Below are 112,910 nucleotides of genomic sequence, written 5' to 3'. Positions count from 1 at the left end.
TGGACCTGCTCGATTCGGCGCCCGCGCGCCAGGACTCGGTGTCGGCCGATTCGCTGGAGATGACCAGCCGGCTGATCGAGAAGAAGCTGCGCGACTTTGGTGTGGAGGTGCGCGTGGTGGCGGCCAGCCCGGGCCCGGTGATCACGCGCTATGAGATCGAGCCGGCCACCGGCGTGAAGGGTTCGCAGGTGGTGAACCTGGCCAAGGACCTGGCGCGCGCGCTGTCGCTGGTGAGCATCCGCGTGGTCGAGACCATTCCCGGCAAGAACACCATGGCGCTGGAGCTGCCCAACGCCAAGCGGCAGATGATCCGGCTGGCCGAGATCCTGGGCAGCGAGGTCTACAACAGCGCGGCCAGCCAGCTCACCATGGGCCTGGGCAAGGACATCATCGGCGCGCCGATGGTGGCTGACCTGGCCAAGATGCCGCACTGCCTGGTGGCCGGCACCACCGGCTCGGGCAAGAGCGTGGGCATCAACGCGATGATCTTGAGCCTGCTCTACAAGGCCGAGGCGCGCGATGTGCGCCTGATCCTGATCGACCCGAAGATGCTGGAGATGAGCGTCTACGAGGGCATTCCGCACCTGCTGTGCCCGGTGGTCACCGACATGAAGCAGGCCGCCAACGCGCTGAACTGGTGCGTGGGCGAGATGGAGCGGCGCTACAAGCTCATGTCCAAGATGGGCGTGCGCAACCTGGCCGGCTACAACAAGAAGATCGACGAGGCCGCGGCGCGCGAGGAGAAGATCCCCAACCCGTTCAGCCTGACGCCCGAGGAGCCCGAGCCGCTCGAGCGCCTGCCCTACACGGTGGTGGTGATCGACGAACTGGCCGACCTGATGATGGTGGTGGGCAAGAAGATCGAGGAGCTGATCGCCCGCCTGGCGCAAAAGGCGCGCGCCGCCGGCATCCACCTGATCCTGGCCACGCAGCGGCCCAGCGTGGACGTGATCACCGGCCTGATCAAGGCCAACATCCCCACGCGCCTGAGCTTCCAGGTCAGCAGCAAGATCGACAGCCGCACCATCCTCGACCAGATGGGTGCCGAGGCGCTGCTGGGCCAGGGCGACATGCTCTACCTGACGCCCGGCGGCGGCATCCCGGTGCGGGTGCATGGCGCCTTCGTCAGCGACGACGAGGTGCACCGCGTGGTCGAGTACCTCAAGAGCCAGGGCGAGCCCAACTACATCGAGGGCATCCTCGAGGGCGGCGTGCTCGATGGCGATGCCGACGGCGGGGGTGGGCCTGGCGGCGGCGGTGGCGGCGGCGATGCCGAGAGCGACCCGATGTACGACCAGGCCGTGGCCGTGGTGATCGAGCACAAGAAGGCCAGCATCTCGCTGGTGCAGCGCCATCTGCGCATCGGCTACAACCGCGCCGCCCGCCTGCTGGAACAAATGGAGAAATCCGGTCTCGTATCCAACATGGCCACCAACGGCAACCGCGAACTGCTGCTGCCCAAGCGCGACGAATGAGACACGCCCCCACCCCGATGCGGCCCATGCGCCGCGGCCTGCTGGCCCTGGCCGCCGTGGCGGCGCTGGCGGCGCTGGCCGCCGGCCCGGCGCGCGCCGATGCCGTGGATGCGTTGCGCGAGTTCGTGCGCGACGTGAAGACCGCGCGCGCGCAGTTCACGCAGACGGTCAGCTCGCCCGATGGCGCCAGAAAACGAATCTCGTCGGGCAGCTTCGCGTTCCAGCGGCCCGACCGCTTTCGCTTCGCCTACGAGAAGCCCTACCAGCAGCTGATCGTCGGTGACGGCCAGAAGGTGTGGCTGTTCGATGCCGACCTGAACCAGGTGACGGTGCGCGCGGCCGACAAGGCCGTGGGCGGCACGCCGGCGGCGCTGCTGGCCGGCGGCGGGCTCGAGCGCGACTTCAACCTCAAGGCGCAGCCGGCCGCCGATGGTCTGGACTGGGTGCTGGCCACGCCCAAGGCGGCCGAAGGCACGGTGCGCCAGCTGCGAGTGGGCTTCAAGGGCCGCGAGCTGGCGGCGCTCGAGATCACCGACAGCTTCGGCCAGCGCTCGCTGCTGCAGTTCAGCGGCCTGCAGCAGGGGCTGGTGCTGCCGGCCGAGACCTTCCGCTTCGAGCCGCCCAAGGGCGCCGAGCTGATGACGCAGTGAGCCGCCGGCGCGGGTGGCGCCGGCGCGGCGCTCAGTGCGCGAAGTGGTCGGTGAGGCCCATCTCGGGGCTGCTCATCATCTGCTCGATGTCCAGCAGGATCAGCATGCGCTCGACATCGCCGCTCTTCACCGTGCCCAGGCCGGTGATGTAGCTGGCGTCGATGCTGCCGTGGAACTCGGGCGCCGGCTTGATCTGCTCGCCGCCCAGGTCGAGCACGTCGCTGACCGAGTCGACCACGATGCCCACCGTGCGGTTGGCCACGTTGAGGATGATGACCACGGTGAACGCGTCGTAGCGCACCTCGTCGAGCGCAAAGCGCACGCGCATGTCGACTATGGGCACGATCACGCCGCGCAGGTTGACCACGCCCTTCATGAACTGCGGTGCGTTGGCAATGCGGGTGGGCGACTCGTAGCCGCGGATTTCCTGCACCTTCAGGATGTCGATGCCGTATTCCTCGGCGCCGAGCTTGAACGACAGAACCTCTCTTGGCGCCCCGCGCACGGCAGACTGCGCAGCGTGGTTGACGGCTTGGGATTCGACGGCGTTGATCGCGCTCATGGCTGGTCCTCGCGGGCTGAACGGCGGCACTTCGGCCGCCCGGATGAAAGTTGGCAGCATGATCGCGCCATGGCCGCCCGGGCAAAGGCGTGAAAAGGCCGGGCCGCGGCGGCCAATTCGGCGCTGCGACAATGCGGCCATGACCCGCTCGCTGGCCGCTGCACCGCAGGATTCGCTGTTCGACCCCGCGCCGCTGCCGCCCGCCGCGGCCGCCCCCGGTTCAGCGTCGGCGCCGCTGGCAGGCCAGGCGACGGCGCAGGCGCTTGCCCAGGTGCCGCTGGCCGAGCGCCTGCGCCCGCACCAGCTCGACGAGGTGATCGGCCAGTCGCACCTGCTGGGCGAGGGCAAGCCGCTGCGCCTGGCCTTCCAGTCGGGCCGGCCGCACTCGATGATCTTCTGGGGCCCGCCGGGCGTGGGCAAGACCACGCTGGCGCGCCTGACCGCGCATGCCTTCGAGTGCGAGTTCATCGCACTGTCGGCGGTGTTCTCGGGCGTCAAAGACATCCGTGCCGCGATGGAGCAGGCGCAGGCGCACCTGTCGCGCGGCCAGCGCACGATCCTGTTCGTTGATGAGATCCACCGCTTCAACAAGTCACAGCAGGACGCGCTGCTGCCGCATGTGGAGTCGGGCCTGTTCACCTTCATCGGCGCCACCACCGAGAACCCGTCCTTCGAAGTGAACTCGGCGCTGCTGTCGCGTGCCCAGGTGTATGTGCTGAAGTCGCTCGACGAGGCCGAGCTGCGCCAGCTGCTCGAACGCGCCCGCGCCAGCGCGCTGGCCGACCTGGCCTTTGACGAGGCCGCCATCACCACCCTGGTGGGCTACGCCGACGGCGATGCGCGCCGCCTGCTGAACCTGCTGGAGCAATGCCACACGGCGGCCGGAGCGGCCGGCCGCAGCGCGGTGGACGCGGCCTTCGTCACCGATGCGCTGAGCCTCAACGCGCGCCGCTTCGACAAGGGCGGCGACAACTTCTACGACCAGATCTCGGCGCTGCACAAGTCGGTGCGCGGCTCCAGCCCCGACGGCGCGCTGTACTGGCTGAGCCGCATGCTCGATGGCGGCGCCGACCCGCGCTACCTGTCGCGCCGCATCGTGCGCATGGCCTGGGAGGACATCGGCCTGGCCGATCCGCGCGCCATGCAGATCGCCAACGACGCCGCCGCCACCTTCGAGCGCCTGGGCAGCCCCGAGGGCGAGCTGGCGCTGGGCCAGGCGGTGGTCTACCTGGCCATCGCGCCCAAGAGCAATGCCGGCTACAACGCCTACAACGCCGCGCGGGCCTTCGTGAAGGGTGACGGCAGCCGCGAGGTGCCGGTGCACCTGCGCAATGCCCCCACCCGGCTGATGAAGGAGCTGGGCTACGGCCACGCCTACCGCTATGCCCACGACGAGCCGCATGCCTATGCGGCCGGCGAGACCTACCTGCCCGACGGCATGCCCGAGCCGCACTGGTACCAGCCGGTGCCGCGCGGCCTGGAGGCCAAGATCGCCGACAAGCTGGCCTTTTTGCGCCAGCTGGACGAGGCCGCCGGCAAGCCTTGATCGGCCTGGCCATGCGGGATGCCCCGCGCGGCCGAACAAGCCTCGGCGAGAGTCGTCTGTTTCCGAACAATGTTCGGCCACGAGCGGGGAACTACCGGGCATCTGCCCGTTACCCCCTGCCTACAATCCCGCCCAGTTTGCAGCGGCCGATGCGGCCCGCCGGGCCGGCTCCGGCCGGCTTCTTGCTAACGACAACACCAGACGACGACAAGCCCGGGCCCTACCGGCCGCGATCCTGCGGCGCGGTGCACCGGCAGGCCCTCAGGAACGGAGACCCTCCGCCATGGACATCTTTTTGCAGCAGGTCATCAACGGTCTGGTGCTCGGGAGCATGTATGCGCTCGTGGCACTCGGCTACACCATGGTCTACGGGATCATCAACCTGATCAACTTCGCCCACGGCGAGGTGCTGATGGTGGGCGCGCTCACCAGCTGGACGGTGGTGATGGTGCTCAAGGACGCCGGCCTGCCCGGCTGGCTGCTGCTGATCATCTCGCTGCTGGCGGCCATCGTGGTGTGCGCGGTGCTCAACTTCGCGATCGAGAAGATCGCCTACCGGCCGCTGCGCAATGCGCCGCGCCTGGCGCCGCTGATCACCGCCATGGGCATGAGCCTGCTGCTGCAGACCCTGGCCATGATGATCTGGAAGCCCAGCACCAAGCCTTATCCGATCCTGCTGCCCAGCGACCCGTTCTTCATCGGCGGCGCGGTCATCAACACCACGCAGATCCTGATCCTGGGCGTTACCGCCATCACGCTGGCCGGGCTGATGTACCTGGTCAACAAGACCAAGCTGGGCCGCGCGATGCGCGCCACCGCCGAGAACCCGCGCGTGGCCGCGCTGATGGGCGTCAAGCCCGACATGGTGATCTCGGCCACCTTCATCATCGGTGCCGCGCTGGCGGCGCTGGCCGGCGTGATGTACGCCGCCAACTACGGCACCGTGCAGCACACCATGGGCTTCCTGCCCGGGCTGAAGGCCTTCACGGCGGCCGTGTTCGGCGGCATCGGCAACCTGGCCGGCGCGGTGGTGGGCGGCGTGCTGCTGGGGGTGATCGAGGCGCTGGGCTCGGGCTACATCGGCGCGCTCACCGGTGGCGTGCTGGGCAGCCAGTACTCCGACATCTTCGCCTTCGCGGTGCTGATCCTGGTGCTCACGGTGCGGCCGCAGGGCCTGCTGGGTGAGCGGGTCGCAGACCGGGCTTGATGGCCAAGAAGGAGAACACCAACATGAAGAACAAGATCGTCGTCTTCCTGATCGCGGCCGTGGCCCTGATGGTGCTGCCGCTGATCGCCCAGCATGCCGGCAACTTCTGGGTGCGCATGCTCGACTTCGCGCTGCTGTACGTGCTGCTGGCGCTGGGCCTGAACATCGTGGTGGGCTATGCCGGCCTGCTCGACCTGGGCTACGTGGCCTTCTACGCGGTGGGCGCCTACATGTTCGGCCTGCTGGCCAGCCCGCACCTCACCGACACCTTTCCGGCCGTCCAGGCCATGTTTCCGCAGGGCCTGCACCTGCCCATCTGGGCGGTGATACCGCTGGGCGCGGCGCTGGCCGGCCTGGCCGGCATGCTGCTGGGTGCGCCCACGCTGAAGCTGCGCGGCGACTACCTGGCCATCGTGACGCTGGGCTTCGGCGAGATCATCCGGGTGTTCATGAACAACCTTGACCGCCCGGTCAACATCACCAACGGGCCCAAGGGCCTGCAGCAGATCGACAGCATCAAGCTCTTCGGCATGGACTTCGGCCGCCCGGGCGAGCTGTTCGGCCTGGAGTTCTCGTCGGTCACCAAGTACTACTACCTGTTCCTGCTGCTGGTGGTGGTGAGCGTGGTGATCAGCTACCGCCTCGAGCGCAGCCGCATCGGCCGCGCCTGGATGGCCATCCGCGAGGACGAGATCGCCGCCAAGGCCATGGGCATCAACACCCGCAACATGAAGCTGCTGGCCTTCGGCATGGGCGCCACCTTCGGCGGCGTGTCGGGCGTGATGTTCGCCACCTTCCAGAACTTCGTCTCGCCCGAGTCGTTCTCGCTGCAAGAGAGCGTGATGATCGTGGCCATGGTGGTGCTGGGCGGCATCGGCCACATCCCCGGCGTGGTGCTGGGCGCGGTGCTGCTGGCGGCCCTGCCCGAGGCGCTGCGCTGGGTGGCGGGCGAGCTCGACCTGCAGCGCCTGACCGATGGCCGGGTGGACGCCGCCATCCTGCGCCAGCTGATGATCGCGCTGGCCATGATCGCCATCATGCTGCTGCGCCCGCGCGGCCTGTGGCCGGCCCCTGAACATGGCAAGGCCGCACCGCAGCCGGTCAGCCCCGCACGCTGAGCACGAGAGAGGCACCCGAACATGAACGACATCGTGCTGAACGTGCAGGCCGTCTCCAAGCGCTTTGGCGGCCTGCAGGCGCTGAGCGACGTGGGCATCACCATCCGCAAGGGCCAGGTCTACGGCCTGATCGGCCCCAACGGCGCCGGCAAGACCACCTTCTTCAATGTGATCACCGGGCTGTACACGCCCGACGGCGGCAGCTTCGAGCTGGGCGGCGCGCCCTACCAGCCCACCGCGGTGCACGAGGTGGCCAAGGCCGGCATCGCGCGCACCTTCCAGAACATCCGCCTGTTTGCCGACATGACGGCGCTCGAGAACGTGATGGTCGGCCGCCATGTGCGCAGCCAGTCGGGCCTGCTGGGCGCCATCCTGCGCACGCCGGGCTTCAAGGCCGAAGAAACCGCCATCGCCCAGCGCGCGCAGGAGCTGCTGGATTACGTGGGCATCGGCCGCTATGCCGAGTTCAAGGCGCGCACGCTGAGCTATGGCGACCAGCGCCGGCTCGAGATCGCCCGCGCGCTGGCCACCGACCCCAAGCTGATCGCGCTGGACGAACCCGCCGCCGGCATGAACGCCACCGAGAAGGTGGTGCTGCGCGAGCTGATCGACCGCATCCGCAACGACGGCCGCACCATCCTGCTGATCGAGCACGACGTGAAGCTGGTGATGGGCCTGTGCGACCGCGTCACCGTGCTGGATTACGGCAAGCAGATCGCCGAGGGCACGCCCTACGACGTGCAGCGCAACGAGAAGGTGATCGAGGCCTACCTCGGCGCCGGCCACAAGGCGCATTGAACCTGCAGGGCACACAAACATGACCAACAACAACGACGTGCTGCTCGAGGTCTCGGGCCTGCAGGTGGCCTATGGCGGCATCCAGGCCGTCAAGGGCGCGAGTTTCCAGGTGCGCCAGGGCGAGCTGGTGTGCCTGATCGGCGCCAACGGCGCCGGCAAGACCACCACGCTGAAGGCCGTGACCGGCACCCAGGCGGTGGCCAATGGCGAGATCCGCTACCTGGGCAAGCCCATCAAGGGCCAGGGCGCCTGGGATCTGGTCAAGCAGGGCCTGGTGATGGTGCCCGAGGGCCGCGGCACCTTCACCCGCATGACCATCGTCGAGAACCTGCAGATGGGCGCCTACACCCGCAACGACGGCGAGGTGCAGGCCGACATCGACAAGGTGTTCGCGATCTTTCCGCGCCTGAAGGAGCGTGCCGCCCAGCTGGCCGGCACCATGAGCGGCGGCGAGCAGCAGATGCTGGCCATGGGCCGCGCCTTGATGGCCCGGCCCAAGGTGCTGCTGCTCGATGAGCCCAGCATGGGCCTGAGCCCGATCATGGTCGACAAGATCTTCGAGGTGGTGGCCGACATCCACAGCCGCGGCACCACCATCTTGCTGGTCGAGCAGAACGCCAGCCGCGCCCTGGCGCTGGCCGACCGCGGCTACGTGATGGAGTCGGGCGTGATCACCATGGACGGCCCGGGCCAGACCCTGCTGTCCGACCCCAAGGTGCAGGCGGCCTACCTGGGCGCCTGAGCGGCCAGCCGCACCGGGGCGCCCGCACCGGCGCCCGTCAGATCAGTTCAGCACCTCGACGATGAACTCGCGGCGCGCCACGCGGCGCTGCGAGTCGGCCACCTCGATGGCCAGGCGGTGCTCGCCGGCCGGCAGCTTGGCGCCCGGTGCCTCGATGCCCTGGGCATTGACCTTGGCCGCACCCAGCACGCGGTCGGTCACGTCGAGGCCCAGGCGGCCGTACTTGACGCGCACGCTGGCCGGATCGACGGCCGCGCCTTCCACCCCTTCCCAGCGCAGCCGGATGTCGATCGGCGAGGCCATCGGCTTGCCCAGTGACGGTGCCAGCAGCTCGATCCTGGGCGCGGCCGGATGCGGCATGGCCCGGCTGGCCGGCGGTGGCGGTGCGGCGCGATCCTGCGCGGCCTCGGTGGCGGTGATCAGGTCGAAGCCGGCGGCCGTGGGCTGGGCGGCCTGAGCGGCGGTCGGGCCCGCCATCGGGGCCAGCATGGCCAGCCACAGCAGGCTGCGGCGGTGGGGGCAGGGGCGCATGGGTGTTCTCCGGTGTGGGGGGTCAGCGGCTGATCGGCATGTAGCCGGCCGCCCGCGCGGATTCGAGCGACACGAAGTTCAGCTGCGGGCTCTTGGCGTGCTGGGTCAGCCACTGCACCACGGTGCTGCGGCCCTTGTCCTGGGCGGCCTGGAAGGGGGCGCTGGCGACCATGGTGGTTTCAACAAAGCCCAGGTTGTCCAGGCTGAGCTCCTTGCTGCCGTCGAGGCGGTAGCCCAGCAGCATGTGGCCGGGGCCGGTGATCAGCACCGGGTCGATGCCCATGCGCTTGAGCAGGGTGGCCATCAGCACCGTGCCGTCCACGCAGTTGGCCTCGGCGCCGCGCAGCGACTCGCTCGGAAAGCGCACATGCTGGCTGCCCACGTGCTGGCTGGCGCTGGATGAATCGGTGATGCTGGAGTACTTGACGCCGCGGCGCTGCAGCATCTCGTACACCGCCTTGACCTGCAGGTTCACGCCATCGCGGCCCATCTGGTAGCCGACCGCGCCCTGGCTGTGGCGGGCCATGGCCTCGCGCAGCAGCTCGGGCACCCACGGGGCGTCCTCGGTCACGAAGGCCGTGAACATGCCGGTCATGTTGCGCCGGCCCTGCGGGGTGATCACCACGAAGGGCACCTCGTTGACCGAGCGCACCCGCGCCGCCCGCGTGGTGCTGCCCATGGGCTTGCCGTCCACCCACACCGACCAGGTGATGTTCACCGGGCCGGGCTGCACCGTCTCGCGCAGCCGGTCGAAGCGGTAGCGCAGGCGCGGGTACAGCGCGTATTCGCCCACCCGCTCGAGCACAAAGCTCTCGCGCGTGGCTTCGGCCAGCGCCTCGGCCTGCACCTGCACCGTCACCTGTGCACCGGAGCGGGCGTTGTGCAGGCGGATGCCCACCAGGCCCCAGGGGTCGCCCAGGTAGTGCACGTTGGCATTCGTCAACACCGCCCGGGCGCGATCGTCGTCCTGCAGCACGGCCAGCCCCAGCGCCTGCTTGCCGCCGCCGGTGGCGCTGGTGGCGCTGCCGCGGGTGCTGGTACCGCCATCGGCGGGCGGCTTCATCGTCACGGTGCTGAGGATGAAGGACGGAAACAGCTCGTCGAGGTCGAGCCGGGCCGTCCAGTCCTGCGGCGGGCCGTCGGCCAGCGGCAGGGCCGCCCCGGCGGGGCTGCCGGCCGCCGCGGGCTCGCCCGGGGCTTGCGCAGCGCCGGGTGGCGCCACGGCCGCCACCGCGGGCAGCGGCACCAGCGTGCCGCCGCGCATCTCCACCAGCAGGGTCTCGCCGCCGCGGCGCAGCAGCCGGCCCACGCCCTGCAGGCGGTCGTGGCGGAACTCGCCCTCCAGCACATCGCCGCTGGGGTACTGGAAGCGCGCCGGCCCGTTGACCCGCCCCTGCACGAAGCGGCCCTCGAAACGCGTGCCGTCGGCAAAGGTGTAGGCGCCCTGGCCGTGGGCATGGCCGTCCATGAAGGCGCCTTCATAGCGGTCCTTGCCCTCGGCCCGCCCCTGGCCGTGGGCCCAGCCGCGCGCGCAGTCGCCGTCATAGCGGCCGCGCAGGTTGGTGTCGCGCAGCATGCAGTTCTGCGCCATGGCGGCGCCGGCGGCCAGGCTCAGCAGCAGGCCGGCGGCCAGGGCACGGGTGGGGTGGGTGCTCATGCCGGTGCTCCTCACAGTGCGATGCGGTCGCCACCGCCGCCAAAGGCCATGATCGGCGTCTGCTGCGGATGGGCCGAGCACTGGTTGGCGCGCTGGCAGATGGCCTTGGACTCGCGCACCACCGGCGGCTGCACCTGTTCGGCAAACAGCCGGGCCAGCGGCTGCTGGCCGCGGCTGGCCTTCAGTGCGGCCAGCAGCCGCGTGGTGAACAGGCCGCCGTCGGCCGTCTCCCACGAGATCTCGTGCGGGCTCGAGGCGGTGAGGATGGCGAAGTCCTGCCCTGGCGCGGTGGCCCGCGCCACGGTCAGCGCGTCGGGGCCGCGCACATCGCGCTGGGCCTGCACGCCGTTGCCGCCGACCACCACGCTGGCCACGTTGGTGGCCGCGCCGCCCGAGTGGCAGGTGTCGTTGATCCACACCACCTTGCCGCGCAGGTTGCGCGCCAGGCTCTGCAGCTCCCAGAAGTCGAGCGTGTTGGGGTCGTTGGGCCGGTAGTCGGCCAGGATGGGCATGCCGTAGCCCGAGGCGCTGAAGTCCTTGTCGCCGCCATGGGCCGAGAAGAAGATCACCACCAGGTCGTCGGGCGCCACCTGGCCGGCCATCTTCTTGAGCGTGCCGCGCACCGCGCCGCCGGTGGCCTGGGCGTCGGTGAACACGGCCATCTGCTCGCGCGCGAAGCCGATCTCGGACAGCGTGCCCACCACGCGCTGGGTGTCGCGGGCCACGCCCGGCAGATCGGTGATGCCGTTGACCCCGGCACCGCGCACCGAGGCGTAGTTGGACATGCCCACCACCAGCGCCCAGCGGCGGCCGGTGGCCTGGATCGGTGCCGCCGGCGCGGCGGGCGCTGCTGGTGCCGCGGGCGCGGGGGCCGGTGCGGGCAGCGGAGCCGGCGGCGGGGCCACCGGTGGTGGCGGTGGCGCAGGCGGTGGCGCTTGCGGGGGTGAAGCCGGTGGTGCAACGGGTGGTGCAACGGGTGGCGCCACAGGTGGTGGCAACGGTGCCGGCGCCGGGGCCGCCGGTGCGGGCGCCGGCGCTGGCTTGACCGGTGCGGGCCTGACCGGCGGCGGGGCCGGTGGCAGCGTCACCACCGGTGGCGCCGTGACACCGCCTTCGGGCAGCGGCGACACCACCTCGGCATCGGTGCGGTTGCTCGCGTCGGGGCCCAGCATGCCGGCAATGCGCTCGGCGGTGAGGTCCTTCAGCTGCTCGGCGGTCTTCTCGGCCAGATCGGCGGCGGCGCGGCCGGCGGCCAGCTCCATCGCGCGGCGCTCGCCGTACTCGCGCGTATCGGCCTCGGTGCGGGTGAACATCTGGCCGCGGCCTTCTTCGGCCGAGAGGATGCTGCGGCCCACGATCACCCGCGACTCGAGCCGCAGCTCGGCCACCGCGCCGTCTTGCTGCGGCACCGGCCGCAGGTTCTTGTAGGCCGAGAACACCAGCGAGAAGCCGGCGTTGGCGGCAAAGGTGACGACCACGCCGCTGCCCTGGTCCATCAGGCGGTAGACGTCGGCGGTGGGTTGCAGCACCTTCAGGCCGCGCTGCAGAAACTCGCGCTCGAGCAGGCGGATGGCGGTCTGCACCGCGGGGTCGAGGCGGCTGGGCGCGTCCTGCGTGGCCGGGCGGTACAGCACGGTGATCACGTCGGTGCGCACACCATGCCTGGCGGCGGCGGCGGCCACCGCCGGGCTCACCAGCGAGCCGAGCGCCGCCGCGGCCGGCAGCAGCGGCGCGCCCAGCAGCGACAGCAGGTCGCGGCGTTGCAGTTGGGGCAGATCGGCCATGGTGTCAAAGCCCCGCTGCGGCGGCGCGCGCGCCGCTGGCCGAGTGGTCGGTGAGGATCACGTAGTCGCCCACCTTCACGTCCTGCTTGGGGTTGCGGCGGATCACGTCGCACTGGCTGGTGGCCGAGCCCACGCCGTTGCAGCGCACGGCGGCCAGCGGGCGCATGTTCACGAACTCGTTGCGCGCGCCGATCTTGGTGAGGCCGGCACTGAACACCACCAGCTCGTCGCCACGCTGCAGGCCGTTGCGCGCACCGCCAACGATGCTGATGCCGTCACCGTCCACGCCCACCACCTTGCCCATCGGGCGCAGCTCGGCGTCGATGCGCGAGGCCAGGCGGTCGAAGGCGCGCTGCATGGCGCGCTCGTAGTCCACACCGAGGCGGCGCTGCACAGCGGGGTCGCGCTCGTTCTCGCCGGGCATCAGGGTCATGCGGTCGCCGCTGCTGGCGCCGGTGGTGCCCACGGCCTCCACCGGGGCGTCCCACACCGGGTAGTCGGCGCGGCCCTTGTCGCCCTGGTTGTGCTCGTCATAGCGGTGCTTGAGCATGGCGTTCACCTGCACCTGGGTCACGGCCACGCGCACGCCGCCGTCCACCCGGCGCAGCTCCTGCGTCGAGCTGACGAACATCGCATCCACCACGTAGTCGGACTTGTCGGCGGTGACGCTGGTGCCGGTGCTGTAGACCTCGTAGCGCTTGGTCTTGCCCACGGTGTCCATGAAGCGGCGCTGGATCTGCACCGGCGTCACGCCGATGGCACGCGCCACGTCGGCCGGGAACAGCAGCTTCTCGTTGCCGGGGTCGCCCATGCCGGCGACGATGGTGTAGATCTTGGGCTTCATGCCCTTCTCGGCCAGCTCCACCAGGCGGTAGTTGGCGCCGGCCGGCATCAGCACCGAACCCACCGTTTCCTTGATGTCGGGCTTGGCGTTCAGGTCGGGCTGGGTGGGCGCGGTCTTGCAGGCCGACAGTGCGGCCAGGGCCATGCCGGCGGCGATCAGGCTCAGGCGGTGGGTGGCGTGGTTCATCAGGGGGTCCTCCGGGTTTGTGGGTTGTGGGGTGTAGGTCGTCAGCGGGGTGATCAGGTCTTCTTGGGCGGGCGCGGCTTGGGCGCGGGTGCTGCGGGCGGGTTGGCCGTGCCGGCAGCACCGGCCTTGGGCTCGGTGGCCGGCGTGAACTGCTGGCGGCAGGCATTGGCCAGGGTCTCGTAGGCATACAGCGAGCTCATCGAGGGCACCGGCCGCACCTGCACCTTGCCCACTTCCAGCGTGCTGTGCTGGGCCCGGCCGTCGCGGTTGACGAACACCATGCGCAGCAGCTGCTCGTTGTTCCACTTCCAGAAGCCGGGCCGGGCGGCGTCGGCGGCCTGCTGCTCGGTGCCGGCCACGCCGATCTGGATGGTGGCCATGGCGGGGTCGCGGTCCAGGCGCGGGCGGTAGTCGCTCTTGAGCAGCGTGTGCGCCAGTTCGGCCTGGCCCTTCTCGCCCGCACCAAAGGCGTCGACGAAGCTGAACTCGCCCGGGCTGGGCTGGCGCGTCTCGCGCGCAAAGGCGCTGCGCTGCTCGGGCGTGGTGGCCTGGTCGAGCATCTGCGCGGTGGTGGCGGGGTCGCACTGGTTCACCGCAAACAGCAGGCCGCGCGCGTCGTTGCGGAACAGGGCGTTGCGCAGCTCGGGCATCACGCCGCTTTTCTCGAAGGTCTCGAACACCGTGGCCGCGCTGCGCACCTCGTCGGTCCTGCCGTCCACCGTGACGCGAAAGGCGGTGCCCAGCTTCATCAGCTCGGCGCCGCCGTCGCTGGTGATCTTGGCGATGTTCTGCACGATGGGCGGCACCTCCTTGACGAAGGCGAAGACCAGCGGCCCGAAGGCCAGCAGTTCGGCAATCGGCTGGTCCTTGCCCAGCTTGGACAGCTCGCGCCCGCTCCAGGTCAGCAGGCCGCCAAAGGCGGCAAAGCCGGCCATCGCGCGCAGCGGGATCGAGGTGCGCCTGACCAGGCCGTCGGACTGCAGCTTGTAGTCGGCCGCGGCGGCCGGGTCGGTCACGGCCACCAGGCGCAGGGCCAGCCGCTGCGCGCCCATGTCCTTGACGAAGCTGTCGGCCGAGAACGAGCGCAGGTAGTCCAGCTCGGCCGGCGTGAAGGTGTTGCGCGCGCCCTCAGGCAGGCCGCTCACCAGCGCCTGCTGCAGCAGCGTGGCGGCCTTCTCGCGGCGCTCGATCAGCGCGGCATAGCCCTGGTCGAGTTCGGCCAGGTCCTTCTGCGTCTGCTCGATGACACGCCCGGTCAGGCGGGTGAGCACCACGATGGCCGCCAGATTGACCGCACGCTGCATCTGCGGCGTGGTCATCTTCTTCGGCGAGGGCAGGGTGACGGTCTGCGCCTCCAGGCGCTGCGGATCGCCCATCAGCGTGTCCATGAACTCGCCCAGGCCGCCGGTGGAACCGCTGCTGCTGAACGCGCTGGCCATGGCCGACTCGAACACGGCCATCGCGCCCTTGAGGATCACGCCATCGGCGCCGCCCTGAAACAGGCCGCCCAGCGCGCCGGCCTGGGCGCCGCCCGGGTTGTCCTGCGCCGTGCCCGACAGCAGGCTGGACAGGTTGGCGCTGCCGCGCCGGCCGCCCACCAGGGCGCGAATGGCCTTCATCTCGAGCAGCAGGTCGGTGCCGGTGACCGTGCCCTTGGCAAACAGGGCCTGCATGCCGCCGGCGTCGCGGGTGCTGGCCAGCAGCGGCGCGCTGTGCGCCGCGGCGTTGACGGCCGCCGCCGCGGCCGCGGCCTGGGCGGCGCCGCTGGACAACGCTGCGGGCGGCTGGCGCTGCTGCACCGCGGGCGGCTGCAGTGGCTGCGGCTGGGGTTGCTGCTGTTGTTGTTGTTGCTGCTGCTGCTGCTGCTGCTGCTGGGCCGCCTGTGCCCGCTGCGCGGCCTCCTTGGCCTTCTTTAGCTGCTCTTCCAGCCAGTTGGCGCCGGCCGGCTGGGCCAGGCTGGCCAGCAGCAGCGGCGGCAGCAGCAAGGGCCAACGGCGCCGGGTGGGGCGGCGGCCGGGGGGTGGCGGGGGCAGCGTGGACATGCGGGGGCTCCGGAGCATTCGGCGTGGTTCGCAGGGGGGGCGAGGGGCGGTTGAACGGGGCCTTGCGTCGGTCTTGCGTGAAGAGACGCACGCGCCCGTTGAACATCAGGGGGGTGCGCGCGATCAGGGCCCTCCGGCCAGCACGAAGCCGGCCCAGTGGAAGGGGGCGCGCCACTCGGGCCGCTCGCGCACGGCGGCCTGGGCGTGCTGCAGGGCCACGGCCGGTGGGGCGCTGCCCCAGTGGCGGTAGAAGCTGCGCATCAGTGCGCTGGTGCTGGCATCGTCCACGCGCCACAGGCTGGCCAGCACATGCAGGGCGCCGCGCTGCAGGATCAGGTCCTGCAGGCTTTCGGTCAGCGGGCCGGCGCTGCCGATGCTGCTGCTGCCGGTGTCGCAGGCGGCCAGCGTGACCAGCTGCAGGGCGCTGAAGTCGAGTGCCGCGATGCGCGCCAGCGGCCAGCGGCTGCCATCGCCCAGCAGCAGGCTGGAGCGCGCCATGCGCCCCGGCCGCAGATCGAAATGCGTGCCCAGGTGCAGCAGGCCGGGCGCGCCACCGGCGGGCCGGGCCACGGCCTCGAGCAGGCGCTCGGCGGTGAAGGCCTCGTCGAGCCAGCCTTCGCCGCCCAGCACGCCAGGGCCGCAGGGGCGGGCCGGCCGCGCCAGCCCGTGCACCGGGCCGGCGACGATGCCGCAGACCTCGTCCACCACGCCCGGCAGCGCTGGCAGGCCGGCCGCCCCGCGCGAAACACCCAGCGCGCGCAAGGGCCCGCGTGCGGCGTCAGCGCTGGCGGGGCCGGCAGGTGCGGCGGCCGTGGCGCGCGGCTGTGCCGCGCCGGCGGCAGGCCGCAGGGCGACCAGCGGCGCCACGCGCACGGCCAGGCGCTCGCCCAGGTAGCCCTGCTCGGCCCGCAGCGCGGCCCAGGGCAGGGCGCGCAGCGCGCCGCCGGCATGGACCTCGATCTCGCGCGCGCCGGCACGCAGGGCGGCGGCCTCGATGGCCGCGCCGAAGCGCCGGTGCAGCGTGCGCAGCCCGGCCTGCAAGAGCACCTGGGCTGCGGCATGGGGGGGCTCGCCCATGGCCGCCAGCACCGCGCCCAGCTCCTGCTCGCGCTGGGCCTGCGGCCAGGGCAGGTGCACCGGGGCCACGCTGCGGCCATCGTCCAGCAGCAACAGCAGGCGGTCGGCTTGCGGCAGCGCATGCACGCGCAGCAGTGCCGCGCCGGGGCGGGCCGGTGCCGGCGTGGCGCGGGCCGCGGCGCGGGCGCCATCGCCCACCGCGTGGCGCGGCTGCAGGCGCTGGGGCAGGGCCTGCCAGGCGGCCAGCGCGCCGGGTGCGTCGGGCGAGGCCGCCACACCCGGCGGCCAGGCGGCCGACCAGGCGGTTTCGTCGGCATCCAGGGGCAGCGGCGGCCGCGCCGGCGTGGTGTCGCGCGGGTCGTCGACAAAGCGGGCCAGCGTGGCCGCGCGCTCGTGGGCGCCCAGCGCACGGGCCTCGTCCAGCCGCCCGGCATCGATCAGCCAGCCGGCCAGGCTTTGCGACCAGGCAGCCAGACGGGCCGGCAGTTCGGCGGACGGCGGGGCCGGCACCCGGCCTGATGGCTGGCCCGGCACCTGGGCTGGCACCTGGGCTGGCACCTGGCCCGGCATTTGGCCTGGCAACGTGGCCGCCTCGGCCGCGGTTGCCGCCAGCGCGCGCTTGGCCAGCCAGATCGCGGTGGCCGTGCGGCCCAGGGCCTGCCATTGCTGCGCCCAGGCCATCAGCGTGGCGGCGCTTTCAGGCCCTACTGCGGGTTCAGCGGGTTCAGCGGGTCCTGCGGGTGTGGTGGGCGCGGCTGACGCGGCCTGGGCCGGCGCGGTGTCCGCTGGCTGCGGGTCTTGGGTCGGCCTGGGTTCCACGGCGGGCGCCTGGGCCTGGACACGGGCCGCCAGCGGCGCCGGCCAGCCAGCCGCCAGCCAGCCGGCCGGCACCAGCGCGCTGCCTGCGCGCAGCCATGTGCGCCGCCTCATGGCGCGGCCGCCCGGAACTCGACCCGCAGGCTGCCATCGGCCGCCAGCACCAGGCCTTGCGCGGCCAGCCAGGCCCGCAGCGCGGCATCGGGCGGGTGCTGGAACTCGGCGTCCAGCCCGTAGCGGCCCGCGCGCTCATAACGCTGCACATCGGCGCCAGCGGCAGCCAGCCGCCCGGCCAGGGCCTCGCGGCTGGCGCGCGGATCGGCTTCGCTGCGCAGCTGCGGCTGGGTGCCGTGGCGCAGAGCGGGGGCCTCGGCCGGTGGTGCCAGCCACTGCGGCAGCACGGCCAGGCCCAGCACACCAGCCAGCGCCAGGCCGGCACCGATGCGCAGCGCGGCGCCCGGCCGGCGCCCCGGGGGATGGCCGGGCCGACCGGCCGCCTGGCCCGCCAGCGCAGCCCGCAGCCAGGCCCCGGCGGCATGCAGTGCGGCGCAGGGCGCGCAGGCCCTTGCCGGGTTGCCGGCCGAGGCCCGGCCCTGGCGCTGCGCCTCGGCCAGCAGGCGGGCCAGCGCCGGCGCTGTGCCCGGCTGGCCGGAGGCAGGCCGTGGCGCCGTGGGGATGGAAGCGTGGATGAAAGCTTGGGTGGTCGCGTCGGTGGGGTCGGCGATGTCGGCCCTGTTGGCCAGTTCGGCCAGGTCGGCCGGCAGGGCCGGCGCTTCGATCGGCCAGCGTCGCAGGGCCGCGCGCAGGCTCGCGGCCTCCAGCCGTGCCGTGGTGTCGCCCTGCGGCCCGGCAGGCGGGCGGCCGGCCAGTGCGTTTGCCCAGTCGAGATCGGCGTTGGCGTAGGCGTTGGCGTTGGCGTTGGGCGTGGCCGGCGGCGTGCCGGCGCGGGGCTGTGCTGCGCCACGCTGGCCGCGCGCGCTGCCGTCGTCGGCCGGGCGGGTCATGCGCTCTCCTGCGCCGTGCCGGCCAGGGCGTACCAGTCGGCGAAGTACTGGCGTGCCTTCTTGCGGCATTGCGAGATGTACTCGCGCGTGGCACCCGGGCTGCGGCCGATCAGCTGCGCCACATCCTGCGGCGTCAGGTTGTCCTCGGCAATCCAGCGGATCACCTGGGCGGCCTGCGGCTGCTCGGCGGCAAAGCGCTCGGCGCAGCGGCGAAACACGGCCTCGCTCTGGTGCTGCATCAGCAGCTGGCCCGGCTCGGTGATGCCGCTGTCGCGAAAGCTCAGCGCGGCCTGCTCGACATCGTCGCGCAGCAGGCCGTCGCGGTCGTAGAGCGGGTCTTCGGGCCGGCGGCCGCGCAGCACGTCGATGGCGCGCCGGCGCAGGATCACCACCAGCCAGGCATACACCTCGGCGTCGCCGCGGTAGCTGGCGCACGCCCGCCAGGCCTTGAGCAGGGTGTCCTGCAGCAGGTCGCGTGCGGCTTCGCTGTCGTGCAGCGTGCGCCAGGCTTCGCGCCAGAGTGCCGGGCCGTAGTCACGGTACATCGTGACCAGTGCCGTCTCGGCGTGCTGACCGCCTTGCCGGCAGGCCTGCATGAATGCCTGTTTCTCCATCCCTGAATCGCGTGTTCGGCGTTGTTCTGATGCGGTCATGGCCGCTGCAGCAGCATGCCAGAAACCGGCGTGGCGAGTCACCACGAAACTGGGTGTAACGCGCTGGCCACGCGGCCGCCGCGCTGCCCGGCGCAGGCGGGGCGGGTCAATGCACTGCATGGGTGCACGCCGGAGCGGCAAGACGGGTGGAATGGACGGTGGCGGTGTCATGACGCCGATCAAGGCCAGGTGCGCGGCATGGCGCGGGTGGCAGAAAGACGCCGGCCTGCCGCCAACGTCAGGCCCACCGCCGGCCGAGCTCAAACCCCATGACTGCAGCGCTTGAGCCCGAGCCCGAGCCCGGCGCCCGATCCCGGGAAAACACCGGGTTCCGTAAGGCGGAACTGCCAAGCCCGCCTGCCTGTCCATCGGGTGACACTGCAGCGGCGCGCAGCACCCCAGCATGACGCGCCCCACAACAGATCCCCAGGAGACAGACGATGCCCCATACCCCGCCGCCGCTTGGCCCCGATGTCGATGCCGCTCCGGCCGGCCACTGCGCGCCTCGCCGCCGCCTGCTGCTGGGTGCGGCAGCGGCCGCTGGTGCGGCGCTGCTGCCTGCCACCGCGGCGCAGGCCCAGGCGGCCTGGCCCAACCGCGCCGTGCGGGTGGTGGTGCCGTTTCCGCCAGGCGGATTGACCGACGCCTATGCGCGGGTGTACTGCGAGCAACTGTCACGCAAGTTCGGCCAGCAGTTCGTGGTGGAAAACAAGACCGGCGCCGGCGGCACCCTGGGCGCCGGCGAGGTGGCCAAGGCCGCGCCCGACGGCTACACCCTGCTGATCAGCACCTCGGGCCCGCTGTGGCAGGCCAAGGCCCTGTACAAGAAGCTGCCCTACACGCCGGTGAAGGATTTCGAGCCGATCGCGCTGTTTCCCAGCGGTGCGCTGCTGGTGGGGGTGAACGAGAAGCTGCCGGTGAAGACCGCGCGCGAGTTCGTGGCCCATGCCCGCGCCAATCCGGTGGCCTGGGGCACCTATGGCGCCGGCTCATGGGCGCACATGCTGGGCGATGTGCTGCACAAGGGCGAGAAGCTCAACATGGTGCTGGCGCATTACCGCGGTGAATCGCCGATGCTGGTCGATCTGGTGTCGGGCCAGATCCAGGTGGCGGTGGGCAGCGTGCAGGGCCTGATGCCGCACATCCAGAAGGGCACGCTGCGGCCCATTGCGGCCACCGGCCGCGTGCGCACGCCGCGCCTGCCCGAGCTGCCCACGCTGGTGGAGCAGGGCTTCACCGCATCGGTGTTCGCGATGGAGGGCTACCTGCCCTTCGTCGCGCCGGTGGGCACGCCGCGCGACATCATCGACAAGCTGGCCGATGCGGTGCGCGAGGCCTCGCTGACGCCGCGGCTGAAAGAGCTGCGCGAGCAGTTCGGCATCCCGAACCTGCCGCTCACCCAGGCCGCCGAGGTGAAGCGCGAGTGGGACGGCGACTCGGCCGAGTGGATCGCGCTGGCCGGGCAGCTCAACCTGTCGCTCGATTGATCGCCGGGTGCGGTGCAGGCCGAGCGGCCTGCGCCGGCCGGCCTGCACGATGCCGGCCTATACAGGCCGACCTGCGCGATGCCGGCCTGCACAGGCCGGCCTGCACGATGCCGGCCTACACAGGCCGGGTGCACACCACCAGCGCCTCGTCCAGCAGCTGCAGCAGCTGGTGGATCTCGCCATCGCTGATGGTCAGCGCCGGCATCAGGCGCAGCCGCTGGGGCTGGGCCGGGTTGACCAGCAGGCCGCAGTCGCCCGGCAGGGTGCGTGCGGCATCGGCCACCAGGCCCGAGGCCAGCGTGGGCGGCAGCGCCAGTGCGCGCAGCAGGCCGCGGCCATGCACGGCGCCCAGGCCGTGCCGTGACGACAGTGCGCGCAGCCCCGCCGCCAGCTGCTCGCCACGGGCCTGCACGCCGGCCAGAAAGCCGGGCTGCGCCACCACCTCCAGCACCGCCAGCGCGGCGGCACACACCAGCGCATTGCCGTGGTAGGTGCCGCCCTGGTCGCCGGGGGCCAGGCGGCACACCGCCTCGCGCGCCAGCACCGCGCCGATCGGCACACCACCGCCCAGGCCCTTGCCCAGCGTCACGATGTCGGGCGTGATGCCGAACTGGGTGTGGGCCAGCAGCGTGCCGCAGCGGCCGATGCCGGTCTGCACCTCGTCAACGATCAGCAGCAGGCCGTGTTCGTCGCACAGCGCGCGCAGGCCCTGCACAAAGGCCGGCTCGGCCGCCACCACGCCGGCCTCGCCCTGCAGCAGCTCGAGCATCACCGCCACCGTGTCGGGGCCGATGGCCTCGCGCACCGGCGCCAGCTGGTTGTACGGGCAGTGCACAAAGCCCGGCACGGCGGGCGGAAAGATCGCGCCGAAGCCCGGCTTGCCGCTGGCCGCCATCATGGCCAGCGTGCGGCCGTGAAAGCTGTGGCTGAAGCTGATCACCGTGGCGGCGCCGCCGCGCTGCTGCTGGCCCCACTTGCGCGCCAGCTTCACCGCGCCTTCGTTGGCCTCGGCACCGCTGGTGCCGATGAACACGCGATCCAGCCCGCTCAGCGCGGCCAGGCGCTCGGCCAGCGCCAGCGCCGGTGCGTTGTGAAAGCCCGGGCCGGCCTGCAGCAGCAAGCCGGCCTGGCGGGCCAGCGCCTGGGCGATCTGCGGGGGCGCGTGGCCCAGCGTGTTGACGGCCCAGCCCTGCACCGCATCAAGGTGGCGGCGGCCCTGGGCGTCCCACAGCCAGCTGCCCTGACCGCGCACGAACACATTTGGCGGGCGCGGGCCCAGGCGCATCAGCGCCGCGGCCGGCCAGGCCGCGCTCGCCGGTGCAGCGCCTGGCTGGCGCTGGCTGTCCGGGCCTGGGGCTGGCGGGCTGGCCGGGGGGCTGCCCGGCGGGCAGGCCAAGGGGCTGGCCAGGTGGGGGCCCGTGTGGGCGGGGCTGGGGGTGGCAGCGGGGCTGGCCAAGGGCGGCGTCAGGTTCATCGCGATTCCAGTCGGGGTGGAGACAGGGTGGGGGGTGATCCGCAGGGATCACGGCACCATCGCGGGCCGATGCAGCCAGTGGGGCAGGGCACCCCATGAACGACAAAGGCCACGACGGGTGTCGTGGCCTTGGGAGGTGGCCTTGCGTTCAACGCCAGGCCCGGCAGCAACGATCCCGTTCAACGTGGTCGTCGAACGCGGCGTCGCAGGGCGCGGGCCAGGGTGCTGTGCATGGTGGGCCAGACCTTAAGCGAGCGGGCCGCGGCTGGTCAACACCGGCGTGGGCCTGTGGTGCATGGACGACGCTGGCGGGGCCGATGGCATCATCGCCGCATGCCCGCCCGCCCGGCCGACCCCGATCGCCCAGCCGCCCGCCCGGACCGCCCGGTCACCGGTTCACGCCGGGTGTCGGCCGATGGCCGCGCCGGGCCTGCCGCGCCACTGGCCGAAGCCCCGCGTGGCGTGCGCCAGGCCAAGCAGCTGCGCAGCCAGCGCAAACACCAGGCGCTGCTGGATGCCGGTCGCACGCTGCTGGCCACGCAGGATCTGCCCTCGCTGTCGGTGGCCCAGGTGGCGGCCGCCGCGGGGGTGGCCGTGGGCTCGTTCTACACCCGCTTCGACGACAAGAACGCCTGGTTCGCCGAGCTGTGCCGCGAGGCCGGCGCCACGGCCTTTGACGAGCTGCAGCAGCTGCTGGCCTCGGCCACGATGCAGCGCGCCGGCACCGCGCGGCAGGTGATGCTGCTGATGCAGTGGCTGGTGCAGGTGCACCGCGTGCACCAGGGCATTTTTCGCGCCGCGGTCAGCGAGCCGGCGCGCACCCACCTCTACTGGGGCCCGTTGATGCGCCTGTGCAACGAGGTGGTGGATCTGGTCTATGCCCGCCTGGGCCCCGAGCTGGACGGCGTGCCGCGCGGCCAGCGCCGCCGCCGCGTGGGCTTCGCCTTCCAGATGGTGTTCAGCACCCTGGTCAACGCGGTGCTGCACGACGGCGGCCCGGTGCGCCTGCACGACGCGGCCCTGGCGCGCGAGCTGGCGCGCAGCTTTCTGGCGCTGGTGGGTGCGGGCCCCGCGGCGGGGGTCAAAGCGGCTGCAGCGTGATCGGCAGGCCGTCGCGCGGCCTGGCAATCGGCACCAGCTGGTAGGGCATGCGGTAGCCGGCCGGCACCTGCCAGCGCCAGCGGCGCAGCACCCGGTGCATCACGGCCTTGACCTCCATGTCGGCAAAGTGCTGGCCGATGCACAGGTGCGCACCACCGCCAAAGGGCAGGTAGGCATAGGCATGGCGCTTGTGCTCGGCGCGCGCCGGCGCAAAGCGCTCGGGGTCGAAGCGCGTGGGCGCAGTCCACAGCTCGGGCATGTGGTGGGTGTGGATCGGCGACACGCCCACCGGCGTGCCACGCGGGATGCGGTAGCCGCCAAATTCGCAGTCGCGCGCCGCGCGGCGCGGAATGGAGGTGAGCGGCGGGTACAGGCGCAGCGCCTCCTTCATCACCCACTCGGTGCGCTCGCGGCCGGGCAGGTCGTCCAGCGTGAGCTGGTCGTGCTCGAGCGCCAGCGCGTCGGCACGCAAGCGCTGCTGCCAGTCGGGCTCGCGTGCCAGGCAATAGAACATGGTGGTCAGCGCCGAGGTGGTGGTGTCGTGCGCGGCCATCATCAGGAAGATCATGTGGTCGACCACCTCGTCGTCGCTGAAGGCCTCGCCGTCTTCGCTGCGGGCGTGGCACAGCTGGCTGAAGAGGTCAGGCGTCTCGGTCGCGCGCTTGTCGGCGATCTTGCTGCGCATCAGCCCCACCAGCCAGCGCCGCGCGCGCACGCCGCGCCACATGGCCAGCGGTGGCAGCGGCCGGCGCACCAGGGCCAGCGAGGCGGCCACGGTGTCGACAAAGGCCTGGTTCATGCGGTCGGCTTCGGCGCCCAGCGCCAGGCCCATGAACACCCGCGCGGCGATGTTCAGGGTGAGGGCCTTGAGCTGCGCAAACACCGGCAGCCGCCCGGCCGGCCAGGCGTCCACCGCGGCGGCGATCACCGGGCCCATGTCCTGCACGTAGCGGGCCATGGCCTGGCGCTTGAAGGCGCCCTGCATGATGCGGCGGTGGTGTCTGTGCTGCGGATCGTCCATGGCCATGATGGCACCCGGAAACACCGCGTCGATCCAGTACGACCAGCCGTCGCGGCTGCTGAAGTTGCCCTCGCGGTCGTGCAGCACGAACTGGTTGGCCTCGGGGCCCAGCAGCGTCACCGTCTCGAAGAAGGTGCGCGAGCGCACCACCGGGCCGTGCTCGGCCAGGCCCTGCGCATGGGCCAGCGGATCGCGCAGGAACTTCGGCAGGTTGCCCACCAGGGGCAGGCCCTTCACCAGGGGAATCGCGTGGTACGGCAGGGCGGTCATGCGGGGTCTCCGGCAGGCGCGAAGCCCCGTGCCGGGGCCGCCGTCTAGATGCTAGAAAAACCTGAATCAGTATTCAAGTCGGGGCGCGCCCGGGGTGGCCGGCGTTTCTCATGGCACAGTGCGGCCCATGCTCGCCTATCGCCATGCCTTCCACGCCGGCAACCACGCCGACGTGCTGAAGCACGCCACGCTGGTGGCCGTGCTGAACCACATGAACCAGAAGGACAAGACCTGGCGCCTGGTGGACACCCACGCCGGTGCCGGCGGCTATGCGCTGCAGGCACCGCAGTCGCAGAAGCTGGCCGAGCACCAGCAGGGCGTGGTCCGGGTGCTGGAAGGCAAGCGCCTGCCGCCGCTGCTGGCCGACTACGTGGCGCAGATCCGCGCCGGCAACCCGCCCGGCGAGCTGCAGTTCTATCCCGGCAGCCCGCGGATCACCCGCGGCATGATGCGGCCGCAGGATCAGCTGCGCCTGTTCGAGCTGCACCCCACCGACCACGCGCTGCTGGCCCAGGCCTTCGAGGGCGACCGCCAGGTGGCGGTGGCCAAGGAGGACGGCTTCAACGGCCTGAAGGGCCAGCTGCCGCCGTCCAGCCGGCGCGGCGTGCTGCTGATCGACCCCTCGTACGAGATCAAGACCGACTACGCCCAGGTGGTCAGCGCCTGCCGCGATGCGCTGGCGCGTTTTGCCGAGTGCGTGATCCTGGTCTGGTACCCGCAGCTCACGCTGCGCGAATCGGCCCAGCTGCCCCAGCGCCTGAAGGCCGTGGCCAAGGAGCAGGCCAAGAAGGGCTGGCTGCATGCGCGGCTCACCGTGGCCCAGCCCGACGAGCGCGGCTACGGCATGCAGGGCAGCGGCATGTTCGTGATCAACCCGCCGCACACGCTGAAGCCGCTGCTGGGCGAGGCGCTGCCGGTGCTGGTGAAGCTGCTGGGCCAGTTCGACGGTGCGGCCAGCCAGCTGGAGATGGCCCACGGCCTGTGAGTTCAGAGCCCCAGCGCGGCACGCAGGCCGCGCCCGTCCAGCGGCCGGGCCAGCCGTGACCAGCCGTGCACCAGGGCCACCAGGCGGGCATTGAGCGGGGCCTCCAGGCCCAGGCTGGCGGCCAGGCGCAGCACCTCGCCATTGAGCGCCTCGACCTCGGTGACGCGGCCCAGCGCCAGATCGTCGGCCATGCTTGAGCGGGCCTTGTCGTCGATGCGCAGCATGCGCGCGGCCACCGCCCGGAACATCGGCGTGGGCAGGTCCAGCACGGCGGGCAGCAGCGCCGGTGGCAGCGGCGACAGGCGCGCCGGGCGGATGCCGCTGCGCCCCAGCACGGCCAGCGCCTCGCGCATCAGCGCGGCCGTGCAGTGGCGCAGGTCGCGGTCCAGCAGCTGGGCGCGCAGCGGCAGGCCCGACAAGGCGTTGACCGCGTTGTTCAGGTTCAGCAGCAGCTTGCCCCATTGCACCGCGGTGAGGTCGGCGTGCAGGTCCATGGCCAGGCCGGCGGCCTGCAGCACCGGCAGCCAGGGGGCCAGCGCCGGGTGCGCCTGGGCGGCCAGGCGGCCGCTGGTGCCGCGGTGCAGGTGGCCGGGTGACAGCTCGGCCACGTTGTAGGGCACCATGCCGGGCACCACCGCCAGGCGTGGCGCGGCCGCGGCAATGCGCGCCGCATGGCCCAGGCCGTTCTGCATCGAGACCACCGGCGTGCCCGCCGGCAGCCGGGCGCCCAGCTCGGCCGCCGCGGCGCTGGTGGCCGCGCTTTTCACGCACAGCAGGGCCAGGCCGGGGCGCAGGCCCTCGGGCACGGCCTCGGCCAAGGTCAGGCGCGCCGGCGGCAGGTGCAGGCGGCCGCCGTCGGCATCGGTCAGGGTCAGGCCGTGGGCGCGCATGGCGTTGAGCGTGCGCGGCCGCCCGACCATCACCACCGGCACATCGGCCGCCGCCAGCCGGCCGCCCAGCCAGGCGCCAATGCTGCCGGCGCCCATCACCAGCACCGGGTCGTCGGCGGTGGGGCGGCGGCCGGGCGAGGGCATCGGCCTGGCGCGGGCGCTCAACGCGCCAGCGGGGCGCCGCCGGCGCCGTGCCCGCTGCGGCGCTCGGGGCCGGCGCGGGCGGTGATCTCGGCGGCCAGGGCGCGGCCCCAGCCCAGTGCGAACAGCCACTCGGCCACCACAAACATCGGGCCCACCAGCAGGCCCACCAGATCGTCGACGAAGGCCGGTTTGCGGCCCTCCCAGTAGTGGCCCACGAACTGGATCACCCAGCCCACGACAAACAGGCCCAGGCCCCAGCCCAGCCAGCTGGCGGTGCTGCCGCCGGCCAGCGGCTGGGCCAGCGCGATCAGCGCCGTGTTGACCACCACCGTGGCGGCGCCCAGCAGCGGCAGGCCGCGGCCCAGGTACCACAGCGCGGCCAGCGCGCAGACGATCCACGACAAGTTGGTGGGCCCCACCGGCACCCGCGCCAGCAGCACGCCGATGGCCAGCACGATGAGCGGAATGCCGATGAAATGGCTGAGGATGTTGCGCCGGTCGCGGTGGTAAAGGGCGTACTGCACCAGCAGCTCGGTGGCGGGGCGGAAGGGGCTGGCGGCCATGGCGGTGAATGCTCCGGTCGGTATTGTGTCGTGCCCAGTGCACCACAGCGCCCGCGCCTCTGCCATGCGGAATGCTCCCACCTAGAATGCCGGGCCACCCCCGGAGTGAACAGCGATGACGATCAAGAGCGACAAGTGGATCCGGCGCATGGCCGAGCAGACCGGCATGATCGAGCCCTTCGAACCGGGCCAGGTGCGCCAGTCGTCCGACGGCCAGAAGATCGTCAGCTACGGCACCAGCAGCTACGGCTACGACATCCGCTGCGCGCCCGAGTTCAAGGTCTTCACCAACATCCACAGCACCGTGGTCGACCCGAAGAACTTCGACGAGAAGAGCTTCGTCGACATCAACGCGCCGGTGTGCATCATCCCGCCCAACAGCTTTGCACTGGCGCGCACGGTGGAGTACTTCCGCATCCCGCGCAACGTGCTCACCATCTGCCTGGGCAAGAGCACCTATGCGCGCTGCGGCATCATCGTCAACGTCACGCCCTTCGAGCCCGAATGGGAAGGTTATGTGACGCTGGAGTTCAGCAACACCACGCCGCTGCCGGCCAAGATCTATGCCGGTGAGGGCTGCGCGCAGGTGCTGTTCTTCGAAAGCGACGAGGTCTGCGAGACCAGCTACAAGGACCGCGGCGGCAAGTACCAGGGTCAGCGCGGCGTGACGCTGCCGAAAACATGAAGTGGGAAGGCAACCGCCAGAGCAGCAACGTCGAAGACCGGCGTGACGGCGGCGCCGAGGCCGGTGCCGCCATGCCCGGCCGGCGCCTGGGCGGTGGTCGCGGCATCGGCATCGGCAGCATCGCCATCGCGCTGCTGGCCGGCTGGATCTTCGGTGTCAATCCGCTCACCGTGCTGGGCCTGCTGGCCGGCGACGGCGGTGCACCGGTGGCCGTGCAGCAGGCGCCGGCGACATCGCCGCGGCCGGCAGTGCACACGCCTGCGGCCGACCCGCTGGCGGCCTTTGTGGCCACCGTGCTGGCCGACACCGAGGACGTGTGGCGCGCGCAGTTCCAGGCCGGCGGCCAGGCGTATCGCGACCCGCGGCTGGTGCTGTTTCGCGGCAGCACGCCCACGGCCTGCGGCCAGGGGCAGGCGGCGATGGGGCCGTTCTACTGCCCGGCCGACGAGAAGGTCTACATCGACCTGGCCTTCTACGACACGCTGCGCCAGCGCCTGGGTGCGCCGGGCGACTTTGCCCAGGCCTATGTCATCGCGCACGAGGTGGGCCACCATGTGCAGCACCTGCTGGGCATCAGCGACAAGGTGCAGGCGCAGCGCCAGCGCGTGTCGCCGGCGCAGGCCAATGCGCTGTCGGTGCGGCTGGAGCTGCAGGCCGACTGCCTGGCCGGCGTGTGGGCGCACCATGCGCAGCGCTCGCGCCAGATCCTCGAGCAGGGCGATCTGGAAGAGGCCATGAACGCCGCCGCCAAGATCGGTGACGACGCGCTGCAGCAGGCCAGCCAGGGCACCGTGGTGCCCGAGAGCTTCACCCACGGCAGCAGCGCGCAGCGCATGCGCTGGTTCCGCCGCGGCATCGACGGTGGGCGCATGGCCGACTGCAACAGCTTCGAGGCGCGCACGCTGTAGCGCGCCGGCAGTGGCGCCGTGGCTGGGGTGCATCGGCGCCGCCGCCGGGCTGCTGCGCGGCCTCTGACAAGCGGTTACCAGATCGCCCCCCTGGCTCTTGGGGGGCACGTCATCCGCCGGTGGCCGACGATGCCCAGAATCCGGCGCAGCGTTGTTGCCCACTCGACCAAAGGCCTCCCGTGATCCGCACCGTGCATCGCGCCATGCTGGCGCTGGCTGCTGCTGCAGCCCTGGCTGTTCCGGCGCTGGCCCGGGCCGAATCGCTGGTCGTTCCAGGCAGTGAGTACCAGGTCTATTTCCAGGGCTCGGTCAGTGGTTCCACCTCGGCGACGGTGCGCTTCGACGGCACCGAAGAGTGGTTCAACGCCGAGCTGCTCACCGGCGACACGCTGTTGTTCGGCGCGCAGGAGGCCGAGACCGACCTCGGCGGCGGCCGCTGGGCCATCGACATCCAGCTGATCGGCGAGCCCCAGCTGTTTCCGGTGGCCGGTGAAACGGGCTGGGCCAACGTGGGCTTCAACACCATGCCGCTGCAGCTGAGCCGCGCGGTGCGCATGGATCGCGCCCTGATCAGCTTTCACCTGGCCGATGGCAGCCTCTACAGCGGCTCCAGCTGGGACATCACCGCCTACGCGGCGCAGCCGTGGGACGGCTACATGACCCAGGGCGGCACCTACGGCTTCACCGACGTGGGCGACCAGGATGTGCGCCAGGTGCGCTTTCACTTCGAGGTCTCGGCGGTGCCCGAGCCGGCCTCGCTGGCGCTGTGGCTGGGTGGTGCGGCGCTGCTGCTGGCGCGGCGCCGGTACAGCGTGGCGGGCCGTGCCGGGGTTCAGTCCGCCGACTGAGGCCGCGCTGAAGGCGGCGTGAGCGCGCGGTTTGGCGCGCTTCTCGGCGCTTTGCGTGCTGCGGCCACGGGCCATCATCGCCGGCAACCCCAAACCAGGAGGTGCCACGATGATCCCTGTGCCCGAGGTGACCGAATACCCGCCGCTGCCGGCCGATTGGCTGGTGGGTGGCGTTGTGCCTGCGCTGGTGCCTGGCGCCTGCCTGAGCCGCAGCCTGCTGGCCGACTTTGCCCGCCAGGCGCGCGCCGCCGGGCTGGCCGCAGGCCCGCAGCGCATGCGCTACGACCGGCGTTATGCGCTGCAGATCCTGGCCGCCGCGCACGCCCTGGGCGACGAGGCCTTGCGCGCCGTGGCGCTGCGTCTGTTCGAGCAGTACCAGGGCTGGGCCACGCACTGAGCTGGCCATGCCGCACGATCCAATTGACCGGCATGCCGGCCGCGGGGGCCTGTGATGGACATGCGTGCCACCCCGCGCCGCGCCACGCTGCCGGCCGGCGCCCGGGCGCATCCGCTGGTGCTGCCCGAGCCCCTGCTCGACACCTGGTTCGAGCTGATGCCCGTGCGCCAGGCCAGCACCACGCGCGCCGTGCACGCCGCGGTGATGGCCGCCGCGCCGCTGCTGGTGCCCAGCCTCAAGTGGGGCAACCTGCTTTACCTGAACAACGGGCGGCCGTTCCTGTCGCTCACGCCGCACCGGCTGTCCACCCAGCTGCAGCTGGTGCATGCCGCGGCCGGCCCGCGCCGCGCGCCGGCGCGGGTGCTGCGCGGCCCCGATCCACGCACGCTGCGCTTCCGGCACAGCCAGCGCATCGACCCCGCCATGCTGGTGGAGGTGCTGCGCAATGTGCTGAGGCCGTTTCTGTCGCCGCGCACCTGAGCCGCTGACGGAACCGCTCAGTACCACGTTCGGCTGCGTCTGTTGCCGGGCGTTACCTGCATCGTCTGCCGCGCTGGTTGCAGGTCGGGCGCAGTCACTGACAATGCCTCGCACACGCCCATTGACGTACCGGGCGACAAAACAAGACGAGGGCAGCGAATGGGCATCCTGGCAGGCTTGGGCATGCTGGTCGGTCGAGGCCGGGGTCACGCGGCGACCGAGTTCGTGTGCCCCGTGGCGCCAGGCCCCGGTGCCGCGCTGCGCGAGGTCGATGACCGCATTGCCGGCTTCTGCGACAAGTACAGCCCCCAGATCGCGGCGCAGATGCGCGAGGCCCGCGCCCGGCTGCATGCGCTGTTTCCGCGCGGCTACGAGCTGGTGTACGACAACCACAACGCGCTGGTGCTGGGCATCGGCCCCACGCCGCGCAGCGCCGATGCGGTGATCTCGGTGGTGGGCTATCCGCGCTGGGTGACGCTGTTCTTCCTGCATGCCGGTGGCCTGAGCGCGCCACCGGGCCTGCTGGAGCCGGCCGGTGAAGGCCAGCTGGGCCTGCGCCTGCGCGGCGCTGCCGACTTGGCCCGGCCCGATGTGCTGGCGCTGCTGCAGCAGGCGGTGGCGCCGCAGGCGGCGGCGTTTCGCAGTGCGCCGCCGCTGGTCACGCTGATCAAGGCGCAGGCCACCGACCAGCGTTCGCGCCGGCCGCGGCCGCTGGCCTTCAGCCCGACCGGGGCCACTGGCCCCGCCGCGCTGCCCGACGCCGCGTTGCCGCACCCCCACGCCTGAAGCGGCCGCCGCGCCGCCATTCGCGCGCTGCGTGGCAACGGGTTCTGGCCGGCACGCCGCCTGCCGGCACAATCGTTGTCATGGGAGAAAACATTCAACTGGGCGCCCGACGCTGGCGCCGCTGGGCAGGGCTGGGCGCGGCTGGCGCGCTGGCCCTGGTGCAACTGGGTGGACAGGCCGCGCCAGACGCGGGTGCCACCGCAACGGCCGGTGCGGCGTCCAGCGCCGGGGCCGCCTCGGGGGCGCCGCCACCCGGGGCCCGCCCGGCCGCAGCCGCCGAGATGGGCGCGCTGGCCCTGCAGGCGCACCGGCTGGCGCCGGGCGAGCGCATCCCCCTCGACGGCAGCCTCGAGCACCCGGCCTGGCAGCGCGCCACGGCGCACCGCGATTTTGTCGAGAAGGCGCCGGTCACCGGCAAGCCGCCGGCCCAGCGCACCGAGGCCCGGGTGCTGTTCGACAGCCAGGCCATCTACGTGGGCGTGCGCAGCTTCGACACCCAGCCGCAGGCCATCCGCGCGCCGCTGGTGCGCCACGACGGCGTGAACCGCACGCAGGACTTCGTGGCCGTCTACCTCGATGCCATCGGCGCGCGGCAATCGGCGCAGTTCTTCCGCGTCAATGCCGCCGGCAGCACTGCCGACGGCATGCACACCGCGTCGGACGACAACGAGGATTTCGCCCCCGATTTCGACTGGGAAGGCGCCGCGCAACGCGATGCCCAGGGCTGGACGGCGGTGCTGCGCATCCCGTTCGCCAGCCTGCGCTTCACGCACGAGCACGACGGGCCCTGGCGCATCATGGTTGCGCGGCGCATCCCGCGCGAGCAGTTCTACTTCAACACCTCGGTGCTGATCCCGCGCGAGGCGCCCAGCTTCATTGCCGCGCTGCAGCCACTGCAAGGCCTGGTGCTGCCCGAGCAGCACCAGTTCCTCACGCTGCGGCCCAGCCTGACCTGGCGGCGCGAGCGCCAGCAGCCGGCCGGCGAGCCCACGCAGCAGCGCAGCCGGCTGGAGGCCACGCTCGATGTGAAGTGGCGGCCGCTGCCCGAGCTGGTGGTTGACGCCACGCTGAACCCCGATTTCTCGCAGGTGGCGCTCGACGTGCCGCAGCTGGCCGGCAACACCCGGTTCGCACTGTCGTTTCCCGAGAAGCGGCCGTTCTTCTATGAATCGAGCGACCTGCTGCGTTCGCCCACCGAGGCGCTGTACACCCGCAGCCTGACCGAGCCGCGCGGCGGCCTGCGCGCCACCTGGCGCGGTGCGCGCCTGGCCGGCAGCGCCTTTGCCATCGACGACCGCGGCGGCGGCTACGTGCTGCTGCCCGGCGCCTTTGGCACCGACTTTGCCGAGCAGCCGGCCTCGCGCGTGCTGGCGGCGCGGGTGCGGGCCGATGGTGGCGCGCTGCAGTGGGGCGCGCTGGCGGCAGCGCGCCGCTACGAGGGCGGCCGTGGCGACAACCAGGTGCTGGGCCCCGACGTGGCCTGGCAGATCGACGACGCCTGGCGTGCACGTGCGCAGCTGCTGGGCTCGAGCACCAGCGCCCAGCCCGATGGCCAGGGCGGCCTGCAGCACGGCGCCACGCGGCGCGGCCACCGCGCGCATCTCAAGTTCTACCTGCAGCAGCCCGACTACGAGGCCGATCTGGGCGTGGACGACATCAGCGCCGGCTTTCGCGACGACACCGGCTTCGTCAACCAGAACGATGTCACCGAGCTCAGCGGCCGCGTGGCCTATGGCTGGCACGGTCTGGGGCCGTTCAACGAGTTCTGGTTCAACCTCGAGGGCGAGACGCTGCGCGCCCGCCAGGCCGGCCAGCGGGTGAGCAGCGCGCTCAGCCCCGGCGTGTGGCTCACCGGCGCGCACAACCTCGAGGCCTCGCTGTACTGGCATGGTGGCGAAGGCGTTCGCACCGCGGACGGTGCGCCCTGGCTGCGCCCGCGCTTCTGGCAGCTGGAGGCGGTGTTCACGCCCGCCACCTGGGCGCCGCTGCTGAGCACCGAATGGCAATGGGGCCGGCTGGCCGACATGCAGGCCGGCGTGGTGCGCCCGGGCGCAAACGGCAGCGTCACGCTCACCATGCGGCCGCTGGCGCGGCTTGAGTTCGAGCCCAGCGTCTACGCCGCCTGGCTCGAGCGCGACGGCCGCCGCACCTACCGCGAAACCGCCGGCCAGCTGCTGGCGGTGTGGCACTTCGACGCCCACCAGACCCTGCGCGCGATCTGGCAGCGCAGTTCGCTCGACCGCCTGGCCGAGCCCGGCGTGGCGGCGCAGCGCGATGTGGGCAGCACCGGCTCGCTCACCTACGCCTGGCGGCGCTCGGCCGGCACGGTGCTGTACCTGGGCGCCAGCCGCAGCCGCCAGGGCCTGCCCACGGTGCAGGGCGTGTCGCGCGGCAACGAGGTGTTCGTCAAGCTGCAGGTCGATGCCGACGACCTGCGCCAGGTCTGGCGCGGGCGCTGAGCCCCGGCGGCCACCGCCCGCCGTCACCTGTCACCACCACCCGCCGGCGCTGGTGGGCACGGGGTGCCGCTTGTCAGCCTGGCGCCGGCCGGCCGTGGCACCATGGCCGTTGCCGTGGCGCCTGCCACGCATCCACCCGTGAACCCCGAGGAGGCTACCGATGATGAAGTCCGGCGTCGATCCGCAAGCCCTGGCCGAGATGTTTGCCAGTGCCAGCGCCAAGCAGACCACGCAGCTGCGCCAGGCGGTCTACGACAGCACCTTGCGCGCCCTGCAGGGCCGTGAGCTGAGCCTGAAGAACATCCGCAAGGTGCTCGACACGGTGGCCCAGGCGGCCAGCGCGGGCGCGGCGCAAAACCCCGCCGCCCCGGCCCAGGTGGAGAAGATGCTCGACACCGCGGTGGCCGGCATGGACGACGCGCTGCTCAAGGCGGTGGAAGCCAACCGCGTGGCGCTGCAGCAGTTCGTCGACCGCGGCGTCGACCTGCGCGAAACCCAGCTCAAGAAGGCCCTGGGCGATCTGGAGAAGATGGAAGACCAGCTCTTCGGCGCCGTGAAGAAGGCCACCGGCGCCGCCGGTGAAGGCCTGGCCGGCCCCTGGCAGCAGGTGATGGACAAGCTGGCCCCCGGTGCCACGCAGACCGGCGCCCGCGCCGGCGCCGCCACCGAGCAGCTCGAGAACCAGCTCGCGCAGATGCAGACCGCCATGCGCGAGACCCGCGCCGCCGGCCTGAAGGCGGCGCAAACCCTGGCCGAGAGCTATGCCGCGCTGGCCAGCGGCGTGTTGATCGGCATGGCCGATGCGCTGCGCCAGGGCGCTGCCGAGCCGTCCGACGACAGCCCCCGGGCCACGCGCCGCAAGTAGGCGGCAGGCCGGCAGGCCGGCGGCCCGGGCGCGATCCGGGCCGCACATCGCGTATCGTGCCGGCATGAGCGACACGACCCGCGATTTCACATTCTTCTGGCACGACTACGAGACCTTCGGCCGCGTGCCGCGCCGTGACCGGCCAGCGCAGTTTGCCGGCATCCGCACCGATGCCGCGCTCAATGAAGTGGGCCCGCCGCTCGAGTTGTTCTGCCAGCCGCCGCACGACACCCTGCCCGACCCCGAGAGCTGCCTGCTCACCGGCATCACGCCGCAGCAGTGTGCCGAGCGCGGCGTGACCGAGCAGGCCTTTGCCGCGCAGATCCACGACGCGCTGGCCGCACCCGGCACGGTGGGCGTGGGCTACAACACCATCCGCTTCGACGACGAGGTCACGCGCCACCTGTTCTGGCGCAACCTGATCGACCCCTACGGCCGCGAGTGGCAGAACGGCTGCGGCCGCTGGGACCTGCTGGACACCGTGCGCTGCGCCTGGGCACTGCGGCCCGAGGGCATCGAATGGCCGAAGCACGACGACGGCCGGCCCAGCTTCAAGCTCGAGCACCTCACCGTGGCCAACGGCCTGGCGCACGACAGCGCCCACGATGCGCTGAGCGACGTGCGCGCCACCATCGCGCTGGCCCGGCTGCTGCGCGAGCGCCAGCCGCGGCTGTGGGACTTCTGCCTGAAGCTGCGCAAGAAAGACGCGGTGTGGGCCGAGATCGGCCTGGGCAAGCCCTTTCTGCACCTGTCGGGCATGTACGGCACCGAGCGCGGCTGCCTGGCCCTGGTGTGGCCGCTGGGCGTGCACCCGACCAACAAGAACGAGCTGATCGTGTGGGACCTGTCGGCCGATCCGGCCGAACTGCCGGCGCTGGATGTCGAGACGCTGCGCCTGCGCATGTTCACCCGCGCCGACCAGCTGCCCGAGGGTCTGGCGCGGCTGCCGGTCAAGACCATCCATGTCAACAAGAGCCCGGTGGTCATCGGCAACCTCAAGACCCTGCCGGCCGCGCGCGCCGCGCATTGGGGCCTCGATCTCGACACCGGCCTGCAGCGCGCCGCCTGGGCCCAGGCGCATGCGGCCGCGCTGGCCGGCGTGCCCTGGAGCCAGGTGTTCGCCCGGCCGGCACCGGCGCAGGCGCCGGATGTGGACGAAGACCTCTACGGCGGCTTCATCGGCCCGGGCGACCGACGCACGCTGGAGCGCCTGCGCGGGCTGGACGGCGCGGCGCTGGCCGGCAAACACCCGGCCTTCGAGGACGGCCGGCTCGACGAGCTGCTGTTTCGCTACCGCGCCCGCAACTGGCCCGACACGCTGGCCGACGCCGAGCGCCAGCGCTGGGCCGCGCACTGCAGCGCCCGCCTGCACGAAGGCCTGGGTGGCGTGCTGACCGTGGCCGACTTCATGGCCCGTATCGACACCCTGGGCGAGCAGGCCGGCGAGGACGAGCGCGCGCAGGACATCCTGGGTGCGCTGTATGACTGGGCGGAGGCGATTGCGCCGGAGATGGGGTAAGGGCCGCGGCGTTCAGTTCGCCAGCTCGAACAGCGCCGAGCCGTCGCCGTTGTCCTTGACCAGGCGCACCTGCGGCGTGCGCGGCAGCTGGGCGATGGCGGCGGCGCTGGAGCTGAAGCGCAGCTTGACGCCCGGCACCGGCTGGATGCGCCAGTTGCCGTCGGCGCTGGGGTCCAGCGTGCCGGCAGAGCGCAGGTACTGGGCCACGGCCTCGCGGTTCTCGTCGGCGCTGTCCATCACGATCTGGCGACCGTCCAGGCCCGGAAAGCTGCCGCCGCCGGCGGCGCGGTAGTTGTTGGTCACCACGATGAAGGGCGCATCGTCCTTCACCGGCTGGCCCTGGTGGCGCAGGTCGACGATGCGCCGCGCCTCGGGCGCCACCAGCTTGCCGGCCAGGTCATAACGCGCAGGCTGGGTGACATCGATGCGGTAGCTCAGGCCGTCGATCATGTCGAAGTTGTAGGGCACGAAGCGTTCGTCGATCAGCGCCTGTTCGGCCGGGCCGGCGGCATCGATGCGGCGAAAGGCACCGGCCGACATCTCCAGCCATTCACGCACCTGGGCGCCGCTGAGCCTGACCGCCTTGATGGTGTTGGGGTAGATGTAGAGATCGGCGATGTGGCGGATCGACAGCGTGCCGGCCGGGATCTCGGTGTAGTAGCTCCAGCCCATGCGGCCGCCCGACTTGAAGGGCGCGGCGGCCGAGACGATGGGCAGGCCTTCGTGTTCGGTGCCGGCCAGCGCGCGCTTCGCGTAGGCGATCTGCGCGTTGTTCACCAGCTGCACCGAGGGGTCGTCGGCCACCTGGGCAAAAAAGCTGGTGATCGGCGCCGTGCTGCGCGCCACCTCGCCGCGCACATAACGCAGCGTGGCCTCGTGCTCGGCGGCCACCAGCTGCGCCACCATCGGATCGGCCTCGACCAGCGGCTTGCGCGTGGCACGGTCGCGGATGGCGCGGATCTCGGCGCGGCTGTCCTTGATCTTCCAGGCGCCCGAGCTGTCGTCGAGCACCAGGTCGATCACGCCCAGGTGATCGCCCCAGCGGCCGGGCATCACCGCCGGCACGCCGTTGATCGTGCCGCGGGCCAGATCCACCTTCGCGTGGTTGGCGAAGAAACGGCTGGGGAACTCGCCATGCGAATGGCCGAACAGGATGGCGTCGATGCCGGCGATCTCGGACAAGCGGGCCACCGAGTTCTCGGCAAATCGCGGCGTCTCGCCACGCTCGAAGCCCGAGTGCGGAATGGCCACCACGAGGTCGGCACCCTTGGCGCGCATCTCGGGCACATAGCGGCGCGCGGTTTCCTGGATGTCCTGCACCGTGAGCTGGCCGGTGAGCTGGGCGCGGTCCCAGGTCATGATCTGCGGCGGCACGAAACCGATCACGCCGACCTTGAGCGTGCGCTTGGCGCCGGTCTCGTCGGTGAGGCTGCGCTCCAGCAGCACATAGGGCGTGAAGGCGGGCTTGTCATTGGCCGGGTTGCCGTCGCCATCGTCGAGCGTGACATTGGCGCTGACATACGGAAACGCCGCGCCGGCGATGGCCTGGCGCAAGAAGGGCAGGCCGAAGTTGAACTCGTGGTTGCCGATGTTGGCGGCGTCCACGCCCAGCGCGTTGAGCACCTTGTAGGCCGGGTGCACCGCGCCGGCGGCCAGCGGCTTGACGCGCGCCACGTAGTCGCCCAGCGGCGAGCCCTGCAGCAGGTCGCCGTTGTCGAACAGCAGGCTGTTGCGGGCCTCGGCGCGTGCGGCCTTGATCAGCGTGGCGGTGCGTGCCAGGCCGTATTCGTCGGTGGGCTTGTCCTGGTAGTAGTCCCAGGCCAGCAGGTTCATGTGCAGGTCGGTGGTTTCCAGCAGGCGCAGCTTCAGTTCGGCGGCGGCGGCGGGCAGGGCGCTCACCAGGCCGGCCAGCGTGGCCAGTGCGGCCAGTGCACGCCGGGTGGCCAGGCGGTGGCCCCGCGCCGGGGCGGCGGCGCGTGATCGGTGGGTGGGGCGGGATGCAGCGGTCATCGAACAACAGGCAAGAGGCGGCAAGGCGGCCGAAGCCACCGAGCGTAGCAGCCGGCCAGGCTGGCGCGGCCCTTGCATCGGCCCGTGGCAGCGCCCCGGCCTGGAGGATTCATGACAGTGCAGCAACTGATCCACCTGCTCTCGGCCATGCCGCCCATGGCGCCGGTGCTGCTGGAAGAAGACGGCGGACTGTCGCCGCTGGGCGGCGTGGATCTGCTGCCCGGCACGCCGGGCCAGCCCGCCGAGGTGCTGCTGCGGCCCGACATGACCCCCGACTGATGCAAGGAGCATGACCATGGCGTTTCAGACCCTGTGCAAGCAGCGCTACCTGGGTGAAGGCGAATCGGTGCCCTTCATGCTGGCGGGCCAGGAGCTGCTGGTGGTGTGGCCCGATGGCGGCCAGCCGCGCGCCTTTGCCGGCGTGTGCCCGCACGAGCAGCAATCGCTGGTGAACAACTCGCAGTTCAACGGCCGCACGCTGGTGTGCACGGTGCACGGCTGGGTGTTTGACGGCCGCAACGGCCAGGGCCTGCGGCCCGAGGGCTGCGCGCTCGACGAATACCCGTTGCGCCTCACCGCCGACGGCCTGGTGGAAGTGGATCTGGACGCGCGTGGCTGAGCGCGCCGCCGGCCCTGGCCTCGGGCTCGGCACGCCAGAACCCACGGCGCTTCGGCCGGTGCGGGCGATAGCTGATAACGCTCAAGGTAAGGGTGCTGGGTGCGGGGCAGGCCGGCAGCCGGCGAGCAATCCTGTCGGAAAAGGCCTTGCTGCTCCAATGACGGCATGGCCGCGCGACCAGCTTGGCGCCCGGCCCAACCGGCAGGAGTGACACCGTGAGTACCCCCGAAGGCTTCTTCATCGACTGGGACGGCAATGTGCGCAGCACCACCGATTGCGGTGGCGGCTATGTGTGTGAGGTCGATGTGGTGGCCAAGTACGTGGGCATCCTGGGCCCGCGGGGCGCGCTGATGCACGAGGCCACGTTCTACAAAGACCTGGCGGCCATCCAGAAGGCCGGCATCAAGGGCCTGCTGGTGCCGGGCAGCACGCCCTGGGGCCGCAAGGACCAGGGCTTCTGAAAGGCGCGCCATGTCCCTCACCACCACCACCACGGCCCCCGCCACCGACCTGCTGCTGCGCAACCGCGCCATCCTGTGTCACTTCGACAGCTACAGCACCGCCTTGGTGTTTGCACACTGGCCAGGCGGCAGCCTGCTGTGGCCCGGCCCGCTGCCCGAGGGCGCCGCACCGGCCGAGGGGGATCTGCCCAACGATGCCGAGGCCGTGCGCCAGGCCGCGATGGCGCAGCTGGGCCTGCTCGATGACGACGTGGTGGTCAGCCCCAAGTTCATTGAATCGGTGCGCGCGGCCGATGGCAGCATGGTGCGTGTGCACCTGCTGCGTTTCACCACACAGGACGCGCCCAAGCCCTTGCTGGAAGCGGCGGGCGCGATCTTCAAGCCCCTGCCGCAACTGCGTGGCGCCGCGCCGGTGGAGCTGGGGCTGCTGCGCGAGGTGTTCAACCTGATCATCGGCGGCAACGGCCGCCACGGCTGACACGTTCTCGCGCGGCACGGGCGCCGGCCCGGCCCGCCGCAGGGCCACAGCAGGGCCACAGCAGTGCCACAGCAGCTTGGCCGCCCAGTCCGCAGCATGGCGCCACGAGCGCCATCGCACCGATGGCCAGCCCTGGGTGCCGCCCGATACCCAGGCCGTACAGGCCTTTGCGCAAGGCCTTTGCCGCGGCAGCGGCCGCCGCCGCCAGCACACCGGCGGCGGCTTTCGGCTTGACGTGTCGTGAGGCGATGTGGGCAGCTTCGGCCTCAGCCTGAACAGACTGATCAAGAAGCGCAGCGCCCAGGCACTGGCCGCGCATGGCACTGAGGCGCGGTTTTGTGCCTTGGCTGCGCTGGGCGACGCCGGCCAGGCGCTGGCGATCTCATGCAGACAAACGGCCCGCCGGGTTTCCCCGGCGGGCCGTTGTGCTGGGGGGGGGCTGAGCATGCCGCTCAGCCGGGCTGTCAGGCCGTCACGCCCTTGGCCACATCCGCGTACTCGCCGATCTGGTCGAAGTTCATGTACTTGTAGATCTGGTCGGCCTTGGCGGTGATCACGCCGGTGGCGGCCAGGTACTCGTCCTTGCTGGGCAGCTTGCCCAGCTTGGAGGCCACGGCGGCCAGCTCGGCCGAGCCCAGGAACACGTTGGTGTTCTTGCCCAGGCGGTTCGGGAAGTTGCGGGTCGACGTCGAGATGACGGTCGCGCCTTCCTTCACCTGGGCCTGGTTGCCCATGCACAGGCTGCAGCCGGGCATCTCGGTGCGCGCACCGGCGGTGCCGAAGTTGGCGTAGTGGCCTTCCTTCATCAGCTCGGCCGCGTCCATCTTGGTCGGCGGGGCGATCCACAGCTTCACCGGGATGTCGCGCGCGCCGCCCAGCACCGTGGCCGCTGCGCGGAAGTGGCCGATGTTGGTCATGCAGCTGCCGATGAAGGCCTCGTCGATCTTGGTGCCGGCCACTTCGCTGAGGGACTTGGCATCGTCCGGGTCGTTCGGACAGCAGACGATCGGCTCGGTGATCTCGGCCAGGTCGATCTCGATCACCGCGGCGTACTCGGCGTTGGCGTCGGCGGCCAGCAGGTTGGGGCTGGCCAGCCAGGCCTCGACCTTCTCGATGCGGCGGGCCAGGGTCTTGGCGTCGGCGTAGCCGTCGGCAATCATGTTCTTCATCAGAACGATGTTGCTCTTGAGGTACTCGGCCACCGGCTCCTTGTTGAGCTGGATGGTGCAGCCGGCGGCGCTGCGCTCGGCCGAGGCGTCGCTCAGCTCGAAGGCTTGCTCCACCTTCAGGTCGGGCAGGCCTTCGATCTCGAGGATGCGGCCCGAGAACACGTTCTTCTTGCCGGCCTTGGCCACGGTGAGCAGGCCGGCCTTGAGGGCGTACATCGGGATGGCATGCACCAGGTCACGCAGGGTCACGCCAGGCTGCATGCTGCCCTTGAAGCGCACCAGCACCGATTCGGGCATGTCCAGCGGCATCACGCCGGTGGCCGCGCCAAAGGCCACCAGGCCCGAGCCGGCCGGGAAGCTGATGCCGATGGGGAAGCGGGTGTGGCTGTCGCCGCCGGTGCCCACGGTGTCGGGCAGCAGCAGGCGGTTGAGCCAGCTGTGGATCACGCCGTCGCCCGGGCGCAGGGCCACGCCGCCGCGGCTGCTGATGAAGGGCGGCAGCTCGCGGTGCATCTTGGCGTCCACCGGCTTGGGGTAGGCCGCGGTGTGGCAGAAGCTCTGCATCACCAGGTCCGCGCTGAAGCCCAGGCAGGCCAGGTCCTTCAGCTCGTCGCGGGTCATGGGGCCGGTGGTGTCCTGGCTGCCCACGGTGGTCATGCGCGGCTCGCAGTAGGTGCCCGGGCGCACGCCCTGGCCCTCGGGCAGACCCACGGCGCGGCCCACCATCTTTTGCGCCAGCGTGAAGCCGGCCTGCGTGGCCACCGGGGCGGCCGGCAGGCGGAACAGGGTGCTCGCGCCCAGGCCCAGGAACTCGCGTGCCTTGGCGGTGAGCGAGCGGCCGATGATCAGGTTGATGCGGCCGCCGGCGCGCACTTCGTCAAAGAGCACGTCGCTCTTGAGCTTGAACTCGACCACCGTCTGGCCGTCTTTGGTGATCTTGCCGTCGTAGGGCAGCACGTCGATCACGTCGCCCATCTCGAGCTTGGACACGTCCACCTCGATCGGCAGCGAGCCCGAATCCTCTTGCGTGTTGAAGAAGATCGGGGCGATCTTGCCGCCCAGCGTGACGCCGCCGAAGCGCTTGTTCGGCACGAAGGGGATGTCCTGGCCGGTGGCCCAGATCACCGAGTTGGTGGCGCTCTTGCGGCTGGAGCCGGTGCCCACCACGTCGCCCACGTAGGCCACCAGGTGGCCCTTCTTCTTCAGGTCCTCGATGAACTGCATCGGGCCGCGCTTGCCATCTTCCTCGGGCTTGAAGGCCGCGTCGGTGCGCGTGTTCTTCAGCATCGCCAGGTAGTGCAGCGGGATGTCGGGGCGGCTCCAGGCGTCGGGCGCCGGGCTCAGGTCGTCGGTGTTGGTCTCGCCGGGCACCTTGAACACGGTGACGGTGATGCTCTTGGGCACCTCGGGGCGCGAGGTGAACCACTCGCCATCGGCCCAGCTCTGCATCACGTCCTTGGCGTGGGCGTTGCCCGCCTTGGCCTTGGCGGCAACGTCGTTGAAGAAGTCGAACATCAGCAGCGTCTTCTTCAGCGCGGCAGCGGCCACGCCAGCCACCTCGGCATCGTCGAGCAGCTCGATCAGCGGGTGCACGTTGTAGCCGCCCACCATGGTGCCCAGCAGCTCGGTGGCCTTGGCCTTGGAGACCAGGCCCACCTTCAGCTCGCCGTGCGCCACGGCGGCCAGGAAGCTGGCCTTGACCTTGGCCGCGTCATCCACGCCCGGCGGCACGCGGTGGGTCAGCAGATCCAGCAAAAAGGCGTCTTCGCCCGCGGGCGGCGCCTTGATCAGCTCGATCAGCTCGGAAACTTGGGCTGCGGTCAGCGGCAGCGGGGGGATGCCGAGGGTGGCACGTTCGGCCACGTGTTGGCGGTAGGCTTGCAGCATCTCGAGGGCTCCTGTGAGAGGGTTTCGACGACGGGAGAGGCGGGCGGCGGGTTTGCCCGCCGGCACGGCCGGGGCTGGCCATGCCGGGCGTTCGGGTTTGTCCGATATTTTATGTCTTATATAAGACTTGCCAAGCGGAATCCACAGCGGACTGCACGGGAACAGGACATTCTGACGCAGCGCCCGCACGCCGGGCTGACAAGCCCATGGCGTGCGTGCGCGGGCAAAAAAAAGCCCGCCGGTGGGGGCGGGCTGCCGCGGCGTGCCGGGCGCCTGGCGCGGTGGCGCTCAGGCCGTGGTGCCGCGCGCCGGAACGCTCAGGCGTTGTCGCGCATCCACTGCGCGGCCCAGGCGTCGGATTCGGCCTGCACCTTGGCACCCATGGTCATCAGCCAGGTCAGGCTGCCAGCGGCAAACACAAGCGGCACGAGGGCCAGAAACACGATCGTCATGGTGAAAGCTTCGGGTTGATGAAGGTCAATGCTGCGCAGCAGCATACGAAAGCCCGTCGCAGGCTGCCAGCCCGCGCGGGAATGCCCGGCAAGACCCCTGAACGCCGCGGGCCTTGTGCCAGCCCCGGCACAGGCCAGGGCAGCGCTACGGTTTCTCGGCGCGGGGCAGGCGGGCTTGAGTGCCGCAACGCGCCCGGGCCGTGCCGGGCGTGATGCGGGTCACGGCTGGTGCGTGGCGGGGGCCGTTGGCGCCGGTGCTGGCGTGGCCGGGCTGGCCGAGCTGGCCGGGTTGGGGGCGCCAGCACGGGCATCCGCTGCTGCCGCTGCGGGCATGGGGGCCGGTGCCGACGCTTGTGCTGCCGGCGCAGAGGCCGCGTTGGTGGCGGCGTTGGTGGTCGCGTTGGTGGCCGCGTTGGTGGCCGCAGCGGTGGCCGGCGCCGGCGCAATGCCCAGATGGGTGCCTGCCTGCTGCACCGCGGTGAGTGCGGCGCGCTGCTCGGCGTGCAGGCAGTGGTCAACCACGCGCTGGCCGCGGCGGCTGTCCATCAGCATCGACTTGCTCGGGATCTGGATCCACAGCATGCCGTTGTGCGGGTCTTCCAGCCGCACCGCGCCGGTGGCGGTTTCGCGCGGGCTCATGCGGTAGCGCTGCTTCAGATGGCGGATCTCGAACAGGCCGTGCTGGCCCGGCACCGCCAAGACGCTGATCTGCTGCTTGAACTCGCAGTCGGCCACCCCGGTGAGCACGCGGTCCACCACGTCAAGCTCGCCGGCGCTGAGCACCGGTGCCGCTGCCGCGGCGGCCACGGCCGCGGGCTTGGCCGCGGTGGCCTTGCCGCTGGCCGGCCGCGCCGGGCCGGCCTTGGTGGCCGCCGGTCGGGTGGCCTGGGCTTTGGTCGCAGCGGGCGTCTTGGTCTGCGCCAGGGCCGGGGCGGGCCAGGCCAAGGCGGTGGCCGTGGCCAGGCTCGCGAGACTGGCGAAGCTCGCCAGGGCGGCCAGGGCGGCCAGGGCGGCGCGCTGGCCGCGGATCGACGGGCCGCTCATGCGGCCTGCCCGAACAGGGCCAGCGCCGCTTCGGCCGGCAAGGGCTGGCCGGTGCGGCGCGCGCGCAGCAGCACCTGCCAGAAGTAGCGGTAGCTGGCGCGGTCGTGCAGCTGGTCCTGGCCGGCATGGCGGTGGCGGATCGGCGCCCATTGCGCCGCCTGCGCGGCCAGCAGGATCTCGAGCGCCTGGTCGACCTCGGCCGTGCTGGGCGAGAAGGCGTCGACGATGACGCGGATCTGGTCGGGGTGGATGCTCCACATGCGCGTGTAGCCGAACTCGCGCGCGGCGCGGGTGGCGGCCGCGGCCAGCGCCTGGGCGTCCTTGAACTCGGTGACCACGCAGTGCGAGGGCACCTTGGCCGCGGCATGGCAGGCGGCGGCGATCTCGAGCTTGGCGCGCACCACCAGCGGGTGCGTGAACTGGCCCTGCACGCCCATGGCGGTGTGCGGAATCGCGCCGCGGTGCGCCGAGACGAAGTCCATCAGCCCGAACGACAGGCTCTGGATGCGCGGCAGCTGGGCGATGGCCTGCACATCGCGCAGCGCGCCGTGGGTCTCGACCAGCATGTGCACCGGCAGGGCCTGGCCGCGGCCGTGGCGGCGCGCGGTCTGCTCGATCAGGGCCATGGCCTGCTGCGCATCGGCCAGGTGGCGTGGCTTGGGCACCATCACAAAGGCCAGGCGGTCACCGGCGCGGCCGATCAGCGTGTCGAGATCGGCCTCGAAGCTGGCATGGTCGACCGGATGCACCCGCACACCCACGCGGCCGAAGCGGTTGTCGGCCGACAGCGCCAGCTCGGCGCACAGCTGCGCATGCGCGGCCTCGGCGCCCACCGGTGCGCCATCTTCGCAATCGAGCGTGATGTCGAACACCGGGCCCAGCTCGGCCTGCAGCGCCAGCGCCTTGCGCATGCGCGGCTCGGTGCCGCAATAGTGGTCACACACCGGGATGTCGGGCGCCGCGTCACCGTCGTCGACGAGGGCCTGTTGGGGCAGCAGGGATGGGGTCATGGTGCAAGTATCTCTGCCCCGTGCAAAGCACCAGACCAGCCCCCGGCAGAAAGCAGGCGGCACGGCGGCCAGGGGTGCGCGGGGAGGCAGAAACGACAAAGCCGGATCTGGGTTGCCCAGTCCGGCTTTGCTGACCCCTCGGGGGTGGGCGCCAGGCGCCCGGGGTCTGCGGCTTTACAGCAGGTGCTTGACGCCGTCCTGCTCGCCCTGCAGCTCGGCCAGGGTCTTGTTGATGCACTCTTGCGAGAAGGCGTCGATCGGCAGGCCTTCGACGATCTTGTACTCGCCACCTTCGCAGGTGACCGGGTAGCCGAACATCACCTCGGCGGGGATGCCGTACTCGCCCTTGGACGGGATGCCCATGGTCACCCACTTGCCGTTGGTGCCCAGCGCCCAGTCGCGCATGTGGTCGATGGCGGCGTTGGCGGCCGAGGCGGCCGACGACAGGCCGCGCGCGGCGATGATGGCCGCACCGCGCTTGCCCACCGTGGGCAGGAAGGTGTTGGCGTTCCAGTCGTGGTCGTTGATGGCGTCCTTGACGCTCTTGCCGTTGACGGTGGCAAAGCGGTAGTCGGCGTACATGGTGGGCGAGTGGTTGCCCCACACGGCCAGCTTCTCGATGTCGCCCACGGCGATGCCCATCTTGGCGGCAATCTGGCTGGCGGCGCGGTTGTGGTCCAGGCGCAGCATGGCGGTGAAGTTCTTGGCCGGCAGGCTGGGGGCCGACTTCATCGCGATGTAGGCGTTGGTGTTGGCCGGGTTGCCCACCACCAGCACGCGCACGTTGCGCGAGGCCACCTTGTCCAGGGCCTTGCCCTGGGCGGTGAAGATCTGGGCGTTGGCGGCCAGCAGGTCGGCGCGCTCCATGCCGGGGCCGCGCGGACGGGCACCCACCAGCAGGGCGTAGTCGGTGTCCTTGAAGGCGGTCATCGGGTCGCTGTGGGCCTCGATGCCGGCCAGCAGCGGGAACGCGCAGTCTTCCAGCTCCATGATCACGCCCTTCAGCGCGTTCTGGGCCTTCTCGTCGGCGATCTCCAGCAGCTGCAGGATCACCGGCTGGTCCTTGCCGAGCATTTCGCCCGAGGCAATGCGGAACAGCAGGGCGTAACCGATCTGGCCGGCGGCGCCAGTGACGGCGACGCGAACGGGCTTCTTGCTCATGGTGGGCTCCAGGAAGGGATCAGGGAGAGGTTGATGTAACCGTCTTGTACCGGCGTGCGGCCGGTGCCTGCGACCGGTGTCCCGGCGGCGCCCATGCCTCTTGGCACTGGCGCCGGGCGCGCGGCCGATACGGCTGACGGCGCGCTGCCAGGCAGGTCGACACGAAGTGTAGGCGAGTCTAGGGGTTGCCACGGAGGATGTCAAAGGTCTCATGTCTTATATAAGACATCTGTCAGCATTCGATGGACGGCTGGCGGCGGTCTGTGCTGCAATCCGATACATGCCTGCGTTGCCTGCCCTGCCACATGCCGCCGCCGCTGCCGAGGCCGGCGAGTCCGGCCCGGCCGGGCCGGCCTTCGCGCCGCTGTACCAGCAGATCAAGGCGCTGCTGACCCGCGAGTTGCAGGCCGGCACCTGGAAGCCGGCCGAGGCCATTCCCAGTGAGCTGGAGCTGGCCGCGCGCTACAAGGTCAGCCAGGGCACGGTGCGCAAGGCCATCGACGAGCTGGCGGCCGAGAACCTGCTGGTGCGCCGCCAGGGCAAGGGCACCTTCGTGGCCACGCATGCCGAGCAGCACATCCAGTACCGCTTTCTGCGCCTGATGCCCGACGACGGCAGCGACCAGCGCCTGGCGCGGCGCCTGCTGGACTGCCGGCGCGCCCGCGCCCCGGCCGACGTGGCCCGCGCGCTGGCGATCAAGAGCGGCGATGCCGTGGTGCAGCTGCGCCGCCTGCTGCTGGCGCCCGACAAGACCGTGCAGCCCGCCGGCGAGCGCCCGGTGGTGCTCGACGAGATCTGGCTGCCTGGCGTGCTGTTCAAGGGCCTCACGGCCGAGCGCCTGGCCGACTACAAGGGCCCGATGTACGGCATGTTCGAGACCGAGTTCGGCGTGCGCATGATCCGTGCCGAGGAGCGCATCCGCGCGCTGCCGGCCGATGCGGCCGACGCCGAGCTGCTGGCCGTGCCCGCCGGCACGCCGCTGCTGAGCGTCGAGCGCCTGTCGTTCACCTATGACGACAAGCCGGTCGAGCTGCGCCGCGGCCTCTACAACACCAGCGGGCATTTCTATCGCAATGAGCTCAGCTGAGAGCGGGCGCGGTCTGCCCATCCAAGTCAGCGTGGCCGGCGTGTCGGGCTTTGTACAAGCCTGCGGTAAGCCTGCTGCGTTGCAATAAACTCCAAGGGTTTCACCCGGATTACGTCGAGGCATCCAAACATGGCAGAGAGCATCAAGACCCGGCCCGTTTCAAGACCGGGCGAGAACATGAAGCTGATCGAGGCGCTGCAGTACCGGCTGCCTTTGGCGGCCAAGCTGTCCATCCTGCACCGCGCCAGCGGCCTGATCATGTTCGGCCTGCTGCCGTTCGTGATCTGGCTGTTCGACAAGAGCGTCAGCTCCGAAATCTCGTACGACGCCTACACCAGCGCCTTTGTCGCCGGCATCGGCTTCGTGCCGGCGCTGATCGTCAAGCTGGCGGTGCTGGCGCTGATCTGGAGCTTCCTGCACCACGCCTTCGCCGGTGTGCGCCACCTGTGGATGGACGCCACCCACAGCGTGACCAAGGAGCAGGGCCACAGCTCGGCGGTGGTGGTGTTTGCCGCCAGCCTGGTGCTTACCGCGCTGCTGGGCGCCAAGCTGTTCGGCCTGTTCTGAGCGCGGCTCGCTGACAACAACAAGGACTGGAACCCATGGCTGTCAATTACGGTTCGAAGCGCGTGGTCGTTGGCGCGCACTATGGCCTGCGCGACTGGCTCAGCCAGCGCGCCACCGCGGTGATCGTGGTGCTCTACGCGGTGCTGCTGCTGCTGCAGGTGATCTTCGGCGGCCCGCTGGGCTACGACGCCTGGTCGGGCATCTTCGCCCAGCAGTGGATGAAGGTGTTCACCTTCGTCGTGGTGGTGGCCTTCTCGTGGCATGCCTGGGTGGGCGTGCGCGACGTGTGGATGGACTACGTGAAGCCGGTGGGCATGCGCCTGACGCTGCAGGTGGCCACCATCGCGTGGCTGGTCGGCTGTGCCGGCTGGGCGGTGCAGGTGCTGTGGCGCCTGTGACCGGCGACTGAAACAAAGACGACAAACAAAATGGCCAACATCAAGTCTTCCGTCGCCCGCCGCAAGTTCGACGTGGTGATCGTCGGTGCCGGCGGTTCCGGCATGCGCGCCTCGCTGCAGCTGGCCCGTGCCGGTCTGAACGTGGCGGTGCTCTCCAAGGTGTTCCCCACCCGCAGCCACACGGTGGCGGCGCAGGGCGGCATCGGTGCTTCGCTCGGCAACATGGCCGAGGACAACTGGCACTACCACTTCTACGACACGGTCAAGGGCTCGGACTGGCTGGGCGACCAGGACGCCATCGAGTTCATGTGCCGCGAGGCGCCGAAGGTGGTGTACGAGCTCGAGCACTTCGGCATGCCCTTCGACCGCAACCCCGACGGCACGATCTACCAGCGTCCGTTCGGCGGCCACACCGCCAACTACGGTGAAAAGCCGGTGCAGCGCGCCTGCGCCGCGGCCGACCGCACCGGCCACGCCATGCTGCACACGCTGTACCAGCAGAACGTGAAGGCGCGCACGCAGTTCTTTGTGGAATGGATGGCGCTCGACATCATCCGCGACGCCTCGGGCGATGTGCTGGGCGTCACCGCGCTCGAGATGGAGACCGGCGATGTCTTCATCCTCGAAGGCAAGGTCACGCTGTTCGCCACCGGTGGCGCCGGCCGCATCTATGCCGCCAGCACCAACGCCTTCATCAACACCGGCGACGGCCTGGGCATGGCGGCGCGCGCCGGCATCCCGCTCGAAGACATGGAGTTCTGGCAGTTCCACCCCACCGGCGTGGCCGGTGCGGGCGTGCTGCTCACCGAAGGCTGCCGCGGTGAGGGCGCGATCCTGCGCAACTGCAATGGCGAGCGCTTCATGGAGCGCTATGCGCCCACGCTGAAGGATCTGGCGCCGCGCGACTTCGTCTCGCGCTGCATGGACCAGGAGATCAAGGAAGGTCGCGGCTGCGGTCCCAACAAGGACTACGTGGTGCTCGACATGACCCACCTGGGCGGCGACACCATTCTCAAGCGCCTGCCCAGCGTGTTCGAGATCGGCCACAACTTCGCCAACGTCGACATCACCAAGGAACCGATCCCGGTGGTGCCGACCATCCACTACCAGATGGGTGGCATCCCCACCAACATCAACGGCCAGGTGGTGGCGCCGAAGAACGGCAACCCCAACAGCGTGATCAACGGCCTGTACGCGGTGGGCGAGTGCTCGTGCGTCAGCGTGCACGGCGCCAACCGCCTGGGCACCAACTCGCTGCTCGACCTGCTGGTGTTCGGCAAGGCCGCCGGCAACCACATCGTCGATGCGCTGGCCAAGGCCCCGCGCAACCACAAGGATCTGCCGGCCGACGCCGCTGATTACTCGCTGGCGCGCATTGCCAAGCTCGACGCCTCGACCGGCGGCGAGTACGCGCAAGACGTGGCCAACGACCTGCGCGCAACGATGCAGAAGCACGCCGCGGTGTTCCGCACGCAAGAGCTGATGACCGCCGGCACGCACGCCGTGGCAGCCATCCGCGAGCGCGTCAACGGCATCACGCTCAAGGACAAGAGCAAGGTCTTCAACACCGCCCGCATCGAGGCGCTGGAAGTGGCCAACCTGATCGAGGCGGCACAGGCCACCATCGAAGGTGCGGCCGCCCGCCACGAGTGCCGCGGCGCCCACACCGTCAAGGACTACGAACGTGGCGCCGACGACGCCGAGTTCCCGCTGGGCCGCAACGACAAGGAGTGGATGAAGCACACCCTGTGGTTCAGCGAAGGCAACCGCCTCGACTACAAGCCGGTGAACCTCCAGCCGCTGACGGTGGATTCGGTGCCCCCGAAGGTTCGTACTTTCTAAGCCAGGTCGCAGGAAACCATCATGAAGAAGACCTTCCAGATCTACCGCTACGACCCGGACAAGGACGCCAAGCCCTACATGCAGACCCTCGAGGTCGAGCTGGACGGCAACGAGCGCATGCTGCTCGACGCGCTGCTCAAGCTGAAGGCGCTGGACCCGACGCTGAGCTTCCGCCGCAGCTGCCGCGAAGGCGTGTGCGGCTCCGATGCCATGAACATCAACGGCAAGAACGGCCTGGCCTGCCTGACCAACATGCGCGACCTGCCGGGCGTGGTGGTGCTCAAGCCGCTGCCGGGCCTGCCGGTCATCCGCGACCTGATCGTGGACATGACGCAGTTCTTCAAGCAGTACAACTCGATCAAGCCCTACCTGGTCAACGACACCCAGCCGCCCGAGAAGGAGCGCCTGCAGTCGCCCGAGGAGCGTGACGAGCTGAACGGCCTGTACGAGTGCATCCTGTGCGCGAGCTGTTCGACCAGCTGCCCCAGCTTCTGGTGGAACCCCGACAAGTTCGTCGGCCCGGCCGGCCTGCTGCAGGCCTATCGCTTCATTGCCGACAGCCGCGACCAAGACACCGCCGGCCGCCTCGACAACCTCGAAGACCCGTACCGCCTGTTCCGCTGCCACACCATCATGAACTGCGTCGATGTCTGCCCCAAGGGTCTGAACCCCACCAAGGCCATCGGCAAGATCAAGGAACTGATGGTGCGTCGCGCCGTCTGAGCGCCGCCCAGCCAGCGCCTGCCGCAACACATCCACACCCCACCGACAGGCTCCAGCAAGCGTGGCGATGAACACTCCAGCCCAAGACGGCGAGAACGGCAGTGCCCTGATCGGCGGCACCGAGCTCAGCCGTCTCAAATGGCGCTGCCGCCGCGGCCTGCTCGAGAACGACCTGTTCATCGAGCGGTTTTTCCAGCGCCACGAGGCCACGCTCACGGTGCGCCACGCCGACGGCCTTCAGGCGCTGACCGAATTGGCCGATAACGACCTGCTGGATCTGTTGCTCGCCCGTCGCGAGCCCGAGGGTGAGCTCGCTCGCCCCGAGGTGAGCGAGGTGCTGGGTATGTTGCGTGCTACGCCTGTTCCGACCGTCTAGACACTGACCACAAAGGGAATTGCCCATGACCCCCTCCGACGTGAAAGCAACGCTGTCCTTCTCCGACGGCAGCCCCAGCATGGATCTGCCCATCTACAAGGGCAGCATCGGTCCGGATGTGATCGACATCCGCAAGCTCTACGGCCAGACGGGCAAGTTCACCTACGACCCGGGCTTTCTCAGCACGGCCAGCTGCAACTCGACCATCACCTACATCGATGGCGACAAGGGCGAGCTGCTGTACCGCGGCTACCCGATCGAGCAACTGGCGGTGCAGTGCGACTTCCTCGACACCTGCTACCTGCTGCTCAACGGCGATCTGCCCAATGCGGTGCAGCAGAAAGACTTCCACAAGCTCGTCAACAACCACACGATGGTCAACGAGCAGATGCAGTTCTTCCTGCGCGGCTTCCGTCGTGATGCGCACCCGATGGCCGTGCTGACCGGCCTGGTCGGCGCGCTGTCGGCCTTCTATCACGACAGCACCGACATCAATAACCCGCAGCACCGCGAGATCTCGGCCATCCGCCTGATCGCCAAGATGCCCACGCTGGTGGCCATGGCCTACAAGTACAGCGTCGGCCAGCCCTTCATGTACCCGCGCAACGAGCTGTCGTACGCCGGCAACTTCATGCGCATGATGTTTGGCACGCCGTGCGAGGACTACAAGGTGAACCCGGTGATCGAGCGCGCGCTCGACCGCATCTTCATCCTGCACGCCGACCACGAGCAGAACGCCAGCACCTCCACGGTGCGCCTGTGCGGCTCGTCGGGCACCAACCCGTTTGCCGCCATCGCCGCCGGCGTGGCCTGCCTGTGGGGCCCGTCGCACGGTGGTGCCAACGAGGCCTGCCTGAACATGCTGGAAGACATCCAGAAGATGGGCGGCGTGGCCAAGGTCGGCGAGTTCATGAGCCAGGTGAAGGACAAGAACTCCGGCGTCAAGCTGATGGGCTTCGGTCACCGCGTCTACAAGAACTACGACCCGCGCGCCAAGCTGATGCAGGAAACCTGCAAGGAAGTGCTGACCGAGCTGGGCCTCGAGAACGACCCGCTGTTCAAGCTGGCGATGGCGCTCGAGAAGATCGCGCTGGAAGACGACTACTTCGTGGCGCGCAAGCTCTACCCGAACGTCGACTTCTACTCCGGCATCGTGCAGCGCGCCATCGGCATCCCGGTGCAGCTGTTCACCGCCGTGTTTGCGCTGGCGCGCACGGTGGGCTGGATCGCCCAGCTCAACGAGATGATCGCCGACCCCGAGTACAAGATCGGCCGTCCGCGTCAGCTGTTCGTTGGCGCGCCGCGCCGCGACGTCAAGCCGCTGGCTGCCCGCAGCTGATCTTCAGCCGCCTGCCGGCCGGCCACGCGCCTGCCGGCCCGCCCGAAGGCCACGCGATGCGTGGCCTTTTTTTTGCCCCGGCGCCGCGTTCGGCGTTGTTGCGCCCCTGATTCGGGCGGTGGCCCCGGGCCGGCGCCCCTTGTGGCGGCGCTGGCGGGCGCCGATACTGCCCTGCCACCCGGGCCGGCATTGCAGCCAGCATGGGCGGCAGATGGCCAGCCGTTCTGCGGCCCTGGCCCGCCCGCAACCCCGACCCGAAACCGCCGCCATGGTGTCGCTGAAGATCCTGCGCGGGGCCGAACTGGCCCCCGGCGTTCGTGCCGAGGTGCAATGGCCCGATGGCACGCCACGTTTCGTGATCGGCCGCGATCCTGCCGCCAACTGGCCGATTCCTGATTCGACGCTGGCCTTGTCGGCCCGGCACTGCGAGCTGATGGTCACCGCACGCGGTGTGCTGCTGCGCGACTTGTCGACCAACGGCACCTTCGTCAACGACGACACCGAGCGCCTGCGCACCGATCGCCTGCTGCAGCATGGCGACCGCATCACGCTGGGGCCCTACCAGGTGCGCCTGGCGATGGTGGATGCCACGGTCAACGCCAGCCCGCTGGCCGCACGCACCGTGGGCGCCCCGCGGCTGGCGCCCGGCGCGACGCCGATGCCGGCTGTCATGCCGGCCGCACTGCCCAGTCCCGTGTCGGTGCCGGTGCCTGTGCCGGCGGCCGATGTGGCGCAGGGTGCCGCGCACGAGGCCGACCTGGGCCTCACCCGCATGGCCCAGCCGCCGCGCGCCGCACGCCGGCCGCGCGGGGTGCCGGGTGCGCCGGCTGCGCCGGGTGCGTCCGCGCCCACGTCACCCTCGTTGCCGCACACATCGCCGCACACATCGCCGCACGCATCGCCGGCCCGCCCCGGCCCGGTGCTGGCCGCCGGGGCCCCGGCGCCCGGGCCGGCCGGGTTGCACCGGCCAGCGCCCGCCCTGGCCCACCCGCCGCGCGGCGGCGAGCTGTCGGCTGCCGGTGCGCAGGCGGTGCGCAATGCGCTGGCCGATGGCCTGGGCCTGCCGGCCTCGGTGCTGGCCAGTGAAGATGCGCTGCAGCTCACGCTGCGCGTGGCCGCGCTGGCACAGGCCGCGGTGGGCGGCCTGCACCACCTGCTGGCGCAGCAGGCCCGGGTGCGCAACCGCATCGGCGCGCGGCCACCGGCGGTGCTGGATGGCGAGCCCAACCCGCTGCGCCTGGCCGGCGAGTCGGCCCAGGCCATGTACGCGCTGCTGACCCATGCCGACCCCGGTGCCGCCGTGGCCCAGGCCTGCAGCGATCTGCTGCAGCACCAGGAGCGCCTGCTCGACGCGGTGGACGCCAGCGCCGAGCGCATGGGCCGCACGCTGGCGCCGCAGGCTTTCGAGCGCGCCATCGGTTCGGCGTCCACCGCCGATGCCGCGCGCTGCTGGGCGCTGTACCTCGAGATCTGGCAGCGCATGGGCCTGCCCGCCGGCCAGCCCTGGGCCGAAGGCTTTGCCGAGGCGCTGGCCCGCCACCTGGCCCTGGCCTACGAGACGCCGCGCGGCAGCTGATGGCCAGGCCCGCCGCCGCGCTCAAGGCGTGGTGGTCGATGCGGGGGGTGGCGCGGTGCCGGGCGCGTTGCCGGGCGCGGTGATCGGCAGGGCATCCGGGCCCAGTTGGCCAGACTGGCCCGGCAGGCCCGGCAGGCCCGGTTGGCCCGACTGGCCCGGCGGCACCGCGGGCGCTGCCAGCGCCGGCAGGCGCGGCAGGCTGTGCTCGTCCAGCAGCGGCGGGCCCTCGGCCGGCACGCTGGCCTGCGCGGAGCGCATGTCGCTGTAGCGCGCGGCGCTCACCCGGTTCATGCCGGCCTCGTCGCGCATGATGTGCGGCCGCAAAAACACCACCAGATTGCTCTTGGCCCGGGTGCGCGACTGGCTGCGGAACAGCCCGCCCAGCAGCGGCCAACTGGCCAGGCCCGGCACCGACGCATCGGCGGTGCTGAGGCTGTCCTCGATCAGGCCGCCCAGCACAATGAACTTGCCGTCGTCGACCACCACCGTCGATTCGATCGAGCGCTTGTGCGTGGTCGGCCCGGCATTGCTGGTGCCGGTGGCGGTGGTGGTGGAAAGCGCCGACGACTCCTGGTAGATCGACAGCCGCACGGTGTTGTCGGCGCCGATCTGCGGGCGCAGCCGCAAGGTGATGCCGACGTCCTTGCGCTCGATGGTCTGGAACGGGCTGCTGCTGGTGCCCACCGTGTAGTTGCCGGTGACGAAGGGCACGTTCTGGCCGACCACGATCTTGGCCTCCTCGTTGTCCAGCGTCACCAGGTTGGCGGTGGACAGGATGTTGGTGCCCGCCGTGGCCCGCAGCGCCATCACCAGCGCGCCCAGGCTCAGCGTGCTGGTGGCCGAGAGGTTGAAGATCGACTTCCATTGCAGGCCCACATCCACGGCCTTGCTGGCGTCGACCTCGACGATCACCGATTCCACATACAACTGGGCGCGGCGCGAATCCAGGCCATCGATCAGTGCGCGGATCTTGCGGAACTGCGCCCCGGTGGCGCTGATCACCAGTGTGTTGGTGGCCGGATCGGCCTGGATGCCGCCCCCGGTGCTGGGCGCCGCGGTGGCCGCCACCGGCGTGGTGGCCGCGCTGGACGAGGCGCCCGATCTGGCGCTGCTGCTGCTGCCCGCGGCCTCGGCTGACACGCCGGCACTGCCACCGCCACCACCACCACCACCGGCCTGGCCACCGCCCGATGAGGCCACCCCCGCCGCGCCACCGGCGCCGCTGCCACCCAGGTTGGGAAACGCCGCCCGCAGCACCTGGGCCAGGCGCGTGGCATCGGCATGGCGCAGGTGCACCAGGTGGCTGCCCAGGCCCTCGCCATCGGCGGCCGGCTGGTCGAGCCGGGCCACCAGCGCACGCACCGCGGCCAGCCGCGCCGGCGTGGCGGCGCGCACCAGCAGCGCGTTGCTGGCGGCATCGGCGGTGACGGTGGGCGCCGGCATCGCACCACCGCCGGCGGTGCCGCCCGCGCCCGCGCTGCCCTCGGCCACCAGCTTGAGCACCGTGGCCGCCAGCTCGCTGGCCGTGCTGTGCTGCAGGCGGATGATCTCCACATCGCTGGCGCTGGGCACGTCCAGCGCCGCCACCAGGGTGGCCAGGCGCCTGAGGTTGCTGGCGTAATCGGTGATCACCAGCGCATTGCTGCCGGGGCTGACGTTGACCGTGTTGTTGGGCGTGATCAGCGGCCGCAGCACCGCCACCAGGTTCTGCGCGTTCTCGTGCTGCAGCCGCAGTACCTGGGTCAATACCGGGTCGCCGGCCGGCACGCTGGCGGGTGCGCCGGTGCTCAGTGCGCGGGCGTGCAGCTTGGCATCGGCCTCGGGCAGCACGGTGAGCAGGCCGTCGCGGTCGATCACCGCAAAGCCCAGGCCGCGCAGCGCGGCCTGGTAGATCGAGAAGGCCTGTGCCGGGCTGACTTCGTGCTCGGTGTAGAGCGACAGCGCGCCCTTGACCCGCGGGTCCAGCAGGATGGGCCGGTTGAGCAGGGCCGCCACGGCGCGCGTCACCGTCTCGACATCGGCCGACGGAAAGTTCAGCGTCACGGCCTGGTGGGCCGATCGCCTGGGGGCGGGCGAGGTGGCGGGCGCGGTGGCGGGCGAGGTGGCCGGTGCAGCAGTGGGTGCAGCGGTAGGGGCCGGCCAGGCCGGCTGGCCCAGGGCGGCGATCAGCAGCAGGGCCGGCAGGCGCTGCGGCGGTGTGCCGGCGGCGGCACGGCAGGCGGTCTGCCGGCGGGCATGGGCAAAGGTGGGCGGCATCGGGGCAGCGGGGCATCCGGGCAGAAACGGACGCGCATGCTGCCGGCCCACATCACCGCGCCATGTGTGCGGCGATCAAAGAAGGGTCAAGCGATGCGGCGAGGGGGCCGGAGCGCGGGCGCGCAGTGCGGCGCGGCGCAGCGCTCGGCCCCCCCCCCGGGGCGACGCTCAGAGCTTGAGCAGGCCCTTGAGCAGCTTGCCCATCTCGCTGGGGTTGCGGGTGATGGTGAAGCCGCACTCCTCCATCACCGCCAGCTTGGCGTCGGCGGTGTCGGCGCCGCCCGAGATCAGCGCGCCGGCATGGCCCATGCGCTTGCCCGGAGGGGCGGTGACGCCGGCGATGAAGCCGACCACCGGCTTCTTCATGTGATCCTTCACCCAGCGTGCGGCCTCGGCCTCGTCGGGGCCGCCGATCTCGCCGATCATGATCACCGCGTCGGTGTCGGGATCGTCGTTGAACAGGCGCATCACGTCGATGTGCTTCAGGCCGTTGATCGGGTCGCCGCCGATGCCGACCGCGCTCGATTGGCCCAGGCCGATCTCGGTGAGCTGCGCCACGGCTTCGTAGGTCAGCGTGCCCGAGCGGCTGACCACGCCGATGCGGCCCTTGCGGTGGATGTGGCCCGGCATGATGCCGATCTTGATCTCGTCGGGCGTGATCAGGCCCGGGCAGTTGGGGCCCAGCAGCAGCGTCTTCTTGCCGCCGGCGGCCTCCTTGGCCTTCATCTTGTTGCGCACTTCCAGCATGTCCTTGACCGGAATGCCTTCGGTGATGCAGATCGCCAGATCGAGGTCGGCTTCCACCGCCTCCCAGATGGCGGCCGCGGCACCGGCCGGCGGCACGTAGATCACGCTGACCGTGGCGCTCTGGGCCTGGGCGGCCTCTTTCACGCTGGCGTAGATCGGGATGCCTTCGAAGCTCTCGCCGGCCTTCTTCGGGTTGACGCCGGCCACGAAGGCGGCCTGGCCGTTGGCGTAGCCCTGGCAGCCCTTGGTATGGAACTGGCCGGTCTTGCCGGTGATGCCCTGGGTGATGACGCGGGTGTCTTTGTTGATGAGGATGGACATTTGAATTTCTCCTGGGCTCAGGCCACAGCCGCCACGATCTTGGTGGCGGCTTCAGCCATGGTGTCTGCGGCGATGATCGGCAGGCCGCTTTCGGCCAGCATCTTCTTGCCCAGGTCTTCGTTGGTGCCCTTCATGCGCACCACCAGCGGCACCGACAGGTTCACCGCCTTGCACGCGGTCATCACGCCTTCGGCGATGGTGTCGCAGCGCATGATGCCGCCGAAGATGTTCACCAGGATGCCCTTCACATCCGGGTTCTTCAGCATGATCTTGAAGGCCTCGGTCACCTTCTCGGCCGTGGCGCCACCGCCCACGTCCAGGAAGTTGGCCGGCTCGCCGCCGAACAGCTTGATGGTGTCCATGGTGGCCATGGCCAGACCGGCGCCGTTGACCAGGCAGCCGATGTTGCCGTCCAGGCTGATGTAGGCGAGGTCGAACTTGCTGGCTTCCACCTCGGCCGGGTCTTCCTCGTCCAGATCGCGGTAGGCCACGATCTCGGGGTGGCGGAACAGCGCGTTGGCGTCGAAGTTGAACTTGGCGTCCAGCGCAATCAGCTTGCCCTGGCTGTCGCAGTTCAGCGGGTTGATCTCGACCAGGCTGGCGTCTGTTGCCATGTAGCAGCGGTAGAGGTTCTGGAAGATCTCGACCGCCTGGGCCACCGAGCCCTCGGGCAGGCCGATGGCGCGCGCGATCTTGGCCGCCTGCGCATCACCCAGGCCGGTGAGCGGGTCGATCAGCTCGGTGCTGATCTTCTCGGGCGTGCTGTGGGCCACCTCTTCGATGTCCATGCCGCCTTCGCTGCTGGCGATGAAGGCCACCTTCTGCGAGGCGCGGTCGGTGACGAGGGAGACGTAGTACTCCTTCTTGATGTCGGCACCTTCCTCGATGTACAGGCGGCGCACCTTCTGGCCCTCGGGGCCGGTCTGGTGCGTGACCAGCTGCATGCCCAGGATCTGGCCAGCCAGGTCCTTCACGCCGTCCAGGCTCTTGGTGACCTTCACGCCGCCGCCCTTGCCGCGGCCGCCCGCATGGATCTGCGCCTTCACAACCCACACGGGGCCGCCCAGCTTCTGCGCGGCTTCCACCGCCTCCTGCACCGAGAACGCCGCAATGCCGCGCGGCACCGGCACATTGAACTGGCGCAGGATTTCCTTGCCTTGGTATTCGTGGATCTTCACAGGGGGTCTCCTAGAGCTGATCCCGCACAGTGTGGAGAGCAGGGCTGACCGCAAGCTGATACGGCGGGGCCTTGCTGCTGGGCGGGGGTGAGACGTGAACCCGGGTGCCTGGCTGCGTCGTTACAGCGCGGCGGCCTCGAGTCCGTTGTCGAAATGGGCGCGGGTGAGGCCGCGTGCGGCCTCGGCATCGCCAGACTCGATGGCGGCCATGATGGCGCGGTGCTCGGCCAGCGATTCGTCGATGCGGCCTTGCTTGAACAGCGAGTGGTGGCGGTTGAGCTTCATCACCTTGCGCAGATCGGTCACGATCTGCTGGGTCCAGCGGTTGCCGGCCATCTGCAGCAGGCGCAGGTGAAACTGCTCGTTGGTGGCAAAAAACGCGTCGCGCTGGCCGCGCTGCGCCTCGAGCTGGCGGTGCAGGGCGGCCAGTTCGGCACGCTGGGCGGCGCTGGCGCTGGCTGCCACCTGCGCGGCGGCGTCGCTCTCCAGCAGCGAGAGCAGGTGGTAGACCTGGGCCACGTCGTCGCGGCTCATCTCGGTGACATAGGCGCCGCGGCGCACCTTCATCGTCACTAGGCCCTCGACGGCCAGCACCTTGAGCGCCTCGCGCAGCGGCGTGCGGCTGATGCCGTACTCGGCGGCGATCTTCTGCTCGTCGATCCAGCTGCCGGGCTCGAGCGCGCGGTTGAAGATCTGCTCGCGCAGGCGCTCCGCCACGTCCTGGTAGAGGGCGCGCGGGGTCAGCGGCGAGGCGGGCAACGTGTGCACGGCAGGGTGGGGGGCATCGGCCAAGCGGCGGATTGTAGGGGTTTTGAATTCATAATTTTGCATGACGTCGGCTGCGCCGGCGCGGCCGGCAAGGGCCGGCAAGGGCGGCGAGCGGGCTGGTTTCAGGCCGCGGTCGAGCCGGGTTCGGGCCGCGTTCAAGCGGCGTCCGAGCGGCGGTCGAGCCGAGTTCAATCCGCGGTCAGGCGCCGCCCATGCCGGCTCGCTGCGCCGCCGTGGTGCATGCCGTGCCACAGCTTGGGGCATGGCCGGGCTGGCGGGCAAACTGGCCTGGCACGGCGGCCAATTCGGGGCTACGCCGGGTGGGCGCTGCCCCTAGGCTGACGGGCATCCTGGCCAGCGCTTCAGTTCCCACCCACCATGTCCCTCGCCGACGAACTCATCCCGTACATGCGCCGCGTGCAGGCGGCCGAGCGCGACCTGCGCGACCTGAACCTGCTGTGGCAGATGATCGAGGCCAGCTCGGCCATCAGCTGCCCCGAGGAGGCCGAGTCGATCCTGCCGATGCTGACCCAGACGCGGGTGCGCTTTGCCTCGCTGCAGAAGCGCCTGGTGTCGCAGCTGGCCGGCGAGTGCGTGGCCGAGCTGCGCGACGAGCTGGCGGCCAGCGCGCAGTGCACCATCGACATCCTGGTGCGCAACCTGTTCGAGCGCACCGCCGATGTGGGTTTTCTGGCCACCGATGGCCCGGTGTGCGCGTTCTGCGCGGCGCCGGCCGATGTGCGCGCCGGCCTGCGCGGCGAGCTCGAACGCCGGCTGGGCGAGTACCGCGACAAGTACACCGTGTACGACGACATCCTGCTGCTCTCGCCGCGCGGCGAGCTGCTGGCGCGGCTCGACAGCAGCCAGCCGCTGAGCCACAGCCATGACGAGATCGTGGGCCAGGCCGCGGTGGCGCGGGGTTATGTGGAGCGCTTCGGCGCCTCCGATCTGGCGCCCGATGGCCAGCCGGCGCTGCTGTACGGCCATGCCGTGCACGATGCGGCGGGCCACTGCTGCGGCGTGCTGGTGCTGCGCTTTCGCAGCCACGACGAGCTGATCCGCATCTTCGACAGCGTGGTGCAGCCCACGCGCAATGTGGCCGTGGTGCTGCTGGATGCGGGCGATCGCGTGATCGCCAGCAACGACCCCGCGCACATTCCGGTGGCCGCGCGCCTGCATCCCGCGGCCGATGGCCAGGTGGGCCTCACCAGCTTTGGCGGCCGCGAGTACCTCAGCGTGACCCGTGCCACCCATGGCTACCAGGGCTACACCGGGCCCAAGGGCTGGCGCGCGCAGGCCATGACCTCGGTGCTGACCGCGTTTCGCGACCGCAACGGCGATGCCGAGCGCTTTGATGCGCTGCCGCTGGGCAACGAAGACCTGGCGCGCATCCAGCACGAGGTCGACGCGATCAATGGCGACCTGCGCCGCGTGGTCTGGAACGGCCGCCTGGCGGCCGGCACGCGCGACGGCGAGCAGGCGCGGCTGAAGGCCGTGCTGCGGCAGATCAACGAGGCCGGCAGCCGCACCCGCGAGAGCGTGGCCCTGGCCATCCGCAACCTCTACCGCAGTGCCATCGGCCGCATCGGCCACCAGTCGGGCGATCTGGCCCGGCTGGCCGCCGACATCCTGGACCGCAACCTCTACGAGCGCGCCAACGACTGCCGCTGGTGGGCGCTGTCGCCGGTGCTCGAGCAGGCGCTGGCCGAAGGCTCGGGCGACGAGGTGGCCGACGCCGAGACGCTGCAGCACGTGCTGGCGCACATCAACAGCCTGTACACCGTGTATGCCCGGCTGGTGGTGTTTGACACCCAGGGCTGCGTGCGCGGCGTCTCGCGCGAGGCAGCCGATGGCCTGCCGCCGCTCACCGGCAGCCGGGTCGAGCCGGCGCTGACCCAGCTGGTGGCCACGCTGGGCGATGGCCAGCGCTATGCGGTGACGCCCTATGCGGCCTCGGCGCTGTCGGACGGCGTGCCCGCGTGGTGCTATGTGGCGGCCGTGCGCGGCGGGCCGCAGCGGCGCACCGTGGGCGGCATCGCGATCGTGTTCAACACCGAGCGCGAGCTGCGCGCGATGCTTGATGACGTGCTGGGCGACTCGGCCGGCATGGCCGCCTTCGTCGATGCGCAGGGCCGCGTGATGGTCTCCACCACCGAGGCCTGGCCGGCCGGGCAATTGCTGGCCCAGCGCGAACACGGTGCGGTGTTCGAGCAGGACGGCGCGCAGTACACCCTGGCCCGTGTGGGCACCCACGGCTACCGCGAGTTCAAGCAGCACGACGGCTACGAGCACGGCGTGCAGGTGGTGGTGGCGCTGCGCCTGGGCCCGGTGGAACGCCGCCGCGGCCAGCAGCACGAGGTCAATCTGCAGGCCCTGCCCACCACCCGCCGCAGCGAGCAGCGCGAGTACGCGCTGTTCAGCGTGGGGGCAGGGCGCTTTGCCTTGCCCGCCGGGCTGCTGATCGAGGCGCGCCCGCGCACCGGCCTGGTGAACGCCCGCATGGGCATGGCCGACATGGCCGGCCTGCTGGAAGTGCCCGATCAGCGCAGCAGCCGGGTGGTGCCGGTGCTGAACATGCGCGCCATGCTGGGCGTGCACTACGCGCCGCGCGCCGCCGATGGCGTGGTGCTGGTGCTGGGCACCCATGCCCAGCCCGGCCGCCCGAGCCTGGGCCTGCTGGTGGACGATGTGTCGGCCGTGCTCGACATCGGCCCCGAGCACCTGCAACCCGTGCCGCCCGGCATGGGCATGCGCAGCACCCTGCTGGGTGGCCTGCTGCGCCTGGGCTGCGGCCAGGCCGATGGCGGCGAGGTGCTGGTGCAGCTGCTCAATGCCGAGGCCCTGGGCGCCATGGTGCTGCCCGATCTGGCTGCCGCCTGACCGGACGCGCAGCAGCGGCTGCGCGGGCACCTGCTGCGAGGGCACCTGCTGCGCAAGCTCCTGCTGCGCAAGCTCCTGCTGCGCGGGCGCGGCTGAAGAACGGGCACCTGCAGCCGGGCCGCCGATCGGCCCCGTGCCGCCCGCCGGGCTGGCGCCTGCGGCCTGGCCGTGTACGGATTTGCCTTTTGTGATTCATAATTATGAATTCCAGCGCACGGGTGGCACGGCCGCCGGTCGCGCCGCGGCCCCTGCGTCACACGAGGTTTCGACATGTCCCGTCCCACGTCGCCTGAGCAACAGCACCCCGAGTTCAGCCCTGCCAGCCTGGCGCAATGGCAACAGGCCGCGGCCAAGTCGGCCCCCGGCGGCGATGTGGCGGCACTCGACTGGGTGACGCCCGAGGGCATCACCGTCAAGCCGCTGTACACCGCGGCCGACACCGCGAACCTGCCGTTTGCCAACACCCTGCCGGGCTTCGAGCCCTTCATCCGCGGCCCGCAGGCCACCATGTACGCGGTGCGGCCGTGGACCATCCGCCAGTACGCCGGCTTCTCCACCGCCGAAGAGTCGAACGCCTTCTACCGCAAGGCGCTGGCCGCCGGCGGCCAGGGCGTCAGCGTGGCCTTTGATCTGGCCACCCACCGCGGCTACGACAGCGACCACCCGCGCGTGACCGGCGACGTGGGCAAGGCCGGCGTGGCCATCGATTCGGTGGAGGACATGAAGATCCTGTTCGACGGCATCCCGCTCGACAAGGTGAGCGTGTCGATGACCATGAACGGCGCCGTGCTGCCGGTGCTGGCCGGCTATGTGGTGGCGGCCGAGGAGCAGGGCGTCAGCCAGGAGCGCCTGAGCGGCACCATCCAGAACGACATCCTCAAGGAGTTCATGGTCCGCAACACCTACATCTATGGCCCCGAGCCGAGCATGCGGATCATTGGCGACATCATCGAGTACACGGCCCGCAACATGCCGAAGTTCAACTCGATCAGCATCAGCGGCTACCACATGCAGGAAGCCGGCGCCAACCAGGCGCTGGAGCTGGCCTTCACGCTGGCCGATGGCAAGGAGTATGTGAAGACCGCCCTGGCCAAGGGCCTGGACGTGGACGACTTTGCCGGCCGCCTGAGCTTCTTCTGGGCGGTGGGCATGAACTTCTATCTCGAGATCGCCAAGATGCGCGCCGCGCGCCTCTTGTGGACCCGGATCATGAAGGGCTTCGGGCCGAAGAATCCCAAGAGCCTGATGCTGCGCACCCACAGCCAGACCAGCGGCTGGAGCCTGACCGAGCAGGACCCCTACAACAACGTGGTGCGCACCACCATCGAGGCCATGGCCGCGGTGTTTGGCGGCACCCAGAGCCTGCACACCAACAGCCTGGACGAGGCCATCGCGCTGCCCACCGAGTTTTCGGCCCGCATCGCGCGCAACACCCAGCTGATCATCCAGGAAGAGACCCACATCACCAACGTGGTCGACCCCTGGGCCGGCAGCTACCTGATGGAAAGCCTGACCCAGGAGATGGCCGACAAGGCCTGGGCCATCATCGAGGAAGTCGAGGCCATGGGCGGCATGACCAAGGCCGTGGACAGCGGCTGGGCCAAGCTGAAGATCGAGGCCAGCGCGGCCGAGAAGCAGGCCCGCATCGACAGCGGCAAGGACGTGATCGTCGGCGTCAACAAGTACAGGCTGGCCAAGGAAAGCCCGGTCGAGATCCTCGAGGTCGACAACGTCAAGGTGCGCGAAGCCCAGATCGCCCGGCTGCAGCAGATCAAGGCCTCGCGCGATGGCGCCCGGGTGGCCGCCGCCCTGGCCGCCCTGACCCAGGCCGCCGGCTCGGGCCAGGGCAACCTGCTGGCCCTGGCCATCGAGGCCATCCGCGCCCGCGCCACGGTGGGCGAGGTGAGCGATGCGCTGGAAGAGGTGTTCGGCCGCCACCGCGCCGACATCCAGAAGGTGACCGGCGTGTACGCCGCCGCCTACGACTCGGCCGAAGGCTGGGACAAGCTCAAGACCGAGATCGCCGCCTTTGCCGACGAAGCCGGACGCCGCCCGCGCGTGATGATCGCCAAGCTGGGCCAGGACGGCCATGACCGCGGCGCCAAGGTGGTGGCCACCGCCTTTGCCGACCTGGGCTACGACGTCGACATCGGCCCGCTGTTCCAGACCCCCGAAGAATGCGCGCGCCAGGCCATCGAGAACGATGTGCACGCAGTGGGCATCAGCACCCTGGCCGCCGGCCACAAGACCCTGGTGCCGGCCATCATTGCCGAGCTGCAGCGCCAGGGCGCCGACGACATCATCGTGTTCGTCGGTGGCGTGATCCCGCAGCAGGACTACGACCAGCTCTACGACGCCGGCGTGAAGGGCATCTACGGCCCCGGCACGCCGATCCCGGTGAGCGCCAAGGACGTGCTCGAGCAGATCCGCAAGGCCGCGCGCTGAGATGCGACGAGACCTGCGTCTCGCCGTGCGCGGCGCGCGGGGGCGGCGCGCCTTGCGGCGCCCTGGGGGAGTGCTGGCCCGATGACACCGCCGCTCGACGACCAGCCCCTGCTCGACGGGGTGACCGGCGCGGATGCCGCCCGCCGCCGCCGCGCCGTGGCCAAGACCATCACGCTGCTGGAAAGCACGCGTGCCGACCACCGCGTGCGTGCCGACGCGCTGCTGAACGCGCTGCTGCCCTACAGCGGCCAGGCGCACCCCGGGCGCTCGCTGCGCCTGGGCATCAGCGGCGTGCCCGGCGTGGGCAAGAGCACCTTCATCGAGGTGCTGGGCCTGTACCTGATCGAGCGCGGCCACCGCGTGGCGGTGCTGGCGGTCGACCCATCGTCCAGCGTGAGCGGCGGCTCGATCCTGGGCGACAAGACGCGCATGGAACGCCTGTCGATGGACGAGCGCGCCTACATCCGCCCCAGCCCCAGCAGCGGCACCCTGGGCGGCGTGGCCGAGAAGACGCGCGAGGCCATGCTGGTGTGCGAGGCCGCGGGGCACGATGTGGTGATCGTCGAGACCGTGGGCGTGGGCCAGAGCGAAACCGCCGTGGCCGGCATGACCGACATGTTCTGCCTGCTGCAGCTGCCGAACGCCGGCGATGACCTGCAGGCCATCAAGAAGGGCGTGATGGAGCTGGCCGACCTGGTGGTGATCAACAAGGCCGACATCGATGCCGCCGCGGCCACCCGGGCGCGGGCGCAGATCACCTCGTCGCTGCGGCTGATTGCCAGCATGGGCGTGCATGGCCACCCCGACCATGGCCACCAGCCGGTGGAGACCTGGCAGCCGCAGGTCATCCAGCTCAGTGCGCTGAAGGGCTCGGGGCTCGATGCGTTCTGGGCCGCCGTGACCCGCTTTCGCGAGGTGCAGACCGCCAACGGCCGCCTGGCCGCGCGACGCCAGGCGCAAGACCAGGCCTGGATGTGGGAACGCATCGACGCCGGCCTGAAGCGGCTGTTCAAGGACCACCCTGCCGTGCAGCAGGCGCTGCCGGCGCTGAGCGACGAGGTGCGGGCGGGCCGCGTGGCGGCCTCGGTGGCCGCACGCCGCCTGCTCGACCTGTTTCACTGAATTTCGACATCCCGATTCCCGAACCCTGATTCCCGATTCCCGACCGAGGAGAAACCGACATGCATGACATCCAGCAGATGCTCGAACAAAAGCGCGCCCTGGCCCGCCTGGGCGGTGGCGAGAAGCGCATTGCCGCCCAGCATGCCAAGGGCAAGCTGACCGCGCGCGAGCGGCTGGAGCTGCTGTTCGACGAAGGCACCTTCGAGGAATGGGACATGTTCGTCGAGCACCGCTGCGCCGACTTCGGCATGGCCGACAACAAGGTGCCGGGTGACGGCGTGGTCACCGGCTACGGCATGATCAACGGCCGCCTGGTGTTCGTGTTCAGCCAGGACTTCACGGTGTTTGGCGGCGCGCTCAGCGAGGCCCATGCCGAGAAGATCTGCAAGGTGATGGACCAGGCCATGAAGGTGGGCGCCCCGGTGATCGGCCTGAACGATTCGGGTGGCGCGCGCATCCAGGAAGGCGTGGCCTCGCTCGGCGGGTATGCCGACGTGTTCCAGCGCAACGTGATGGCCAGCGGCGTGATCCCGCAGATCAGCCTGATCATGGGCCCCTGCGCCGGCGGCGCGGTGTACAGCCCGGCCATGACCGACTTCATCTTCATGGTCAAGGACAGCAGCTACATGTTCGTCACCGGCCCCGAGGTGGTGAAGACCGTGACCCACGAGGAAGTGTCGGCCGAGGAGCTGGGCGGCGCCACCACCCACACCACGCGCAGCGGCGTGGCGGATCTCGCCTTCGAGAACGATGTCGAAGCCATCCTGATGCTGCGGCGCTTCTTCAACTACCTGCCGCTCAGCAACAAAGAGAAGGCCCCGGTGCGCCCCAGCGGCGACCCGGCCGAGCGCCTGGACATGTCGCTCGACACCCTGGTGCCCGACAACCCGAACAAGCCCTACGAGATCAAGGAGCTGATCACCAAGGTGGTCGACGACGGCGACTTCTTCGAGCTGCAGCCCGACTACGCCAAGAACATCATCATCGGCTTCGGCCGCATGGACGGCCAGGCCGTGGGCATCGTGGCCAACAACCCGATGGTGCTGGCCGGCTGCCTGGACATCAAGAGCAGCATCAAGGCCGCGCGCTTCGTGCGCTTTTGCGATGCCTTCAACATCCCGGTGGTGACCTTTGTCGACGTGCCCGGCTTCATGCCCGGCACCAGCCAGGAGTACGGCGGCATCATCAAGCACGGCGCCAAGCTGCTGTACGCGTATGCCGAGTGCACGGTGCCCAAGGTGACCGTGATCACGCGCAAGGCCTATGGCGGCGCCTACGACGTGATGAGCTCCAAGCACCTGCGTGGCGATGTGAACTTCTCGTGGCCGAATGCCGAGATCGCGGTGATGGGTGCCAAGGGCGCGGTGGAGATCATCTTCCGCGAAGACAAGAACGACCCCGTGAAGCTGGCCGCGCGCGAGGCCGAATACAAGGCCCGCTTTGCCAACCCCTTTGTGGCCGGCAGCCGCGGCTTCATCGACGACGTGATCCAGCCGCACGAAACCCGCAAGCGCATCTGCCGCAGCCTGGCGATGCTGCGTGACAAGAAAATTGACAACCCCTGGCGCAAGCACGGGAACATTCCGCTCTGATCGCGCAGCAGGAGAAAAGAACATGTTCACCAAGATCCTGATTGCCAACCGCGGCGAGATCGCCTGCCGCGTGATCAAGACGGCCCGCAAGATGGGCATCAAGACCGTTGCCGTGTACTCGGAAGCCGACCGCGATGCGCGCCATGTGGAGCTGGCCGACGAGGCCGTGTTCATCGGCGCCGCGCCCAGCCGCGAGAGCTACCTGGTGGCCGACAAGATCATCGCCGCCTGCAAGAGCACTGGCGCTGAAGGAGTGCACCCGGGCTACGGCTTCCTGAGCGAGAACGAGGAGTTCGCGCGGCGCGTGGAAGAAGAAGGCATCACCTTCATCGGCCCCAAGCACTACAGCATCGCGGCCATGGGCGACAAGATCGCCTCGAAGAAGCTGGCCAACGAGGCCAAGGTCAACACCATTCCGGGCTGGAACGATGCCATCGAGGCACCCGAGCGCGCGGTGGAGATCGCCCGCGACATCGGCTACCCGGTGATGATCAAGGCCAGCGCCGGCGGCGGCGGCAAGGGCCTGCGCGTGGCCTTCAACGACAAGGAAGCCTTCGAGGGCTTCAGCGCCTGCCGCAACGAGGCGCGCAACAGCTTCGGCGATGACCGCGTGTTCATCGAGAAGTTCGTCGAGAGCCCGCGCCACATCGAGATCCAGGTGCTGGGCGATTCGCAGGGCAATGTGGTCTACCTGCACGAGCGCGAGTGCAGCATCCAGCGCCGCCACCAGAAGGTGATCGAGGAGGCGCCGTCGCCCTTCATCAGCGAGGCCACGCGCCAGGCCATGGGCGAGCAGGCCGTGGCGCTGGCCAAGGCGGTGAAGTACCAGAGCGCCGGCACGGTGGAGTTCGTGGTCGGCAAGGACCAGAGCTTCTACTTCCTGGAAATGAACACCCGGCTGCAGGTGGAGCACCCGGTCACCGAGTGCATCACCGGGCTCGATCTGGTGGAGCAGATGATCCGCGTGGCCGCCGGCCAGGCGCTGAGCTTCGGCCAGGCCGACATCCCGCGCCGCGGCTGGGCGATGGAATGCCGCATCAACGCCGAAGACCCGTTCCGCAACTTCCTGCCGTCCACCGGCCGCCTGGTGCGTTATGCACCGCCGGCCACCACGATGGAAGCCTCGCTGCCGGTGCCCGAGGGCGGTGGCGTGCGCGTTGATACGGGCGTGACCGAGGGCGGCGAGATCCCGATGTTCTACGACTCGATGATCGCCAAGCTGATCGTGCACGGCGTCGACCGCGCCGATGCCATCGAGAAGATGCGCGAGGCGCTCAACGGCTTCGTGATCCGCGGCATCAGCAGCAACATCCCGTTCCAGAGCGCGCTGCTGGCGCACCCCAAGTTCCAGAGCGGTGACTTCAACACCGGCTTCATTGCCGAGCACTACCCCAAGGGCTTCGCGGCCGCCGACGTGCCGCACGACGAGCCCGACCTGCTGGTGGCCCTGGCCGCCACGGTGTACCGCCGCTACCGCGACCGCGCGGCCGGCATCAGCGGCCAGCTGCCCGGCCATGGCGTGCAGATCGGCGAGCAGTTCACCGCCGTGGTCAAGGGCGAGGCCGGCCAGCACCGCTATGTGCCGCTGCGCATCCAGGCCAACGGCCAGGTCACGGTCAGCATCGAGGGCGGCAAGACCTATGTCATCGACAAGGACTGGCGCTTTGGCGGCATCCGCGCCGAGGGCCGCTGCAACGGCCGGCCGTTTACCGCCCAGGTCGAGCGCCATGGGCTGTGGTATCGCGTGTCGCACAACGGCCTGGCCATCGATGCCCAGCTGATGAGCGCACGCGCCGCCGAGCTGCTGCGCGTGATGCCCTTCAAGGCGCCGGCCGACATGAGCAAGTTCCTGCTCTCGCCGATGCCGGGCCTGCTGGTCAACGTGGCGGTCAAGCCGGGCCAGGCCGTGCAGGCCGGCGAGCGCCTGGCCACCATCGAAGCCATGAAAATGGAGAACATCCTCACCGCCGCGCAGGACGGCACGGTGGCCGAGGTGCTGGCGACCCAGGGCGAGAGCCTGTCGGTCGACCAGCCGATCATCCAGTTCGCCTGATCCGCGCCCTGGCGGCGCCCGGCTGGCCCGGGCGCCCCTTTTTTGTGTCGAGAACCCATGAGCCAGTTGTCCACCCTGCCGCAACCCATCACCTTGCACCGCCGCGCGCCGGCCGCTGCCACCGGCCCCGCTGCCGCCACCGGCCGCTGGACGGCCGACACCGTGCTGGCGCTGATGCAGCAGCCCTTCATGGCCCTGGTGCAGCAGGCGCATGCGGTGCACCGCGCCCACTTTCCGGCGGGTGACATCGAGCTGGCCTCGCTGCTGTCGGTCAAGACCGGGGGCTGCCCCGAGGATTGCGGCTACTGCCCGCAGAGCGCGCACCACGACACCGGTGTCGAGGCCGGCAAGCTGATGGGCCTGGACAGCGTGCTCGAGGCTGCACGTGCGGCGCAGGCCGCCGGGGCCGCGCGCTTTTGCATGGGCGCCGCCTGGCGTGCGCCCAAGGACCGCGATGTCGAGAAGGTGGCCGAGCTGGTGCGCGGCGTGAAGGACCTGGGCCTGCAGACCTGCGTGACGCTGGGCATGCTGGAACAGCACCAGGCCCGCACGCTGCGCGAGGCCGGGCTCGACTACTACAACCACAACCTCGACAGCGCGCCCGATTTCTACGGCGACATCATCTCCACCCGCACCTACCAGGACCGGCTCGACACCCTGGCCCATGTGCGCGAGGCCGGCATTGCCGTGTGCTGCGGCGGCATCGTGGGCATGGGCGAAACCCAGGCGCAGCGCGCCGGCCTGATCGCCGAGCTGGCCAGCCTGAGCCCGCAGCCCGAATCGGTGCCGGTGAACCAGCTGGTGCGCGTGGAAGGCACGCCGCTGGCCGGCGCCGAGCCGGTTGATCCGTTCGAGGTGGTGCGCGTGATTGCCGCCGCGCGCATCAGCATGCCGCAGGCCCGGGTGCGCCTGTCGGCCGGCCGCCGCGAGCTGGGCGACGGCATCCAGGCGCTGTGCTACATGGCCGGCGCCAACTCGATCTTCTACGGCGACAAGCTGCTGGTCACCGGCAACCCCGATGCGCAGGCCGACCGCGCGCTGCTGCGCCGGCTGGATCTGCCGGTGGCCGGCGCCGGCGCCTGAGCATCCGAGCCCGCGCCACGGCGCGCCACCACCGTCCATCAAAAAAGACCGCCATGCCCACGCCCAAGCCCTTCAAGATCCTCGGCATCCAGCAGATCGCCATCGGCGGCCCGGACAAGCAGCGCCTGCAGAAGCTGTGGGTCGACATCTTCGGCCTGAGCGTCAAGAGCAGCTTCGTGTCCGAGCGCGAGAACGTCGACGAGGACATCTGCGCGCTGGGCTCTGGGCCGCATGCGGTCGAGGTGGACCTGATGCAGCCGCTCGACCCCGACAAGAAGCCGGCCGTGCACGCCACGCCGCTGAACCATGTGGGCCTGTGGGTGGACAACCTGGCCCTGGCCGTCGAGTGGATGGGCGCCAACGGCGTGCGCTTTGCGCCGGGCGGCATCCGCAAGGGTGCGGCGGGCCACGACATCTGCTTCATCCACCCCAAGGCCAGCGACGAGTTCCCGATCGGCGGCGAGGGCGTGCTGATCGAGCTGGTGCAGGCCCCGCCCGAGGTGGTGGCCGCGCTGGGCTGAGGCCCGGGCAAGACCCACCGGGGCACACCACGGCGGCGCCCGCCGGCCCGGCTTGACCGTGGGCAAGGCACCGGCCAGGGTGGCGCGTATGCTGGTGCATCGAAGCCAGGCCTGGAGCCCATGATGAAGATCCTGCTGCCCGTTGACGGTTCACCCGATGCCCTGGCGGCCGTGGCGCATGCGCTGGCCCTGGTGCGCCAGGGCCTGGCGGCCGAGATGGTGCTGGTGAACGTGCAGGAGCCGCCATCGCTGTACGAGGTGGTCACCGCCCACGATGCCCAGGTGCTTGAGGCGGTGCGCACCGCCGCTGGTGCCGACCTGCTGGCCCCGGCCGAGGCGCTGCTGGACGCGGCCGGCGTGTCGTGGGAAAGCGAGGTGGCCGGCGGCCAGCCCGCGCCGCTGCTGCTGGAGCTGCTGGAGAACTACGGCTGCCAGGCCGTGGTGATGGGCGCGCGCGGCGTCACCGATGCCCAGGCCGGCGGGCCGGGCAGCGTGGCCCTGGCCCTGCTGGACCACAGCCCGGTGCCGGTGACCGTGGTGCGGGCGGTGGCCGCCGAGCCGGCCGAACCGGTGGACGACGGCGTGGCCGCCGAGGGCGACTGAACCGGCGGCAGGCCGCCGCCTTGCCCGGGCTGGTTTCGTGCCGGGCGAAGCCCGTGTTGAAGACTTGCGTGCACGCCCGGCCGCCGCTGCGCCGATGATGCAGCCGCGGCCCCGCCGGACACCCAGGCGCCTACCCGGCGCGCAAGCCCGCCCCCGCCCACGTTCACCGATGTGAGTCGGCGGCGGCGTGCGGCGCGGGCCGCACCCCCCCCAATGGTTTTGCGGCCGCCCCGATGGCGCTGCGGCGCCGCCGGCACGGTGCCGGCTGGCATTGCCGCGTAACATGCGTGTTGGGTGTATGGCGTTGGGCGTCAGGCCTGGGTGTCTGGCCCGGATTTCATGCCCGGGTGTCAGGGCCGGATGCCGGGCCCGCCAGCCCCGACCCACCCGCCTTCAGGCACGATCCGCATCCGCATCCGCATCCGCATCCGCATCCGCATCCGCAGCTTCAGCGCCCGCCATGACCCACGCCGCCACCGAATCCGCCGCCCGGGCCGCCGCCCCGGCCGCCGCCACCCGCCGCAGCGGCCCGGGCGAGGCGCCGGTGATCGTGGTCGGTGCCGGCCTGGCCGGCCTCAGCACCGCGCTGCACCTGGCGCGGCGGCAGCCGGTGCTGCTGCTGGCCAAGCGCCGGCTCGATGATGCCGCCACCGCCTGGGCCCAGGGCGGCATCGTGGGCGTGCTGGGGGCCGACGACAGCGTCGAGGCCCATGTGCACGACACCATGGCGGCCGGCGCCGGCCTGGTGGACGAGGCGGCGGCGCGCCGCATCTCGGCGGCCAGTGCCGAGGCCGTGGCCTGGCTGCAGGCCCAGGGCGTGCCGTTCACGGCCGAGTCGGGCGGCCCGCTGGGCCTGCACCTCACGCGCGAGGGCGGCCACGGCGTGCGCCGCATCGCCCATGCCGCCGATGCCACCGGCGCCGCCATCCATGCCGCGCTGCTGCGCCAGGTGCTGGCGCACCCGAACATCCAGGTGCGCACCGAGGCCATGGTGGTCGACCTGATCACCGACCGCCACCTCACCAGGCGCCACCTGGGCGCTGCCGGCCCGGCCGATGGCGCCTCGGCCGATGGCGCCCCGGCCAATCACGCCCCGGCCGACGACGCCATGGCGCCTGCAGGCGCCGCGCCGCGCGTGTGGGGCGTCTACGCGCTCGATCTGGCCAGTGGCCGGGTGCAGGCGCTGCCGGCGCAGGCCGTGGTGCTGGCCACCGGCGGCATCGGCAAGGTCTACCGCTACACCAGCAACCCGGATACGGCCACCGGCGACGGCGTGGCCATGGCCTGGCGCGCGGGTTGCCGGGTGGCCAACATGGAGTTCATCCAGTTCCATCCCACCTGCCTGTACCACCCGCAGGACCGCCGCTTCCTGATCACCGAGGCGCTGCGCGGCGAAGGCGCGGTGCTGCGCCTGCCGCCGGGCGTGGGCGGCAGCAGCGACGCCGCCGGCCTGCGCTTCATGCCAGCCCACGATGCCCGCGCCGAGCTGGCGCCGCGCGACATCGTGGCCCGCGCCATCGACGCCGAGATGAAGCGCCATGGCCTCGACCATGTGCTGCTCGACGCCACCGCGCTGGGCGAGGCCTTCTTGAAGCAGCACTTTCCCACCATCCATGCGCGCTGCCTGGCGCTGGGCCTGGACATCGCGCGCCAGCCCATCCCGGTGGTGCCGGCGGCGCACTACAGCTGCGGCGGCGTGGTGGCCGATCTGGCCGGCCGCACCGATCTGCCGGGCCTGCACGCCGTGGGCGAGGCCGCCTGCACCGGCCTGCATGGCGCCAACCGCCTGGCCAGCAACAGCCTGCTGGAATGCGTGGTCACCGGCCGCGCCTGCGCCGAGCACCTGCTGGCCGAGCCGCCGCGGGCGGTGCCGCCGCTGCCGGCCTGGGACGAGAGCCAGGTCAGCGACGCCGACGAGCTGGTGGTGGTCAGCCACAACTGGGACGAGCTGCGACTGCTGATGTGGAACTACGTGGGCATCGTGCGCAGCACGCGGCGGCTGCAGCGGGCGCAGGCCCGCATCGCGCTGCTGCGCCACGAGATCGACGAGTACTACGCGCGCTTTCGCCTCACGCGCGACCTGCTGGAGCTGCGCAACCTGGTCGATTGCGCCGAGCTGGTGGTGCGCAGCGCGCTGCAGCGGCATGAAAGCCGCGGCCTGCACCACAGCCGCGACTGGCCCGACACGCTGCCGGTGGCCCTGGCCACCGTGCTGGACGGGCGTCACGTCGTGTGAACAGGCCCTAGCACGCGCAGCGAATAGTCGGTGGCCTGCACATCCTTGGTCAGGCTGCCGATCGAGATGCGGTCCACCCCGGTGGCGGCAATGTCGCGCAGCTGCGCCAGCGTGACGCCGCCCGACACCTCCAGCAGCGCGCGGCCGGCGTTCAGCGCCACCGCCTCGCACATCAGCGCCAGGCTGAAGTTGTCGAGCAGCACGCTGGTGGCGCCATGGGCCAGGGCTTCGCGCAGCTGGGCGATGGTTTCCACCTCGATCTGCACCGACACGCCGGCGTCCAGCGCCTGCGCCGCGGCCAGCGCCGGGGCGATGCCGCCGGCCGCGGCGATGTGGTTCTCCTTGATCAGGATGCCGTCCCACAGCGCCAGGCGCTGGTTGCAGCCGCCGCCCACCCGCACCGCGTACTTTTGCGCCTGACGCAGGCCCGGCAGGGTCTTGCGCGTGTCCAGGATGGCGCAGCCGCGCGGGTTGGGCGAGGCGCCGGCAATCGCATCCACATGCTGCCGCGTGCGCGTGGCGGTGGCCGACAGCAGCTGCAGGAAGTTCAGCGCCGGCCGCTCGGCCGCCAGCAGTGCGCGGGCCTGGGCCTCGATGTCGCACACGATGCTGTCGGCCGCCATCAGCGCGCCTTCGTCGCAGCGCCAGGCCAGCCGGGCGTCGGCATCGAGCGCGCGCACGCAGCCCTCGAACCAGTCGCGGCCGGCCAGCACCGCGGCCTCGCGCACACGCAGCGCGGCGCGCACCCGGGCCGTGGCCGGCACCAGCAGGCCGGTCCAGTCGGCGCGGCCGATGTCCTCGGCCAGCGCGTCGTGGATGTTGCGCCGGCGTGCGGCCTCGAGGCCCTCGTTGGCGGCCGTGGGTTGGAAGCGTTCGGTCATGGCTGGGCTGGGCTGGGCGGAGCGGGGCGAGGCGAGGCGAGGCGAGGCGAGGCTCAGGCGGCCCCGATGTGGCGCACAAAGCCGCCGGGTGGCACGGCGGTGGCGGCGGGCCGCGTGGCGGTGAAGTCGAGCATGCGCTCGATGCAGCCCAGCGCCCGTAGGCGCACGCCCTCGTCGAGCCGGATCTCGCCGCTGCCGCTGCGCAGGCAGTGCAGCACGCCTTCCAGCGCGTTCATCGCCATCCACGGGCAGTGCGCGCAGCTCTTGCAGGTGGCGCTGCGGCCCGAGGTGGGGGCTTCCATCAGCACCGCGGCCGGTGCCAGCTGGCGCATGCGGTGCAGCATGCCGTTGTCGGTGGCCACGATGAAGCGGCCGGCGGGCGCATCGGCCACCGCCTTCAGCAGCGCCGAGGTCGAGCCCACCACATCGGCCTGGGCCACCACGCCGGCCGGGCTCTCGGGGTGCACCAGCACCAGGGCGTCGGGGTACTGCTCGCGCATCAGCTGCAGCTCGGTGGCCTTGAACTCCTCGTGCACGATGCAGCTGCCGTCCCACATCAGCATGTCGGCGCCGGTCTGCTGCTGGATGTAGTGGCCCAGGTGCTTGTCGGGTGCCCACAGGATCTTGCGGCCCTGGTCGGCCAGGTGCTGCACGATGGGCAGCGCGCAGGCGCTGGTCACCATCCAGTCGGCACGCGCCTTCACCGCGGCACTGGTGTTGGCATACACCACCACGCTGCGCTCGGGGTGGGCATCGCAGAAGGCCGCAAAGGCCTCGGGCGGGCAGCCCAGGTCGAGCGAGCAGGTGGCCTCGAGCTCGGGCATCAAGACCCGCTTGTCGGGCGACAGGATCTTGGCCGTCTCGCCCATGAAGCGCACCCCGGCCACCACCAGGGTGCGCGCCGGGTGCTGGCGGCCAAAACGCGCCATTTCCAGCGAATCGGCCACGCAGCCGCCGCTGGCCTGGGCCAGGTCTTGCAGCGCGCCGTCCACGTAGTAGTGGGCCACCAGCACCGCGTCGCGGGCGCGCAGCTCGGCCCGGATCTGCTCGGCCAGTGCGGCGGGGTCAAGGGCCGGCGCGGCGGCGGTGGGCAGGGGGGTGGTGGCAAGGCTCATGCGGCGGGCGTCATGCGGCTGACATGTGGGCGACACAGGCCGCGCATGCTACCGGCAGCGGCCGGCTTCAGCGTTCGTGTGGCACGAAGTGTGGATTGCCAATTGCTGAGAACGTGCTGCTCAGGCTTCGTGCATCATTGGGGTCTGGGTGCGCCATCCCCACAAGTGCACCTCCGCCGTCCGCCAGCCCGCCGCCCGCCGCATGCGCTTCGACCTCGTCACGCTGAACCTGGTGCTCGCCATTGCCGAGACGCGCAGCATCACGCGCGGCGCCGAGCGCGAGCACCTGGCCCTGGCCGCCGCCAGCAAGCGCCTGAGCGATCTGGAAACCCGGCTCGGCGTGGCGCTGTTCGAGCGCCGGGCGCGCGGGGTTGAAACCACCGAGGCCGGCCGCGCGCTGGTGCGCCACATCCGCTCGCTGCACGCCAGCCTGCATGCGCTGGAGAGCGAGGTGGTCGAGTTCTCGCGCGGCATCAAGGGCCACCTGCGCATCGCCGCCAATGCCGGGGCCATTGCCGAATGCCTGCCGGCCGATCTGGCGGCGTTCAGCCAGGCCCATCCGGGCATCCGCATCAGCCTTGAAGACCTCACCAGTGCCGAGGTGCAGGCGGCGGTGACCTCGGGCCGCGCCGATGTGGGCATCTTCGTGCCGCCGCAGCACGAGGCCGGACTGGATTGCCGGCCCTACCGCGATGGCGAGCTGGCGGTGCTGGTGCCGCAGGGCCATGCGCTGGCCCGGCAGGCCGGCGCGCCGCAGGCGGGCGTCGGCGTGGCCGAGGCACCGCCCGGTGCGGTGCGCTTCGACGCGCTGCTGGGCTACGACATCGTCGGCCTGCACCTGGGCGCCGCGGTGCACGAGCAGATGCGCGAGCGTGCCCAGGCGCTGGGCCGCACGCTCAACGTGCGGGTGCAGGTGCGCGGCTTTGACGCCATCGCCCAGCTGGTGGAGGCCGGCCTGGGCGTGGCCGTGCTGCCGGCGGTGGTGGCGCAGCGCTTTGCCCGCATCTTCGCGATCACGCCGCTGGCGCTGGCCGAAGACTGGTCGCGCCGCCCCTACCTGCTGGCGGTGCGCCCGCAGGCGGTGCAGCCGGCGGTGGTGCAGCGCTTCATCGACGCGCTGTGCCCGCCCGCGGCCACCGATACAAGCCTTTCCGGCGCTGGGCCCGACGCGGCTTCGGCGCGACAATCCCGCTCCCCCAAGAGGTAAGCCATGACCGCACGCACGCTCTACGACAAGCTGTGGGACGACCACGTCGTCCACACCGAGGACGACGGCACCGCCATCCTCTACATCGACCGCCACCTGGTGCACGAGGTGACCAGCCCGCAGGCCTTCGAGGGCCTGCGCCTGGCCGGCCGCAAGGTGTGGCGGGTGAGTTCCATCGTGGCCACCGCCGACCACAACACGCCCACCACCGGCTGGGAGCTGGGCTACGACGGCATCACCGATCCCACCAGCAAGCAGCAGGTGACCACGCTCGACGCCAACATCCGGGCCTTCGGCGCCGCGGCCTACTTTCCGTTCCTCGACAAGCGCCAGGGCATCGTGCACGTCATCGGCCCCGAGAACGGCGCCACGCTGCCGGGCATGACCGTGGTCTGCGGCGACAGCCACACCAGCACCCATGGCGCCTTCGGTGCGCTGGCGCATGGCATCGGCACCAGCGAGGTCGAGCATGTGATGGCCACCCAGACCCTGCTGGCCAAGAAGGCCAAGAACATGCTGATCAAGGTGGAGGGCACGCTGGCCCGCGGCGTGACCGGCAAGGACATCGTGCTGGCCATCATCGGCCGCATCGGCACCGCCGGCGGCACCGGCTACACCATCGAGTTCGCCGGCTCGGCGATCCGCGGCCTCAGCATGGAAGGCCGCATGACCGTGTGCAACATGGCCATCGAAGCCGGCGCCCGCGCCGGCCTGGTGGCGGTGGACGACACCACGCTCGAGTACGTCAAGGGCCGGCCGTTCACGCCCGGCACCGATGCGCAGACCGGCCGCTTCGTGGGTGGCGTGGAATGGGATCACGCGGTGAGCCAGTGGCGCACGCTGCACAGCGACCCCGGCGCGGTGTTCGACACCGTGGTCGAGCTCGACGCGGCGCAGATCCTGCCGCAGGTGACCTGGGGCACCAGCCCCGAGATGGTGCTGCCCATCGACGGCCGTGTGCCCGATCCCGACAAGGAAAAGGACGAGGTCAAGCGCGGCGCCATCGAGCGCGCGCTCAGCTACATGGGCCTGCAGCCCAACAAGGCCATCGGCGACATCCTCATCGACAAGGTGTTCATCGGCAGCTGCACCAACAGCCGCATCGAGGACATGCGCGAAGCCGCCGCCGTGGTGCGCAAGGTGGGTGGCAAGGTGGCGGCCAACGTCAAGCTGGCGATGGTGGTGCCCGGCTCGGGCCAGGTGAAGGCGCAGGCCGAGAAGGAGGGCCTGCACGAGGTCTTCAAGGCCGCCGGCTTCGAGTGGCGCGAGCCCGGCTGCAGCATGTGCCTGGCCATGAACGCCGACCGCCTGGAGCCCGGCGAGCGCTGCGCCAGCACCAGCAACCGCAATTTCGAAGGGCGCCAGGGCAATGGCGGCCGCACCCACCTGGTGAGCCCGGCCATGGCCGCCGCCGCCGCGCTGGCCGGCCACTTTGTCGACGTGCGCCGCATCGCCTGAAGGAGCCCGAACCCATGCAAGCCTTTACCGTGCACCAGGGCCTGGTGGCCCCGATGGACCGCGCCAATGTCGACACCGACGCGATCATCCCCAAGCAGTTCCTCAAGTCGATCGCGCGCGCGGGCTTCGGCCCCAACCTGTTCGACGAGTGGCGCTACCTCGACAAGGGCGAGCCCTGCCAGAACCCCGCCGAGCGCCGGCCCAACCCCGATTTCGTGCTCAACCAGCCGCGCTACGCCGGTGCCAGCGTGCTGCTGGCGCGCAAGAACTTCGGCTGCGGCTCGAGCCGCGAGCACGCGCCCTGGGCGCTGGAGCAATATGGCTTTCGCGCCATCATCGCGCCCAGCTTTGCCGACATCTTCTTCAACAACTGCTTCAAGAACGGCCTGCTGCCGATCGCGCTCGACGAGGCCGTGGTGGCTCGCCTGTTTGACGAAGTGGCGGCCTTCCCGGGCTACAGCCTCACGATTGACCTGCCGCGCCAGGTGATCGTCAAGGGCGATGGCAGCGAGATCCCGTTCGAGGTGCAGGCCTTCCGCAAGTACTGCCTGGTCAACGGCTTCGACGACATCGGCCTGACGCTGCGCCACGCCGACAAGATCAAGGCCTTCGAGGCCGAGCGCATTGCGCGCATGCCTTGGTTGGCGCAGAAGCTGGGTGGGTGATAGGTTTGGGCCGATGGTTTGCTGCAGTCTGAGCGATCGCGCCGGGCTGGGGTGACGCGCTTTACTCCGTGTCCCCCGGCCTGCGCTTCGCTCCGGCCTCCTCCTTTACCTGCGTAAAGCGCGCCACCCCACCCCGGCGCTAAGGAACGACCGCCGCATGCCAAGAACCTCGGCGCAGTGGGCAACGGTGCCAGGGCCGCGGACGCCGGGTGACCGGATTGCGCAGGTAAAGGAGGAGGGCGTCGCGCAGCGGCGCCCGGGGGACACGGAGCAATCCGGTCACCCGGCGGCCGCGGACCCCGCGCAAGCCGAAGCAAGCCAAGCCAAGCCAAGCCAAGCCAAGCCAAGCCAAGCCAAGCCAAACACCCCACCCCAGGCCACAATTTCAAGCAATACCGTAAAGAGAAGAGAGCAACCCATGAAGATCGCCATCCTCCCCGGTGACGGCATCGGCACTGAAATCATGGCCGAGGCCGTGAAGGTGCTGAACGTCCTCGACCTGAAGTTCGAAACCGAGACCGCCCTGGTGGGTGGTGCCGCGTACGACGCCCACGGCCACCCGCTGCCCGAGGCCACGCTGAACCTGGCCAAGAGCGCCGACGCCGTGCTGTTCGGCGCCGTGGGCGACTGGAAGTACGACAAGCTCGAGCGCCAGTTCCGGCCTGAGCAGGCCATCCTGGGCCTGCGCAAGCACCTGGGCCTGTTTGCCAACTTCCGCCCGGCCATCTGCTACCCGCAGCTCACCCATGCCAGCAGCCTGAAGCCCGAGCTGGTGGCGGGGCTCGACATCCTGATCATCCGCGAGCTCACTGGCGACATCTACTTCGGCCAGCCGCGCGGCCGCCGCGTGGCGGTGGATGGCCACTTCCCCGGGGCCGAGGAAGCCTTCGACACCATGCGCTACAGCCGGCCCGAGATCGAGCGCATCGCCCATGTGGCCTTCCAGGCCGCACGCAAGCGCAACAAGAAGGTCACCTCGGTCGACAAGGCCAATGTGCTGGAGACCTTCCAGTTCTGGAAGGACGTGGTCACCGAGGTGCATGCCCAGTACCCCGACGTGGCCCTCGACCACATGTACGTCGACAACGCGGCCATGCAGCTGGTCAAGGCGCCCAAGGCCTTTGACGTGGTGGTCACCGGCAACATGTTCGGCGACATCCTGTCCGACGAGGCCGCCATGCTCACCGGCAGCATCGGCATGCTGCCCTCGGCCAGCCTCGACAAGGCCAACAAGGGCCTGTACGAGCCCAGCCACGGCAGCGCGCCCGACATCGCCGGCAAGGGTGTGGCCAACCCGTTGGCTACAATCCTTTCCGCTGCCATGATGCTCCGCTACTCCCTCCACCAGCCCGACGCTGCCGCCCGGATCGAATCCGCGGTGCAGGCGGTGCTGTCGGCCGGTCTGCGCACCGGCGACATCTGGTCCGAGGGCACGCACAAGGTGGGCACCGTCGCCATGGGCGACGCCGTGGTTGCGGCAATTACCGGCAAAACCATTACCAAGAGCTAGCGCTCTCGGATCGTTTCGCCCACACCCTCCCTCTGGACCCTGGCGATTCGAGCCGGGAGAACCCAGGGTCTGGAGTTGACTGTTGAAAAGGTAATTGAGATGGCTTTGTCCAAGAACCCTCTCGTCGGCCTGGTCGGCTGGCGCGGCATGGTCGGATCGGTGCTGATGGACCGCATGCAGGCCGAGAACGACTTCGCGCTGATCGAGCCGCTGTTCTTCTCCACCAGCAACGCCGGTGGCGCTGCCCCGGCCCAGGCCAAGAACGAAACCACGCTGCAAAGCGGCTACGACATCGACGCGCTCAAGCGCTGCGAGGCCATCATCAGCTGCCAGGGCGGCGACTACACCAGCGAGGTGTACCCCAAGCTGCGCGCCGCCGGCTGGACCGGCCACTGGATCGACGCCGCCAGCACGCTGCGCATGGACCCCAAGGCCGTGATCGTGCTCGACCCGGTCAACATGCCGGTCATCCAGAGCAGCCTGGCGGCCGGTGGTCGCGACTGGATCGGCGGCAACTGCACCGTCAGCTGCATGCTGATGGGCGTGGGCGCGCTGTACAAGGCCGGCCTGGTGGAGTGGATGTCCACGCAAACCTACCAGGCCGCCAGCGGCGGTGGCGCCCAGCACATGCGCGAGCTGCTCACCCAGTACGGCACGCTGAACGCCGAGGTCAAGGCCCTGCTCGATGACCCCAAGAGCGCCATCCTCGAGATCGACCGCAAGGTCATCGCCAAGCAGCGCAGCCTGTCGGCCGCCGAGACCGCCAACTTCGGCGTGCCGCTGGGCGGCTCGCTGATCCCCTGGATCGACAAGGATCTGGGCATCGGCAAGGGCCGCGACGAGCCCGGCTGGGGCCAGTCCAAGGAAGAGTGGAAGGGCATGGCCGAGACCAACAAGATCCTCGGCCAGGGCGAAGGCTTCGGTTCGGCCGCGATCCCGGTCGACGGCTTCTGCGTGCGCGTGGGGGCGATGCGATGCCACAGCCAGGCGCTGACCTTCAAGCTGACGAAGGACGTGCCGGTGGCCGACCTCGAGGCCATGATCGCCGCCGACAACCCGTGGGTGAAGCTGGTGCCCAACACCCGCGAGGCCACGATCCAGGATCTGACGCCGGTGGCCGTCACCGGCACCATGACCATCCCCGTGGGCCGGGTGCGCAAGCTGGCGATGGGCCCCGCGTATGTGGGGGCCTTCACCATCGGCGACCAGCTGCTGTGGGGCGCTGCCGAGCCGCTGCGTCGCATGCTTCGCATCCTGATCGAGCGTTGATACTGGCGTGAACTGCCGGTAAATCACGCGTCAAGCGTGACGGCTGTCGTGTGACGGGTGGTTACCGGAGACGGGAACCACCCGTTGCCACATGGCAACATCGCAGGTTGTGCGCGGGAGGGCAACCGCCCGCGCACCCTCGAACGTCAGACAATGCATGAGCTTGTCAGCGTATCTGCCTGATGCTATTGTGGTTTCGCGCATCCGGGGTTGGGTTCGGGTGTCCGATCAGGGCCTGACAATCACCCCTGGCGGCGCTGCCGACTGGCAGTGCCCCGATGCTGTTGTGGAGATGCCTTGAACAACCGCCCCCTTTTCGCCGCCCGCACTGCGCTGGCCCTGGCTGCTGCGGCCGCCCTTGGTGCTGCGCCGCTCGACGCCATGGCCGTCGGCTTGGGGCGTTTGTCAGTGCAGTCTGCGCTTGGCGAAGGCATGCGCGCCGAGATCGACATCACCAGCCTGGCGCCCGAAGAAGCCGCCACGCTCACCGTGCGCGTGGCCTCGCCCGATGCCTACCGCACGGCCGGTGTCGACTACAACGCCGTGCTCGGCGGTGTGCAGGCCAGCGTGGTGCGCCGCGACGGCCGCGCCTTTGTGCGCCTGACCGGCGATCGCGCGGTGCAGGAGCCCTTCATCGAGGTGATCCTCGAGGTCAATTCCAGCGCCGGCCGCCTGGTGCGCGAATACACGCTGCTGTTCGATCCGCCCGGCAGCCGCAACGCCCCGCCGCCCGCGCCCGCCGCCGTGGCGCCGGTGATTGCCGCCGCGCCCCGCACGGCACCTGAGGCCGGCCAGGCCCCGGCCGGCCGTCCGGCGCCCGCTCCGCGCCAGGCCCCCGCACCGGTGGTCGAGCGTGCTGAGCGCGCTGAGCGTCCGCGCCCAGCGGCGCCTGCTCCGGTGGCCGCTGCCGCCCGCCCGCCCGCCATGCCGGCCGGCCCCGGCGCCGCCGAGCATGCGGTGCGCCCGGGAGAATCGCTCAGCCGCATCGCCTCGCGCAATGTGCCGGCCGGGGTGTCGCTCGACCAGATGCTGGCCGGCCTGTACCGTGCCAACCCCGACGCCTTCATCAAGGACAACATCAACCGCCTGCGCGCCGGATCGGTGCTGAAGCTGCCCACCGCCGAGGCGCTGCAAGGCATTCCGGTGGCCGAGGCGCGGCGCATCATCATGGCGCAGAGCGCCGATTTCGGTGCCTACCGCAGCCGCCTGGCGGCCGAGGCACCGCCGGCGCCGGCCCAGACCGCCCCCGCACGCCAGGCCCAGGGCAGCGTGCAGACCACGGTCGACGACCGCAAGCAGGCTGCCGCGCCCACGCCCGACAAGCTCAAGCTCAGCAGCGGTGCGGTCAAGGCCAACGCGCCCGAGGTGCAAGCCTCGCAATCCACCGAGCGCAAGGAAGCCGCCACCCGGGTGGCCGAGCTCACGCGCAACGTCGAAGACCTCAAGAAGCTGCAGCAGGGCACGGCACCGGCCGCCACAACGGCGCCCACCGTGCCGCCGGCCGCGGCACCGATGCCGGCACCCGTGGTGGCCCCGGCGTCCGCAGTGCTGCCCCCGGCACCGGCGCCCGCTGCGGTGGCCACGGCCCCGGCCAGCAGCGCCGCGCCGCTGCCGGTCACGGCCGCGCTGCCGGCCAGCAAGCCGCCGCTGCCGCTGCCCGATCCGCAGGCCGAGCTGGGTGGCGGGCTGATGGACAGCCTCACCGCCAAGCCCTGGCTGCTGCCGGGGCTGGGCGTGCTGGCTGTGGCGATTGCCGCACTGGTGGCCTGGCGCATGCGCCGCAGGCTCGACAAGGCCGGCTCGGAGACCTCGTTCCTCGAAAGCCGGATGCAGCCCGACTCGTTCTTCGGTGCCAGCGGCGGCCAGCGCGTCGACACGCGCGAAGCCTCGCCCAGCGGGGCCAGCTCGATGGGCTACTCGCTGAGCCAGCTCGATGCCATCGGTGACGTCGACCCGGTGGCCGAGGCCGATGTCTACCTGGCCTATGGCCGCGACCTGCAGGCCGAAGAAATCCTCAAGGAGGCGATGCGCGCCACGCCCGACCGGCTGGCGGTGCGCACCAAGCTGCTCGAGGTGTACGCCAAGCGCCGCGACACCAAGGGCTTCGAACTGCTGGCCACCCAGCTGTATGCGCTGACCAAGGGCATGGGCAACGACTGGTCGCGTGCCCAGGAGCTGGGCCTGCAGATCGACCCCGACAACCAGCTCTACCAGCCGGGCGGCCATCCCGAGGAGATCATCCTCGACGGCGAGCGCGTGGTTGTCGAGCCGCTGTCGGCCACCACCCAGCCGCATGCGCTGACCCACGGCCACAGCACGCTGTCGCCCGACGATCCGGCGGCCCAGCCCACGCAGCCGCACAGCGTCGACCTGGATCTCGACCTGGACCTCGACCTCGATCTCACCGGCCCGGGCGACCTGCCCACCCAGCCGGCCGAGATGACCCAGCCGCTGGCGCCCAGCCTGCAGCGCCCGTCCGACAACGGCCTTGATTTCGACTTCGGCACGCGCACCCAGGTGCCGCCGCGTGCACCGGCGCCCAGCCCGGCGCGGGCCGACCTCGATTTCGACTCGCTGTCGATGTCGCTCGACGAGCCGATGGACGAGCGCACGCAGACCATGGTGTCGGTGCGCAACAGCGGCACGCCGGGCTTCGGCGATTCGCGCCTCGATGCGCGCGACACCACGCCCACCGCGCCGGGCCACCTCGAGCACCTGCTGCCCGACGACGCCGATCCGCTGGCACGCAAGCTCGAGCTGGCCGAGGAGTTCCGCCAGATCGGTGATCTGGAAGGCGCCCGCGACCTGGTGGCAGAGGTGGTGGCCAAGGCCCAGGGCACGCTGCGCGCCAAGGCGCAGGCGATGCTCGACAGTCTCGGGTGAGTGCCGGCGTTCAGCGCATCGCGCTGGGCGTCGCCTACCGTGGCACCGCCTACCGGGGCTGGCAGAGTCAGCCGGGCGGTGGCACGGTGCAGGATGCACTCGAAGCGGCGCTCGGCCGCTTTGCCGATGTGCCGGTCAGCGTGGTGTGCGCCGGCCGCACCGACGCCGGTGTGCATGCCTTCAACCAGGTGGTGCACCTGGACAGCCCGGTGCAGCGCGAGCCCTTCTCGTGGCTGCGTGGCACCAACCGCTACCTGCCGCGCGACATCGGCCTGCAGTGGTGCCAGCCGGTGCCCGAGGACTTTCACGCGCGCTTTGCGGCCACCGGCCGGCGCTACCGCTACCTGCTGCTCGAATCGGCGCTGCGCCCGGCGCTTGAAACCGGCCAGGTCGGCTGGATCTTCCGGCCGCTCGATGGCCCGGCCATGCGCGCCGCGGCCGCGCACCTGATCGGCGAGCACGATTTTTCGTCCTTTCGCTCGGCCGAGTGCCAGGCCCGCAGCCCGGTGAAGACGCTGCGCGGCATCGCCATCCAGAGCCGCGGCGAGCCGGGCAGCCGCTACTGGCGCTTCGATTTCGACGGCTCGGCTTTTTTGCACCACATGGTGCGCAACATCATGGGCTGCCTGGTGGCGGTGGGCAGCGGCCGCCAGCCGCCCGACTGGCTGCTGGCGGTGCTGGCCGCGCGCCACCGCGATGCCGCGGCGCCCACCTTTGCGGCCGATGGGCTGTACTTTGCCGGCGCCGACTACGATGCGCGCTACGGCATCCCCACCCACACGCCGGCGATGGACTGGTTCCCATGACCCAACCTCTGACCCAACGCACCCGCATCAAGATCTGCGGTCTGACGCGCGAGGCCGATGTCGATGCCGCGGTGGCCAGTGGCGCCGATGCCATCGGCTTCGTGCTGTATGCCAAGAGCCCGCGGGCGGTGACGGTGGCGCGTGCCGCCGAGCTGGCGCGGCGCCTGCCGCCCTTCGTGGTGCCGGTGCTGCTGTTCGTCAATGCCGCGCCGGCCGAGGTGGCCGCGGCGGTGGCCGCCGTGCCCAACGCGCTGCTGCAGTTTCATGGCGACGAGAGCCCGGCCGACTGCGCGGCCGCGCAGCGCCCCTACCTGCGCGCCGCGCGCATGGCACCGGGCTTTGCTTTGCTAGACTTCGCCCTCGCCCATGCGAACGCAGCCGGCATCCTGCTCGACGCCCATGTCGAGGGCTACGGCGGCAGTGGAAAGTCCTTCGATTGGTCACTCGTACCTCCCAACGTCGCCCGTCCGGTCGTTTTGTCTGGTGGGTTGAATCCTGTAAGCGTGATCGATGGGATCTTGCAGGTGCGGCCCTGGGCGGTTGACGTCTCGTCTGGCGTCGAGCTTGCCAAGGGCCTGAAGGACGCGGCGCTGATGCGCCAGTTCTGCGAAGCGGTGCGCGAGGCCGATGCCCGCATCGCCGACGAAGCGGGCTGATCGCCCCGCCGCCATTCACCGGCGGCCGGGCCTCGCCCGAACCCTGAACCCGGCTGTGCCACCGCTGCGGCGGCGCACGGCCCATCGAATGCGGATCATCGACATGATCGACTACCAGCAACCCAATGCCCAAGGGCATTTCGGCCCGGTCAACGGGCTGAACTACGGCGGCAGCTTTGTGGCCGAAACCCTGGTGCATGCGCTCGACGAGCTCAATGCCGCCTACGCGCACTACCGCCAGGACCCGGAGTTCGTGGCCGAATTCCAGCGCGAGCTCAAGCACTTTGTCGGGCGGCCCAGTCCGATCTACCACGCGGCGCGTTTGTCGCGCGAGCTCGGCGGCGCGCAAATCCACCTCAAGCGCGAGGACCTCAATCACACCGGCGCGCACAAGGTCAACAACACCATCGGCCAGGCCCTGCTGGCCCGGCGCATGGGCAAGCCGCGCGTCATTGCCGAAACCGGCGCCGGCCAGCATGGCGTGGCCACCGCCACCATCTGCGCGCGCTACGGCATGGAGTGCGTGGTCTACATGGGCGCCGAGGACGTCAAGCGCCAGAGCCCCAATGTCTACCGCATGCACCTGCTGGGGGCCCGCGTGGTGCCGGTGGAAAGCGGCAGCAAGACGCTGAAGGACGCCCTCAACGAGGCGCTGCGCGACTGGGTGACCAACGTCGAGAACACCTTCTACATCATCGGCACCGTGGCCGGCCCGCACCCTTATCCGATGATGGTGCGCGACTTCCAGCGCGTGATCGGTGACGAGTGCCTGGTGCAGATGCCCGAGATGATCGGCCGCGCCGGCGCCCAGCCCGATGCGGTGATCGCCTGCGTGGGCGGCGGCAGCAATGCGATGGGCATCTTCTACCCCTACATCCAGCACGAAGGCGTGCGCCTGATCGGCGTGGAGGCGGCGGGGCAGGGCATCGAGACCGGCCGCCATGCGGCCAGCCTGAGCGCCGGCACGCCGGGTGTGCTGCACGGCAACCGCACCTACCTGCTGCAGGACGACAACGGCCAGATCATCGAGACGCACTCGGTCTCGGCCGGTCTCGACTACCCCGGCGTGGGCCCCGAGCATGCGTACCTGAAGGACATCGGCCGCGCCGAGTACGTGGGCATCACCGACGACGAGGCGCTGGCCGCCTTCCATCGCCTGTGCCGCACCGAGGGCATCATCCCGGCGCTCGAATCCAGCCATGCCATCGCCTACGCCATGAAGCTGGCCGCCACACTGCCGGCCGACAAGCACCTGCTGGTCAACCTGAGCGGCCGTGGCGACAAGGACATCGGCACCGTGGCCGACCTGTCGGGCGCCGAGTTCTACTGCCGGCCTTCGTGCCGGGGCCAGACCGTCAAGGGTGGCGCACCGACCGTGGAGATCCGCAAGTGAGCCGCATCGCAGCCGTTCTTTCCGCCCTGAAGGCGCAGGGTCGCCAGGCCCTGGTGCCGTACTTCTGCGCCGGCGATCCCTCGGCCGAGGCCACCGTGGCCGTGATGCACGCGCTGGCCGACGGTGGCGCCGACATCATCGAGCTGGGCGTGCCCTTCAGCGACCCGATGGCCGATGGCCCGGTGATCCAGCAGGCCAGCGAGCGCGCGCTGGCGCGCGGCATCGGCAGCGTGCAGGTGCTGGACTTCGTGCGCCAGTTCCGCACCAGCAACCTCAGCACGCCGGTGGTGCTGATGGGTTATGCCAACCCGGTGGAGCGCTACGACCAGAAGCACGGCCGCGGCGCCTTCATCCGCGACGCCGCGGCGGCGGGCGTGGACGGCCTGCTGATCGTCGACTACCCGCCCGAGGAATGCGAGGCCTTTGCGGCGGAACTCAAGGCGGCCGGCCTCGATCTGATCTTTCTGCTGGCGCCTACCAGCACGGCAGCGCGCATGGCCCAGGTGGGCCGCATCGCCACCGGCTATGTGTACTACGTGTCGCTGAAGGGCGTGACCGGTGCCGGCCACCTCGACACCAGTGCTGTGGCTGAGGCTGTGCCACGGATTCGCGCGCATGTCAAGGTTCCAGTTGGGGTAGGCTTCGGCATTCGTGACGCAGTCACGGCCCGGGCAGTGGCCCAGGTCGCCGACGCGGTGGTCATCGGCTCGCGCCTGGTTCAGCTGCTGAACGAGGCACCCGGCGAGCAGGTGGCCAGCGTGGCGCGCGGCTACATGGCCGAGATTCGCGCCGCACTGGATGCCCGGTAGGCCCGCCTGCCGGCAATGATGATGATGAAGGAGTGCACCGCATGAGTTGGCTGGAGAAATTGCTGCCGCCCAAGATCCAGCAGACCGATCCGACCGAGCGCCGCTCGGTGCCGGAAGGCCTGTGGGTCAAGTGCCCGTCCTGCGACACGGTGCTTTACAACACCGACCTGGCCAAGAACCTCAACGTCTGCCCCAAGTGCAGCCACCACCACCGCATCGGCGCGCGCGCGCGGCTCGATGCCTTTCTCGATGCCGAAGGGCGCTTCGAGATCGGCCAGGAGGTGGTGCCGGTCGATCCGCTGAAGTTCAAGGACAGCCGCAAGTACCCCGAGCGCCTGAAAGACGCGCTGGAGAGCACCGGCGAGACCGATGCGCTGATCGTCATTGGCGGCGCGGTGATGAGCGTGCCGCTGGTGGCCGCCTGCTTCGAGTTCGACTTCATGGGCGGCTCGATGGGTTCGGTGGTGGGTGAGCGCTTCGTGCGCGGCGTCGAGGCCGCCATCGAGCAGAAGGTGCCCTTCGTGTGCTTCACCGCCACCGGCGGTGCGCGCATGCAGGAGGGCCTGTTCAGCCTGCTGCAGATGGCCAAGACCAATGCCGCGCTGACCCATCTGGCCAAGGCCAAGCTGCCCTACATCAGCGTGCTCACCGATCCCACCATGGGCGGCGTGTCGGCCAGCTTCGCCTTCGTGGGTGATGTGGTGATCGCCGAGCCCAAGGCCCTGGTCGGCTTTGCCGGCCCGCGCGTGATCGAGAACACCGTGCGCGAGAAGCTGCCCGAGGGCTTCCAGCGCGCCGAGTTCCTGGTGCAGAAGGGCGCCGTCGACCAGATCGTCGACCGCCGCCAGCTGCGCGCCGCCATCGCCTCGATGCTGGCCATGCTGCAGCGCCAGAGCGCCGACGCGGTGGCCTGAGGCTCACCCATCCCCCTGCCAGCGTCGGGCCCTGCGGGGCCCGATCTGCTTTGAGACCCCTGTCATGACCCTGCCCACCAACCTGCCGGACTGGCTGGCCCATTGCGCCGCGCTGCACCCGAAGACGATGGACCTGTCGCTCGAGCGCACCGCCGAGGTGGCGCGCCGGCTCGGCATCGGCTTCAAGGTGCCGCTGATCAGCGTGGCCGGCACCAATGGCAAGGGCAGCACCTGCGCCATGCTGGAGTCGATCGCGCGCCACGCCGGCTACCGGGTGGGCCTGTACCAGAAGCCCGAGCTGGTGCACTTCGAGGAGCGCTGCCGCATCGGTGGCGAGGCGGTGGCGGCCGACGAGTTGGTGCCGCATTTCGCGGCGGTGGAGGCGGCGCGGGGCGACCTGCAGCTCACCCAGTTCGAGTTCAGCACCCTGGCCATCGCGCGCCTGCTGTCGCTGGCCGAGCTCGACCTGGTGATCCTCGAGGTGGGCCTGGGCGGTCGTTTCGATTCGGTCAACGCCTTCGATGCCGACGTGGCGGTGATCACCAGCATCGCGCTCGACCACACCGAGTGGCTGGGCGACACGCGCGAGGCCATTGGCTTCGAGAAGGCCGGCATCATGCGAGCCGGCCGCCCGGTGGTGGTGGGTGACCCCGAGCCGCCGCAAAGCGTGCTGGATCACGCCCTGAGCCTGGGCGCCGACCTGTGGCTGCACGGGCGCGACTTCAACCTCTCGGGCGACCGCCAGCAATGGGGCTGGAACGGCCGCGGCCGCCGCTACAGCGGCCTGGCCTACCCGGCGCTGCGTGGCGCCAACCAGTTGCTCAATGCGGCCAGCGCGCTGGCCGCACTGGAGGCCTTGCGCGAGCGCCTGCCGATCAATGCGCAGGCGGTGCGCCAGGGCCTGGCCATGGTCGAGCTGCCCGGGCGTTTTCAGATCGTGCCCGGCGAGCCGGCCCTGGTGCTGGATGTGGCGCACAACCCGCAGGCCGTGGCCGCGCTGGCGCTCAACCTCGACCAGATGGGCTTTTATCCGCGCACCCATGCGGTGTTTGGCGCCATGCGCGACAAGGACATCGCCACGCTGCTGGCCCGCATCGCGCCCCTGGTGGACGTGTGGCATGTCACCGACCTGCCGCCACCGCGCGCCGCCACCGCGGCCGAGCTGGCCCAGGCCGTGACCAGCGCCAGCGCCGGCCGTCCGGTAGTGGTGCACATGCACAGCCAACCGGCCCAGGCACTGGCGGCGGCGGCGGCCAGCGCAGACCCGACTGATAGAATCGTCGTCTTCGGCTCGTTCTACACCGTGGGTGGCGTGTTGAAGGACGGCTTGCCCCGATTGGCGGCCCGGCACCTGGGCTGACCGCATCGGTGGATCGGGCCGCAGGCGTCGGCCCGACCACCCGACCCGGGCAGGTCCGGCCCTTCGGCGCGCCCTCGCGACCCCCGCCCCGCATGGGTCTGCTCGACATCTTCCAGCGCAAGACTGAGGCCCCGCCCGACGGTGCGCCCGCCCCCGATGCCGTGGCTGCCGCGCGCACGCGCGCCCGCCGCCGCCTGATTGGCGCCACGGTGCTGCTCGCGGCCGGCATCATCGGCTTTCCACTGCTGTTCGAGACGCAGCCCCGGCCGGTGCCGGTGGATGTGCCGATCGAGATCCCGCAAAAGGACAAGCTGCCGCCGCTGGTGCTGTCACCGGCGCCCGGTGCGTCGACCGTGGCTGCCGCACCGGCCGAGCCGCCACCCGACCGGCCCGACCGGCCGGGTGACAAGCCTGCCAGCCCGGCGCCCGAGCTGATCACCGAACGCGCCAGCGACCAGGGTCGCGAAGTGCTGCCCAAGCCCGCCGCCGGCGAGACCGGCGCCGCCGCCGCAGTGGCGGCCAGCGCGGCACGTGCCGGTGCCGGTGCCGCTGCTGCAGCCGGTGCCAGCAAGCCGGCGCCGCGGCCGGCCGAGAAAACCGCAGAAAAAATCGCCGAGAGAGCCGCCGAGAAGGCCACTGAGAAATCGGCGGAGCGGCCGGCCGACAAGTCAACCGAGAAGGCTGCCGAGAAGGTCGCCGAGGCCCAGCGCGCCCAGGCGCTGCTGGAGGGCAAGCCGGCCAGCGCGGCAGCGTCGGCCAGCGCCGCCGGTGCGGCGCGCCTGGTGGTGCAGGTGGGCGCCTATACCGACGCCGCCAAGCTGCGCGAGGCCCGCTCCAAGGTCGAGAAGCTGGGCCTGAAGTCGTACACCCAGGTGGTCGAGGCCGATGGGGGGCCGCGCACCCGGGTGCGGGTCGGGCCGTTTCCCAGCAAGGCCGAGGCCGACAAGGCGGCGGCCAGGCTGCGCGCGGCCGGGCTGCCGGCGGCCATCCTCACGCTGTGATTGCAGGCCATGGCGGCGCTGGGCTGGGTCGACTGGGCGCTGCTGGCGGTGCTGGGCGTGTCGGTGCTGGTGGGCCTGTGGCGCGGTCTGGTGTACGAGTTGATGTCGCTGGTGGGCTGGCTGGTGGCCTATGTGGCGGCGCAGCTGTGGTCGGGCGCCGTGGCCCCGCATCTGCCCTTTGGCACGCCCGGCTCGGCGCTGCAGCAGGGCCTGGCCTTTGCGATCACCTTCGTGGCCACGCTGCTGGCCTGGGCGCTGTTGGCGCGGCTGGTGCGCCTGCTGATCCAGGCCACGCCGCTGACCCTGATCGACCGCACGCTGGGCGCCGGCTTCGGCCTGCTGCGCGGCGGCGTGCTGCTGCTGGCCCTGGCCACCGTGGTGGCGCTCACGCCCGCGGTGCGCTCGCCGGCCTGGCAGGCCTCGCAGGGGGCCGAATGGCTGGCCGTGCTGCTGCAGGGGCTGCGCCCGGTGCTGCCCGAGGCCGTGGCCCGGCACCTGCCCGAGCCACCCGGCGGCATGCCCCGACACCGCACCGATTGATCGCCCGCTTGCGCCCCGGCCCGGCGGCCTCCACATTCCGTTCTTCGACTCTCAGGATCCATCCACCATGTGCGGCATCGTCGGCGTCATCTCGCGCTCGCCCGTCAACCAGCTGATCTACGACGCGCTGCTGCTGCTGCAGCACCGCGGCCAGGACGCAGCGGGCATCGTCACCATGCTGGGCACGCAGTGCCTCATGCACAAGGCCCGCGGCATGGTGCGCGACGTGTTCCGCACGCGCAACATGCGCGCGCTGCCCGGCAATGTGGGCCTGGGCCAGGTGCGTTACCCCACGGCCGGCAATGCCTTCAACGAGGAAGAGGCCCAGCCCTTCTACGTCAACGCGCCCTACGGCATCGTGCTGGTGCACAACGGCAACCTGACCAACGCCCATGCGCTGAAGCAGGAGCTGTTCGATGTGGATCGCCGCCACATCAACACCGCCAGCGACACCGAGGTGCTGATCAATGTGCTGGCGCACGAGATGGAGCTGGCCGGCCGCAGCGTGCCGCTGACGCCCGAGCTGATCTTCCGCGCCGTGGCCGGCGTGCACAAGCGCATCCGCGGCTCGTACGCGGTGATCGCGCTGATCGCCGGCCATGGTCTGCTGGCATTCCGCGATCCCTACGGCATCCGCCCGCTGGTGTATGGCGAGATCCGGCGGCCCGACGGCGGCGCCGAGGTGATGGTGGCCAGCGAGACCGTGGCGCTGGAAGGCACCGGCCACCAGGTGGTGCGCGACGTGGCGCCCGGCGAGGCCATCTTCATCGACCTGGACGGCGAGGTGCACGCGCAGCAGTGCGCTGAAAAGCCGGTGCTCAACCCCTGCCTGTTCGAGTACGTGTACCTGGCGCGGCCCGATTCGGTGATCGACGGCATCTCGGTCTACCAGGCGCGGCTGAACATGGGCGAGACCCTGGCCCAGCGCGTGATCAACGCCATGCCGCCCAGCGAGATCGACGTGGTGGTCCCGATCCCCGAGAGCAGCCGGCCCAGCGCCATGCAGCTGGCGCAGAAGATCGGCAAACCCTACCGCGAGGGCTTCGTCAAGAACCGCTACGTCGGCCGCACCTTCATCATGCCCGGCCAGGGCATGCGCAAGAAAAGCGTGCGCCAGAAGCTCAACGCCATCGCCAGCGAGTTCAAGGGCCGCAACGTGCTGCTGGTGGACGACTCCATCGTGCGCGGCACCACCAGCAAGGAGATCGTGCAGATGGCGCGCGAGGCCGGTGCACGCAAGGTGTTCATGGCCAGTGCCGCGCCGCCCGTGCGTTATCCCAATGTGTACGGCATCGACATGCCCACCAAGGAAGAGCTGATCGCCCACGGCCGCACCACCGAGGAGATCCGCGCCTACATCGGGGCCGACGCGCTGATCTACCAAGACCTGGACATGATGCAGCGCGTGGTGCGCCAGCTCAACCCGGCGATCACCGGCTTCGAGGCCAGCTGCTTTGATGGCCGCTACATCACCGGCGATGTGAGTGCCGCTGATTTCGACGCCATCTCCACCCAGCGCGCCGCCGCGCGCCAGGACGACGAGGACGGTCCGGCGCGCAGCCGCCTCACCTTGCAAAACCGCAGCGAGCCCTGAGCATGAGTGATCGACCCGACGGCCCCGCGTCCGAGGCCGCCCGCATCGCCCGCGCCCGGCTGCCCGAGGGCCTGCGCCCCGAGACCCTGGCCGTGCGCACTGCCATGGCGCCCAGTCAGCATGGCGAGAACTCCGAGGCCTTGTTCCTCACCACCGCGTTCGTACAGCCCGATTCCGAAACCTCGGCTCGGCGCTTCGCGAACACCGAGGACTTCACCTACGGGCGCACCAGCAACCCCACGGTGCGCAGCTTCGAGCAGCGCCTGGCGGCGATGGAAGGGGCCGAAGGCGCCATTGCCACCTCCACCGGCATGAGCGCCATCCTGCTGCTGATCATGGGCCTGCTGAAGGCCGGTGACCATGTGGTGTGCTCGCGCTCGGTGTTCGGCTCCACGGTCGGCCTGTTTGCCAAGGAGTTCGGCAAGTTCGGCGTCGAGACCAGCTTCGTCGCGCAGACCGACCTGGCCGAGTGGCGCGCCGCCATCCGGCCCACCACCAAGCTGCTGTTCGCCGAGACGCCAACCAACCCGCTCACCGAGGTGTGCGACATCCGCGCGCTGGCCGACATGGCGCATGAGGCCGGCGCGCTGCTGACGGTGGACAACACCTTCTGCTCGCCGGCGCTGCAGCGCCCGCTGGCGCTGGGCGCCGACTTGGTGATGCATGCCGGCACCAAGTACCTCGACGGCCAGGGCCGGGTGATGGCCGGGGCGCTGTGCGGCGCCAACAAGCACATCGTCGAGGTGTTCGGGCCCACGCTGCGCGCCACCGGCGTGACGCTGGCGCCGTTCAATGCCTGGGTGCTGCTCAAGGGCATGGAGACGCTGCACCTGCGCATGAAGGCGCAGAGCGAGGCTGCGCTGGCCGTGGCGCGCTGGCTGGAAGCACATCCGGCCGTGGCGCGCGTGTACTACCCCGGCCTGACCTCGCACCCGCAACACGAACTGGCGATGCGTCAGCAGTCGGGGCAGGGCGGGGCCGTGGTGTCGTTCGACGTCAAGGCCGATTCACCCGAGGCCGCGCGCGCTGCCGCCTTCAAGGTCATCGACAGCACCCGCGTGCTGAGCATCGCCACCAACCTGGGCGACACCAAGTCGATCATCGCCCACCCGGCCACCAGCTCGCATTGCCGCCTCAGCGAGGCGCAGCGCCAGGCGGCCGGCATTGGCCAGGGCCTGGTGCGCCTGGCCGTGGGCCTGGAGCATGTGGACGACATCACCGACGACCTGCAGCGCGGGCTGTCGCAACTGGGTTCGTGAGATTCGAATGAGCACCTCCACCGTCCGCACCCGCATCGCCCCGTCGCCGACGGGCTTCCTGCACCTGGGCACGGCGCGCACCGCGCTGTACAGCTGGGCCTTCGCCCGCCACCACGGCGGCGAGTTCGTGCTGCGCATCGAAGACACCGACGTGGCCCGCTCCACCCAGGACTCGGTCGACCAGATCCTGGCCGCTATGGCCTGGCTGGGCCTGGGCCATGACGAAGGCCCGGTCTACCAGATGCAGCGGCTGGATCGCTACCAGCAGGTCATCGAGCAGATGATCGCCGCCGGCACCGCCTACCGCTGCTATGCCACGCCCGACGAGCTGGACGCCATGCGCGAGGCGCAGAAGGCTCGCGGCGAAAAAACCCGCTACGACGGCCGCTGGCGCCCGGCGCCGGGCAAGCCGCTGCCGGCCGTGCCCGCGGGCGTGAAGCCGGTGGTGCGCTTTGCCAACCCGGCGGATGGCGTCGTCACCTGGAACGATCTGGTCAAGGGCCCGATCAGCATCAGCAACACCGAGATCGACGACCTGATCATCCAGCGCCCGCCCGCCGACGACGCGCCCGAAGGCACGCCGGGTGTGCCGACCTACAACTTCGCCGTGGTGGTCGACGACTGGGACATGCGCATCACCCATGTCTTCCGCGGCGACGAGCACATCAACAACACGCCCTGGCAGATCAACATCTGGCGCGCCATGGCCGGCGGCACGCCGCTGCCGAACTACGGCCACTGCCCGATCATCCTGGGCGACGATGGCCTGAAGCTCAGCAAGCGCCGCGGCGCGGTCAGCGTCACCGCCTACGAGGACGCCGGCTACCTGCCCGAGGGCATGCTGAACTACCTGGCCCGCCTGGGCTGGAGCCATGGCGACGATGAACTGTTCAGCCTCGAACAGATGGTGCAGTGGTTCGACGGCAGCCACCTGGCCAAGAGCCCGGCGCAGTGGGATCCTGCCAAGCTGGCCTGGGTCAACGCCCAGCACCTGAAGGCTGCCGACGACAGCCGCCTGGCCGCCCTGGTGGCCGGCCAGCTGGGCAAGCGCGGCATCACCAGCGCCAACGCGGCCCTGGCCGACGGACGCCTGGCGGCGATGTGCGCGCTGTTCAAGGACCGCTGCAGCACCACGGTGGAACTGGCCGACTGGCTGGCCATGTACTTCGCCCCGGTGACACCCAGCGACGAGGAGCGTGCTGCGCACCTTGGCGATGTCATCCGTCCGGCGCTGGCCACGCTGGCCGCGCAGCTCGACACCGCCAGCTGGGACAAGGCCGGCATCGCCGCCGCGATGAAGGCCACGCTCGGCGCGCACGGCCTGAAGATGCCGCAACTGGCCATGCCGTTGCGGGTGCTGGTGTGCGGCCGCGCGCAGACGCCGTCGGTGGATGCGGTGCTGGCGCTGTTCGAAAAGAAAATTGTTGTCGAACGCTTGCAATGCTTTTAAGACCCGTGCTATAGTCATGGACTCGCTTGAACAGCAAAACGTTTGAAGCGAAACGCAGCAGCAAGGCGGCACGGCAGTCAAAAGCAGTGTGAAGCCAAAGCGCAGCGGGTCGCAGCAAAATGGGGGTATAGCTCAGCTGGGAGAGCGCTTGCATGGCATGCAAGAGGTCAGCGGTTCGATCCCGCTTACCTCCACCAACTTTCCTTCGGGATGTTGATGGCGCTGTTCAAACGATGTGAAGGTTTCAGTCCCCTTCGTCTAGAGGCCTAGGACACCACCCTTTCACGGTGATTACAGGGGTTCGAATCCCCTAGGGGACGCCAAGTCAGCGAAACGCCCGCAGTGTGCAAGCACTGCGGGCGTTTTCCTTTGGGGCTGCGCGGCAGCTCTGGCTTGGTGGCATCGGGGTTGCCAAGTTGTGCCTGGCCAGGCCCGGGCGGTGGCCTGCATCCGCCAGGGTCTGCACTGCGTAGCGTTCGGCGATGCGGGCATGATCCGCTTGCCCGTCCGCTGACCCACACCAGGCCCATGACCCTTGCCCAGACCGACCTGCATGCGTGGTCCGAACGCAGCCGCACGCTCGAGCGGCACCTGGCGCGCAGTGCGCTGGGCGACCGCCAGGCCTTTGCCGAGCTGTACCAGCTCACCTGCGGCCACCTGCTGGCCGTGATGTTGCGCATCCAGCGCGACCGCGCCATCGCCGAAGACCTGCTGCAGGAGGTCTACGTGGCGGTGTGGAAGGCGGCCGGCAGCTTTGATGCCCAGCGCGCGCAGCCGCTGACCTGGCTGACCCAGATTGCGCGCAACCGCGCCATCGACAGCCTGCGGCGGGCCCAGTCGCAGCCGGTGATGGAGTCGGCCCACCGCGGGCGCGACGATGGCGATGGTTTTGCCCCCGGCGACGCCTACGACCATGTGCCCGACGGCCGCCCCGGCCCGGCCGCGCTGCTGGAGCAGGCCAGCGACGCCCTGCAGTTGCAGCGCTGCATGACCCACCTGAGCGCCCAGCAGCGCCAGACCGTGGCGCTGACCTTCTTTGACGGCCTGTCGCACAGCGAGGTGGCCGATCACCTGAGCCAGCCCCTGGGCACGGTGAAAAGCTGGGCGCGCCGCGCCCTGCTGACCCTGCGCGCCTGCCTCGACCGCGCCAGCGGCCGCACGGCGGCGGCGCAAGACGCTGCGCAAGGGGCTTGAGCATGGACTACGGTCGACGTGATCTGGCCGACGCCCTGGCGGCCCAGTACGTGGCAGGCTCGCTGCGCGGCGCGGCGCGGCGGCGCTTCGAGGCGCTGATGCCGGGCCATCCGGCGCTGCGCACCGCGGTGGCGGCCTGGCAGCAGCGCCTGATGCCGCTCACCGGCGTGATTGCCCCGGTGCCGGTGCCGCCCGAGGTGTGGCGGCGCATCGAGCAACGCCTGTGGCCGCGGGCTGCACCGCAGGCCTGGTGGCAGCGGCTGGGCTGGTGGCGGGCGGCCACCGGCGTGGCCGCGGTGGCCAGTCTGTCGCTGGCGGTGCTGCTGCAGCAGCAGCCAGGGGCCGGTGACGCGCCGCCGGTGGTGGTGGTATTGCAGGCCACCGAGGCCGGCGCGCCCAGCACCACGCTGGTGGCCAGCGTCAGCGGCGATGGCCAGTCGATGGTGATGCGGCCGCTGCAGCCGGTGGCCCTGGCGGCCGACCGTGCGCTCGAGCTGTGGGCCGTGCCGCCGCAGGGCGCGCCCAGGTCACTGGGCCTGATCTCGGCGGCCGGCGTCACGGTGCTGCGGCGCGATCGCCTGCCGGCGTCGCTGCTGGATGCCGGCAAGACCGCGGCGCTGGCGGTGAGCGTGGAGCCCCCGGGCGGTTCGCCCACCGGGGCGCCAAGCGGGCCGGTGGTTTACGCCGGCAAGCTGCAGCTGTAGGCCAGGGCAGGACAGGCCAGGCCAGGCCAGGCCAGGCCAGGCCAGGCCTGGCCAGGCCTGGCCAGACGGGCCTGGCAGGGCGGGGCAGGGCAGGGCAGGCGGCCAGGTGGCCAGGTGGCGAGCCGGACGCCGGCCCCTGCCGGCGTTGGCGATGGCCCCCGCGATCAGCCGCGACGGCGGCGTGCCACCAGGCCCACCAGGGCCAGGCCGGCGGCCATCAAGGCATAGCTGCCTGGTTCGGGCACGGCGCTGACGGTCAGGCCCGACAGCGTGCCCTGGTACGAGCGCAGCAGCGTGGCCTGGCCGGTGCCGAGATCAATGCTGTACAGGCCGGTGGCCAGGCTGCTGTCGTCCAGGGTCAGCGCGGCATAGGCCATGCCGTTGCCGGCGATGTCGAAGCCGTTGGCCTTGAGCACATCGATGCCCAGCGCGCCCACATCGGTGAGGGTGGGCGTGTTGAAGGCGCTGCCGGCGCGGCGCAACATGTCGCTGCTGCTGTCGATGTAGTACAGCGCGGTGCTGGCCGGTGCCGGCGGCGCCAGCGGCATGCTGTTGGTGTAGGCCACCGCGCTGTAGCCGCTGGCGATCTTGTTGGCGGCATTGCCCACCACGCCGGTGTTGGCGTTGATGGCGAAGTTGTCGCCACTGCTGCTCACCAGGCGCAGCGAGGTGGCACCGCCGTAGTCGGCCACCGGATTGAAGTCGATGCCGTAGCCGCGCGAGCCATCGATCACGGCGGCCGACAGGTCGGCGCGCCAGGTGGCGGCGCCGGTGCCTGCGTTGATCGTGTAGAGCTTGCTGGCGGTGCTCACGGCGTAGAGCATGCCGTCGCTCGGGCGGGTGTCCACGCCCACCAGGCGCTCGCCGGGCAGGCTCAGGCCGGTGATGGCCATGCGCGTGTCGAGCATCGACACGGTGTCGATGCGTGCCATCTCGTTGGCGCTGGTCAGGCCCACCAGCGTGATGGCCTGGCTGGCCGAACTGGCCAGGATCAGGGCGCTGGCCGCGGCCAGCGTGGCCGGGCGGATTGAATGGAACGGGTTCATGCGAGGCTCCTTGGGTGACTCTGCCCACCCCCACCGGCGGGCAGTTACCCGCTGCATACGCGTGCGCTGCGCAGCGGATGCAGGCCCGCCCCCCGCAAACCGGGGGGGGGCGTGGGTGGCATCACCCGCGTGATGCGCCGGCCCTCGGCGCTCGGAGCCCCGCCCCTGGCGCCCGTTAGGCCATGCCTGCCCGGCCCCGCCCCGGCGCCGCCGCTCAGCCCGTGTTGCGCAACCCGGCAGCGATGCCGTTGATCGACAGGTGGATGCCGCGTTGCAGGCGCTCGTTGTCGGGCGCGCCGTCCTTGCGGCTGCGGTAGCGGCGCATCAGTTCCACCTGCAGGTGGTTCAGCGGGTCGAGGTAGGGAAAGCGGTGCTCGATCGAGCGCGCCAGCGTCGGGTTGCTCTGCAGGCGCTCGGCCTCGCCGGTGATCTGCGACAGCACGGCGGCGGTGCGCTCCCACTCGTCCTTGATGGCGGTGAAGATGCGCTTGCCCAGGCGCTTGTCCTCCACCAGCTCGACATAGCGCGCGGCGATGCGCAGATCGCTCTTGGCCAGCACCATGTCCATGTTGCTCAGCAGGGTGCGGAAGAACGGCCACTGGCGGTGCATCTTCTGCAGCAGCTCGAGCCGCTTGTCGGCCCCGGCGCCACCCTCGGTGCCCGCCAGAAAGGCCTCGACCGCTGAGCCAAAGCCGCACCAGCCCGGCAGCGCCACGCGGCACTGGCCCCAGCTGAAGCCCCAGGGAATGGCGCGCAGGTCTTCGATGGCGCGGGTGGCCTTGCGGCTGGCCGGCCGGCTGCCGATGTTGAGCTCGGCGATCTCGCGGATCGGCGTGGCCGAGAAGAAGTAGTCGGTGAATCCGGCGGTCTCGTAGACCAGCTTGCGGTAGGCGGCAAAGCTGGCGTCGCTGATCTGTGCCGCGGCCTCCAGAAACGCCTTGGGCGCGCCCGACTTCAGGCTGCCGCCCGGGTTGCTGCCCTGGCTGTTGCCGTGCAGCAGCGTGGCCTCCAGCGTGGCGGCCACCAGGGTTTCGAGGTTGCGGCGGCCGATCTCGGGGTGGGCGTACTTGCTGCCGATCACCTCGCCCTGCTCGGTCAGGCGGATCTGGCCGTTCACCGTGCCGGGCGGCTGGGCCAGGATGGCCTGGTAGCTGGGGCCGCCGCCGCGGCCCACCGTGCCGCCGCGGCCGTGGAACAGGCGCAGCGTGATGCCATGCTCGGCGCGCAGCGGCTCGAACAGCGCCACCAGCGCCAGCTCGGCGCGGTAGAGCTCCCAGTTGCTGGTGAAGAAGCCGCCGTCCTTGTTGCTGTCGCTGTAGCCCAGCATGATGTCCTGCTCGCCGCCGCTGGCGGTGATCAGCGCGGTGATGCCGGGCAGCGCGTAGTACTCGCGCATGATCGGCGCGGCCAGGCGCAGGTCGCCGATGGTCTCGAACAGCGGCACCACGATCAGCGCGCTGCGGGCATCGGCGCTGTCCAGCGTGCCGGTCATCAGCCCGCACTCCTTGAGCAGCAGCAGCAGCTCGAGCAGGTCGCTCACGCTTTCGGTGTGGCTGATGATGCAGTGGCGCAGCGCCTCGCGGCCGTAGCGCGCCAGCATCTCGCGCGCCGTCTCAAAGATCGCCAGCTCGCTGCGCGCGAGCTCGCCATAGGCCGCGCCGTGCACGCGCAGCGGCCGCGCGTCGTTCAGCAGCTGCAGCAGCAGCGTGCGCTTGGCGGCTTCGTCGAGAGCAGCGTAGTCGGGGTGCAGCCGCGCGGTGGCCAGCAGCTCGGCCAGCACGGCCTCGTGCTTGTCGCTGCTCTGGCGCAGGTCGAGCGTGGCCAGGTGAAAGCCGAACACCTGCACCGCGCGCATCAGCGGCGCCAGGCGCGGCGCCACCAGGGCCTGGGCATGGTGCGACTGCAGGCTGGCCTCGATGACGCGCAGGTCGGCCAGAAACCCCTCGGGGCTGGCATAGGGGTTCTGCGGCGGCACGGCGTGGCGCAGCGCCTCGGTGCCGGTGAGCTCGTGCAGGCTGGCGGCCAGGCGGGCGTAGATGCCGATCAGCGCGCGGCGGTAGGGCTCGTCCTCGCGGTGCGGGTTGCTGTCGGGCGAGGCGTCGGCCAGGGCCTTCATCGCCGGCGTCACGCCGGCCAGCATCTGGCTGATCGACAGCTCGGCGCCCAGCGCATGCACCTCGGTGAGGTAGAAGCGCAGCGCCACCTCGCTCTGCTTGGACAGCGCCATGCGCATCGTCTCGGCGGTGACGTTGGGGTTGCCGTCGCGGTCGCCGCCAATCCACTGGCCCATGCGCAGAAAGCTGGGCACGCTGTGGCCGTGCAGGTGCTGCTCGAGCTCGCGGTACAGGCGCGGAATCTGGCGCAGAAAGGTGCTCTGGTAGTAGCTGAGCGCGTTCTCGATCTCGTCGGACACGGTCAGCTTGGTGTAGCGCAGCATGCGCGTCTGCCACAGCTGGGTGACGCGGGCGCGCAGCAGGGCCTCGTTGTCGCTGCGCTCGCGCTCGGTGGGCAACTCGTCGCGCTGGCCCACCAGCTCGGCCACGGCGCGCTCGGCGTCGAGGATGCTCTTGCGCTGCACCTCGGTGGGGTGGGCGGTGAGCACCGGCGCGATGTAGGCGTTGGCCAGCATGTGCGCCACGTCGGCGGCACGGATGTCGGCGCGGTGCAGGCGCTCAAAGGTGACGGCCAGCGAGCCCTCCTGCAGGTGGCCTTGGGCGGAGTGGTGGGCGCGGCGCCGCACATGGTGGCGGTCTTCGGCAATGTTGGCCAGGTGCGAGAAATAGCTGAACGCGCGGATCACGCTCACCGTCTGGTCGGCCGACAGGTTCTTCAGCAGCCGGTCGAGCACGCGGCCGGCCGAGGCGTCCTTCTTCAGCCGGTAGGCCACCGACAGACGGCGCACCCGTTCGATCAGCTCGAAGGCCTCGGTGCCCTCTTGTTCGCGGATCACATCACCCAGGATGCGGCCGAGTAACCGAATATCCTCTACCAGCGGCTTGTTCTTCTCTACCGCGTCACCGGCATCGCCCCGCTTGCTGCTGGGATTGGCTTTCGGGCTGGTTTTTCTGGCGGCTGCGGCGCGTGGCATGAAGTGGCTCCGAGTTGCTCTGGTGATGTAACCAAATTACCCATCGTCAGGCGGGTCGCCGGATCGTACCAGCGCCTGCGCCGCGCGTGTGAGGCGCTGGCCGGCTGCGTGCAAGCCGCGTGCCCGTGGCCCTGCGCCCTGCCGCGCCAAAGCGGTGCGCGGCGATAATCCGGCCCACGATGACCCAGACCACCCTGATTGCCACCCGAGAAAGCCGCCTGGCCCTGTGGCAGGCCGAACATGTGCGCGCGCTGCTGGGCCAGCGTTTCGGCCTGGTGGTCGAGCTGCTGGGCATGACCACCCGCGGCGACCAGATCCTCGACCGCTCGCTCAGCAAGGTGGGCGGCAAGGGCCTGTTCGTCAAGGAGCTCGAGGTCGCGCTGGAGGAAGGCCGCGCCCATCTGGCCGTGCACTCGCTCAAGGATGTGCCGATGGAGCTGCCCGAAGGCTTCGTGCTGGCCGCGGTGCTCGAACGCGAGGACCCGCGCGACGCCTTCGTCTCCAGCCGCTATGCCAGCGTGGCCGAACTGCCGGCGGGCGCTGTGGTGGGCACCAGCAGCCTGCGCCGCGTGGTGCAACTGCTGAGCCTGCGGCCCGATCTGCGCATCGAGCCGCTGCGTGGCAACCTCGACACCCGGCTGCGCAAGCTTGATGAAGGCGGTTACGACGCCATCGTGCTGGCCGCCGCGGGCCTCAAGCGCCTGGGCCTGGCCGAGCGCATCCGCGCCAGTTTTGCCCCGACCGAGATGCTGCCGGCCGCCGGCCAGGGCGCACTGGGCATCGAGGTGCGTGCCGATGCCAGCACGCTGCGCGCCCAGCTGGCGCAGCTGAGCCACCAGCCCACCTGGCTGGCGGCGCATGCCGAGCGCGCGGTGTCGCGTGCACTGGGTGGCAGCTGCAGCATGCCGCTGGCCGCGCACGCGGTGTGGCAGGGCGATCGGCTGGTGCTCGATGCCGCGCTGGGCTCGGCCAGCCAGCCGGCCCGGCCGCTGCTGCGCACCCGGGTCGAGGCCCAGCCGCTGCAGGCGGCCGATGCCACGGCGGCCGCCACCACGCTGGGTGAACTGGCCGCGGCGCAGCTGCGCGGGCTGGGCGCCGAGGCCTATCTGGCGGCGCCGGCGGCCTGATGCGCGCTGATCCTCGCGGGCCAGGCGGTTGATCGCAGCGGCTGGCCGACGGCCACCGGTCACTGGCCTGCTGCCATGCCCCCGCACCGGCCAGCCGCCATGCCCCCGCACTGACACCCGAGCCACCGCCCGAGCCATCGCCCGAGCCATCGCCCGAGCCACCGCCCGACTGGCATGAGCCTGCCCGCATCCCCTGAAGACCGGCCGCCCGCACCGCCCATGCCTGCATCGGCGCCCTGCGTGCTGGTCACGCGGCCGCAACCGCAGGCCGATGAGTGGGTGGCGCGCTTGCAGGCGCTGGGCCTGGGCGCGCGTGCACTGCCGCTGCTGGCCATTGCCGATGCGGCCGATGGCGCGGCGGTGGCCGCGGTCTGGGCCACGGTGCCGGCGCAGCAGCTGGTGATGTTTGTCAGCCCCAGCGCGGTGGCCAGCTTCTTCCGGTGGCGGCCGCTGGCGGCGGGCGCTTCGGGCGGGCAGGGGGCCGATGGCCCGCCAGCGGCCTGGCCAGCTGGCGTGTGGGCCGGCAGCACCGGCCCCGGCACCGCCCGCGCCTTGCGCGACGCCGGCGTGCCTGACGCGGCCGTGGTGACCCCGCCCGAAGACAGCGCGCAGTTCGACGCCGAGGCGCTGTGGCGCTGCCTGCAGACGCGCCGCCACTGGCAGGAGGCCTCGGTGCTGGTGGTGCGCGGCGAAGGCGGGCGCGACTGGCTGGCCGACACCCTGCGCGCGGCGGGCGCCACGGTGGCCTTTGTGGCCGCCTACCGGCGCACGGCGCCGGTGCTGGGCGTGGCGCAGCAGCAGTGGCTGACCGAGGCGCTGCAAGAGCCACAGGCTTTCGCCTGGCTGTTCAGCAGCAGCGAGGCCGCCGGCCACCTGCGCCAGCTGGCCCCGGGCGCCGACTGGTCGCGGTCACGGGCGCTGGCCACCCACCCGCGCATCGCGGCGGCGGCGCAGGCTCTCGGTTTCGGGCAGGTGCAGCGCATCCAGCCTTCGCCGCAGGCGGTGGCCGATGCGCTGGGCCCATTCGGGCCAACCGGCGCCCGATGACCGATGTCGGGCCAACCAGCGCCCGATGACCGATGCCGGGCCAACCAGCGCCCGATGACCGATGTCGGGCCAACCAGCGCCCGATGACCACGCCCCGGCGCCGCAAGGCTTGACCCGCCGCGGCCCCTGATGGCGCGGCACAGGCCCGGCGGGCAGGGGGCGGTCGATACAATGATTTCGATGGTGAACGACACCGATATCCCCGCCGAACCGCCGCGCGCCGAGCCTGCCGCGGCAACGCCCACTGCCGCCACGCCTGCCGCGCCCGCCGCGCCGGCTGCTGTGGCGTCTGCCGCCGCCGCCCCCGGCGCGCCGCCGGCCGCCGTGCCGGTGGTGGCTGCCGCCATGTTGCCGGGCTGGGCGCTGCCGGTGGGTGCCCTGGTGGGCACGGTGGCGGTGGTGTCGCTCACGCTGGCGCTGCTGGGCCAGCAGCGGGTCAAGGCACTCGAGCAAGAGCTGGTGCGCCGGCAGCAAGACAGCCAGGGCCAGGCCGTGGAAGCGCGCGCCCTGGCCCGCCAGGCGCTCGACACGGTGCAGGCCACCGAATCCAAGATGGCGCTGCTGGACGCCCGGGTGTCCGAGACCGCGCTGCAGCGCACCCAGCTGGAAGAGCTGATCCAGCAGCTGTCACGTTCGCGCGACGAAAACGCCCTGGCCGACATCGACGCCGCACTGCGCGTGGCCGTGCAGCAGGGCGCCATCACCGGCAGCGCCGAGCCGCTCACCGCCGCGCTGCGCCAGGCCGAAGACCGCCTGGCACGCATGAACCAGCCGCGGCTCGAGCGCGTGCGCCGCGCCATCGCGCGCGACCTTGACCGTGTTCGCGCCGTGGCCGTGACCGACATCGCCAGCCTGACCATCCGGCTCGACGAGGCCATCCGCACCGTCGACGAGCTGCCGCTCACGGCGCAGATCGAGCGGCGCAACCACCAGGCTGGCGCCACCGCCAGTGCCGCCGCCAGCGCGGCGGCCAAGGGCGCGGCCGCGGCGCGTGCGGCCTCGGGCGCCGCCTCGGTGCCGGCCGAGCCCGCCTGGGTGCAGTGGTGGACGCCGGTGCGCGACGGCTGGCTGGCCGTCACCGGCCGCATTTGGCAAGAGGTGCGCGACCTGGTGCGGGTGACCCGCATCGATGCCCCCGAGGCCATGCTGGTGGCGCCCGAGCAGGCCTGGTTCCTGCGGGAGAACCTCAAGCTGCGCCTGCTCAACGCCCGCCTGGCGCTGCTGTCGCGGCAGTTCGACACCGCGCAGAGCGACCTGCGCGATGCGCTGGGCTCGCTTGAGCGCTACTTTGACCACAGCGCCCGGCGCGTGATGCTGACCGCCGAGACAGTGCGCCAGGTGGCCGGCCAGGCCCGCCAGCTCAATCTGCCGCGGCCCGATGAAACCCTGGCGGCACTGGCCGCCGCCCAGGCCGGGCGCTGAGCTCAGCTGGCGCCACAAGCCCGTCGAGAACCCATGCGAACCGTCATCTGGCTGGTGCTGCTGTTTGCCGTGGCCGTGGTGGCTGCGCTCACGCTGGGCGACAACCAGGGGCTGGCCTCCTTCTACTGGAGCGGCTGGCGCCTCGACCTGTCGCTCAACTTCTTTCTGCTGGCTGCGCTGGGCATCGGCTTTGTCGTCGTCTCGGCCATGCAGGCCATCGACGCGCTGGTGGGCCTGCCGGCCCGGGCGCGCGAGTGGCGGGCGCTGCAGCGTGAACGCGCGGCCCAGTCGTCGATGCGCGAGGCCTTCACCGAGTACTTTGCCGGCCGCTACAGCCGGGCCAACAAGGCCGCGCAGCGGGCGGTGGCCATCCGCGACGAGGTCGAGGTGCTGCACGACGACCACGACTTCCAGGTGCTGGCCCATGTCATCGCCGCCGGCAGCCTGCACCGCCTGCAAGACCGCGGCCGCCGCGACGAGATGCTGCAGCGTGCCTTTCGCCTGGGCCGCAAGCTTGGCCCCAGTGCGGCCGATGACGGCGCCCGCCTGCTGGCGGCCGAATGGGCGCTGGACGACCGCGACGGCCCGCGTGCCGAGGCCCTGCTGGCCGAGCTGCAGCCCGGCGTGGCGCGCCGCACCCAGGCGCTGCGCCTGAAGATGCAGGCCGCACGCATGAGCCGGCGTCCGCTCGAGGCCCTGCACACCGCGCGGCTGCTGGCCAATCACCAGGCCTTCACCGCCACGGCGGCGCAGGCACTGCTGCGCGCGCTGGCCTTCGAGACGCTGGATGCCGTTCATGACGCCGATCAGCTGCGCCGCCTGTGGGCGCAGTTCGATGTGGCCGATCAGCGCGACCCCTTCGTGGCGGCGCGTGCCGCGCGGCGTGCGGCGGCCCTGGGCGCGGCCGAAGATGCCCGCCTGTGGCTGCGGCCGCTGTGGGACCGGCTGGAAAGCCTGGGCGCCGATGGCCGGGCCCAGGTGGCGCTGGCCTTGGTGGATGCTGTGGCCGGCATCGGCCCGGAGTGGCTGCCGCGGGTCGAGACCGTGCAGCGCAACCACCCGACCGAATCGGCCGTGCAGGGCGCCGCGGGTGCGGTGTTTGCCGAACGCCAGCTGTGGGGCAAGGCGCGCCGGCCGCTGGAGCAGGCCGCCACCGACACCGCGGTGGAATCGCGTGCCCGCCGCCAGGCCTGGCGCACGCTGGCCCACCTGGCCGGCGAAGAGGGTGACGAGGAGCGCGCCAACGCCTGCCACCGCGCCGCCGGCGCCATCGATTGAGGGCCCCGAAGATAGTTTTCAGATGGGGCTTGTACAAATCTGAAAACGCAGTGTATACTGCGAGGCTTGGCGGCTGTAGCTCAGTTGGATAGAGTACTTGGCTACGAACCAAGGGGTCGTGGGTTCGAATCCTGCCAGCCGCACCAAAAAAGGTCATGGGTGATCAGAGCAATCTGATCACCCATTTTCCTTTGTGGGTCTCGTTTTGATGTTCGGGGTTCAGGGTTCAGGGTGGCCTGGGCACCGGCTCGGGCATCGGCCCAAGGCTTGAGCCACGCTGAGGCACCTGCCCCGGCCGCACGGCGGCCGGCCACAGGCTCAGGTGCGCCAGACCCGTGGTGCGCAGGGTGCCAGCTGCCAGTGGCGCAGCCGCCAGGCCGCCCACACCGCGTGCAGCAGCGCGATCACCGGTTCCACCCGATCGCCCAAGACCCGCAGCACCAGCAATGATTCGTCGGGCGCCGTGACGCCGGCCGTGCGCGCCAGCGTGTGGCCGTCGATCAGGGCCCGCGCCTCGTCGAGCAGGGCTTCGCGCGTGCCGCGGGCCAGCGGCGCGCCATCGGCCAGCCACAGCGTGCCCAGCACCGTGTGACCGGCCAGGCCCAGCGGCGATTCGCGCAGCAGCCGGTCATCACCGGCGATGCGGCCACGCTCGAGCCACACACCGGGCAGCTCGATCTGCTGCGTGACCACGCCGCGCTCGAAGGCCTCGCCGGCGGCGGGCAGGCCCAGCGCCAGCACATCCAGGCCGATCATCTGGGCCGTGGGCGCCAGCGTGAAGCGCAGCCGGTTCTCGACCCGGCAGCCGGGGTAGGCAATGGCTTCCAGCGGCAGCCATTCGAGCCGCGCGCCGTCGGCCAGCTCGGCCTGCACCGTCTGCTGGGCCAGCGGCCCGTTGCTGCGGTAGAAGCGTGTGGCGCCGGGCGTGGTGATCAGCGCATGGCTGCCGGGCTCGAGCCGGGCGCTCAGCGCCAGCTCGTCACCGCCCACGATGCCGCCGGGTGGATGCACCAGCACATGGTGGCAGACCGCCTCGCCCTCGGGGTACAGGCGCTGCAGCACGCGCAGCGGGCCGTGGTGGCGGTCGAGGGCCGTGGTGCGGTTGCCGTCGTGGCGGTAGTGCAGATCGAGGTGGCCTTGCCAGCCCATGGTGCGCAGCGTGTTCGTGGTGTGGCTGCGCCCGCCACCGGGCGCAGGGCCGCCAGTGTAGGGGTGCCCTGGCCTGGCTTGGCCCGGCGCAGGCCGGCCCGCAGGCCCGGCGTCAGTTCGGCCCGGGCCAGCCTCGCTCAGCCCCCCTCAGCCCCCTCAGCCCCGCTCAGCCCAGCTGCTCGCGCAGCAGCCGCTTCATCAGCTTGCCGTTGGCATTGCGTGGCAGCGGCGCCTCGCGCCAGTGGATGGCCTCGGGCACCTTGTAGTCGGCCAGGCGCTCGGCGCAGAAGGCGCGCAGGGCCTGGCTGTGCGCCTCGCCGCCGGGGTGGCCAGCGGCCATGTGCACGAAGGCGTGCACCCGCTCGCCCAGCACCGGGCAGGGGCGGCCGACGATGGCCGCCTCGGCCACGCCGGGCCAGGCCATCAACACGTTCTCGACCTCGACCGAGTAGATCTTGAAGCCGCCGCGGTTGAGCATGTCCTTCTTGCGGTCGAACACGCGCACATAGCCCTGGGCATCGACGCTGCCCAGGTCGCCCGAGTGCCACCAGCCGGCGCTGAAGCTGGCCGCCGTGGCCTCGGGGTTGGCCCAGTAGCCGGGCACCACCATCGGGCCGGCAATCCACAGCTCGCCGGTCTCGCCGCGCGGCAGCTCGCGGCCCTGCTCGTCCATCACCGCCACCTGCGCCGCGGGCAGGGCCACGCCCACGCTGTCGGCATGGGCCCGCGTTGCGCCCCACGGGATCATGGTGGTGGGCGAGGTGGTCTCGGTGGCGCCATAGCAGTTCAGCAGCATCAGGCCCGGCAGGCTGGCGGCCAGCGCGTCGATGGTGGCCACCGGCATCGGCGCACCGCCATAGCCGCCCACGCGCCAGGCGCTCAGGTCGGCGTGGGCAAAAAGTTCGTGCAGCAGGCACAGCTGGTACATGGCCGGCACCATCAGCGTGTGCGTGATGCGCTCGGCCTGCAGCAGTGCGACGAAGGGCCCGGCCTTGAAGGCCGGCACCACCACGATGGCCCCGCCCACCTGCAGCATGCTGGCGATGATGGCGATCAGGCCGGTGACATGGCTGGCCGGCACCGCCAGCGCCGAGCGCTCGCCCGGCCGCAGGCGCATGCACAGCTGGTAGTGCAGCACCGAGTGCGCGATGTTCAGGTGGGTGATGGTGGCGCCCTTGGGCTGGCCGGTGGTGCCCGAGGTGTAGAGGATCACGGCCACATCGGTTTCGGCCGGGGTGGCTGGGTCCGGGGCGGCATCGCCACAGGCCAGCAGCGTGGCCAGCGGCAGGCAGCCAGCGGCCGGGCCCACGCTGATGCGCAGGCGCAGCGCCGGCGCCTCGGTGGCATCGGGCAGGCGTGGCACCAGCCCGGCATCGGCCACGACGGCCGCCGCGCCGCACTGGCGGGCGATGTAGGCCAGGCCCGGCCGCTGCTCGCGCACGCCCACCGGCACGGTGATCACGCCCAGGCGCTGCAGCGCCAGCCACACCAGCACGAACTCGGCGCAGTTGTCGATGAACATCAGCACCCGCTCGCCGCGCACCAGGCCCGCGGCGGCCAGGCCGGCGGCCAGGCGGGCGCAGTCGGCGTCGAGCTGCTCGTAGCGCCAGCGGCGCTCGCCATCCACCAGCGCCTCGGCCTGCGGGCTGCGGGCCACGCTGGCGGCCAGCATCGCGTGCACGCTGGGCGGCCGTGCCACAAAGCACGGCAGCACGCGGTCGGCATGCGGGGCCTCCAGCCGCATGGCCGGCAGCGCGGTGCCGTGCCAGCTGCGCTCGGGCCAGGCGGGGTCAGGCCAGGGGTCAGGCAAGCGGTCGGGCACGGGGAGCTCAGGCCGGCTCGCGCTGCACGTTGGCACCGCGCTCGACCACGAACTCGGCATCGACCAGTCGGCGTGAGTGGTTCAGGTCGCTCTGCGCGATCAGCACTGAAACAGCCGTGCCCTTGAGCCCGGCGATGACCTCGCCCAAGCGCTTGCTGAGCGCTGGCGCCACGCCTTCGAATGGCTCGTCGAGCAGCAGCAGCCGGGTGCCCACGGCCAGCGCGCGGGCCAGCGCCACCAGCTTTTGCTGGCCACCCGACAGCAGCATGGCGCGGCGGTGCTTCATCTCCTGCAGCTCGGGCAGCACGCGGTAGACCAGGGCCAGGCGTTCGTCGCTGCGCAGCGACCTGGCCACCCACACCGGCACCAGGATGTTCTCCTCGACCGTGAGCTCGGGCACCAGGCCGCGGTCTTCGGGCATGTAGCCGATGCCCAGCGCGGCGCGGGCATGGCGCGGCAGCGCCGCCAGGTCCTGGCCGTCGAAGCGGATCTGGCCCTGGCTGGGTGCCAGGTGGCCCATCACCGCGCGCAGCGTGCTGGTCTTGCCGGCGCCGTTGCGGCCGATCAGGCCGACCATGGCCCCATCGGGCACGGTGAGCGACAGGCCGCGCAGCGCGACCACGCCCTGGATGGCGACATGGATGCCTTCGATGGTCAGCATGGGCACGGGCCTCGGGTCAGTCGGTGATGAGTTCGCCGGTGACGTAGCGGCGCACGTCGTCGGTGGCCAGCGCACGTTCGGGCAGGTCGTCGGCAATGATTCGGCCGGCATAAAACGCGATCACGCGGCTGGCATGGCGCGCCACGATGTCCATGTCGTGCTCGACGAACAGCACCGTGGTGCGCTGCTCCTGGCCCAGCGCGGCCATGATGGTGTCCATCATCGGAAACTTCTCCTCGGCCGAGACACCGCTGGTGGGTTCGTCCAGCAGCAGCAGCTTGGGTGCGGTGGTCAGCGCCATCGCGATGTCGAGCAGCTTGCGCACGCCGCCGGGCAGCTCGGCCACGCGGCGGTGGCGGTGCTCGGAAAGGCCGAAGCGCTCGAGCAGCAGGGCCGCACGCTCCAAGGCCTCGCGCCGGCGCGCCGGCTGCAGAAAGCTCAGGCGCTGGTCGTGGCAGGCATTGGCCACCAGCATGTTGTCGAGCGCGCTGAGGTCGCCGAACAGCTGCGGAATCTGGAACGACCGGGCCACGCCCAGCCGCGTGATGGCGCGTGGCGCCAGCGGTGTGATGTCGCGGCCATCGAGCGTGATGCGGCCGGCGTCGGGCTTCAGGTAGCCGGTGATCATGTTGACGAAGGTGGTCTTGCCCGCGCCATTGCTGCCGATCAGGCTGACCCGCTCGCCAGCGCCGATGCGCACCGCGATGGCCTGTGCCGCCACCACCGCGCCGAAGCGCTTTTCAAGGCCCGTGGCCTCCAGCATCGGGGTCATGGTGTCAGCGGCCCTTTTTGGTCCAGAGCGACCCGATGCCGCGTGGCAGGAAGCGGATCACGAACAGCAGAAACAGGCCCAGCACCAGCTGCCAGGTGTTGGGGAAGTAGGCGCTGGAGAAGCTGCGCACCACCTCCAGCACGGTGCTGGCCACGAACACCGCGGCCACGCTCTGCCAGCCGGCCAGGATGGCCACAAAGACGAACTCGCCCGAGGTGGTCCAGAAACTGAAGTTGGGCTCGATGTGGCCCAGCGCCATCACCGCCAGTGCGCCGCCCAGGCCGCCGCAAAAGGCGGCCAGCAGGAAGTTGATGGCCATGGCCTGGCGCACCGAGCCGCCCAGGTACTCCACCCGCAGCTCGTTCTCGCGCACCGCCAGCGTGACCAGGCCGCGCGTCGAGTCGAAGAACACCCGCATCAGCAGGCCCATCACGCAGGCGATGGCCACGGTCAGCAGGTACAGCACATAGCCGGCGCGCGCATCGGGCAAGGCCTGGCCCAGCAGCGTGGGCCGGCCCATGTTGAAGCCGTCGCTGCCGCCAAAGGTGTCGAGCTTCATCAGCAGGCCGTAGGTCACCATCGACAGCGCCAGCGTCAGCATCGCGAAGAAGATGCCGCGGTAGCGCGACAGCAGCGGGGCAAAGGGCGCGGCCACGAGCAGCGCGGCCACGCCGCCGGCCAGCGCCAGGCCCAGCGCGTCGGTGAAGCCCAGCTTGTTGAACAGCAGGGCCGCGGCGTAGCCGCCCACGGCAAACACCATGCCCTGGCCGAAGGGCACCACGCCGCCGCGCATCAGGCCCATGATGCCCAGCGACACCAGGCCATTGGCCGCCGCCATGGTGACCAGGAACACCAGCCACCGGGGGGCCACCGCGCCCACCGCGGCCAGCAGCGCAAAACCGGCCAGGCCGATGGCCAGCGTGCGGCCGGGGCGCACGCCCCCGGCCGCCGGGCCGGCCTCCAAGCCGCTGGCTGGCGCAGCCACGGCGGGCGTGGGTGAAAGAACTGCCGACATGCGCGCCTCCGCTCAGATCTTGCGCGCCTGGATGCGCTGGAACAGCCCCTCGGGCCGGAACATCAGCACGATGGCCATCACGATGTAGATCGAGAACAGCTCGGCCACCGGTGCGGTGTGCACCGCAACAGAGCGCGCCAGGCCGACGATCAGCGCGCCGATGGCGGCGCCTTCGATGCTGCCCAGGCCGCCGATGATGACCACCGCGAACGAGACGATGATCACGCCCACCGAGAC

Annotated in this window: 96 protein-coding genes and 3 tRNA genes (2 of these 99 running past the window's edge); 66 read left to right on the top strand and 33 right to left on the bottom strand. The window is 70.9% G+C overall.

The window, feature by feature from the left end:
• Positions 1 to 1,475, top strand: partial view of a DNA translocase FtsK gene (locus N4G63_RS10790; RefSeq protein WP_314599660.1) — the 3' portion only. The gene continues 868 nt to the left of window position 1, outside the view; the window shows 1,475 of its 2,343 coding nt (coding positions 869–2,343); its start codon lies off the left edge, out of view; the stop codon is at positions 1,473 to 1,475.
• Positions 1,472 to 2,125 carry an outer membrane lipoprotein periplasmic chaperone LolA gene (lolA, locus tag N4G63_RS10785; RefSeq protein WP_443112025.1) on the top strand — a complete coding sequence of 218 codons (654 nt, stop codon included), beginning with the start codon at positions 1,472 to 1,474 and terminating at the stop codon, positions 2,123 to 2,125. The genes N4G63_RS10790 and lolA overlap by 4 nt, the downstream gene beginning before the upstream one ends.
• A gap of 31 nt (positions 2,126 to 2,156) precedes the next feature.
• Here the strand turns inward: lolA and N4G63_RS10780 are convergent, their stop codons facing one another.
• Positions 2,157 to 2,687 (bottom strand): chemotaxis protein CheW, encoded by a 531-nt coding sequence (locus N4G63_RS10780; RefSeq protein ID WP_260788420.1) that lies wholly within the window; start codon positions 2,685 to 2,687, stop codon positions 2,157 to 2,159.
• Between the two features lie 139 nt (positions 2,688 to 2,826).
• On the opposite strand from N4G63_RS10780, the gene N4G63_RS10775 reads away from it, so the two are divergent.
• The 5 genes from N4G63_RS10775 (at position 2,827) to N4G63_RS10755 (ending at position 8,098) form a co-directional block, all read left to right on the top strand.
• The gene (locus tag N4G63_RS10775) at positions 2,827 to 4,233 is read left to right on the top strand and encodes a replication-associated recombination protein A (protein WP_260788419.1); all 1,407 of its coding nucleotides are present in this window, start codon (positions 2,827 to 2,829) and stop codon (positions 4,231 to 4,233) included.
• A 283-nt stretch (positions 4,234 to 4,516) separates the two neighbouring features.
• On the top strand, positions 4,517 to 5,440 hold the full coding sequence (locus N4G63_RS10770) for a branched-chain amino acid ABC transporter permease (protein WP_260788418.1): 924 nt from the start codon (positions 4,517 to 4,519) through the stop codon (positions 5,438 to 5,440).
• 23 nt (positions 5,441 to 5,463) lie between these two features.
• The gene (locus N4G63_RS10765) at positions 5,464 to 6,558 is read left to right on the top strand and encodes a branched-chain amino acid ABC transporter permease (protein WP_260788707.1); all 1,095 of its coding nucleotides are present in this window, start codon (positions 5,464 to 5,466) and stop codon (positions 6,556 to 6,558) included.
• Positions 6,559 to 6,579: 21 nt separating this feature from the next.
• A complete protein-coding gene (locus N4G63_RS10760; protein WP_260788417.1) occupies positions 6,580 to 7,356 on the top strand; it encodes an ABC transporter ATP-binding protein in 777 nt (258 codons plus the stop codon).
• Positions 7,357 to 7,375: 19 nt separating this feature from the next.
• Entirely contained in the window at positions 7,376 to 8,098 is a 723-nt protein-coding gene (locus N4G63_RS10755) for an ABC transporter ATP-binding protein (protein WP_260788416.1), read from the top strand.
• Between the two features lie 42 nt (positions 8,099 to 8,140).
• Here N4G63_RS10755 and N4G63_RS10750 read toward each other — a convergent pair whose 3' ends face one another.
• The 8 genes from N4G63_RS10750 to N4G63_RS10715 all read right to left on the bottom strand — a co-directional run bounded on the left by N4G63_RS10750 (position 8,141) and on the right by N4G63_RS10715 (position 18,653).
• Positions 8,141 to 8,629: a hypothetical protein gene (locus N4G63_RS10750; RefSeq protein ID WP_260788415.1), complete on the bottom strand. Its 489-nt coding sequence runs from the start codon at positions 8,627 to 8,629 to the stop codon at positions 8,141 to 8,143.
• A 22-nt stretch (positions 8,630 to 8,651) separates the two neighbouring features.
• Complete coding sequence (locus N4G63_RS10745) at positions 8,652 to 10,286, bottom strand: MORN repeat-containing protein (protein ID WP_260788414.1); 1,635 nt, start codon at positions 10,284 to 10,286, stop codon at positions 8,652 to 8,654.
• 11 nt (positions 10,287 to 10,297) lie between these two features.
• Positions 10,298 to 12,070 (bottom strand): caspase family protein, encoded by a 1,773-nt coding sequence (locus tag N4G63_RS10740; RefSeq protein ID WP_260788413.1) that lies wholly within the window; start codon positions 12,068 to 12,070, stop codon positions 10,298 to 10,300.
• 4 nt (positions 12,071 to 12,074) lie between these two features.
• A complete protein-coding gene (locus N4G63_RS10735) occupies positions 12,075 to 13,100 on the bottom strand; it encodes a hypothetical protein (RefSeq protein ID WP_260788412.1) in 1,026 nt (341 codons plus the stop codon).
• A 53-nt stretch (positions 13,101 to 13,153) separates the two neighbouring features.
• Positions 13,154 to 15,142, bottom strand: a complete 1,989-nt coding sequence (locus N4G63_RS10730) for a hypothetical protein (RefSeq protein WP_314599659.1) — start codon at positions 15,140 to 15,142, stop codon at positions 13,154 to 13,156.
• Between the two features lie 123 nt (positions 15,143 to 15,265).
• Entirely contained in the window at positions 15,266 to 17,149 is a 1,884-nt protein-coding gene (locus tag N4G63_RS10725) for a CHAT domain-containing protein (RefSeq protein WP_314599658.1), read from the bottom strand.
• Positions 17,146 to 18,039 (bottom strand): serine/threonine-protein kinase, encoded by an 894-nt coding sequence (locus N4G63_RS10720; RefSeq protein WP_314599657.1) that lies wholly within the window; start codon positions 18,037 to 18,039, stop codon positions 17,146 to 17,148. Before N4G63_RS10720 ends, N4G63_RS10725 begins: the two co-directional genes overlap by 4 nt.
• Entirely contained in the window at positions 18,036 to 18,653 is a 618-nt protein-coding gene (locus tag N4G63_RS10715) for an RNA polymerase sigma factor (protein ID WP_260788407.1), read from the bottom strand. The genes N4G63_RS10720 and N4G63_RS10715 overlap by 4 nt, the downstream gene beginning before the upstream one ends.
• Before the next feature lie 479 nt (positions 18,654 to 19,132).
• On the opposite strand from N4G63_RS10715, the gene N4G63_RS10710 reads away from it, so the two are divergent.
• A complete protein-coding gene (locus N4G63_RS10710) occupies positions 19,133 to 20,179 on the top strand; it encodes a Bug family tripartite tricarboxylate transporter substrate binding protein (protein WP_260788406.1) in 1,047 nt (348 codons plus the stop codon).
• Positions 20,180 to 20,294: 115 nt separating this feature from the next.
• Here the strand turns inward: N4G63_RS10710 and N4G63_RS10705 are convergent, their stop codons facing one another.
• On the bottom strand, positions 20,295 to 21,464 hold the full coding sequence (locus N4G63_RS10705) for an aminotransferase class III-fold pyridoxal phosphate-dependent enzyme (RefSeq protein ID WP_260788405.1): 1,170 nt from the start codon (positions 21,462 to 21,464) through the stop codon (positions 20,295 to 20,297).
• Positions 21,465 to 21,986: 522 nt separating this feature from the next.
• Between N4G63_RS10705 and N4G63_RS10700 the strand changes: the two genes are divergently transcribed.
• Positions 21,987 to 22,754 carry a TetR family transcriptional regulator gene (locus N4G63_RS10700; protein ID WP_260788404.1) on the top strand — a complete coding sequence of 256 codons (768 nt, stop codon included), beginning with the start codon at positions 21,987 to 21,989 and terminating at the stop codon, positions 22,752 to 22,754.
• Here N4G63_RS10700 and N4G63_RS10695 read toward each other — a convergent pair.
• A complete protein-coding gene (locus tag N4G63_RS10695) occupies positions 22,735 to 24,045 on the bottom strand; it encodes a cytochrome P450 (RefSeq protein WP_260788403.1) in 1,311 nt (436 codons plus the stop codon). The two genes, N4G63_RS10700 and N4G63_RS10695, sit on opposite strands and share 20 nt — an antisense overlap.
• Positions 24,046 to 24,172: 127 nt before the next feature.
• Between N4G63_RS10695 and N4G63_RS10690 the strand changes: the two genes are divergently transcribed.
• Positions 24,173 to 25,030, top strand: coding sequence for a 23S rRNA (adenine(2030)-N(6))-methyltransferase RlmJ (locus N4G63_RS10690; protein ID WP_260788402.1), 858 nt, complete (start codon positions 24,173 to 24,175; stop codon positions 25,028 to 25,030).
• 2 nt (positions 25,031 to 25,032) lie between these two features.
• On the opposite strand, the gene N4G63_RS10685 is transcribed toward N4G63_RS10690, so the two are convergent.
• Both N4G63_RS10685 and N4G63_RS10680 read right to left on the bottom strand, forming a co-directional pair.
• Positions 25,033 to 26,064, bottom strand: coding sequence for a 2-dehydropantoate 2-reductase (locus N4G63_RS10685; protein WP_314599656.1), 1,032 nt, complete (start codon positions 26,062 to 26,064; stop codon positions 25,033 to 25,035).
• A 17-nt stretch (positions 26,065 to 26,081) separates the two neighbouring features.
• Positions 26,082 to 26,627: an Mpo1 family 2-hydroxy fatty acid dioxygenase gene (locus tag N4G63_RS10680; RefSeq protein WP_260788401.1), complete on the bottom strand. Its 546-nt coding sequence runs from the start codon at positions 26,625 to 26,627 to the stop codon at positions 26,082 to 26,084.
• Positions 26,628 to 26,742: 115 nt separating this feature from the next.
• Here N4G63_RS10680 and dcd point away from each other — a divergent pair, with 115 nt between their 5' ends.
• From dcd to sbcB, 9 genes are all read left to right on the top strand, one after another.
• A complete protein-coding gene (dcd, locus tag N4G63_RS10675; RefSeq protein WP_260788400.1) occupies positions 26,743 to 27,312 on the top strand; it encodes a dCTP deaminase in 570 nt (189 codons plus the stop codon).
• The gene (ypfJ, locus tag N4G63_RS10670) at positions 27,309 to 28,220 is read left to right on the top strand and encodes a KPN_02809 family neutral zinc metallopeptidase (protein ID WP_260788399.1); all 912 of its coding nucleotides are present in this window, start codon (positions 27,309 to 27,311) and stop codon (positions 28,218 to 28,220) included. The genes dcd and ypfJ overlap by 4 nt, the downstream gene beginning before the upstream one ends.
• Positions 28,221 to 28,399: 179 nt before the next feature.
• A complete protein-coding gene (locus N4G63_RS10665; RefSeq protein ID WP_260788398.1) occupies positions 28,400 to 29,068 on the top strand; it encodes a PEP-CTERM sorting domain-containing protein in 669 nt (222 codons plus the stop codon).
• A gap of 109 nt (positions 29,069 to 29,177) precedes the next feature.
• A complete protein-coding gene (locus N4G63_RS10660) occupies positions 29,178 to 29,465 on the top strand; it encodes a hypothetical protein (RefSeq protein ID WP_260788397.1) in 288 nt (95 codons plus the stop codon).
• 54 nt (positions 29,466 to 29,519) lie between these two features.
• The gene (locus N4G63_RS10655) at positions 29,520 to 29,945 is read left to right on the top strand and encodes a hypothetical protein (RefSeq protein ID WP_260788396.1); all 426 of its coding nucleotides are present in this window, start codon (positions 29,520 to 29,522) and stop codon (positions 29,943 to 29,945) included.
• A gap of 234 nt (positions 29,946 to 30,179) precedes the next feature.
• Positions 30,180 to 30,731, top strand: coding sequence for a hypothetical protein (locus tag N4G63_RS10650; RefSeq protein ID WP_260788395.1), 552 nt, complete (start codon positions 30,180 to 30,182; stop codon positions 30,729 to 30,731).
• Between the two features lie 80 nt (positions 30,732 to 30,811).
• Positions 30,812 to 33,190, top strand: coding sequence for a DUF5916 domain-containing protein (locus tag N4G63_RS10645; RefSeq protein ID WP_260788394.1), 2,379 nt, complete (start codon positions 30,812 to 30,814; stop codon positions 33,188 to 33,190).
• A gap of 160 nt (positions 33,191 to 33,350) precedes the next feature.
• Entirely contained in the window at positions 33,351 to 34,055 is a 705-nt protein-coding gene (locus N4G63_RS10640; RefSeq protein WP_260788393.1) for a DUF6781 family protein, read from the top strand.
• Positions 34,056 to 34,119: 64 nt separating this feature from the next.
• Positions 34,120 to 35,574, top strand: coding sequence for an exodeoxyribonuclease I (gene sbcB, locus N4G63_RS10635; RefSeq protein ID WP_260788392.1), 1,455 nt, complete (start codon positions 34,120 to 34,122; stop codon positions 35,572 to 35,574).
• 12 nt (positions 35,575 to 35,586) lie between these two features.
• On the opposite strand, the gene N4G63_RS10630 is transcribed toward sbcB, so the two are convergent.
• Entirely contained in the window at positions 35,587 to 37,584 is a 1,998-nt protein-coding gene (locus tag N4G63_RS10630; protein WP_314599655.1) for a bifunctional 2',3'-cyclic-nucleotide 2'-phosphodiesterase/3'-nucleotidase, read from the bottom strand.
• Positions 37,585 to 37,695: 111 nt separating this feature from the next.
• On the opposite strand from N4G63_RS10630, the gene N4G63_RS10625 reads away from it, so the two are divergent.
• The 4 genes from N4G63_RS10625 to N4G63_RS10610 all read left to right on the top strand — a co-directional run bounded on the left by N4G63_RS10625 (position 37,696) and on the right by N4G63_RS10610 (position 39,142).
• Positions 37,696 to 37,863, top strand: coding sequence for a hypothetical protein (locus N4G63_RS10625; protein ID WP_260788390.1), 168 nt, complete (start codon positions 37,696 to 37,698; stop codon positions 37,861 to 37,863).
• A 16-nt stretch (positions 37,864 to 37,879) separates the two neighbouring features.
• A complete protein-coding gene (locus N4G63_RS10620; RefSeq protein ID WP_260788389.1) occupies positions 37,880 to 38,203 on the top strand; it encodes a Rieske 2Fe-2S domain-containing protein in 324 nt (107 codons plus the stop codon).
• A 215-nt stretch (positions 38,204 to 38,418) separates the two neighbouring features.
• On the top strand, positions 38,419 to 38,664 hold the full coding sequence (locus tag N4G63_RS10615) for a hypothetical protein (RefSeq protein WP_260788388.1): 246 nt from the start codon (positions 38,419 to 38,421) through the stop codon (positions 38,662 to 38,664).
• Positions 38,665 to 38,674: 10 nt separating this feature from the next.
• Positions 38,675 to 39,142 carry a hypothetical protein gene (locus tag N4G63_RS10610; RefSeq protein ID WP_260788387.1) on the top strand — a complete coding sequence of 156 codons (468 nt, stop codon included), beginning with the start codon at positions 38,675 to 38,677 and terminating at the stop codon, positions 39,140 to 39,142.
• A 464-nt stretch (positions 39,143 to 39,606) separates the two neighbouring features.
• Here N4G63_RS10610 and acnB read toward each other — a convergent pair whose 3' ends face one another.
• From acnB to N4G63_RS10585, 5 genes are all read right to left on the bottom strand, one after another.
• Positions 39,607 to 42,198 carry a bifunctional aconitate hydratase 2/2-methylisocitrate dehydratase gene (gene acnB, locus N4G63_RS10605; RefSeq protein ID WP_260788386.1) on the bottom strand — a complete coding sequence of 864 codons (2,592 nt, stop codon included), beginning with the start codon at positions 42,196 to 42,198 and terminating at the stop codon, positions 39,607 to 39,609.
• A 317-nt stretch (positions 42,199 to 42,515) separates the two neighbouring features.
• On the bottom strand, positions 42,516 to 42,650 hold the full coding sequence (locus N4G63_RS10600) for a hypothetical protein (RefSeq protein WP_260788385.1): 135 nt from the start codon (positions 42,648 to 42,650) through the stop codon (positions 42,516 to 42,518).
• Between the two features lie 219 nt (positions 42,651 to 42,869).
• Positions 42,870 to 43,694, bottom strand: a complete 825-nt coding sequence (locus tag N4G63_RS10595) for a hypothetical protein (RefSeq protein ID WP_314599654.1) — start codon at positions 43,692 to 43,694, stop codon at positions 42,870 to 42,872.
• Positions 43,691 to 44,704 carry an HpcH/HpaI aldolase/citrate lyase family protein gene (locus N4G63_RS10590; protein ID WP_314599653.1) on the bottom strand — a complete coding sequence of 338 codons (1,014 nt, stop codon included), beginning with the start codon at positions 44,702 to 44,704 and terminating at the stop codon, positions 43,691 to 43,693. The genes N4G63_RS10595 and N4G63_RS10590 overlap by 4 nt, the downstream gene beginning before the upstream one ends.
• A 174-nt stretch (positions 44,705 to 44,878) precedes the next feature.
• On the bottom strand, positions 44,879 to 45,865 hold the full coding sequence (locus N4G63_RS10585; protein WP_260788383.1) for a malate dehydrogenase: 987 nt from the start codon (positions 45,863 to 45,865) through the stop codon (positions 44,879 to 44,881).
• A 280-nt stretch (positions 45,866 to 46,145) separates the two neighbouring features.
• On the opposite strand from N4G63_RS10585, the gene N4G63_RS10580 reads away from it, so the two are divergent.
• The 8 genes from N4G63_RS10580 to tagH all read left to right on the top strand — a co-directional run bounded on the left by N4G63_RS10580 (position 46,146) and on the right by tagH (position 53,773).
• Entirely contained in the window at positions 46,146 to 46,952 is an 807-nt protein-coding gene (locus N4G63_RS10580; protein WP_260788382.1) for a GntR family transcriptional regulator, read from the top strand.
• 129 nt (positions 46,953 to 47,081) lie between these two features.
• Positions 47,082 to 47,519: a succinate dehydrogenase, cytochrome b556 subunit gene (gene sdhC, locus N4G63_RS10575; RefSeq protein ID WP_260788381.1), complete on the top strand. Its 438-nt coding sequence runs from the start codon at positions 47,082 to 47,084 to the stop codon at positions 47,517 to 47,519.
• A 35-nt stretch (positions 47,520 to 47,554) separates the two neighbouring features.
• The gene (sdhD, locus tag N4G63_RS10570; RefSeq protein WP_260788380.1) at positions 47,555 to 47,917 is read left to right on the top strand and encodes a succinate dehydrogenase, hydrophobic membrane anchor protein; all 363 of its coding nucleotides are present in this window, start codon (positions 47,555 to 47,557) and stop codon (positions 47,915 to 47,917) included.
• 30 nt (positions 47,918 to 47,947) lie between these two features.
• The gene (sdhA, locus tag N4G63_RS10565; RefSeq protein ID WP_260788379.1) at positions 47,948 to 49,759 is read left to right on the top strand and encodes a succinate dehydrogenase flavoprotein subunit; all 1,812 of its coding nucleotides are present in this window, start codon (positions 47,948 to 47,950) and stop codon (positions 49,757 to 49,759) included.
• Positions 49,760 to 49,780: 21 nt separating this feature from the next.
• Positions 49,781 to 50,482, top strand: coding sequence for a succinate dehydrogenase iron-sulfur subunit (locus tag N4G63_RS10560; RefSeq protein ID WP_260788378.1), 702 nt, complete (start codon positions 49,781 to 49,783; stop codon positions 50,480 to 50,482).
• Between the two features lie 67 nt (positions 50,483 to 50,549).
• Complete coding sequence (locus N4G63_RS10555; RefSeq protein ID WP_260788377.1) at positions 50,550 to 50,858, top strand: FAD assembly factor SdhE; 309 nt, start codon at positions 50,550 to 50,552, stop codon at positions 50,856 to 50,858.
• Between the two features lie 25 nt (positions 50,859 to 50,883).
• The gene (gltA, locus tag N4G63_RS10550) at positions 50,884 to 52,197 is read left to right on the top strand and encodes a citrate synthase (protein ID WP_260788376.1); all 1,314 of its coding nucleotides are present in this window, start codon (positions 50,884 to 50,886) and stop codon (positions 52,195 to 52,197) included.
• Positions 52,198 to 52,408: 211 nt separating this feature from the next.
• Positions 52,409 to 53,773: a type VI secretion system-associated FHA domain protein TagH gene (gene tagH / locus N4G63_RS10545; RefSeq protein ID WP_314599652.1), complete on the top strand. Its 1,365-nt coding sequence runs from the start codon at positions 52,409 to 52,411 to the stop codon at positions 53,771 to 53,773.
• A 21-nt stretch (positions 53,774 to 53,794) separates the two neighbouring features.
• On the opposite strand, the gene N4G63_RS10540 is transcribed toward tagH, so the two are convergent.
• The 4 genes from N4G63_RS10540 to N4G63_RS10525 form a co-directional block, all read right to left on the bottom strand.
• The gene (locus N4G63_RS10540; protein ID WP_260788374.1) at positions 53,795 to 56,029 is read right to left on the bottom strand and encodes a secretin GspD/PilQ domain-containing protein; all 2,235 of its coding nucleotides are present in this window, start codon (positions 56,027 to 56,029) and stop codon (positions 53,795 to 53,797) included.
• Between the two features lie 168 nt (positions 56,030 to 56,197).
• The gene (sucD, locus tag N4G63_RS10535; protein WP_260788373.1) at positions 56,198 to 57,097 is read right to left on the bottom strand and encodes a succinate--CoA ligase subunit alpha; all 900 of its coding nucleotides are present in this window, start codon (positions 57,095 to 57,097) and stop codon (positions 56,198 to 56,200) included.
• A 17-nt stretch (positions 57,098 to 57,114) separates the two neighbouring features.
• Positions 57,115 to 58,275 carry an ADP-forming succinate--CoA ligase subunit beta gene (gene sucC, locus N4G63_RS10530; protein ID WP_260788372.1) on the bottom strand — a complete coding sequence of 387 codons (1,161 nt, stop codon included), beginning with the start codon at positions 58,273 to 58,275 and terminating at the stop codon, positions 57,115 to 57,117.
• A 120-nt stretch (positions 58,276 to 58,395) separates the two neighbouring features.
• Entirely contained in the window at positions 58,396 to 59,034 is a 639-nt protein-coding gene (locus tag N4G63_RS10525) for a GntR family transcriptional regulator (protein ID WP_260788705.1), read from the bottom strand.
• Positions 59,035 to 59,421: 387 nt separating this feature from the next.
• On the opposite strand from N4G63_RS10525, the gene N4G63_RS10520 reads away from it, so the two are divergent.
• The 9 genes from N4G63_RS10520 to nadB all read left to right on the top strand — a co-directional run bounded on the left by N4G63_RS10520 (position 59,422) and on the right by nadB (position 73,578).
• Positions 59,422 to 61,923, top strand: coding sequence for a chemotaxis protein CheW (locus N4G63_RS10520; RefSeq protein ID WP_260788371.1), 2,502 nt, complete (start codon positions 59,422 to 59,424; stop codon positions 61,921 to 61,923).
• Between the two features lie 270 nt (positions 61,924 to 62,193).
• Positions 62,194 to 64,368, top strand: a complete 2,175-nt coding sequence (gene scpA / locus N4G63_RS10515; protein WP_314599651.1) for a methylmalonyl-CoA mutase — start codon at positions 62,194 to 62,196, stop codon at positions 64,366 to 64,368.
• A gap of 81 nt (positions 64,369 to 64,449) precedes the next feature.
• The gene (gene meaB / locus N4G63_RS10510; RefSeq protein ID WP_260788369.1) at positions 64,450 to 65,490 is read left to right on the top strand and encodes a methylmalonyl Co-A mutase-associated GTPase MeaB; all 1,041 of its coding nucleotides are present in this window, start codon (positions 64,450 to 64,452) and stop codon (positions 65,488 to 65,490) included.
• A 59-nt stretch (positions 65,491 to 65,549) separates the two neighbouring features.
• A complete protein-coding gene (locus tag N4G63_RS10505) occupies positions 65,550 to 67,082 on the top strand; it encodes an acyl-CoA carboxylase subunit beta (RefSeq protein ID WP_260788368.1) in 1,533 nt (510 codons plus the stop codon).
• Positions 67,083 to 67,104: 22 nt separating this feature from the next.
• Positions 67,105 to 69,135 (top strand): acetyl-CoA carboxylase biotin carboxylase subunit, encoded by a 2,031-nt coding sequence (locus tag N4G63_RS10500; RefSeq protein ID WP_260788367.1) that lies wholly within the window; start codon positions 67,105 to 67,107, stop codon positions 69,133 to 69,135.
• Positions 69,136 to 69,192: 57 nt separating this feature from the next.
• Positions 69,193 to 70,218, top strand: coding sequence for a biotin synthase BioB (gene bioB / locus N4G63_RS10495; protein ID WP_260788366.1), 1,026 nt, complete (start codon positions 69,193 to 69,195; stop codon positions 70,216 to 70,218).
• A 53-nt stretch (positions 70,219 to 70,271) separates the two neighbouring features.
• A complete protein-coding gene (locus N4G63_RS10490; RefSeq protein ID WP_260788365.1) occupies positions 70,272 to 70,739 on the top strand; it encodes a VOC family protein in 468 nt (155 codons plus the stop codon).
• A gap of 123 nt (positions 70,740 to 70,862) precedes the next feature.
• Positions 70,863 to 71,342, top strand: coding sequence for a universal stress protein (locus tag N4G63_RS10485; protein WP_260788364.1), 480 nt, complete (start codon positions 70,863 to 70,865; stop codon positions 71,340 to 71,342).
• 460 nt (positions 71,343 to 71,802) lie between these two features.
• Positions 71,803 to 73,578: an L-aspartate oxidase gene (gene nadB / locus N4G63_RS10480; protein ID WP_314599650.1), complete on the top strand. Its 1,776-nt coding sequence runs from the start codon at positions 71,803 to 71,805 to the stop codon at positions 73,576 to 73,578.
• On the opposite strand, the gene nadC is transcribed toward nadB, so the two are convergent.
• Together nadC and nadA are read right to left on the bottom strand one after the other, a co-directional pair.
• Positions 73,566 to 74,459, bottom strand: coding sequence for a carboxylating nicotinate-nucleotide diphosphorylase (nadC, locus tag N4G63_RS10475; protein WP_260788360.1), 894 nt, complete (start codon positions 74,457 to 74,459; stop codon positions 73,566 to 73,568). The genes nadB and nadC overlap by 13 nt on opposite strands.
• A 53-nt stretch (positions 74,460 to 74,512) precedes the next feature.
• On the bottom strand, positions 74,513 to 75,574 hold the full coding sequence (gene nadA, locus N4G63_RS10470) for a quinolinate synthase NadA (protein ID WP_260788359.1): 1,062 nt from the start codon (positions 75,572 to 75,574) through the stop codon (positions 74,513 to 74,515).
• A 202-nt stretch (positions 75,575 to 75,776) separates the two neighbouring features.
• Between nadA and N4G63_RS10465 the strand changes: the two genes are divergently transcribed.
• The 21 genes from N4G63_RS10465 (at position 75,777) to N4G63_RS10365 (ending at position 98,246) form a co-directional block, all read left to right on the top strand.
• Positions 75,777 to 76,781 carry a LysR substrate-binding domain-containing protein gene (locus N4G63_RS10465; protein ID WP_260788357.1) on the top strand — a complete coding sequence of 335 codons (1,005 nt, stop codon included), beginning with the start codon at positions 75,777 to 75,779 and terminating at the stop codon, positions 76,779 to 76,781.
• Positions 76,782 to 76,784: 3 nt separating this feature from the next.
• Positions 76,785 to 78,239, top strand: a complete 1,455-nt coding sequence (leuC, locus tag N4G63_RS10460) for a 3-isopropylmalate dehydratase large subunit (protein ID WP_260788355.1) — start codon at positions 76,785 to 76,787, stop codon at positions 78,237 to 78,239.
• Between the two features lie 14 nt (positions 78,240 to 78,253).
• Complete coding sequence (leuD, locus tag N4G63_RS10455; RefSeq protein ID WP_314599649.1) at positions 78,254 to 78,904, top strand: 3-isopropylmalate dehydratase small subunit; 651 nt, start codon at positions 78,254 to 78,256, stop codon at positions 78,902 to 78,904.
• Positions 78,905 to 79,322: 418 nt separating this feature from the next.
• Positions 79,323 to 80,414, top strand: a complete 1,092-nt coding sequence (gene leuB / locus N4G63_RS10450; RefSeq protein ID WP_260788352.1) for a 3-isopropylmalate dehydrogenase — start codon at positions 79,323 to 79,325, stop codon at positions 80,412 to 80,414.
• A 99-nt stretch (positions 80,415 to 80,513) separates the two neighbouring features.
• Positions 80,514 to 81,683, top strand: coding sequence for an aspartate-semialdehyde dehydrogenase (gene asd, locus N4G63_RS10445; RefSeq protein ID WP_314599648.1), 1,170 nt, complete (start codon positions 80,514 to 80,516; stop codon positions 81,681 to 81,683).
• Positions 81,684 to 81,953: 270 nt separating this feature from the next.
• Positions 81,954 to 84,566 (top strand): motility hub landmark protein FimV, encoded by a 2,613-nt coding sequence (locus N4G63_RS10440; RefSeq protein WP_443112024.1) that lies wholly within the window; start codon positions 81,954 to 81,956, stop codon positions 84,564 to 84,566.
• Entirely contained in the window at positions 84,563 to 85,372 is an 810-nt protein-coding gene (gene truA, locus N4G63_RS10435) for a tRNA pseudouridine(38-40) synthase TruA (RefSeq protein ID WP_260788350.1), read from the top strand. The genes N4G63_RS10440 and truA overlap by 4 nt, the downstream gene beginning before the upstream one ends.
• Positions 85,369 to 86,028, top strand: a complete 660-nt coding sequence (locus N4G63_RS10430; protein WP_260788349.1) for a phosphoribosylanthranilate isomerase — start codon at positions 85,369 to 85,371, stop codon at positions 86,026 to 86,028. The genes truA and N4G63_RS10430 overlap by 4 nt, the downstream gene beginning before the upstream one ends.
• A 103-nt stretch (positions 86,029 to 86,131) precedes the next feature.
• The gene (trpB, locus tag N4G63_RS10425; RefSeq protein ID WP_260788704.1) at positions 86,132 to 87,421 is read left to right on the top strand and encodes a tryptophan synthase subunit beta; all 1,290 of its coding nucleotides are present in this window, start codon (positions 86,132 to 86,134) and stop codon (positions 87,419 to 87,421) included.
• Positions 87,418 to 88,230, top strand: coding sequence for a tryptophan synthase subunit alpha (gene trpA, locus N4G63_RS10420; RefSeq protein WP_260788347.1), 813 nt, complete (start codon positions 87,418 to 87,420; stop codon positions 88,228 to 88,230). The genes trpB and trpA overlap by 4 nt, the downstream gene beginning before the upstream one ends.
• A gap of 41 nt (positions 88,231 to 88,271) precedes the next feature.
• Positions 88,272 to 89,144 carry an acetyl-CoA carboxylase, carboxyltransferase subunit beta gene (gene accD / locus N4G63_RS10415; protein WP_260788344.1) on the top strand — a complete coding sequence of 291 codons (873 nt, stop codon included), beginning with the start codon at positions 88,272 to 88,274 and terminating at the stop codon, positions 89,142 to 89,144.
• Positions 89,145 to 89,208: 64 nt separating this feature from the next.
• Positions 89,209 to 90,504 carry a bifunctional tetrahydrofolate synthase/dihydrofolate synthase gene (gene folC, locus N4G63_RS10410; RefSeq protein ID WP_260788342.1) on the top strand — a complete coding sequence of 432 codons (1,296 nt, stop codon included), beginning with the start codon at positions 89,209 to 89,211 and terminating at the stop codon, positions 90,502 to 90,504.
• 92 nt (positions 90,505 to 90,596) lie between these two features.
• The gene (locus tag N4G63_RS10405) at positions 90,597 to 91,505 is read left to right on the top strand and encodes an SPOR domain-containing protein (RefSeq protein WP_260788340.1); all 909 of its coding nucleotides are present in this window, start codon (positions 90,597 to 90,599) and stop codon (positions 91,503 to 91,505) included.
• 9 nt (positions 91,506 to 91,514) lie between these two features.
• Positions 91,515 to 92,045, top strand: coding sequence for a CvpA family protein (locus tag N4G63_RS10400; RefSeq protein WP_260788339.1), 531 nt, complete (start codon positions 91,515 to 91,517; stop codon positions 92,043 to 92,045).
• 67 nt (positions 92,046 to 92,112) lie between these two features.
• Entirely contained in the window at positions 92,113 to 93,639 is a 1,527-nt protein-coding gene (gene purF / locus N4G63_RS10395; protein WP_314599647.1) for an amidophosphoribosyltransferase, read from the top strand.
• A gap of 2 nt (positions 93,640 to 93,641) precedes the next feature.
• Complete coding sequence (locus N4G63_RS10390; RefSeq protein WP_260788335.1) at positions 93,642 to 94,898, top strand: O-succinylhomoserine sulfhydrylase; 1,257 nt, start codon at positions 93,642 to 93,644, stop codon at positions 94,896 to 94,898.
• 7 nt (positions 94,899 to 94,905) lie between these two features.
• A complete protein-coding gene (gene gltX, locus N4G63_RS10385; RefSeq protein WP_260788332.1) occupies positions 94,906 to 96,348 on the top strand; it encodes a glutamate--tRNA ligase in 1,443 nt (480 codons plus the stop codon).
• Positions 96,349 to 96,469: 121 nt separating this feature from the next.
• A tRNA-Ala gene (locus tag N4G63_RS10380) sits at positions 96,470 to 96,545 on the top strand.
• 50 nt (positions 96,546 to 96,595) lie between these two features.
• Positions 96,596 to 96,671 (top strand) — tRNA-Glu (locus N4G63_RS10375).
• Positions 96,672 to 96,876: 205 nt separating this feature from the next.
• Entirely contained in the window at positions 96,877 to 97,542 is a 666-nt protein-coding gene (locus N4G63_RS10370; RefSeq protein WP_314599646.1) for a sigma-70 family RNA polymerase sigma factor, read from the top strand.
• Positions 97,543 to 97,544: 2 nt separating this feature from the next.
• Positions 97,545 to 98,246 (top strand): anti-sigma factor, encoded by a 702-nt coding sequence (locus tag N4G63_RS10365; protein ID WP_260788330.1) that lies wholly within the window; start codon positions 97,545 to 97,547, stop codon positions 98,244 to 98,246.
• 164 nt (positions 98,247 to 98,410) lie between these two features.
• Here the strand turns inward: N4G63_RS10365 and N4G63_RS10360 are convergent, their stop codons facing one another.
• Both N4G63_RS10360 and ppc read right to left on the bottom strand, forming a co-directional pair.
• Positions 98,411 to 99,292, bottom strand: coding sequence for a DUF4394 domain-containing protein (locus N4G63_RS10360; RefSeq protein WP_260788329.1), 882 nt, complete (start codon positions 99,290 to 99,292; stop codon positions 98,411 to 98,413).
• A gap of 214 nt (positions 99,293 to 99,506) precedes the next feature.
• Positions 99,507 to 102,380 carry a phosphoenolpyruvate carboxylase gene (ppc, locus tag N4G63_RS10355; RefSeq protein WP_260788328.1) on the bottom strand — a complete coding sequence of 958 codons (2,874 nt, stop codon included), beginning with the start codon at positions 102,378 to 102,380 and terminating at the stop codon, positions 99,507 to 99,509.
• Positions 102,381 to 102,559: 179 nt separating this feature from the next.
• Between ppc and hemC the strand changes: the two genes are divergently transcribed.
• From hemC to N4G63_RS10330, 5 genes are all read left to right on the top strand, one after another.
• Entirely contained in the window at positions 102,560 to 103,507 is a 948-nt protein-coding gene (gene hemC / locus N4G63_RS10350; RefSeq protein WP_314599645.1) for a hydroxymethylbilane synthase, read from the top strand.
• 174 nt (positions 103,508 to 103,681) lie between these two features.
• A complete protein-coding gene (locus tag N4G63_RS10345; RefSeq protein ID WP_314599644.1) occupies positions 103,682 to 104,554 on the top strand; it encodes a uroporphyrinogen-III synthase in 873 nt (290 codons plus the stop codon).
• Between the two features lie 183 nt (positions 104,555 to 104,737).
• Positions 104,738 to 105,976: a uroporphyrinogen-III C-methyltransferase gene (locus N4G63_RS10340; protein ID WP_260788325.1), complete on the top strand. Its 1,239-nt coding sequence runs from the start codon at positions 104,738 to 104,740 to the stop codon at positions 105,974 to 105,976.
• 33 nt (positions 105,977 to 106,009) lie between these two features.
• Positions 106,010 to 107,254 carry a heme biosynthesis HemY N-terminal domain-containing protein gene (locus N4G63_RS10335; RefSeq protein WP_260788323.1) on the top strand — a complete coding sequence of 415 codons (1,245 nt, stop codon included), beginning with the start codon at positions 106,010 to 106,012 and terminating at the stop codon, positions 107,252 to 107,254.
• 69 nt (positions 107,255 to 107,323) lie between these two features.
• Positions 107,324 to 107,400 (top strand) — tRNA-Arg (locus N4G63_RS10330).
• A gap of 172 nt (positions 107,401 to 107,572) precedes the next feature.
• On the opposite strand, the gene N4G63_RS10325 is transcribed toward N4G63_RS10330, so the two are convergent.
• From N4G63_RS10325 to N4G63_RS10300, 6 genes are all read right to left on the bottom strand, one after another.
• The gene (locus N4G63_RS10325; RefSeq protein WP_260788322.1) at positions 107,573 to 108,403 is read right to left on the bottom strand and encodes an urease accessory protein UreD; all 831 of its coding nucleotides are present in this window, start codon (positions 108,401 to 108,403) and stop codon (positions 107,573 to 107,575) included.
• 166 nt (positions 108,404 to 108,569) lie between these two features.
• Positions 108,570 to 110,225: a class I adenylate-forming enzyme family protein gene (locus tag N4G63_RS10320; protein WP_314599643.1), complete on the bottom strand. Its 1,656-nt coding sequence runs from the start codon at positions 110,223 to 110,225 to the stop codon at positions 108,570 to 108,572.
• Positions 110,226 to 110,232: 7 nt separating this feature from the next.
• Positions 110,233 to 110,886 carry an ABC transporter ATP-binding protein gene (locus tag N4G63_RS10315; RefSeq protein ID WP_314599642.1) on the bottom strand — a complete coding sequence of 218 codons (654 nt, stop codon included), beginning with the start codon at positions 110,884 to 110,886 and terminating at the stop codon, positions 110,233 to 110,235.
• Positions 110,887 to 110,902: 16 nt separating this feature from the next.
• Entirely contained in the window at positions 110,903 to 111,658 is a 756-nt protein-coding gene (locus N4G63_RS10310) for an ABC transporter ATP-binding protein (RefSeq protein WP_260788312.1), read from the bottom strand.
• A 4-nt stretch (positions 111,659 to 111,662) separates the two neighbouring features.
• A complete protein-coding gene (locus N4G63_RS10305; protein WP_260788309.1) occupies positions 111,663 to 112,673 on the bottom strand; it encodes a branched-chain amino acid ABC transporter permease in 1,011 nt (336 codons plus the stop codon).
• Between the two features lie 12 nt (positions 112,674 to 112,685).
• A protein-coding gene (locus N4G63_RS10300; protein ID WP_260788308.1) for a branched-chain amino acid ABC transporter permease crosses the window boundary here: on the bottom strand, positions 112,686 to 112,910 show its 3' end. It continues 672 nt past the right edge of the window; only the last 225 of its 897 coding nucleotides appear in the window; its start codon lies beyond the right edge, outside the window — the gene reads right to left on this strand; it ends in the stop codon at positions 112,686 to 112,688.

The organism is Aquabacterium sp. OR-4 (genome assembly GCF_025290835.2).
Classification (GTDB): domain Bacteria; phylum Pseudomonadota; class Gammaproteobacteria; order Burkholderiales; family Burkholderiaceae_C; genus Pseudaquabacterium.
Note: the sequence above shows the minus strand (reverse complement) of the source record. Positions and strands in the feature narration are given on the sequence as shown.

Excerpts from the sequence above, each read along its gene's own strand:
- lolA (WP_443112025.1), top strand. The coding sequence starts at position 1,472 with ATGAGACACGCCCCCACCCCGATGCGGCCCATGCGCCGCGGCCTGCTG.
- N4G63_RS10780 (WP_260788420.1), bottom strand. The coding sequence starts at position 2,687 with ATGAGCGCGATCAACGCCGTCGAATCCCAAGCCGTCAACCACGCTGCG.
- N4G63_RS10775 (WP_260788419.1), top strand. The coding sequence starts at position 2,827 with ATGACCCGCTCGCTGGCCGCTGCACCGCAGGATTCGCTGTTCGACCCC.
- N4G63_RS10770 (WP_260788418.1), top strand. The coding sequence starts at position 4,517 with ATGGACATCTTTTTGCAGCAGGTCATCAACGGTCTGGTGCTCGGGAGC.
- N4G63_RS10765 (WP_260788707.1), top strand. The coding sequence starts at position 5,464 with ATGAAGAACAAGATCGTCGTCTTCCTGATCGCGGCCGTGGCCCTGATG.
- N4G63_RS10760 (WP_260788417.1), top strand. The coding sequence starts at position 6,580 with ATGAACGACATCGTGCTGAACGTGCAGGCCGTCTCCAAGCGCTTTGGC.
- N4G63_RS10755 (WP_260788416.1), top strand. The coding sequence starts at position 7,376 with ATGACCAACAACAACGACGTGCTGCTCGAGGTCTCGGGCCTGCAGGTG.
- N4G63_RS10750 (WP_260788415.1), bottom strand. The coding sequence starts at position 8,629 with ATGCGCCCCTGCCCCCACCGCCGCAGCCTGCTGTGGCTGGCCATGCTG.
- N4G63_RS10745 (WP_260788414.1), bottom strand. The coding sequence starts at position 10,286 with ATGAGCACCCACCCCACCCGTGCCCTGGCCGCCGGCCTGCTGCTGAGC.
- N4G63_RS10740 (WP_260788413.1), bottom strand. The coding sequence starts at position 12,070 with ATGGCCGATCTGCCCCAACTGCAACGCCGCGACCTGCTGTCGCTGCTG.
- N4G63_RS10735 (WP_260788412.1), bottom strand. The coding sequence starts at position 13,100 with ATGAACCACGCCACCCACCGCCTGAGCCTGATCGCCGCCGGCATGGCC.
- N4G63_RS10730 (WP_314599659.1), bottom strand. The coding sequence starts at position 15,142 with ATGTCCACGCTGCCCCCGCCACCCCCCGGCCGCCGCCCCACCCGGCGC.
- N4G63_RS10725 (WP_314599658.1), bottom strand. The coding sequence starts at position 17,149 with ATGAGGCGGCGCACATGGCTGCGCGCAGGCAGCGCGCTGGTGCCGGCC.
- N4G63_RS10720 (WP_314599657.1), bottom strand. The coding sequence starts at position 18,039 with ATGACCCGCCCGGCCGACGACGGCAGCGCGCGCGGCCAGCGTGGCGCA.
- N4G63_RS10715 (WP_260788407.1), bottom strand. The coding sequence starts at position 18,653 with ATGGAGAAACAGGCATTCATGCAGGCCTGCCGGCAAGGCGGTCAGCAC.
- N4G63_RS10710 (WP_260788406.1), top strand. The coding sequence starts at position 19,133 with ATGCCCCATACCCCGCCGCCGCTTGGCCCCGATGTCGATGCCGCTCCG.
- N4G63_RS10705 (WP_260788405.1), bottom strand. The coding sequence starts at position 21,464 with ATGCGCCTGGGCCCGCGCCCGCCAAATGTGTTCGTGCGCGGTCAGGGC.
- N4G63_RS10700 (WP_260788404.1), top strand. The coding sequence starts at position 21,987 with ATGCCCGCCCGCCCGGCCGACCCCGATCGCCCAGCCGCCCGCCCGGAC.
- N4G63_RS10695 (WP_260788403.1), bottom strand. The coding sequence starts at position 24,045 with ATGACCGCCCTGCCGTACCACGCGATTCCCCTGGTGAAGGGCCTGCCC.
- N4G63_RS10690 (WP_260788402.1), top strand. The coding sequence starts at position 24,173 with ATGCTCGCCTATCGCCATGCCTTCCACGCCGGCAACCACGCCGACGTG.
- N4G63_RS10685 (WP_314599656.1), bottom strand. The coding sequence starts at position 26,064 with ATGCCCTCGCCCGGCCGCCGCCCCACCGCCGACGACCCGGTGCTGGTG.
- N4G63_RS10680 (WP_260788401.1), bottom strand. The coding sequence starts at position 26,627 with ATGGCCGCCAGCCCCTTCCGCCCCGCCACCGAGCTGCTGGTGCAGTAC.
- dcd (WP_260788400.1), top strand. The coding sequence starts at position 26,743 with ATGACGATCAAGAGCGACAAGTGGATCCGGCGCATGGCCGAGCAGACC.
- ypfJ (WP_260788399.1), top strand. The coding sequence starts at position 27,309 with ATGAAGTGGGAAGGCAACCGCCAGAGCAGCAACGTCGAAGACCGGCGT.
- N4G63_RS10660 (WP_260788397.1), top strand. The coding sequence starts at position 29,178 with ATGATCCCTGTGCCCGAGGTGACCGAATACCCGCCGCTGCCGGCCGAT.
- N4G63_RS10655 (WP_260788396.1), top strand. The coding sequence starts at position 29,520 with ATGGACATGCGTGCCACCCCGCGCCGCGCCACGCTGCCGGCCGGCGCC.
- N4G63_RS10645 (WP_260788394.1), top strand. The coding sequence starts at position 30,812 with ATGGGAGAAAACATTCAACTGGGCGCCCGACGCTGGCGCCGCTGGGCA.
- N4G63_RS10640 (WP_260788393.1), top strand. The coding sequence starts at position 33,351 with ATGATGAAGTCCGGCGTCGATCCGCAAGCCCTGGCCGAGATGTTTGCC.
- sbcB (WP_260788392.1), top strand. The coding sequence starts at position 34,120 with ATGAGCGACACGACCCGCGATTTCACATTCTTCTGGCACGACTACGAG.
- N4G63_RS10630 (WP_314599655.1), bottom strand. The coding sequence starts at position 37,584 with ATGACCGCTGCATCCCGCCCCACCCACCGATCACGCGCCGCCGCCCCG.
- N4G63_RS10625 (WP_260788390.1), top strand. The coding sequence starts at position 37,696 with ATGACAGTGCAGCAACTGATCCACCTGCTCTCGGCCATGCCGCCCATG.
- N4G63_RS10620 (WP_260788389.1), top strand. The coding sequence starts at position 37,880 with ATGGCGTTTCAGACCCTGTGCAAGCAGCGCTACCTGGGTGAAGGCGAA.
- N4G63_RS10610 (WP_260788387.1), top strand. The coding sequence starts at position 38,675 with ATGTCCCTCACCACCACCACCACGGCCCCCGCCACCGACCTGCTGCTG.
- acnB (WP_260788386.1), bottom strand. The coding sequence starts at position 42,198 with ATGCTGCAAGCCTACCGCCAACACGTGGCCGAACGTGCCACCCTCGGC.
- N4G63_RS10600 (WP_260788385.1), bottom strand. The coding sequence starts at position 42,650 with ATGACGATCGTGTTTCTGGCCCTCGTGCCGCTTGTGTTTGCCGCTGGC.
- N4G63_RS10595 (WP_314599654.1), bottom strand. The coding sequence starts at position 43,694 with ATGAGCGGCCCGTCGATCCGCGGCCAGCGCGCCGCCCTGGCCGCCCTG.
- N4G63_RS10590 (WP_314599653.1), bottom strand. The coding sequence starts at position 44,704 with ATGACCCCATCCCTGCTGCCCCAACAGGCCCTCGTCGACGACGGTGAC.
- N4G63_RS10585 (WP_260788383.1), bottom strand. The coding sequence starts at position 45,865 with ATGAGCAAGAAGCCCGTTCGCGTCGCCGTCACTGGCGCCGCCGGCCAG.
- N4G63_RS10580 (WP_260788382.1), top strand. The coding sequence starts at position 46,146 with ATGCCTGCGTTGCCTGCCCTGCCACATGCCGCCGCCGCTGCCGAGGCC.
- sdhC (WP_260788381.1), top strand. The coding sequence starts at position 47,082 with ATGGCAGAGAGCATCAAGACCCGGCCCGTTTCAAGACCGGGCGAGAAC.
- sdhD (WP_260788380.1), top strand. The coding sequence starts at position 47,555 with ATGGCTGTCAATTACGGTTCGAAGCGCGTGGTCGTTGGCGCGCACTAT.
- sdhA (WP_260788379.1), top strand. The coding sequence starts at position 47,948 with ATGGCCAACATCAAGTCTTCCGTCGCCCGCCGCAAGTTCGACGTGGTG.
- N4G63_RS10560 (WP_260788378.1), top strand. The coding sequence starts at position 49,781 with ATGAAGAAGACCTTCCAGATCTACCGCTACGACCCGGACAAGGACGCC.
- N4G63_RS10555 (WP_260788377.1), top strand. The coding sequence starts at position 50,550 with ATGAACACTCCAGCCCAAGACGGCGAGAACGGCAGTGCCCTGATCGGC.
- gltA (WP_260788376.1), top strand. The coding sequence starts at position 50,884 with ATGACCCCCTCCGACGTGAAAGCAACGCTGTCCTTCTCCGACGGCAGC.
- tagH (WP_314599652.1), top strand. The coding sequence starts at position 52,409 with ATGGCCAGCCGTTCTGCGGCCCTGGCCCGCCCGCAACCCCGACCCGAA.
- N4G63_RS10540 (WP_260788374.1), bottom strand. The coding sequence starts at position 56,029 with ATGCCGCCCACCTTTGCCCATGCCCGCCGGCAGACCGCCTGCCGTGCC.
- sucD (WP_260788373.1), bottom strand. The coding sequence starts at position 57,097 with ATGTCCATCCTCATCAACAAAGACACCCGCGTCATCACCCAGGGCATC.
- N4G63_RS10520 (WP_260788371.1), top strand. The coding sequence starts at position 59,422 with ATGTCCCTCGCCGACGAACTCATCCCGTACATGCGCCGCGTGCAGGCG.
- scpA (WP_314599651.1), top strand. The coding sequence starts at position 62,194 with ATGTCCCGTCCCACGTCGCCTGAGCAACAGCACCCCGAGTTCAGCCCT.
- meaB (WP_260788369.1), top strand. The coding sequence starts at position 64,450 with ATGACACCGCCGCTCGACGACCAGCCCCTGCTCGACGGGGTGACCGGC.
- N4G63_RS10505 (WP_260788368.1), top strand. The coding sequence starts at position 65,550 with ATGCATGACATCCAGCAGATGCTCGAACAAAAGCGCGCCCTGGCCCGC.
- N4G63_RS10500 (WP_260788367.1), top strand. The coding sequence starts at position 67,105 with ATGTTCACCAAGATCCTGATTGCCAACCGCGGCGAGATCGCCTGCCGC.
- bioB (WP_260788366.1), top strand. The coding sequence starts at position 69,193 with ATGAGCCAGTTGTCCACCCTGCCGCAACCCATCACCTTGCACCGCCGC.
- N4G63_RS10490 (WP_260788365.1), top strand. The coding sequence starts at position 70,272 with ATGCCCACGCCCAAGCCCTTCAAGATCCTCGGCATCCAGCAGATCGCC.
- N4G63_RS10485 (WP_260788364.1), top strand. The coding sequence starts at position 70,863 with ATGAAGATCCTGCTGCCCGTTGACGGTTCACCCGATGCCCTGGCGGCC.
- nadB (WP_314599650.1), top strand. The coding sequence starts at position 71,803 with ATGACCCACGCCGCCACCGAATCCGCCGCCCGGGCCGCCGCCCCGGCC.
- nadC (WP_260788360.1), bottom strand. The coding sequence starts at position 74,459 with ATGACCGAACGCTTCCAACCCACGGCCGCCAACGAGGGCCTCGAGGCC.
- nadA (WP_260788359.1), bottom strand. The coding sequence starts at position 75,574 with ATGAGCCTTGCCACCACCCCCCTGCCCACCGCCGCCGCGCCGGCCCTT.
- N4G63_RS10465 (WP_260788357.1), top strand. The coding sequence starts at position 75,777 with ATGCGCTTCGACCTCGTCACGCTGAACCTGGTGCTCGCCATTGCCGAG.
- leuC (WP_260788355.1), top strand. The coding sequence starts at position 76,785 with ATGACCGCACGCACGCTCTACGACAAGCTGTGGGACGACCACGTCGTC.
- leuD (WP_314599649.1), top strand. The coding sequence starts at position 78,254 with ATGCAAGCCTTTACCGTGCACCAGGGCCTGGTGGCCCCGATGGACCGC.
- leuB (WP_260788352.1), top strand. The coding sequence starts at position 79,323 with ATGAAGATCGCCATCCTCCCCGGTGACGGCATCGGCACTGAAATCATG.
- asd (WP_314599648.1), top strand. The coding sequence starts at position 80,514 with ATGGCTTTGTCCAAGAACCCTCTCGTCGGCCTGGTCGGCTGGCGCGGC.
- N4G63_RS10430 (WP_260788349.1), top strand. The coding sequence starts at position 85,369 with ATGACCCAACCTCTGACCCAACGCACCCGCATCAAGATCTGCGGTCTG.
- trpB (WP_260788704.1), top strand. The coding sequence starts at position 86,132 with ATGATCGACTACCAGCAACCCAATGCCCAAGGGCATTTCGGCCCGGTC.
- accD (WP_260788344.1), top strand. The coding sequence starts at position 88,272 with ATGAGTTGGCTGGAGAAATTGCTGCCGCCCAAGATCCAGCAGACCGAT.
- folC (WP_260788342.1), top strand. The coding sequence starts at position 89,209 with ATGACCCTGCCCACCAACCTGCCGGACTGGCTGGCCCATTGCGCCGCG.
- N4G63_RS10405 (WP_260788340.1), top strand. The coding sequence starts at position 90,597 with ATGGGTCTGCTCGACATCTTCCAGCGCAAGACTGAGGCCCCGCCCGAC.
- N4G63_RS10400 (WP_260788339.1), top strand. The coding sequence starts at position 91,515 with ATGGCGGCGCTGGGCTGGGTCGACTGGGCGCTGCTGGCGGTGCTGGGC.
- purF (WP_314599647.1), top strand. The coding sequence starts at position 92,113 with ATGTGCGGCATCGTCGGCGTCATCTCGCGCTCGCCCGTCAACCAGCTG.
- N4G63_RS10390 (WP_260788335.1), top strand. The coding sequence starts at position 93,642 with ATGAGTGATCGACCCGACGGCCCCGCGTCCGAGGCCGCCCGCATCGCC.
- gltX (WP_260788332.1), top strand. The coding sequence starts at position 94,906 with ATGAGCACCTCCACCGTCCGCACCCGCATCGCCCCGTCGCCGACGGGC.
- N4G63_RS10370 (WP_314599646.1), top strand. The coding sequence starts at position 96,877 with ATGACCCTTGCCCAGACCGACCTGCATGCGTGGTCCGAACGCAGCCGC.
- N4G63_RS10365 (WP_260788330.1), top strand. The coding sequence starts at position 97,545 with ATGGACTACGGTCGACGTGATCTGGCCGACGCCCTGGCGGCCCAGTAC.
- N4G63_RS10360 (WP_260788329.1), bottom strand. The coding sequence starts at position 99,292 with ATGAACCCGTTCCATTCAATCCGCCCGGCCACGCTGGCCGCGGCCAGC.
- ppc (WP_260788328.1), bottom strand. The coding sequence starts at position 102,380 with ATGCCACGCGCCGCAGCCGCCAGAAAAACCAGCCCGAAAGCCAATCCC.
- hemC (WP_314599645.1), top strand. The coding sequence starts at position 102,560 with ATGACCCAGACCACCCTGATTGCCACCCGAGAAAGCCGCCTGGCCCTG.
- N4G63_RS10345 (WP_314599644.1), top strand. The coding sequence starts at position 103,682 with ATGAGCCTGCCCGCATCCCCTGAAGACCGGCCGCCCGCACCGCCCATG.
- N4G63_RS10335 (WP_260788323.1), top strand. The coding sequence starts at position 106,010 with ATGCGAACCGTCATCTGGCTGGTGCTGCTGTTTGCCGTGGCCGTGGTG.
- N4G63_RS10325 (WP_260788322.1), bottom strand. The coding sequence starts at position 108,403 with ATGGGCTGGCAAGGCCACCTCGATCTGCACTACCGCCACGACGGCAAC.
- N4G63_RS10315 (WP_314599642.1), bottom strand. The coding sequence starts at position 110,886 with ATGCTGACCATCGAAGGCATCCATGTCGCCATCCAGGGCGTGGTCGCG.
- N4G63_RS10310 (WP_260788312.1), bottom strand. The coding sequence starts at position 111,658 with ATGACCCCGATGCTGGAGGCCACGGGCCTTGAAAAGCGCTTCGGCGCG.
- N4G63_RS10305 (WP_260788309.1), bottom strand. The coding sequence starts at position 112,673 with ATGTCGGCAGTTCTTTCACCCACGCCCGCCGTGGCTGCGCCAGCCAGC.